This window comes from Pseudomonas coleopterorum (assembly GCF_900105555.1).
GTDB lineage: Bacteria > Pseudomonadota > Gammaproteobacteria > Pseudomonadales > Pseudomonadaceae > Aquipseudomonas > Aquipseudomonas coleopterorum.
The window spans coordinates 1,263,476-1,377,797 of the sequence record NZ_FNTZ01000001.1; the positions used below are offsets into that span (position 1 = coordinate 1,263,476).

Below are 114,322 nucleotides of genomic sequence, written 5' to 3' on the forward strand. Positions count from 1 at the left end.
CGCGTCGAGGCCCGCCGGCTGAGCGTGCCGACGGTGCGCTACGACGACAGTCTGCCCATTGCCGCCAAGCGCGATGAAATCAAGAAGGTACTCGCTGAGCATCAGGTGCTGATCATTGCCGGCGAAACCGGCTCGGGCAAGACCACCCAGTTGCCCAAGATCTGCCTGGAGCTGGGCCGCGGCCAGCATGGCCTGATTGCCCACACTCAGCCACGCCGGATCGCTGCGCGCAGCGTGGCCAGTCGTGTTGCCGAGGAACTGGCGACGCCGCTGGGCGGGCTGGTGGGTTACCAGGTGCGTTTCGAAGACCAGAGCGATGCCAATACCCTGGTCAAGCTGATGACCGATGGCATCCTGCTGGCCGAGACCCAGCATGACCGTTTTCTCGAGCGCTACGACACCATCATCGTCGACGAGGCTCACGAGCGAAGCCTGAACATCGATTTCCTGTTGGGCTACCTGAAGACCCTGCTGCCACGACGTCCCGATCTGAAGGTCATCATCACGTCGGCCACCATCGATCTGCAGCGCTTCTCCGAGCATTTCGACGATGCGCCGATCATCGAGGTGTCCGGGCGCACCTTCCCGGTCGACACCTGGTACCGACCGCTGACGGCCGAGCAGGACGAAGAAGGCAACCAGATCGAGAACGACCTGACCGTCGACCAAGCGATTCTGGCGGCGCTGGACGAAATCGCCGCCTTCGAGCGCAGCGAGCGCAAGACGCCGGGCGACGTGCTGGTGTTCCTGCCCGGCGAACGCGAGATTCGCGATGCTGCCGACATGCTGCGCAAGGCTCAGCTGCGGCACACGGAAATCCTGCCGCTGTACGCGCGCCTGTCGCCGGCCGAGCAGCAGCGCATTTTTCAGTCCCATCCCGGGCGCCGCGTGGTGCTGGCCACCAACGTGGCGGAGACCTCGCTGACCGTGCCCGGCATCCGCTACGTGATTGACAGCGGTACAGCGCGCATCAGTCGCTACAGCTACCGGGCCAAGGTTCAGCGTCTGCCGATCGAGGCGGTGTCCCAGGCCAGCGCCAATCAGCGCAAGGGTCGCTGTGGCCGAGTCGAGCCCGGCATCTGCATCCGCCTGTACAGCGAAGAGGATTTTCTCTCGCGCCCCGAATTCACCGATCCCGAGATTCTGCGCACCAACCTGGCGGCGGTGATCCTGCAGATGCTGCACCTGCGCCTGGGTGAAATCGACCGCTTCCCGTTCATCGAGCCACCGGACGGCAAGGCCATCAGCGACGGCTTCAACCTGCTGCAGGAGCTGTCTGCGGTCAACCGCGAGAACCAGCTGACGCCGATGGGCCGACAGTTGGCGCGCTTGCCGATCGATCCACGCCTGGGGCGCATGCTGCTCGAAGGCGCGCGCCAGGGCAGTTTGCAGGAAGTGCTGATCATCGCCAGCGTGCTCTCGGTGCAGGATCCGCGCGAGCGTCCGCCCGAGCGTCAGCAGGCGGCCGATCAGGCCCACGCGCAGTGGAAGGATGCCGATTCGGATTTCGCCGCGCTGGTCAATCTGTGGCGTGGTTTCGAAACCCAGCGTCAGGAACTGGGCTCCAGTGCCTTGCGCAACTGGTGCCGCAAACAGTTCCTCAATTACCTGCGCCTGCGCGAGTGGCGTGATGCACACCGTCAACTGAGCCTGATCTGCCGTGACCTGCAACTGCAGGTGAACAAGGACGCCGCGGACTATCCCAAGTTTCACAAGGCGGTGTTGTCCGGCCTGCTCAGCCAGATCGGCCAGAAAACCGAAGACGGCGACTATCTGGGCGCGCGACAGCGTCGTTTCTGGGTGCATCCGTCGTCGGGCATGGGGCGCAAGAAGCCGCAGTGGCTGATGGCCGCCGAGCTGGTCGAGACGACCAAACTGTATGCGCGCATGGTCGCCAAGATCGAGCCGGACTGGATCGAACCGCTGGCCGGGCACCTGATCAAGAAAAACCATTTCGAGCCGCACTGGGAGAAGAAGCGCGGCCAGGTCGTGGCGTTCGAGCAGATCACCCTCTACGGCATGATCGTGGTCGGCCGTCGCCCGGTGCATTTCGGGCCCATTGACCCGGTGGCGTCGCGCGAGCTGTTCATTCGTGAAGGGCTGGTGCGCGGCGAGATCCAGTCGCGGGCCAAGTGCCTGACGGCCAATCGCCAGCTGCTCGAGCAGCTCGACGAGCTGGAGGCCAAGGCCCGGCGACGCGACATTCTGGCCGACGAAGAAACCCTCTACGGGTTCTACGAGGCGCGCCTGCCCGCCGAGATCCATCAGACGGCCACGTTCGACAGCTGGTACAAGGTCAACAGCCAGAAGAACCCCGATCTTCTGATCATGCGCGAAGAGGACGTACTGGCGCGGGAGGCCAGCGAAGTGACGGCCGCGCAATACCCTGACACCCTGCGTCTGGGCGATCTGAGCCTGCAGCTGAGCTACCACTTCGAGCCCAATCACCCCCGCGACGGCGTCACCCTGCGCGTGCCCGCGCCGCTGCTGCCGGCCTTGCCGGGCGAGCGCCTGGAATGGCTGGTGCCGGGGTTGCTGGAGGCCAAGTGCATTTCCCTGGTGCGCAACCTGCCCAAGGCCCTGCGCAAGAACTTCGTGCCGGTGCCGGACTTCGTTCGCGCGGCTCTTGCGCGTCTGACCTTCGGCGAAGGCTCTTTGCCCCAGGCCCTGGGCCGCGAACTGCTGCGCATGACCGGCGCGCGGGTCAGCGACGAGGCATGGGCCGAGGCCGCGCAGCAGGTCGACAGCCATCTGCGCATGAACATCGAAGTGCTCGACGGCCAAGGCAAATTTCTTGGTGAGGGACGTGACCTGGCCGAGCTCACCGCGCGTTTCGCCGAGGCCAGCAGCGCCGCATTGGCGGTGCCGAATACCGCGAAGAGCCAGCAACCGGTGCAGGCCAAGGCGTTCGCCAAGGTCGAACAGACCACCCAGCAGAACATCGCCGGACTGTCGATGACGGTCTACCCGGCCTTGGTCGAGGAAGCCGGCACGGTCAAGGAAGGGCGGTTCTCGACCAGCGCCGAAGCCGAGTACCAGCACCGACGCGCCCTGCAGCGGCTGCTGCTGCAGCAACTGGCCGAACCGGCCAAGTTCCTGCGCAGCAAGTTGCCGGGCCAGACCGAACTGGGCCTGCTGTACCGCGAACTCGGCCGTGTCGAAGCCCTCGTCGAGGACATCCTGCTGGCCAGCCTGGACAGTTGCGTGCTGGAAGGTGAAGCAAGCCTGCCGCGCGACGGTGCGGCCCTGGCGGCACTGGCCGAGCGCAAGCGTGGCGCCTGGGCAGAGCACGCCGAACGTCTGGCGCGCCCGACGTTGGATATCCTCAAGCTGTGGCATGGCTTGCAAAAGCGCTTCAAGGGCAAGATCGATCTGACCCATGCCGTGGCGCTGAACGATATCAAGCAGCAGTTGAGCCATCTGGTCTATCCCGGTTTCGTGCGCGATACCCCGGCAGCCTGGCTCAAGGAAATGCCGCGCCTGCTCAAGGCGGTCGAGCTACGCTTGGAGAAACTGCCGAGTCAAGTGCAGAAAGATCGGGTCTGGAGCGGCGAGTTGGCCAATCTCTGGGGCCAGTATCAGACACGCCTGAACAAGCATGGCCAGGAGGGCAAGCGTGATCCACAGCTGGAGGTATATCGCTGGCTGCTGGAGGAGTATCGAGTGTCGTTGTTCGCGCAACAGTTGGGCACCAAGGTGCCCGTGTCGGACAAGCGCTTGAGCAAGCAGTGGAGTGCAGTGGACGCCTGAGTGCGGCCCGGTCTTTCGACTCGGGCTTGCGTGGCATTCATCTGATTGAGTTGCCCCTAACAATAGAGGAACGACCGTGCATAACGTCGTCATCAGCGGCACCGGCCTGTACACACCGGCCCAGAGCATCTCCAACGAGGAGCTGGTCGAGTCTTTCAACACTTATGTAGCCGCCTTCAACCAGGACAACGCTGCGGCCATCGAGCGCGGCGACGTGCAGGCACTGGCCCCCTCCAGCGCGGCCTTCATCGAGAAAGCCAGCGGCATCAAGAGCCGCTTCGTCATGGACAAGGCGGGCATTCTCGATCCGCAGCGGATGAAACCCGACCTGCCCGAGCGCAGCAACGAAGAGCAGTCGATTCTGTGCCAGATGGCCGTGGCTGCAGCGGAGCAGGCGCTGCAACGCGCCGGTCGCACGGCTGCCGACGTCGACGCGGTGATCGTTGCCTGTTCCAACCTGCAACGGCCTTACCCGGCGGTGGCCATCGAGGTGCAACAGGCGCTGGGTATCCAGGGCTTCGGTTTCGACATGAACGTGGCGTGTTCGTCGGCCACCTTCGGTATCCAGCAAGCGAGCAACAGCGTGCAGTTGGGACAGGCGCGGGCGGTGCTGGTGGTGAGCCCGGAGATCTGCACCGGGCACCTGAATTTCCGCGACCGCGACAGCCACTTCATCTTCGGCGATGCGGCCACTGCCGTGTTGGTGGAGCGTGCGGACCTGGCGACCTCGGCCCACCAGTTCGACATCGTCAGCACCCGTCTGCAGACCCAGTTTTCCAACAATATTCGCAACAACTTCGGTTTTCTGAATCGGGCGGAGGCGCTGGGGCCGGGTGGAGAGGACAAACTGTTCGTCCAGGAAGGCCGCAAGGTGTTCAAGGAGGTTTGCCCGATGGTCGCCGAGCTGATCGCCGCCCACTTGGCGCAGAACGACATTGCCGTACAGGCCGTCAGGCGGTTCTGGCTGCACCAAGCCAACCTGAGCATGAACCACTTGATCGTGAAGAAGCTGCTGGGCCGCGATGCCAGCGTCGAGGAGGCGCCGGTGATTCTCGACCGCTATGCCAACACCAGTTCGGCCGGCTCGGTGATCGCCCTGCATACCCATCAGGACGATCTGGCAGCGGGTTCGCTCGGCGTGCTGAGCTCGTTCGGTGCAGGCTATTCGATTGGCAGCGTGATTCTGCGCAAGCGCTGATCGACGGCGGCACTGACAATGAAAAAGGCGCAACCTGCGATGCACTCGCAGCTTGCGCCTTTTGTCTGAAGCGAGGAGAGCAGGCTTAGAACTTGGCTTCCAGGTCCAGCTGCAGCGTGTTCACGTCGGCATCGGTACGGGTACGACTGGCGACGTCGGATTCGGCCAGGAAGTAGGTGGCACCAACGGCGAAGTTCTTGTCGATCTCGTAGCCCAGCTTGACCTTGTGGCCGCGCGAGCCGGTGAAACCGTTGGCGAAGTCGGAGTCGGTGAACGCGCCAACCACCGCATTGCGTTGCACGTCGCGGTAGTTGTAGTCCAGGCCGAAGCCGGCGAACTTGGTCTTGAAACCGGTCAGCCAGGCAGTGTCCTGCTTGCCGACCGTGGCGGTCGCTTCGGCATCGCCGTTGACCACGTACTGGCCATAGATCGACAGCGGCAGGGGCAGGCCGGTGATGTCCAGTTGACCGAAGCCTTCGTACAGGGTGAATTCGGTCGAGGCGTTGCCGTTGACGGCCAGTACGGCAGCGGCGTTGGTCGCGTTGTCGTTGTCGTAGGAATAGACGCTGCCGCCAAGAGTCATCTTGACGTTGTCGCCCAGCGCGAAGCGCGCGCCGGCCTGGCCGGTGTACATGCGCAGGTCATGTTCGAACTGGCGACCTTCACCGTCGATGTTGTCGGTCAGCACATAGTAGCCGGTGCTGCCGAACAGTTCGGCGCCGCCCAGTGGCAGCTTGTAGGTGGCGGCCACACCCTCGGGGTTGATGTCGCCGTCCCAGATCACGTCGCCCATGCTGACCCAGGGCTGGCTCATCTTGCCGCCGATCAGGTGCAGGTCCTTGACGGCCGTTGGGTGCCAGTCCAGGTAGGCCTGATCGAGCCAGATGGATTTCTTGCTGAAGGCGCCATCCAGGCTCTGGTTGGTGGAGCGGGCATCGGCGCTGCTGCCGGTGGCGACGCGGATACCGGCATCGACCTGCGGGTTGATCTCGCTGTAGACGCCCAGACGTGCGCGGATGCGCTGGCGGTCCTGGTTGCGATCGCCGCTGGAACCATCACGTTCGCCGTCGACGTTGATGCTTTCATGACGCAGGCGCACGTCGCCCTTGATCTGGGTCTTCGCGGCCCAGGCGACTTTCTGGTCGAATGCGCTCATCTTCTTCGACTGTTCGGCGGCAGCCACTTGTTGGGCCTGTTTCTCACTGTCCAGCTCGGTCTTCAATTCGGCGTATTGCGCAGCGTTGATCGAGCCGTTGGCGCGCAGCATGTCGAGCAGCTTGGCATCGACCGCAGCACTGGCCTGGCTGCTGATGGCCATCAGAACGGTGGCGCTCAGGCTGACCTTGGTGAGTGTTGAAACACGACGCATGACATTCTCCCTATCGCAAAAAAAGGCCGGCAAGCGCCAAGCCTGAAAGTGCTTTCGGACACGCCTGGCAGATGGCGTGGCAGACCCCGAAAAACTGGCGCAAGTATTGCGAGGGGTGATGACAAAACAATGTCAGAACAATGGCTTAGTGATGACATTGAAAAGACGGTATGCATTGATCCAGAGCGTTCGCCGAGTGATGGCGCCGTATTGGCGGGTGACCGCAGGCAGAGGCTGCGCGATACTGCTTGGCACGTCTCATCCTTTGGAGCCTACCGATGCCGTTGCATGTTGCTGCCAGCTTGTCCGCCATCGACGCCGCGCAATGGGACGCGCTGTTGCCTGAATCCCAACCGTTCCTGCGCCATGGCTTTCTCAGCGCATTGGAAGACAGTGGCAGTCTGGGCGAGCGCTCCGGTTGGGCGCCGGAGCACTTGGTGCTGATCGAAGAGGGGCAACTGGTGGCGGCCTTGCCCAGCTACCGTAAATGGCATTCGTATGGGGAGTATGTGTTCGATCACGGCTGGGCCGACGCCTGCGCGCGGGCCGGTATCGACTACTACCCCAAGCTGCTGGGGGCGGTGCCGTTCAGTCCGGTCAGCGGCCCACGCCTGTTGATGCGTCGGCCCGAGCATGGCGTCGAGTTGCTGCGCAGTGTGCCGGGGTACCTGGAGCTGGAAGGGCTCAGTGGTGCGCATGTCAATTTCACCGATCCTGCCTTCGATGCGCTGATCGGCGCCGAGGAAGGCTGGATGGAACGGCTGGGTTGCCAGTATCACTGGCATAACCGCGGCTATCGGGATTTCGAGGACTTTCTCGATGCGCTCAGCTCGCGCAAGCGCAAGCAGATGCGCAAGGAACGCGAACAGGTACGGGCGCAAGGCATCGAGTTCGAATGGCGCGAGGGCGGGCAGGTCAGCGAAGCCGAATGGGATTTCGTCTATGCCTGCTACGCCAACACCTACCATGTGCGTGGGCGCTCGCCCTACCTGACGCGTGATTTCTTCAGTCTGCTGGCCGAGCGCATGCCCGAGGCGATTCGCGTGGTGTTGGCGACCCACGAACGTCGGCCGGTGGCGATGGCTTTCAGTCTGTTGGGGGGCGACAGCTTCTATGGTCGCTATTGGGGATGCCTGGCCGAGTATGACCGGCTGCACTTCGAGACCTGTTTCTATCAGGGCATGGACTATGCGATTGCCCATGGTATCCAGCGGTTCGATGCCGGGGCGCAGGGCGAGCACAAGTTGATCCGCGGGTTCGAGCCGGTGATCACGCGGTCATGGCATTACCTGCGGCATCCGGGATTGCGGGCTGCGGTGGAGAATTTTCTGCAAGAGGAGCGGGTGGGGGTGCTGGGGTACGCGGAGCAAGCGCGGGAAGCGTTGCCGTATCGACAGGCCTGAGTCATTCACGGACCGGTCCTACAGGGGTGCTCCCATGGCCCCGTGAGCCATGGGAGCGGCTTGGTCAATCCATCCCGACGAAACCGCCGGTTTGATGGTGCCAGAGGCGTGCATACAGGCCCTGCTGTGCCAGAAGCTCGGTATGGCTGCCGATTTCCACCACCTTGCCTTTCTGCAACACCACCAGGCGGTCCATCTTGGCGATGGTCGACAGGCGGTGGGCGATCGCGATCACGGTCTTGCCCTTCATCAGGGTTTCCAGGCTTTCCTGAATCGCCGCCTCGACTTCGGAGTCGAGCGCCGAAGTCGCTTCGTCCATGATCAGGATCGGTGCATTCTTCAGCAGCACGCGGGCGATGGAGATGCGCTGGCGCTGGCCACCGGACAGCTTCACGCCGCGCTCGCCGACATGGGCATCGAAACCGCGACGACCTTCACTGTCGGACAACAACGGCAGGAAATCATCGGCCCGCGCCTTGCGCACCGCTTCCCAGACCTGCTCCTCGGTGGCATTGGGCTTGCCGTAGCGCAGGTTGTCGAGAATGGAACGGTGCAGCAGCGACGTGTCCTGAGTGATCAGGCCAATCTGCTCGCGCAGGCTTTCCTGGGTCACGTCGGCAATGTCCTGGCCATCGATCAGGATGCGCCCGCTGGGCAGGTCGTAGAGACGCAGCAGCAGGTTGACCAGCGTCGACTTGCCTGCACCCGAAGGTCCGATCAACCCGATCTTCTCGCCCGGACGAATATCCAGGGTCAGGCCCTCGATGATGCTGTCGCCCTTGGGGTAGTGGAAATGCACGTCTTCGAAACGCACGTTGCCGCGGTCGACCTTGAGCCGTGGCGCGCCCTTCTTGTCGGTCACGCTGACCGGTTGGGCGATGGTCTGTAGGCCGTCCTGCACCATGCCGATGTTTTCGAAGATGCCGTTGACCACCCACATGATCCAGCCGGACATGTTGACGATACGGATCACCAGGCCGGTCGCCAGAGCGATTGCCCCCACGGAAATCAGCGATTGCGTCCACAGCCACAGGGCCAGGCCCGTAGTGCCGACGATCAACAGCCCGTTGATGGTGGTGATGGCGAAATCCATGGCCGTGATCACCCGGCTGGCCAGCTGAGTTTTCTCGGTCTGCTCGCTGATCGCGTCACGGGCGTATTGCTGCTCCATGCTGGTGTGGGCGAACAGCTTGAGCGTGGCGATGTTGGAGTAGCCGTCGACGATGCGCCCCATCAGCTTCGAGCGGGCGTCGGAAGACACCACCGAGCGTTCCTTGACCCGCGGAACGAAGTAGTACAGCGAAATCACGTAGGCGATGATCCACAGGATCAACGGAATCATCAGGCGCCAATCGGCCTCGGCGAACAGCACCAGAGCGCTGATTGCATAGATGAGCACATGCCACAGCGCATCGACTGCCGCCACCGCCGAGTCGCGCAGGGAGTTGCCGGTCTGCATGATGCGCTGGGCAATGCGTCCGGCAAAGTCGCTGTGGAAGAAGTTCATGCTCTGCTTGAGCACGTAGTTGTGGTTCTGCCAGCGGATCAGGCTGGTCATGCCCGGGCTGATCGCCTGGTGCACCAGCAGGTCATGCAGGCCGATGAAGATGGGCCTCAGGACCAGCGCCACTACCATCATCCAGGTCAGTTCCAGCGCGTTGTCGCTGAAGAAGTGCACGTTGGGCGTGCCCTGGGCCATGTCGATGATGCGACTGAGGTAGCGAAACAGCGCGACCTCGATCAGCGCACCGATCAGGCCCACCACCAGCAGCGTGGCGAAGCTGGGCCAGACCTGCTTGAGGTAGTAGATGTAGAAGGCCAGGACCTTGTTGGGAGGCGTTTCCGTAGGCGCTTCGCGGAAGATATCGATCCATTGTTCGAAGCGGCGATAAATGCTCAAGCGTGCTCTCCTGTGCGGGTTGACGGTCCTGGCTGAGACATGGCCGGCAGGGCGCGCGGCTTAATCCACGCGTTTCGCCGATTTGATCATGATCGGATCACTGGGCACGTTCTGCATGCCGCTTTTGGTGGTCGTCGGCGTGTTGGCGATGTTGTCGACCACTTCCATGCCTTTGACCACCTTGCCGAAGACCGCGTAGCCAAAGTCGCGACCACCGTGGTCGAGGAAATCGTTGTCCTTCTGATTGATGAAGAACTGGCTGGTGGCCGAGTCCTTTACTTGAGTGCGCGCCATCGCGAGGGTTCCCCGCACGTTATGCAAACCATTGTCGGCCTCGTTCTTGATCGGGGCCTGGGTGGGCTTTTCACGCATGTTGGCGTCGAAGCCGCCGCCTTGCACCATGAAGCCCGGGATCACGCGGTGAAAGACCGTGTTGTTGTAATGGCCCTTGTCGACGTAGGCGAGGAAGTTGGCGGTGCTGATCGGCGCCTTGACCGCGTCCAGTTCGACTTCGATTGCGCCCATGCTGGTGTCGAGCAACACATGGGGGTGCTGGGCGTCGGCAGCCATCAGGTGGCCTGCGAAGGAGAGGGAGCAGGCGGTCAGGAGGATTTTCTTCAGCATCGGTACGAGGTCCTTGAGGGGGGAGGCATAGGCTTTGAGCCGCAAGTGGCGCAAGCGTTCGGGGCAATGTAGCAAGCGTGCCGCCAAAGGGCGGCCCAGGCGAGCCGGCTTGGAAAAAATGAATGTTACTTAATGTTCGCAAGACGAGAGTCAGTCGTCCTGGTTCATGACGACACTGACCTGCTCCAGGGCCGCAATCGGCACGTCCAGAGGCGCGGTGTCGAAGGTGCGCAGCAACTCGACGAGAATCTGCGTGGCCGGACCCAGCGGCTTGTCCTTGTTCGAATACAGATAGAAGGTCGGGTGCCGACTGCCGCCTTGTTCCAGGGGCAGAGCGGCGAGGGTGCCCTCGCGCAGCTCACGATCGATCATGTGTCGGGGCAGCCAGGCGAAGCCCAGGCCACTGCCGACGAAGCTGGCAGCCGTGGCCAGGCTGCCGACCGTCCAGCGCTGCTCCGCGCCCAGCCAGCCAACGTCACGCGGTTGCTGGCGACCCGAATCGCGGATCACCACCTGCATGTGGCCGTGCAGATCCTGCACGCTGAGCGCGCGACCCATGCCCAGCAACGCGTGCTCGGGGTGGGCCACGGCGATGAATTCGATGGCGCTCAGTTCGGTGCCCAGGTAGCCCGGTATGCCGTAGCCGCTGATCGCCAGGTCGGCGACGCCTTCCTGCAGCACTTCCTCGACCCCTGACAGCACTTCTTCACGCAGCCGCACGCGACAGCCGCGGCTCTGCGGCATGAACGCGGTGAGGGCGCGGATCAGCCGTGCATTGGGATAGGCTGCGTCGACCACCAGGCGCACTTCGGCTTCCCAGCCTTGCTCCATGTGGTGGGCGAGATCTTCCAGCTGGCTGGCCTGGTTGACCAGTTGCCGGGACCTGCGCAACAGCACAGCGCCGGCGTCGGTGAGCACCGCCCTGCGGCCGTCGATGCGCAACAGCGGCACGCCGAGCTGATCCTGCATGCGCGCCACGGTGTAGCTGATCGACGACTGCGAGCGGTGCAGGGCTTCGGCAGCCTGGGCGAAGCCGCCGTGGTCGACCACCGCCTGCAGGGTTCGCCATTGCTCAAGGGTGACGCGGGGCGCTTTCATCTTCGACTCCTGGTGTCCTAAGCTGGCAGCCCGCCACGGAGACTGCTCGATGATCAAATGCTGCGTTGTAGTGCTGGCCCTGCTGCCAGGCGTGTGTTTCGCCTACCCCATCGACGTGCAGAAGCAGCTCGACGACACCGACATTCTGGTCACGGCCCACGACACCGCCCCCGACATGGCCGCCGTGACCCTGCAGAACTACGGAGCCCGCGCGGCGCAGTGCAGTGTGCGCTTTCGCAATGGCCCCGAGCCGGTGCGGACCCGGCGGGTCAGCGTCGCCGCAGGGGCGTCGGCCGACGCGGTGGCCAGCTTCAAGCGCAGCATTCTCAGGTTGCGGGTCGAGGTGCATTGCGAGCCAGGCGTGTAGCCACCGGCACAGATGCGACACAGGGTAGAGCAATGATCGGCCAAGACAACTCATTTGATGAATCACGGTGGCGATCCGCGATGCGCTTCACTGGCCTGACCCGGCCCACATGCGCTAAGGTCCGCGCCTCGCCAATTCGGGACGCACCATGCAATACCTTCTGATCGTCACCCTCATCCAGGCTTTCTCTTTCAGCTTGATCGGCGAATACCTCGCCGGCCACGTCGACAGCTACTTTGCCGTGCTCGCCCGGGTGCTGCTCGCCGGGCTGGTATTCCTGCCGCTGACGCGCTGGCGTCAGGTCGAACCGCGCTTCCTGCGCGCCATGCTGCTGATCGGCGCGCTGCAGTTCGGCATCACCTACGTCTGTCTGTACCTGAGCTTTCGGGTCTTGAGCGTGCCGGAGGTGCTGCTGTTCACCATCCTGACGCCAGTGCACGTGACGCTGATCGAGGACGCGTTGAACCGCCGCTTCAACCGCTGGGCGCTGGTGGCGGCGCTGGTCGCGGTGGCGGGGGCCGCAGTGATTCGTTTCGACCGCGTCAGCCCGGACTTCTTCATCGGTTTCCTGTTGCTGCAGCTGGCCAACTTCACCTATGCGGCCGGGCAGGTGCTGTACAAGCATCTGCTGGCACGCCACCCTAGCGACCAGCCACAATACCGACGCTTCGGCTACTTCTACGTTGGCGCCTTGCTGGTGGTGCTGCCGGCCTTTCTGCTGTTTGGCAACTCCCATAACCTGCCACAGACGCCGGTGCAGTGGAGCGTGCTCGCGTTCCTGGGGCTGGTGTCGACGGCGCTTGGCATGTATTGGTGGAACAAGGGCGCCAGCCGCGTGCCAGGCGCCACGCTGGCGGTGATGAACAATCTCCACGTGCCGGTCGGCCTGCTGCTCAACCTGCTGATCTGGAACCAGGACGAGCCTTTGGGACGACTGTTCCTCGGCGGTGGTGTGATATTGTTTTCGGTCTGGTTGAGTCGGTTGGGTGCGCGCGCCCAGATCGCTAGCCGATAGTGGGGGCAGGGCGGGAAGGTGATGCAAGCAGCCCTGCATGCAGCGAGATACCCAGTGCACGCGTCACCTTCAGTATCGTCGCGAAGCTCGGATTGCCGTCCTCCGAAAGAGCCTTGTACAGACTTTCCCGACCCAGCCCGGTGTCCCTCGCCACCTGGGCGATGCCCTTGGCGCGCGCAATGTTGCCCAACGCCTTGGCAATGAATGCCGCGTCATCACCAGCTTCGGCCATGCAAGCATCGAAGTACATGATCATGTCTTGATCGGTTTTGAGATATTCGGCGCTATCCCATTCCCGTAGCTTGATTTTCATCGTTCCTGTTCCTGAAGTTGTTGTGCCATACGCTTGGCGGTAGCAATGTCGGAGGACTGTGTCGACTTGTCGCCACCGGCCAACAGCACTATCCAGCACTGCTCGTGTTGCATGAAGTACAGGCGGTACCCTGGCCCAAAATGAAGCCGCATCTCGCATACGCCTTCTCCCACTGACTGCCAGTCACCCCAGTTCCCGTCTTCCAGCCTGTCGATCCGGGCCTGGATCCGTATGGCTGCCTGGCGATCACGCAATCGAGTGAACCAGCGCTCAAACACATCCGTTGTGGCTATCTTCATCAGCATAGATCCGTATCCCATGGGATACAAATTTTCTTGAACGCTGGTTCCTAGGACAAGCCCGAAACTGTGTACCGGGGTTTCCAGGTATCGTCTTCTACTTTATGGGCCGGGTGGGCGACCGCATTGTGCCTACCGTATGCGGGGCGTAGAATCCGCCGGATCTGGCGTCGCCCCTCAAACTCATAACAATCATTCATTGCATGCTCCGCTTGGCTTGAGGGTCAGGCGGCACACGTATGCGTGGTGTTTGTTAAGGCGCGACCGTTCCCACTATTTTTGAGAGTCGCTGAAGCCATCCAATGAATACGCCTTCGAATACACCCACAGGCAGCTGGTCCAGCGTGATTGCGTTGGCGCTGGCAGCTTTCATCTTCAATACCACGGAGTTCGCGCCGGTTGGGCTGTTGACCTCGATCGGTCTTAGCTTTGCGATGCCGACGGCGCAGGTGGGGCTGATGTTGACGGTGTATGCCTGGGTGGTGTCGCTGATGTCGCTGCCGATCATGCTGCTCACGCGCAACATCGAGCGGCGTCGGTTGCTGATCGGGGTGTTCGTCCTGTTCGTGGTCAGCCATGCAGTGTCCAGCATCGCCTGGAGCTATGGCGTGCTGCTGGCCAGCCGTATCGGCATCGCGTTCGCCCACGCCTTGTTCTGGTCGATCACGGCATCGCTGGCGGTGCGGCTGGCGCCACCGGGCAAGCACACTCAGGCGCTGGGCCTGCTGGCCACCGGCACGTGCCTGGCCATGGTGCTGGGCGTGCCATTGGGGCGGGTGGTCGGTGAAGCGCTGGGCTGGCGCACCACATTCGTGGGAATCGGCGTGGTGGCCACGCTAGTGGCGCTGTGGCTGGCGAAAAGCCTGCCGGCGCTGCCCAGCCAGAATTCGGGTTCGCTGCGCAGCTTGCCGATGCTGCTCAAGCGGCCGGTGCTGGTCGCGTTGTATGTGACGACTGCGCTGGTGATCACCGCGCAGTACACGGCGTACAGCTACATCGAGCCGTTCGTGCAAGCCGCGGCGCAGATGAGCGGGGAAATGACCACGACGCTGCTGTTGCTGTTCGGCGGTGCCGGGGTGATCGGCTCGCTGGTGTTCAGCCGCTACAGCGGTCGCTATCCGCGTGGCTTCATGGTGTCGTCGATCGCGTTGCTGGCCCTCTGCCTGATGCTGTTGCTGCCGTTGGCGCGCTGCGCCACCTATCTGGGTGGGGTGAGTGTGGTGTGGGGCATTTCGATCATGTGCTTCAGCCTGGCGATGCAGTCCAAGGTCCTGGAGCTGGCGCCGGATGCCACGGACGTGGCCATGGCGCTGCATTCGGGGATCTACAACGTCGGTATCGGTGGTGGGGCGTTGCTGGGCAGTGTGGTGATCACCCAGGTGGGCGTGGCCAACATCGGCATCGTTGGCGCGTTGATGGCAGGGGCGGGTCTGCTGCTGTGTTGGCACACGACCTATCGGCGGGTTCAGTCAGCGCCTGCCTCGGGTTGATCGGTCTGCAATACCGCGTCGATCCCGGACGCGGCTCGCGCCGCTGCTACAGGGGATGCGTTGATGCTGGACGCGGGTGGGCCGTTGGTGCACGCGAATGCGTTGTCGCCGGACGTGGCTTGCGCCGCTGGTGCACGGAATGCGGTCTCTGTAGCAGCGGCGCGAGCCGCGTCGGCGGCGCACGCGGTTTGTCTGGTTGAGCGCATTGCGGCCGAATGCAGTATCGAGGGCGTAACTAACGGTTCCGCTGCAAACCCTTTTTAAAATACAATCGATCTCATTTACATCTGACAGGGTGCCGATGATGGTCGAGCCGGCGAGGGTGGACGCTCGGGCGTTCGAGACGCTCTATCGCGACAATCGCAGCTGGCTGGAGCAATGGCTCAGCCGGCGCCTGGGCAGTGCGTGGGATGCGGCGGACCTGAGCCAGGATACGTTCATCCGGGTGCTGGTCAGTTCCCAGTCGGTGGCCGAGTTGCAGGAGCCGCGTGCTTACCTCAAGACAGTCGGCAAACGGCTGCTGATCAATTTCTACCGTCGGCGCAGTCTGGAACAGGCTTATCTCGACGCCCTCGCTACCTTGCCCGCCGATGTCGCACCTGCGCCGGAACAGCGCTGGCAGGTGCTGGAAACCCTGCACGCCCTGGATCAACTGCTCGATGGCTTACCGGCCAAGGTTCGCCGGGCCTTTCTGCTCAGCCAGCTCGAAGGGTTGGGCTACCGCGAAATCGCCGAGCGCTTGAAGGTCACCGAGCGCAGCGTCAAGCGCTACATGGCCCAAGCCTATGAGCATTGCCTGCTGGCCGAACTGTGCTGAATGCCGAGCCGAGTGACGAAGCACGCCAAGCTGCCCGCTCGGCGGCCCGCTGGTGGGTGTGCATGGAGTCTGGCGCCGTCACGGAACAGGACCTCGCCCGCCTGCAACGCTGGCGCCAAGCCAGTGAGGCGAATGAGTCCGCCTGGCGCCGGGTAGCGGCGCTCAAGGGCCGCTTCCAGGTTCTGCCCCCGGCGCTGGCAATGGCCAGCCTCGATCGTCCCGGCCACGGCCGCCGCGACCTGCTCAAGGGGGTGTTGGGGCTGGCCGTGGTCGCGCCAGCCGCCTGGTGGGTTATGCGTGAGCTGCCCATCGATGCCTGGCGCGCCGACGTGGCCACCGCCACCGGCGAGCGACGCCAATTGACCTTGGCCGATGGCAGCGTGTTGCACATCAATACCGCCACTGCGGTCGACATCGACCCTGGCCAACGGCGGCTCACGCTGCTGCGCGGGGAGATTCGGTTGCGCCTGGCCAATGCCATGCCGTTCGACATCCGTACGCCGCTTGGCAGCGTGAGGCTGGATCAGGGTGAAATCAATGTGCGCCAGGACGACGGCCTCTGTCGGCTGTCGGTATTCACCGGGCAGGCCGATGTGCTGCCTACCGGTTTTGCGCCGCTCACCTTGCGCGCGGGCCAGCACGTTCAGTTATCCGGCACCGGTCCAGGTCCGATCGAGCGCTTCGATCCTCGCCAGCCGGGCTGGCGCGAGGGCGTGATCGTTGCGTTGAACCAGCCTCTTGGGGATTTTCTGCGCGATCTGGACCGCTATCGTCCCGGCATCCTGCGCTGGCAGCCGGAGCTGGAAGCACTGCGTGTCACGGGCAGTTTCCGCCTGGAAGATCCGGATCAGGTACTGAATCTGCTGGCCGTCAGCCTGCCGCTGCGGGTGCAATGGCGTACGCGCTATTGGGCCACGCTGATGCCACAGGAAAAATCTGCCTAGCGCCTGTCCCCTTTTTCACGCTCGCTTGTCATGGAGAGGTAAGCACACTCAAAGAGCCTTCAGCCATGCCCCCACGGCCCCCTCGTTCGTTTCTCCGTTACAGCTGCACATCCTCGGCGCACTACGCGCGGGCCTTGCCCCTCAGCCTGCTGCTCGGCCTTGCACCGATGCCCATGCAGATGGCGTTTGCCGACGACATGGCGCGTGTCTACAACATACCCCGAGGCGAACTCGCCGCCTCGCTGACCCGCTTTGCCAGCCAGGCGGGCGTCAGCCTGTCGGTGGCGCCTACCTTGGTCAACGGTCGGCAGAGCGCCGGTCTGGTCGGCGAGTACAGCGTGGAGGGCGGCTTCGCTCAACTGCTGGCCGGCAGCGGTCTGCGCCTGCAAGCGGTGGGGGAGGATGCCTATACGCTCGTGGCTGCGCCCTTGGGTGCCGACGTGCTGGAGATCACACCCACCACCGTGACCGGTGCCGCACAAGGCAGCGTGACGGAGCAGCCCTATGCCGGTGGGCAGGTCGCACGCGGTGGCGCTCAAGGTTTGCTCGGCGCACGTGACTTCATGGACACGCCCTTCAGCATGACCAGCTACACCAGCGAGACCGCGCGAAATCAGCAGGCCCGCACCTTGGGCGATCTGGTGGCCAGCGACCCGGCAGTACGTACCACCAACCCTGCCGGCGGGCGTTTCGAGCAGTTCACCATCCGCGGCTTCAGCCTGTTCAACAGCGATGTGTCGTACAACGGGCTATACGGAATACTGCCCACTTATTCCATCGACATGGAGATGGCCGAGCGGGTGGATATCCTCCGTGGGCCCAGCCAGTTGATCAACGGCATCTCACCTCGGGGCAGCGTCGGCGGCGGTATCAACGTGGTGCCCAAGCGCGCCACCGACACGCCGATCAACGAGTTCACCGCCAGCTATGCCTCCGACAGCCAGGCCGGTGGCGCCGTGGACATCGGCCGACGCTTTGGCCAGGACAACCAGTTTGGCCTGCGCCTGAACGCGGTGAAACAGGCGGGCGACACTACCTGGGACAAGCAGAGCGTGGACCGGGAAATGGCCGTGATCGGCCTGGATTTCCGCGGCGAACGCCTGCGGTTGTCTGCCGATGTGGGGCATACCGAGCGAGATACCGATGCGCCTCAGGAGCGTGTTCAGGTCGGCGCCAATGCCCGCGTGCCCGGTGCCAACCATGTGCGCGACAACTATGCGCAGGGCTGGAGCAAGGCGCGTACCCAGGATACCTTCGGGGCGTTCAATGGTGAGTATGATCTGAGCGATTCGTTGATGCTGTACGGCAGCGTCGGCGCTCGGGAGAGTAATCATGATTTCCTTCGGCACAACGTGTCGGTCATCAATGATGCCGGCGATTTCGACGTGCTGCCCCGCGACTTCACCCGTGATGAAAGCGTACGCACGGCCACGCTGGGCGCGCGCAAGTGGCTGCAGACCGGCCCGGTCAGCCACGAGCTGAATCTGGCTGTCAGCCATTTCTACATGGACTTCACCAACGGCGGCGCGCGCTACGCCAGGGGGCGCAGCAATCTCTACGCGCCCGTTGCCACGGCAACGCCGTCCAACCCCACCCGTCAGGACCCCAAGGTCTATACCGAGAACCGGTTCGACGGCGTGGCCCTGTCCGACACTCTTGGCTTCTTCGACGATCGGCTGCTGTTGACCCTCGGTGGTCGCTGGCAGCGGGTCAAGGTGGATGACTGGAGCGATGGGGTGAAAGGCGATACGGCTTACGACGAGGAAAAGTTTTCACCGTCTGCGGGCGTGCTCTACAAGCTCACCGACGAGCTGTCGTTGTATGCGAACTATCTGGAAGGTCTGAGCCAAGGCAAGATTGCGCCTTCCACGTCGATCAACGAAGACGAGATCTTCCCGCCTTTCATCAGCCGGCAGGTCGAGGTAGGTGCGAAGTACGATCTCGGCAGCCTGGCCATCACCGCCGCTGCTTTTCGCATCAAGCAGCCGGCGTACGAGACCAACGCGCTCACCCGCACCTTCGGCCCCAATGGCAAGCGCGAGAACAATGGCGTGGAATTGAGTGTGTTCGGCGAACCGCTGACGGGCGTGCGCCTGCTGGGCGGGGTGATGTACATCGACAGCGAGTTGACGGGCACCAGCGCAGGGGCCTTCGATGGCAACCGCGCACCGGCCACGCCCGAGCTCAATGTCAATTTGGGGGCGGAGTGGGACGTTCCGGCATTGCCCGGGTTGACCCTCACCGGGCGCGGTATCTATTCCAGCTCGCAATACCTGGATCAGGCCAACAGCAAGGAAATCGACAGTTGGGAGCGCTTCGATGTGGGTGCCCGGTATGCATTCAAGGTGCAGGGCAAGGCGGTGACCCTGCGCGCCAATGTCGAGAACGTACTGGACAAACGCTACTGGGCCTCGGCCGGCGCCTCCGACGACAGCGAGCCTGGTTTGACTCTTGCTACCCCGAGAACCTATCTGGTTTCCGCCACGGTTGGCTTCTGACTGTCCGTGAGATCGGTCATCTGTGGAGGCAGGCATCTGTGGGAGCGGGCTCTGCCCGCGAAAGGAGCGCTGCGGTGTGTCAGGCGTACCGCGGTGAAGCCTTCGCGGGCAGAGCCCGCTCCCACAGTGGAGCGGTGCGAGCCTGCCCTATTGCGCGGTGCTGATAACCTGTGGAGCACCGACAAATTGTGGGAGCGGGCTCTGCCCGCGAAGAAGGCGCCGCGGATTTCGGCGTCACACCTTGAAGCGCCCGACCAGGCCCCGCAGGTTCCCGGAAATGTCCGTCAGACGCCCCGACCCCGACTGCGCCGTGTGCGCATACTCCTCGACCAACTGTGCATCGGCATGAATCTGCGCGATGTGCCGGTTGATCTCTTCGGCCACCTGATGCTGCTCTTCGGCGGCCGTGGCGATCTGATTGTTCTGGTCGCGTATCGAATCGACCGAAGTGCGTATCTTGTCGAAGCTGTCCCGCGCCGACTGGATGCACTCGACGCTGTCCTGGGACACCTGAAGGCTGCCCTGCATCTGCTGGGTGATCACCTCGGTGCGGCGGGCAAGGTTGCCTAGCAGCCCATCGATCTCGCCGGTCGAGTCGGCCGTGCGCCGAGCCAGGGCCCGTACCTCATCGGCGACCACCGCAAAACCGCGACCCTGATCACCGGCCCGAGCCGCTTCGATGGCCGCATTCAGCGCCAGCAAGTTGGTCTGCTCGGCGATCGAACGAATGGTGTCCAGAATGCTGTTGATGTTCTTGCTGTCCTGCTGCAGCAGCTGCATGGTTTCGGTCGATTGCTGCAGCTCGGAACTCAGCCTGAGCACGCTGGTGGTCGCCTCGCCGATGCGCTGCTGGCCGTCGTGGACTTGCTGATAACCGTTGTCCGCGCTGGTGGCCGCCTGCCCGCAGGAGCGGGCCACTTCGTTGGCGGTGGCGACCATTTCGTTGAACGCGGTGCTGACCAGTTCCACCGCTTCGCGCTGGCGACCGGCGACTTCGTCCATGTTGCGAGCCACCTCCTGGGTGTCGGCAGCGGCCACCTGCAGATCGGAAGACGCGGTCCCGATGCGTTGCACCAATTGAGCGATCATCCCCACGAACTGGTTGAACCAGCCCGCCAGCGCCGCCGTTTCATCCTTGCCCTGGACCTTGAGCTGACGCGTCAGGTCGCCTTCGCCCTCGGCGATCTCCTGCAGACCGTTGGCGACGCCACGGATCGGACGCACGATGACACCGGCGAAGCTGGCGCCAACCAAGGCGAACACCACGGCCAGCACTGCTGCGATGGCCGCGATCAGCCAAGTCAGGTTCGAAGCCTGGGCCATCACTTCCTCTCGCTCGATCAGGCCGATGAACCGCCAACCCAGCCCGGCCGAGCTGACGATGTTGACCATATAGACCTTGCCGTCGATCTCGATCTGAGTCGAGCCATCGCCATGCCTGGCCAACTCGGCGTAGTTGCCACCCAGGTCGGCCAGCGGTTTGAAATTGTGCTTCGCATCGCTGGCATCCACCAGCACGTTGCCGTTGGCTTCGATCAGCATCAGGTAGCCGCTGTTGCCCAGCTTGATGTTCTTCACCAGTTCGGTCATCTGTTTGAGCGACACATCCAGGCCGACCACGCCGACCACTTGGCCTGCGGCGTCGGTGACACTGCGCACCGTGCCGATCAACGACACATCGTCCGGTGCCCAGTAGTAGGCGTCGGTGCGTACCGTGGTTCCCGGAGCGGCCATCGCAGCCTTGTACCAGGGCCGCTGGCGCGGGTCGTAATTGGCGATCTTGGGATCATCGGGCCAGCTGGCGTAACCACCGTCGCTCAAGCCCAGCGACAGGTAAGCCGTGCTCGGATGGGTCTTGGCGAAGCCATCGAAGATGTCCAGCAGGCGCCGATTGCTCTCGGTCAGAGGCACCTGCGCTGCATCGGCGCCCGTGTAGTTCTTCAGATCCCTGGCAGCGACGATACGAGGGTCTTTGGCGATGTACTCGACATTCTGGCTGATGCCGTCGAAGAACTGTTTGATGCCATTGTCGATCTGCCGGATCTCACGGCCGCTGCTGTCGACGAAGTCGGCCTTGGCCGCTTCGCGCAGGTTGAAGACGACGAGCACGGCCACCACGATGACTGGGAGGCAGGCGATGACCGCAAAGCCCCACGTGAGTTTTTGCTTGATGTTCATGGACTATTCCGCTGGTGTTGTAAGTGTTGGTCGGCAGAAAAAGACAAGACGTGCAGCGTGAGCTCTAGGCATATTCTTTTGAGTGTTTTCTAACTATCGGCGACGAACGGCAAATCTGAATGAGCCCCATCGGCGACCGGACAGACGGAGGGGTGGGTATCGAAAAGAGTGAGGGATGGGCGTTGTTCGGCGGTACTTTCCCAACCGTGCAGAGTCTACAGAGCGACCTTCCTCACAGAGCCTTCGCGCATGCCCACCGTACCTCGCCTTCCTCTGCTCGCCGCTGCGCTGGCAGCGGTCATGCAACCCTGCCTGGCTGCGCCGCGCAGCGTGCCTTCCATCGAAACCGAAGATGCCGCATTGGGCAGTGTCGAGATCGGCGAGGCCTCCGGTCGCTTTCACCCGCAGTTGAGCATCGATGCCCGCAATGGTGATTTCGCGCGCGGCAACTACGACGATGACGCCGCCAGCCTCGATCGGATTCCGTTGCATGTCCAGGCCGGCTTCGCCCTGGACTTGCACCAGGCCGCCGACGGTAACGCCGATGCCTGGCTGGTGTTCAGCACCAGCAACGGTTTCCACAGCGCGTCGAGCGACGAAACGGTGAGTCCGCGCCGCTGGTATGAGAGCAACAACCTGCTCGGTCTGGTGGTTTCGCCCAGCGAGGGGCTGCGACTGGGCTTCGCCTATACCGTCAAGACCAGCCCGAACGACGTCTCCGCCACTACCCAGGAGGCAAGTTTCACCCTGGCCTACCAGGCTGACTCCGGGTTCGGCGCGTGGCGACCGGGACTGGCCGTCACCAGCCGAACTCAGGGTGACAGCGGCCTCTACACCCAAGGCACCCTGGAGCCCGGCATCGATCTAAGCGATGCGGGCTTGCGCTTGAGTTTCCCCAGCGCCGTCGGCGTCGGCTGGAACGGCTTCTACGGTCCCGATTCAGGCGATCGCCTGTATGCCCGCACCGGACTCGCGCTCGAGCAACCCTTCCAGTGGAGCGAAACCCGCTGGAGCGCCCGTGCCGAAGCCTTGGCCATTTACCGCGACGGCACCCTGCGCGAACTCAGCGGCCCTGACGGAGAAACCGACAGCGTAGTGCCTCAGGTGACCCTGAGTCTGTCCATGGCGTACTGAAAGAGGAGGGCGGGCGTGCCGTAGGCGACGCCCGTTCCAGCAAGGCTCAGGGCAGTGGGTTGCCGCCGGTGACACCGAACACTTCGCCGGTGATGTAGCTCGATTCCTGAGTGGCCAGCAGCACGTAGATCGGCGCGCACTCGGCTGGCTGCCCTGGACGACCCATGGGTGTTTCCGAACCGAACTCGGGGATCTTCTCCTGGGGTTGGCCACCGCTGGGCTGCAGAGGTGTCCAGAACGGCCCCGGTGCCACGGCATTGACCCGGATGCCCTTGCCGATGACCTGCTTGGCCAGGGCTTTGGTGAACGCCACGATCGACGATTTGGTGGGCGCGTAGTCGAGCAACGTTTCCGACGGCTGATAGGCCTGGATCGACGCCGTATTGATGATGGTTGCACCCGCTGGCAGGTGCGGCAGCGCCGCCTTGCACAGCCAGAACATTGCATACACGTTGGTCTTGAAGGTCGCGTCGAACTGCTCGGTGGTGAGCTCGGCGATGTCCTTCTGGGCCGTCTGCTTGCCGGCCACGTTGACCAGCACGTCGAGTCCGCCGAGCGCCTCGACCGCCTGCTCGACCAGGGAATTGCAGAACGCTTCATCCTTCAGGTCGCCTGGCACGGCAATCGCCTTGCGCCCTTCGGCCTCGATCAAAGCAACCACTTCCCGGGCATCGGCTTCTTCCTCGGGCAGGTAGTTGAGGACGATGTCGGCACCCTCGCGAGCATAGGCGATGGCTGCTGCCCGGCCAATGCCAGAGTCAGCCCCGGTAATCAGCGCCTTGCGCCCGACCATCCGGCCAAACCCCTTGTAACTGGTTTCCCCATGATCCGCCGCCGGCTGCATTTTGTGCACAGTCCCCGGCGCCGTTTGCGGCTGCTTGGGAAACTCGGGGGTCGGGTATTGGGTAAGGGGATTCTGCATGCTGTACTGGTTTTCGGTGGTCATAAGGCAGTGTCCTCTAAAGATTGCTCGGAGCTATACGGTGCTGCACAGCATCGGGTAGTCCTGAAAATGGAGGGCGCGTGGAAAGTCATCGTTCAGTTTTTCTGGATGAAACAAAAGTAAAGCGGTTCGCAATCTTGTGGGAGCGGGGCGGGCGGCGAGCCCTCTGCCCGCGAAGCCTTCTCGTCACTTCTACGCCAAAACACCGGCTCGACAGGCGAGCTCTACCAAGACACACCTTGATTCAGAATCCTGCCTTCGGCAAAAAATGGTAACGGTATGATCTGGCGCATCCCCATCTTTTGCAGAGGTTTCCATGCCATCCAGACTGATTGCTTACCCGGCCGCGGTGGCGTTGACCGTGCTTCTTGCTGGCTGTGACGCGGCCGAGAATGCTGCGAACAAAGTCATCGAAACGTCCAAGACACAACTGGTCGAAGCTGCGCGCGATACCTTCAGCGAATCCGCCAAGCAGATCAACGAGACGATCGACAAGGCACAGCAAAGTGCCAAGCCGTGGATGACGGACGGTGACAAGGAAGCAGAGACCCAGCATTCGGCTGCGGAGCGGGAGGAGAAGGCGAAGTCGGAGGGGTGAGTCTGGTTCGTTTCTACAGAGGCACTGGCATCCCGTAGGGGCGGTCATCGGCCGCGAGGGCGCACGGCGTAATGCCTAGTACACCGTAGCGCCTGGTTCGCGTCCACGGACCGCTCCTACGGGGGGGTGCTTTCAATGCGGACCGGTCACCGCCACCAACCCACCGCGCAAATCGGCGCCGTTGGGCTTCTGGTACACGCTCAACCCGAACTCCGGCAGCACCGCCAGCAGGTAATCGAAGATATTCCCCTGAATCCGCTCGTACTCGGCCCAGGCCGTGGTGCGGGTGAAGCAGTAGATTTCCAGTGGTACGCCTTCGGCGGTGGCTTCCATCTGCCGGACCATGCAGGTCATGTTCGGCTGATAGGGGGCGTATCGGAGTTATTCAAGCATGATGCAGCTACCTAGCTTGATAACGACGGGAAGCGACTAGCAAGCGCTTACGCCTCCCCTGATGCGCAGCAAATATCGTGTGCGGATGCGCAGGTTTTGTCGTGTAAACAGCCTTGTTCTGTTGGTCATATCTGAAAATGAGGGCTATAGTGACCTCAAGGTAAGCAGGTTGTCTTAGGATGTGATCTATGAAACTCGAAGACCGCATGAGCCGTTCAATCAAGCAACGCGCAAGCTTGGTCGTGTTGCGCTCAGAGTTTTCTAACATGGGCAGCGATTCGCAGGTCGGCCGGGTGCTGGCCCGGTTTGTGGCGAACGGTTTGCTCGTGCGTGTTAGCAAAGGGGCATTTGCGAAAGCCCGTATCAACCAATATACGGGGCAGCCAACACCGGCTGGCACGCTGGAAATGATCGCTGCTGAGCTGTTCAAGAAGCTCAACATTTCGATTGCACCCAGCACGCTTGTTGCCGAGTACAACAGCGGCAAGTCGACCCAGATTCCGATGGGGACGGTGGTCAACACTGGGGGGCGACGTATCACTCGTAAAGTGACTGTAGGGAACAACACTTTAGTCTATGAAAACGCTCTCAGAACAGCAGCGGGTTAGCATTGTAGATGCGTCTACGGCCGGTATTTTAAAAAACATGCCGGCTGCTGTCGCAGAGAAAGATCAGCACATCACTGATGCTCTTCATGCGCTTTCGCAAATCCATATCGTTCATAGCGCCAATCAGGTCAATCGCAAAAGGGGTGATTCCCAGCCACAGTCAATCGATGTCGCAACGCGAATGGTGTTTGCGGGCGGTACCTGTTTGTCGAAGGCCTACGGCCTTATCGAGAGGATGTCCGAGGACATCGACATAAAGATAGTGTTGGAATCACCACCAGAAGGCTATGCGTTCCCGAATACACTGGGTGAGCGTGGCCGACTGAAGGCGCTGCACAAGGCGGTGGAAGCTGCCCTGACGGGGCTTGGATTCCAGTTCGTTGTTCAAGTGGACAAGGACAATCCCATCCGCAGAGACGGCAGCCGCTATTACTGCCTGTTGGTGTCTTACGAAGCTCATTTTCAAGACACGGCGGGAACCTTGCGCCCGCAGCTGAAGGTTGAGCTCATTTGCCGCCCCCCGATGATCCCTTCGGAAATGCAAAGTCTGGGGTATATGCTGGAAGTGCTGAGCGGGAGCGCAAACCCTTTCGTGTTCTCCATGAACTGCATCACCGTGGCAGAAACCCTGGCGGAAAAAGTACTCTCGCTGCTGCGTCGCTGCGCATGGAATTGGGATGGTCACCAGAGCGGGGATTTCGATACCGCTCTGGTTCGTCATGTTTACGACGTGTGGCGTATCGCAATAAATCACTCCGAGGCGCTAGAGCCTGCCGCACGAGTATTTTCCTCATCCGTGAACAAGGATGTGCTTGAGTTCGGTGGGCAGCACCCTGAGTTCGCTGCGGATCCGTTCGGAGTCTTGCAACGTACCCTTAAGGTCGCCGAGACCCATGAGGGCTTGAAGGCCAATTTCGAACAACGGCTCAAGCCTTTGCTGTACGCGTCTGAGCGACCTGAATACGAAACTTGCTTCGCAACATTTACCGATGTTGCTCGGTATCTGTTGGATCACGGCGCAGCAGACGGCGATGCGTGACGGTATGGCAGTGTTCTGAGTGACCTATAGAAGGGGCCTCTAAGGAAGCTGGTCGGCGTTCGGCAGTGGTGTTTCAGGAAACGCCAAACGCCCCAGCATATGGATTGCCAGGTTTGCCAAGTTGAGAGCGTCATCGATGCCACGGTGGTAGGTGCCCTCCCATTCAAGCCCGAGCATCTCCACCGCAGGCTGCAGGCCAAGCGCTTTGCAGTTGAAGACCTTCCAGTGCCATTTCTTGAGATTGGTGTGAAGCATTCCTTCTAGCATCGGCTTGCAGTTCAGGTGTAAGGCATCCTGCTGAAGCTGTTTGTAGTCGTAATCGCCCCACGAACACCAAGCTGAGTTCGGATAGGCTTCTAGAAATGCGTCCAGCATGCGGGCAGTCCTGACATAACCAGGGGCGGTATCCACGTCGCTCTGCTTGATCGTTGTCAGTCTGCGGCAGAAGTCGGTCAATACCGGGTGTCGGGTAGGCCGGACAAAGCTCTGATATTGGTCGACCAACTGGAGTGATGACAGGTCGACCACCGCTAGGCCGATCTCAATGGTTTCCATCTCATCCCGTTGCACCTTCAGCTGACGGGCGGGTTCTCCGGGCTTGGTGTCCTCATCGCAAGTAGCCTCAAGATCGATGCACAGAAGGTACTGGTAAGGGCGTAACAGCTCCCCCAAGGCTCCCAAATGCTGCGGTTTGCGAACAGGTTCCATGGTCAGCTCTAATTTCTCGATCGGTTAATCACACCTTGAAATATCTTTTGCCCGCCCAGTCCTCCACTGTAACCGCAGAGCGTTTCGAAGGTAGCGATAGGGGGGACGCAGGACGAACTCATCATTTGCTCTGCTGTTTGTGCCGCGCGTACATGGCAGCGCTGCCACCCGTTGTGCCGCGTGCCTGAATTTCAAAAGCGTGCGGGTAGCCCCTGATGAGGTCGCTCAGCTTCTTGTAGCCGTGGGTGCGAGAATCAAATTCTGGACGTAGCTTCGTGATGTTTGCGCCCAGCGCACCCAAGTGTGCCCAACCCTCTTCGTCGGCGATATCGTCCAGGATTTTTGCGATGAACCCGACCGGCGCCTTCGGCTTCTTTGGCTTCTCCACAGCATCAGGTTTGACAGCGTCTGCAGGCAGGCTCAGGTCGGGACTTGGTTCTTCATTAGCGGGCGTCGGGCTGTCCTCGCGAAGCAACTCGATGTAGACGAACTTGTCGCACGCGGCTACGAACGGCTTGGGTGTTTTCTCTTCCCCAAAGCCATACACCGTGAGTCCTTCTTCGCGTAGGCGGGAGGCAAGACGAGTGAAGTCGCTATCGCTGGACACCAGGCAAAATCCATCAAAACGTCGGGTATACAGCAAGTCCATCGCGTCAATGATCAGCGAGCTGTCCGTCGCGTTTTTCCCTTTGGTATAGGCGAACTGTTGGATTGGCTGAATCGAATGATCAAGAAGGACTTTCTTCCAACCACCAAGCTGTGGGCCAGTCCAGTCGCCGTAAATGCGTTTGACGCTGACTACACCATACTTGGCGATTTCTTCGAAGAGACCCTCCACGATTGCTGCTGGGGCGTTATCAGCGTCGATTAAAACAGCGAGGCGTTTTTGAGCATTGGGGGCGATGTGAGTGGCCATGGATCATCCTTGAATGAAAGCATCACCTTACCATTGCATGCGCGATGACAGAGGGTCATCCCGGTACAAAGGTGGCGGACGTCCTCGCGCCGTTGTGAACTAATAACCCTTCAAGAGCAGCTACCAATAGGCTGAAAGCACGCAACATTTCGCCCGCCTTTCTGACGGCGTGGGGCTCTCAGCGCGTCAGGTCCTGATGCTTTCTTCCGGTACTACGTGTGAGAAGGCGGGCACTCATTCGGGGCATGCTCTAACCAGAAGTCATGGAGCGCTTGGCGGGCCCTCGAGATATCCAGAATTCACATCGGCGATCAAGCTGTCACGAATGATGCCCTTAAGCCTGAGGTGGGGAGAGCTTTTCTTGGCGGTGTTGTACTTGGTGCAATTGATCTGTTCAGCGCTCAGCTGGCCACGTGTGGAAACAGGCACCTCTGCTGGACCTTCTGGCTTCGCTGAAAGCGGTGGAGGCGATTCGGGGACTGCGCTGCTGTGGCCTGCTCAGTATCTAAGCCCGATAGCGAAGGCGGCGGGTAAGGTCTGAGGCTATCGCCTCCAGGCTTTTGCCAGGAATGTCTGATTCCCGAAAGGATGAGCATGGCTCAATATGGGAGGTTCCTTCTTCGCGGGCAAAGTGCTCGCCGTCCGCCCCTTTCCCACATAAGACACTGGCATCCCGTAGGAGCTGTCATCGGCCGCGAAGGGCGCACGGCGTAATGCCTAGTACACCGCAGCGCCTGGTTCGCGGCCACGGACCGCTCCTACGGGGGGGCTTTCAATGCGGGCCAGTCACCGCCACCAACCCACCGCGCAGATCCGCGCCGCTGGGCTTCTGGTACACGCTCAACCCGAACTCCGGCAGCACCGCCAGCAGGTAATCGAAGATATCCCCCTGAATCCGCTCGTACTCGGCCCAGGCCGTGGTGCGGGTGAAGCAGTAGATTTCCAGCGGTACGCCTTCGGCGGTGGCTTCCATCTGCCGGACCATGCAGGTCATGTTCGGCTGGATGTCGGGGTGGGCGTTGAGGTACGCCAGGGCGTAGGCGCGGAAGGTGCCCAGGTTGGTCATGCGGCGCTGGTTGGCGGACAGTTCAGCCACTTCGCCCTGGGCTGCGTTCCAGGCCTTGAGTTCGGCCTGCTTGCTGCTGACGTAGCCGCTGAGCAGGTGCACCTGGGTCAGGCGCAGCTGTTCCTGTTCGTCGAGAAAACGCACGCCGCTGGCATCAATGTTCAGGGCGCGCTTGATGCGCCGGCCGCCGGACTGCTGCATGCCGCGCCAGTTCTTGAACGACTCGCTCATCAAGCGCCAGGTGGGGATGGAGACGATGGTCTTGTCGAAGTTCTGGATCTTCACCGTGTGCAGGGTGATGTCGACGACATCGCCGTCGGCGCCCACCTGGGGCATTTCGATCCAGTCGCCGACGCGCAGCATGTCGTTGCTGGTCAATTGCACGCTGGCGACGAACGACAGCAGGGTGTCCTTGTAGACCAGCAGGATGACCGCCGACATGGCACCCAGGCCGGACAGCAGCAGTAACGGTGAGCGGTCGATCAAGGTGGCGACGATGATGATCGCGCCGAAGATGTACAGGATCATCTTCGCCAGTTGCACGTAGCCCTTGATCGAGCGGGTGCGGGCGTGTTCGGTGCGGGCGTAGATGTCGAGCAGGGCATTGAGCAGGGCGCCCAGCGCCAGCACCATGAACAGGATGGTGAAGCCCAGCGCGATGTTGCCGATGACGTGCTTGCTGTTGTCGCTCAGCACCGGGATCAGGCCCAGGCTGAACTGCACCACCAGCGACGGCGTCATTTGCGCCAGGCGGTGGAAGACCTTGTTGTGCAGGAAGTCGGTGAGCCAGTGCAGCGAAGGTCGGCGGCTGAGCAGCTTGACCGCGTGCAGGGTGAGAAAGCGTGCCAGGCGGCCCAGGGTGAAGGCGGCGATCAGCAGCAGGAACAGCGACACACCGGCCTGCAGGATCGGCTGGTCGTCGAGGCCCGTGACGAAGGTGACGGTTTGTTGCCAGAGCGATTCGATATTCATGGGTGGGCGTGCAGCTCCCGAGTTGAAAAGGGGGCGGGGATTAAAGCCCATTGCGCAGGGCAATCGCCACGCCTGGAAAGATTTGCATGCAATTTACCGAGTTACGGGTAAAGAAATTCGGCTAATCGTCCGCAAACCGGTACCCTATGCAGTCGAATTTATGTACTCCGTCGAGGTAACACCCGTGTTTTCCCAATTCGCCCTGCATGAACGCCTGCTCAAAGCCGTCGCCGAGCTGAAATTTGTCGAGCCGACGCCGGTGCAGGTAGCGGCCATTCCTTTGGCCTTGCAAGGGCGCGACCTGCGGGTGACGGCGCAAACCGGCAGCGGCAAGACCGCGGCATTCGTGCTGCCGATCCTCAATCGCTTGATGGGGCCGGCCAAGGTTCGCGTCGACATCCGTGCCGTGATCCTGTTGCCGACACGTGAGCTGGCGCAGCAGACCTTGAAGGAAGTGGAGCGCTTCAGCCAGTTCACCTTCATCAAGGCCGGCCTGATCACCGGTGGTGAAGACTTCAAGGTGCAGGCCGCCATGCTGCGCAAGGTGCCGGACATCCTCATCGGTACGCCGGGCCGTCTGCTGGAGCAGTTGAACGCTGGCAACCTGGACCTCAAGAACGTCGAGGTGCTGGTGCTCGATGAAGCCGACCGCATGCTCGACATGGGCTTCTCCGAAGACGTGACGCGCCTGAGCCAGGAGTGCGCCCAGCGTGAACAGACCCTGCTGTTCTCGGCCACCACCGGCGGCGCCGGTCTGCGCGAGATGATCGGCAAGGTGCTCAAGAACCCCGAGCACCTGCTGATCAACAACGTCAGCCAGCTGGCCGAGGGCACTCGCCAGCAGATCGTCACGGCTGACCACAACGTCCACAAGGAGCAGATCCTCAACTGGCTGCTGGCCAACGAGACGTACCAGAAGGCGATCATCTTCACCAATACCCGGGCCATGGCCGATCGTATCTACGGGCGTCTGGTGGCGCAGGAATACAAGGCTTTCGTCCTGCACGGCGACAAGGACCAGAAAGACCGCAAGCTGGCCATCGACCGCCTCAAGCAGGGGGGCGTGAAGATCCTCGTGGCCACCGATGTGGCCGCCCGTGGTCTGGACGTCGACGGTCTGGATCTGGTGGTCAACTTCGACATGCCACGCAGCGGCGATGACTACGTGCACCGCATCGGCCGCACCGGCCGTGCTGGCAACGAAGGCCTGGCGATTTCCCTGATCTGCCACGGTGACTGGAACCTGATGTCCAGCATCGAGCGCTACCTCAAGCAGACCTTCGAGCGTCGCGTGATCAAGGAAGTGAAAGGCACCTACGGCGGACCGAAAAAGGTCAAAGCGTCGGGCAAGGCAGTTGGCGTGAAGAAGAAAAAGACCGACAAGGACAAGAAGGGCGACAAGAAAAGCGTCGCCAAGGGCCCGACCAAGCGCAAGAGCGTCAACCGTCCCAAGGCTGACACTCCAGCCTTGGTGAGCCAGGACGGCCTGGCGCCGCTCAAGCGCCGCAAGCCTGCCGTCAGCGAGTAACCTGCGTAGGGCAGGTCTGCTTCCCTCCGGAGGCCAGACCTGCCAAAACACCCCGCAAAGCCGTCTTCCCGCAACTCCCCCGCACACACCCGGTCCCATGCCTGGCAAGCCCTTTCACTCATGTGTTGGAGGTTCTTCCGGATGACCACTTACAACTGGCAATTGATCGAGCGTCTGTTGCACGAAGTGCAGAACGGCGCCCATCAGGATTTCACCCCAGATATCTACGCTCAGGACCATGCCGAGGCGACCGCCGCGCAGGGTGATACGTCGGGCACTGTCGATCAATTGGCGACTCAAGCGAGCGATTATCAAGCGCTGTTGCTGGAGCGGGGCTTCATCGAGCAGCGCCCGGACAGCGAGGGCGGCACGGGGCGCAATTTCCAGCTGACCTTGCGCGGATCCAGCCTGTTGAGCCTGATAGATAGCAGTATTCCGGATAATGACCACGGGCTCGAAGTGCTCGATGACCAGGCTGATGCGCTGGACCCGGTGACTTTTGATGAAGTGGCCAGTAAGCCGCAGATTGTGTGAGTTCGAGCGGATGATTAGGTAGGGCGGTCTGCCTGAAACTTCGCGGCGCCTGCTTCGCGGGCAGAGCCCGCTCCCACAATATGGGCAGAGTGTGCCCCCGCGGCGCAATCGAATCCGTGCCGCAGCGCTCATCTTTCGGAATGCTCGGTACCGTTGAAGGCCTTGGGATGAATGGCTTGATACACTGATGTTTTCCTTGCGGGAGAGCACTGTGATGCCGAGGTCATTTGTCCCATGAGCGCGGAACGTCGTCAGACCGATGGCTTCGCCCTCAAGGTCATGCTGGGGCTTTGCCTGATCTGGGGGATCCAGCAGGTCACCATCAAATGGGCCGCTGCCGATATCGCCCCGGTGATGCAGGCGGCGATGCGCTCGGGCATTTCCGCCGTGTTGGTGGCGATGCTGCTCTGTTGGCGCGGTGGTTGGGGGCACGTGCCATACACTTGGCGTGCCGGGCTGGCCGCCGGCTCGCTGTTCGGTCTGGAGTTCCTGTTCATCGCCGAAGGACTGAAGCTGACCTCGGCGGCGCACATGTCGGTCTTTCTTTACACCGCGCCGGTCTTTACCGCACTCGGCCTGCATGCGCTGCTGCCAGGGGAGCGACTGCGGCCTTTGCAGTGGCTGGGCATTGCCCTGGCGTTCAGCGGTATCGCGTTTGCTTTCGCGGGAGGCATCTCCTGGGAGCATCTGGATCGACGCATGCTGCTGGGGGACGCCATGGGCTTGATGGCGGGGCTCTGCTGGGGGGCGACCACGGTGGTGGTACGCACTTCACGGCTGTCCGAAGCGCCCGTTGCCCTGACCTTGTTCTATCAGCTGATCGTGTGCGTGGCAGGGCTGTTGGTCATAGCCCTCGCCACGGACCAGTTCAGCCATGTCACCTTCACGCCCATTGGCACCGCCAGCGTGTTGTTCCAGGGCGTTGTGGTCTCTTTTGCCAGCTTTTTGATCTGGTTCTGGCTGCTGCGCCGCTACCTGGCGTCCAACCTTGCCGTGTTCTCGTTCATGACGCCCTTGTTCGGCGTAACCTTCGGTGTGGTATTGCTGGGCGAGCCGTTGAGCATGAACTTCATTCTGGGGGCGGTTTGCGTGCTGTTGGGTATCACCTTGGTCAGCGCCGAGCAATGGGTGCGCCGTCGGTTACGAATCTGGATAACGTAATGAATTACTCGCCGGGTCCATGATCAATTAATAGGACTGCGACTTTTCGACACAAGTGCGTGCATGCATCCTACGTCGCTTAGCGCTATGATCGAACAGAAGCGACGGACCATGACCGTCGTTAGGGTTTTTCCCTGAAGGGGGGCGATATGAACGGTAACTTGTACAACTGGCTCCATGATTTGGCTGTCGCATTGGGGCTGGTGCCACCGCCGCCGCAGCCTGTGCCCATCCCGGCCGATAACCACCGACCACGGCAGCGTCCACGGCGCTGAGCCTTTTCGGCCCGCCCCGCGCCATGCAAAACGCCCCTTACGGGGCGTTTTTCGTTCCGGGCATGGCTGGCGTGGTTCAAGCCGCCTGAGTACTCGCGCGGCTGGCGTCGATCTTGGCCAGGTAGGCGTCTACCCGTGCGATGGCCGCTTCGTCGACGAACAGGCCCAGCTTGCTGCGCCGCCACAGGACGTCGTCGCTGCGTGTGGCCCATTCCTGCTCGTACAGATAATCCACTTCGCGGCTGTAGAGGCCTGCACCCAGTTCTTCGCCCAGATCGGCCAGCGACTGTGCGCCTTCGATCAGGCGCCAACTGCGGCTGCCGTAGCTGACGGCCCAGCGTTCGGCCAGCCCGCTTGGCAGCCAAGGTGCCTTGGCGCGCATGGCCTGAGCCAATGCCTGGGGCGTGGTCATGTCTTCGCCGCCAGGCAGGGCACTGGTCGCCGTCCAGCTGCCGCGCATCTGGGTGAAGAATGGCTTGAGCTGCGCCATGGCCGACTCCGCCAGCTTGCGGTAGGTGGTCAGCTTGCCGCCGAACACCGACAGGATCGGCGCTTCACCCTGACCGCCGCTGAGCGACAGGGTGTAGTCGCGGGTAATGGCCGACGGATTGTCCGACTCGTCGTTGCACAGCGGGCGAACACCGGAATAGGTGCGCACGATGTCGCTGCGGCTGACCTGCTTCTTGAAGTGGGCGTTGACAACCTTGAGGATGTAGTCGGTTTCGGCGTCGGTGATTTCCACCTTGGACGGATCGCCGGTGTACTCGCGGTCGGTGGTGCCCAGGATGGTGAAGCGGTCCAGGTACGGAATGGTGAAGACAATCCGCTGGTCTTCGTTCTGCAGGATGTGCGCCTGCTCGCCTTCGTACAGGCGTGGCACGATCAGGTGGCTGCCCTGGATCAGGCGGATGCCGTACGGGGACTGCAGTTGCAGGTCGTCACGGATGAACTTCGCTACCCATGGGCCGGCTGCGTTGACCAGGGCGCGAGCCTTCAACGTGAAGGTGCTGCCGTCCTCGCGCTGCAGATTGACCTGCCATGCGCCGTCCACACGCTTCGCATCGATGCAACGGGTGCGGGTGTGGATGTGTGCGCCTTTTTCCCGCGCGGCCATGGCGTTCAATACCACCAGGCGGGCGTCGTCCACCCAGCAGTCGGAGTATTCGAAGCCACGGGTGATCTCTGGCTTCAGTGCACTGTCGGCACCGAAACGCAGGCTGCGCGAGCCTGGCAGTTTTTCCCGCTTGCCCAGATTGTCATACAGAAACAGCCCGGCGCGGATCATCCACGCAGGACGCAGATGAGGCCGGTGCGGCAGCACGAAACGCATCGGCTTGACGATGTGCGGGGCCTTGGCCAGCAGCACTTCGCGTTCCGCCAAAGCTTCGCGCACCAGACGGAATTCATGGTGTTCCAGATAACGCAGGCCGCCGTGGATCAGCTTGCTACTGGCCGACGAGGTGTGGCTGGCCAGGTCGTCCTTTTCGCAGAGGAAGACGGAGAGCCCACGCCCGGCAGCGTCGGCGGCGATCCCCACACCATTGATGCCACCACCGATCACGGCGACGTCGTAGATTTCAGCCAGCGGTTGGCGGGGCAAGGTCGAATGGGGCATGTCAGCCTCCTGCGTTTATCAAGGAGCGTTCGAATGAGTGCTTTGAATTCGAACATCAATGTTCAATTTCGAAAATACTAGCCCAATACGTAGGGGTTAGCCAGTCGAAGATGATTGAATTTGTTGATCGTCGCAGGCGAAAGCGAAGAAATGTGAACATCAGAGGTGCGCGCAACCGAACGCGACCCTTGCCGGGTGGGGTTCGTGGGCGGATGGGTGGGAGACGGGCGCGGCTTGCGCCGCTGCCACAGGGTCAGACGATGTCGAGACGGATCTTGTGCTGTTGCAGCAATTGCAGCAGGGCAGGGACGGGGGGCTGGTCGGTGACCAGGCAATCGATGAGGCTGATCGGGCCCAGGCGAACCATGGCATTGCGGCCAAACTTGCTCGAGTCGGCGGCCAGGATGACCTGCCGCGCGTTGGCGATGATCGCCTGACTGACGCGAACTTCTTGATAGTCGAAGTCCAGCAGGCTGCCGTCTTCGTCGATGCCACTGATGCCGACCAGGGCGAAGTCGACCTTGAACTGGGTGATGAAGTCGATACTGGCCTGACCCACCACGCCGCCGTCGCGACGCACGTTACCGCCGGCCAGCAGCACATCGAAATCATCCTTGCCACTGAGGATCGAGGCCACGTGCAGGTTGTTGGTGATGATCTTCAGATGGCTATGGTTGAGCAAGGCGCGAGCGATGGATTCGGTGGTGGTGCCGATGTTGATGAACAGCGAAGCGTGGTCGGGGATCTGGGCGGCGATGGCTTCGGCGATGCGTTGTTTCTCGTCACGCATCTGGTCGGCACGCATGGCGTAGGCCGTGTTCTCGATGCTCGAGTCGTAGGCGGCGCCACCGTGGTAACGGCGCAGCAGGTTGACCTCGGCCAGTTGGTTGATGTCACGCCGAATGGTCTGCGGTGTCACGACGAACAGCTGGGCCATTTCCTCGATGCTGACATAGCCGCGTTCGCGTACCAGTTCAAGGATCTGCTGTTGGCGGGGAGGCAGGTTCATGGGGCTTCCTTTGGCTGCCATGCAAAAGCATGCATGATGCCGCAGGAAAGGCCCCCATCGCCAGACTTGATTGCAGGGGCCGGCATTGCATCAATCCGCAAGGCACCGGCCGGATTGCCCGGCCGGTGCATGCTCGATCACTGCTCTTCGTGCGGTTCCCAGTCGCGGGTGCGTTCGACGGCCTTTTTCCAACCGGCGTAGAGTTTTTCCTTGCCGGCTTCATCGAGCAGCGGCTCGAAGGTGCGCTCGATCACGGCCTTGCCGCGCAATTCGTCCAGGCTGCCCCAGAAGCCGCATGCCAGGCCTGCGAGGTAGGCGGCGCCCAGAGCCGTGGTCTCGCGCATCTGCGGACGCTCCACCGGCGTGCCGAGGATGTCGGCCTGGAACTGCATGAGGAAGTTGTTGGCCACCGCGCCGCCGTCCACGCGCAGGGCGCTCAGGCGTTCGCCGGAGTCCTGTTGCATGGCGTCGAGTACGTCGCGGGTCTGGTAGGCGATCGATTCCAGTGCGGCGCGAATGATGTGATCCACGCGCACGCCGCGGGTCAGGCCGAAGAGTGCGCCACGGGCATAGGGGTCCCAGTAGGGCGCGCCCAGGCCGGTGAAGGCCGGTACCAGGTACACGCCGTTGGTGTTCTTGACCTTGCTGGCGAAGTATTCGGTGTCGTAGGCGTCGTTGACGATCTTCAGTTCGTCGCGCAGCCACTGCACGGTCGAGCCGCCGTTGAACACGGCGCCTTCCAGGGCGTAGGCCACTTCGCCACGCGGGCCACAGCCGATGGTGGTGAGCATCCCGTGTTGCGAGGTCACGGCCTTCTTGCCGGTGTTCATCAGCAGGAAGCAACCGGTGCCGTAGGTGTTCTTGGCCTGGCCGGGTTCGACGCACATCTGGCCGAACAGGGCGGCCTGCTGGTCGCCGGCGATACCGGCAATGGCGATGCCGCTCTTGGTGTGACCGTAGACTTCCGACGACGACTTGACCTCTGGCAGCATCTCGCGGGGGATGTCCAGGGTCTGCAGCATCTTCTCGTCCCACTCCAGCGTGTGGATGTTGAAGAGCATGGTGCGCGAGGCGTTGGTGTAGTCGGTGACGTGGACCTTGCCGCCGGTGAATTTCCAGATCAGCCAGCTATCGATGGTGCCGAACAGCAGCTCGCCGTTGCGGGCGCGCTCGCGGCTGCCTTCGACGTTGTCCAGAATCCACTTGAGCTTGGTGCCCGAGAAGTACGGATCGACGACCAGGCCGGTGGTCTGCTTGATGTAGTCTTCCATGCCATCGCGCTTGAGCTGCTGGCAGATCTCGGTGCTGCGTCGGCACTGCCAGACCACGGCGTTGTAGATCGGGCGACCGCTGTTCTTGTCCCACACCACGGTGGTTTCACGCTGGTTGGTGATGCCGATGGCTGCAACCTGGGCATGGCTCAACCCGGCCTGGGCCAGGGCTTCGACCATGGTCGCGCTCTGGGTGGCGAAGATTTCCATCGGATCGTGCTCCACCCAGCCTGCCTGCGGGTAGTGCTGGGCGAACTCGCGCTGCGAAGTGCCGACGACGTTGGCGTCGCGGTCGAAAATGATGGCCCGCGAGCTGGTTGTGCCTTGGTCCAGGGCGATGATGTAGTTCTTGTTGTCGGTATCGGTCATGTCGATGGCCTTGCGCAAGTTTGAAATAGATGCGGAATGGAGTAGCTGTTCAGGCTCAGGAGGTCTGGACCTTCGATGCGGCCGCCTTGGCCGACTCGTTGAGCGAGTTGGGCAGGTGGCGGGCGATCAGTACCCGGTAAGCGCCGGCGCCCAGGCAGGCACCTACGATCGGCGCCACGATGGGCACGATGAAATAGGGAATCGTACGGCCACCGGTGAAGGCTATTTCACCCCACCCGGCGATAAAGGTCATCAGCTTGGGACCGAAATCCCTGGCCGGGTTCATGGCGAAGCCGGTCAGTGGGCCCATGGCGCTGCCGATCACCGCGATCAGCAAACCCACCAGCAACGGTGCCATGGCGCCGCGCGGAAGGCCATTGTGCTCGTCGCCCAAGGCCATGATCACTCCCATCAGAATGGCGGTGATGACCATCTCGACCAGGAAAGCCTGACCGATGGACAGCGCCGCGTGCGGATAGGTAGAGAAGATGCTCGCCGTTTCCAGGCTCGCCTGCGTGCCGCGGACGATGCCATGGGTCTGTTCGTAATCGAAGAACAGGCTGCTGTAGAGCGTGTAGACCAGTGCCGCCGAGCAGAACGCGCCGGCAACCTGAGCCAGAATGTAGAAGGGCAGCTTGCGCTTTTCGAAACCGCCGAACAGGCACAGGGCGATGCTGACGGCCGGGTTCAGATGCGCTCCGGACACGCCAGCGGTCAGGTAGATCGCCATGCTCACGCCGACGCCCCAGATGATGCTGATTTCCCATAGGCCGAGGCTGGCCCCTGCGACCTTGAGCGCCGCGACGCAGCCAGTACCGAAGAAGATAAGCAGTGCGGTTCCGAGAAACTCGGCAATGCACTGACCCGACAGGGTCGGTTGTTGCTGTGCGGTCATTGTGTGTTACCCCAATTGTTTTTTTTGTCTGACGCCGTTTTTGGCGCCTGGAATCTGCCGTCGTGCGATCCCCATCGCACGCCGGATTACAACCTTTCAGCACATTGTACTATCGTGCCTATCTTCACAAACGAAAAAATATAGACAAGAAACGCCGCTGTCAAAGGTCGAAAGCGAACGAGTTCGTTCAATGATCGAGAACGGAATCGTCCATTTGCGGCAAAGCCACGGTTGGCGTGGCTTGCCTGCCTGTGTCCTAATGCCGGGCATCGGTTTTATTTGTCTGGAGTCCCTGCATGACACCCGCCCTGGACCTCTTGAAGAAGCATCGCGCCGACCATCGGGTGCATGCCTATGAACACGATCCCAAGGCCGCCTCCTACGGATTGGAAGCGGTCGAAAAGCTCGGCCTGGCTCCGGCGCAGGTGTTCAAGACCTTGCTGGCGGCCACTGAAAAAAGTGAACTGCTGGTGGCAGTGGTGCCCGTGACCGGCTCTCTGGACCTCAAGGCACTGGCGCAGGCGGCGGGGGTCAAGAAGTGCGAGATGGCCGACCCCCAGGCCGCGCAGCGCGCCACCGGCTATCTGCTGGGCGGCATCAGCCCATTGGGGCAGAAAAAGCGCCTGCGCACGTTCATCGATCAAACCGCAGCGACGATGCCCAGCGTGTATGTCAGCGCCGGCAGACGCGGGTTGGAAGTGGAACTGGCGCCGCAGTTGCTGGCCGAGCATACCCAAGGCTGCTTCGCCGATATCGGCCGTGCTGGATGAACGCAAGAAATTATTCATCGACTCCACGAGTCGAACGCCGATAGCCCACGGCCTGGGCGCTACCCCTTTCCGCTACAGCGAGGAATGCCATGCAACTGGATTTCCATCAGGTCGATGCGTTTACCCAACATCCGTTTGCTGGCAACCCGGCCATCGTCTATCGCCTGGACAGCTGGCTGGCCGACGAACTGATGCAGAAGATCGCTGCCGAACACAACCTGGCCGAGACCGCGTTCATGGTCCGCGAAGCCCAAGGCTGGCACATCCGCTGGTTCACGCCGCGCACCGAAGTGCCCTTGTGCGGTCATGCCACTCTGGCCGGCGCCTACGTCCTGTTCCACGTCTATGGCGAAACCGCGACCAGCCTGTCGTTCGCCAGCCGTTCCGGCACCCTGACCGTCAGCCGCGAGGGCGACCGCCTGTGGCTGGATTTCCCGGCCATGATGCCCGAAGAACAACTGGGCCTGACGCTGGATGTGGAGCGTGCGCTGGGTTGCGAGGCGGTCGATGTGATGGCGGCAACTTCACTGTTCGTGCTGCTGGAGTCGGAGCAGGCAGTGCGCGAATGTCAGCCGAACATGGCGGCGCTGGCTCGCTTGCCCTGGCCTGGGGTGATCATCACCGCACGGGGTGATCATCACGATTTTGTCTCGCGCTATTTCGCCCCGGCCATCGGCATCGATGAAGACGCGGTCACCGGTTCCACCCACTGCAGCCTCATTCCGTACTGGTCCAAGCGCCTGGTCAAGACCAGTCTCAGCGCGTATCAGTGCTCGGCCCGCGGCGGTGAATTGTTTTGCCGCAGGGAAGGCGAGCGGGTCAAGATCGGCGGCTATGCCACGCTGGTCAGCAGCGGCCGGCTACTCCTGGGCCCGCAGCTCTGATTCATCCGCCGCCGAAATACTGGCCTGGCCATCGAGCAGCGCCATGAAGGCCCGGGCGGCGTTCGACAAGGTTCTCTCGGTGTGCAGGATGTAGCCCAGCTGGCGACTCAACTGCACACCGGGCAGTACGAAGCGCGCCACCTGATCGTCGAGCATGGTGCGCGGCAACACACTCCATGCCAGTCCGATCGATACCATCATCTTGATGGTTTCCAGGTAATTGGTGCTCATGGCGATGTTAGGGCTCAGGCCCTGAGCCTCGAACAGACGGCTGACGATGTGGTGGGTGAAGGTATTGCCGCCGGGAAACACCGCCGGATGTTCGGCGATATCGCTCAGCTTCACCGCGGCCTGCAAGGCCAGTGGGTGTTCGGGGGCGGCGACGAAATCCAGCAGGTCATGCCACACCGGCACCGAGCGCACCAAATGGTGGGGCTCGGGCGCGAGGGTGATGACTGCCAGCTCCGCCCGGCCGTGGAGAATCTCCTCATAGGCCACTTCCGAATCGAGAAACTGAATGTCCAGGGCGACCTTGGGGTACATGCGCGTGTAGGTACGCAGCAGCGGGGGCAATCGGTGCAGGCCGATATGGTGACTGGTGGCCAGAGTGAGCCGACCGGTGACGTCACCGCTGAGGTTGGTCAAAGCGCGACGGGTGTCCTCCAGCACATCCAGGATTTGATACGCGCGCGGCAGCAAAGCCCGGCCGGCCTCGGTCAGATTGACTTCCCGGCCCAGCCGGTCGAACAGACGCACACCCAATTGCTGCTCCAGACTGGCAATGCGTTTGCTGATTGCAGGTTGAGTCAAATGCAGGCGGTCCCCGGCCCTGGAAAAGCTGCCCACTTCGGCAATGGCAATAAAGGCATTGAGACTGGCCAGGTCCATGAACCGATTCCTTTTGGTTATCCAAAGTATGAAAATTATGAATTTGAGTTATTCAAGATAACCCCATAGCATCATCCCTACAAGCCAAGCGGTTATTGGCATAGAAAGATTAGAAACACTGATGAGGAAACGTCTGATGGCCGGCAAAACGCTCTACGACAAGCTCTGGGATTCGCATTTGGTCAAGCAGCGCGACGATGGTTCGGCGCTGATCTACATCGACCGTCACATCATCCACGAAGTGACTTCGCCCCAGGCGTTCGAAGGGTTGCGACTGGCCGGCCGCAAACCATGGCGCATCGACGCCAACATCGCCACGCCCGATCACAACGTGCCGACCACACCGGAACGCAAGGGCGGCATCGGTGCCATCGCCGACCAGGTGTCGCGTCTGCAGGTGCAGACCCTGGACGACAACTGCGATGAATACGGCATCACCGAATTCAAGATGAACGACGTGCGCCAAGGCATCGTCCACGTGATCGGTCCGGAGCAGGGCGCGACCTTGCCCGGCATGACCGTGGTCTGTGGCGATTCGCACACCTCGACCCACGGTGCCTTTGGTGCCCTGGCCCACGGTATAGGTACCTCGGAGGTCGAGCACGTGCTCGCCACGCAGTGCCTGGTGGCCAAGAAAATGAAGAACATGCAGGTGCTGGTCGAAGGCACCTTGCCGTTCGGCGTCACCGCCAAGGACATTGTGCTGGCCGTGATCGGCAAGATCGGCACCGCCGGCGGCAATGGCCATGCCATCGAGTTCGCCGGCAGCGCCATTCGCGATCTCTCGGTGGAAGGCCGCATGACCATCTGCAACATGTCCATCGAGGCCGGCGCCCGCGTGGGTCTGGTGGCCGCCGATGAAAAGACCATCGCCTACGTCAAGGGTCGCCCGTTCGCGCCTCGTGGCGGCGATTGGGACAAGGCGGTGGAATCCTGGAAAGGGCTGGTGTCCGACGCCGATGCCCATTTCGACACGGTGGTGCATCTGGATGCCGCGCAGATCAAGCCACAGGTCAGCTGGGGCACCTCGCCGGAGATGGTCCTGGCCGTGGATCAGAACGTGCCGGACCCGGCCCGTGAGGCGGATCTGGTCAAACGCGGTTCCATCGAGCGTGCCTTGAAATACATGGGCCTGACCGCCAACCAGGCGATCACCGATATTCAGCTCGACCGAGTGTTCATCGGTTCGTGCACCAATTCGCGCATCGAAGACCTGCGCGCCGCCGCCGTCATCGCCAAGGGCCGCAAGGTGGCCTCGACCATCAAGCAGGCGATCGTCGTGCCGGGGTCGGGCCTGGTCAAGGAACAGGCCGAAAGCGAAGGCCTGGACAAGATCTTCCTCGAGGCGGGCTTCGAGTGGCGCGAACCGGGCTGCTCCATGTGCCTGGCGATGAACCCGGATCGGCTGGAGTCGGGCGAGCATTGCGCGTCGACCTCCAACCGCAACTTCGAAGGCCGTCAGGGCGCCGGTGGGCGTACCCACCTGGTCAGCCCGGCCATGGCCGCCGCCGCCGCCGTTGTCGGCCGTTTCGTCGACGTTCGTGAATTGATCCAGGGGAGCGCAGCATGAAAGCCTTTACTCGTCACACCGGCCTGGTCGCTCCGTTGGATCGTGCCAACGTGGACACCGACCAGATCATTCCCAAGCAGTTCTTGAAGTCGATCAAGCGCACCGGCTTCGGCCCGAACCTGTTCGACGAGTGGCGCTACCTGGATGTGGGGCAACCTTACCAGGACAGCTCCAAGCGCCCGCTGAACAAGGATTTCGTGCTCAACCATGAGCGCTACCAAGGCGCCAGCGTGTTGCTGGCGCGGGAGAACTTCGGTTGCGGCTCCAGTCGCGAGCACGCGCCGTGGGCGTTGGACGAGTACGGTTTCCGCACGGTTATCGCGCCCAGCTATGCCGACATTTTCTTCAACAACAGCTTCAAGAACGGGCTGCTGCCGATCATCCTCAGCGATGCGGAAGTCGATGAGCTGTTCAAGGAAGTCGAGGCGGCGCCGGGTTACCAGCTGACCGTGGACCTGGCTGCGCAGACCGTGACCAGCCCGAGCGGCAAGGTGTACAGCTTCGAGATCGACGAGTTTCGCAAGCATTGCCTGCTCAATGGGCTGGACGATATCGGGCTGACGTTGCAGGACGGGGAAGCCATTGCGGCGTTCGAGGCCAAGCATCGGGCGAGCCAGCCTTGGTTGTTTCGCGATTGATTGATTGATTGATGTAGGCAGGTTTGGCCTCTTCGCGGGCAGAGGGCTCGCCGCCCGCCCCGCTCCCACAAGAGGCTCGTCGCCGATGTGGGAGCGGGGCGGGCGGCGAGCCCTCTGCCCGCGATGAGGCCGGCAAGGCCACCACCAACCCAGGCACAAGGAAGCCCACTCCATGACCCAGCACAGCCAAGTCGTGCAGAAACAGTTCGGCGAACAGGCCTCGGCCTACCTGAGCAGCGCCGTTCACGCCCAGGGCGCGGAATTTGCGCTGCTTCAGGCGGAACTGGCCGGCCAGTCCCACGCTCGGCTGCTGGATCTGGGTTGCGGCGCCGGCCACGTCAGCTTTCACTGCGCGCCACTGGTCAAGCAGGTGGTGGCCTATGATCTGTCGCAGCAGATGCTCGATGTAGTCGCCAGCGCCGCTTACGAGCGAGGGCTGGCCAACGTCAGCACCCAGCTCGGCCCGGCCGAACAGCTGCCGTTCGCCGATGGCGAATTCGACTACGTGTTCAGCCGCTACTCGGCCCACCACTGGAGCGACCTGGGCCTGGCCCTGCGCGAAGTGCGCCGGGTGCTCAAGCCCGGTGGCGTGGCGTGCTTCATCGACGTGATGTCGCCGGGCAGCCCGCTGCTCGATACCTATCTGCAGAGCGTCGAAGTGCTGCGTGACACCAGTCATGTGCGTGACTACAGTGCCGGCGAATGGCTGAGCCAGGTCAATGCGGCCGGGCTGCAGGTGCGCGGGCATACACGCCAGCGCCTGCGCCTTGAATACGTGTCCTGGGTCGAGCGCATGCGCACCCCCGAGGTGATGCGTGCGGCCATCCGCACCTTGCAGCAAGCCGTGGGCGCCGAGGTGCGCGAGTATTACCAGATCGACGACAATGGCTCATTCAGCACCGACGTGCTGGTGTTGTGGGCCCAGCGTTGAGCATTCATTCACGGCCTGCCCGAGGGCGCGCCGTATTACCGGAATTAACGAGGAAAGCATGAGCAAGCAGATTCTGATTCTCCCAGGCGACGGCATCGGCCCGGAAATCATGGCCGAAGCGGTCAAGGTGCTGGAGCTGGCCAACGACAAGTTCCAGCTGGGCTTCGAACTGGCCCACGACGTGATCGGTGGCGCAGCCATCGACAAGCACGGCGTGCCGCTGGCCGATGAAACCCTGGAACGCGCCCGTGCCGCCGATGCGGTGCTGCTGGGCGCCGTGGGCGGTCCGAAATGGGACAAGATCGAGCGCGACATCCGCCCGGAGCGCGGCCTGCTGAAAATCCGTTCGCAGTTGGGCCTGTTCGCCAACCTGCGTCCTGCCATCCTTTATCCGCAACTGGCGGACGCTTCCAGCCTGAAGCCGGAAATCGTTGCCGGGCTGGACATCCTCATCGTCCGTGAGCTGACCGGCGGCATCTACTTCGGCGCCCCCCGTGGCACCCGTGAACTGGAAGGCGGCGAGCGCCAGGCGTACGACACGCTGCCCTACAGCGAGAGCGAAATCCGCCGCATCGTGCGCGTGGGCTTCGACATGGCCCAGGTCCGCGGCAAGAAGCTCTGCTCGGTGGACAAGGCCAACGTATTGGCATCCAGCCAGCTGTGGCGCGAAGTGGCCGAAGAGATCGGCAAGGATTATCCCGACGTCGAGCTGAGCCACATGTACGTCGACAACGCCGCCATGCAGCTGGTGCGGGCGCCGAAACAATTCGACGTGATGGTCACCGACAACATGTTCGGCGACATTCTTTCCGATGAAGCGTCGATGCTCACCGGCTCCATCGGCATGTTGCCCTCGGCCTCCCTGGACGCGCACAACAAGGGCATGTACGAGCCGTGCCACGGTTCGGCACCGGACATCGCCGGGCAGGGCATCGCCAACCCGCTGGCGACCATCCTCTCGGTGTCGATGATGCTGCGCTACAGCTTCAATCAGCACGCGGCCGCCGATGCCATCGAGCAGGCCGTCAGCCTGGTCCTGGACCAGGGCTTGCGCACCGGCGACATCTGGTCCGAAGGCAACGCGCGGGTCGGTACGCAGGAAATGGGCGATGCAGTAGTCGCCGCGCTGCGGAATCTGTAATCTCTTGGGCCCGCTGCGACTTTCAATCGAAAGCAGCGGCCCACTTTTCAAGAAGGTGTAGTTGCGATGAAACGTGTAGGTCTGATCGGTTGGCGCGGCATGGTCGGTTCCGTGCTCATGCAGCGGATGCTGGAAGAGCAGGATTTCGATCTTATCGAGCCGGTGTTTTTCACCACTTCCAATGTGGGCGGCCAAGGGCCTGCGGTGGGCAAGGACATTGCCCCGCTCAAGGATGCCTACAGCATTGAAGAGCTGAAGACACTCGACGTGATCCTGACCTGCCAGGGTGGCGACTACACCAGCGAGGTATTCCCCAAGCTGCGCGAGGCCGGCTGGCAGGGCTACTGGATCGACGCTGCCTCCAGCCTGCGCATGCAGGATGACGCAGTGATCGTGCTCGACCCGGTCAACCGCCGCGTGATCGACCAGCAGCTCGATGCCGGCACCAAGAACTACATCGGTGGCAACTGCACCGTGAGCCTGATGCTGATGGGCCTGGGCGGCCTGTTCGAGGCCGGTCTGGTGGAGTGGATGAGCGCCATGACCTATCAGGCGGCGTCCGGTGCCGGTGCGCAGAACATGCGCGAGCTGATCAAGCAGATGGGCAGCACCCACGCCTCGGTGGCCGATGACCTGGCCAACCCGGCCAGTGCCATTCTGGACATCGATCGCAAGGTGGCCGAGGCCATGCGCGGCGAGGGCTACCCGACCGAGAACTTCGGTGTGCCGCTGGCCGGCAGCCTGATTCCGTACATCGACAAGGAGCTGCCGAACGGGCAGAGCCGTGAAGAGTGGAAGGCTCAGGCCGAGACCAACAAGATCCTGGGTCGCTTCAAGAGCCCGATCCCGGTGGACGGCATCTGCGTGCGCATCGGCGCCATGCGTTGCCACAGCCAGGCGCTGACCATCAAGCTGAACAAGGACGTGCCGATGGCGGACATCGAAGGCCTGATCAGCCAGCACAACCCGTGGGTCAAGCTGGTACCCAACAGCCGTGAAGCGAGCATGCAGGAACTGACCCCGACCCAGGTCACCGGCACGCTGAACATTCCGGTCGGGCGCCTGCGCAAGCTGAACATGGGCTCGCAATACCTGGGCGCGTTCACCGTCGGCGACCAGCTGCTGTGGGGCGCCGCCGAACCGTTGCGCCGCATGCTGCGGATTTTGCTGGAGCGTTGATTTCCTCGGGTTCGCTGGGTCCGCCAGCCGAACCGCACCGACCGCTGACGCGGCTTGCGCCGCTGCTACAGGGTGCGCGGTCTCTGTAGCAGCGGCGCGAGCCGCGTCCGGGTTCATCGCGTTCTTTCAGGCATACCGCGTTCACCGCCGACGCGGCTTGCGCCGCTGCTACAGGGTGCGCGGTCTCTGTAGCAGCGGCGCGAGCCGCGTCCGGGTTTATCGTGTTCTTTCAGGCATATCGCGTTTACCGCCGACGCGGCTTGCGCCGCTGCTACAGGGGGCATCGGCGGTTACCGGTTTTCGAAGGCTTCCAGCGCGTGGTTCAGGCTGGCGGTCGACAGCTCGCCCAGATGGCTGCCCAGCAGCTTGCCGTCGGCGCTGTAGAACAGCGTGGTTGGCAGTGCGACCGAACCCAATGCGCGGCCCAGATCGCCCTGGCTGTCGAATGCCACCTGTTGCAGATCCAGCCCCATGGTTCCCGCAAAGCTTGCGACGATCTGCGCGGTTTCGCCGTGGTTGACGAACAGGAAACGGACCTGCGGATGGTGTTTCTGCATGTCCAGCAGCACTGGCATTTCCCGTCTGCAAGGTGGGCACCAGCTGGCCCAGAGATTGATCACCAGCGGCTGCCCTGCGTAGCTGCGCAGTGCCACAGGCTCACCTGCTGCAGTGTGCAGGGTGACGTCGGGTAATTGCGCGTGGCGTTCCTGCAGGTACCACTGGCTGGCCAGACTGGTGACGGCCCAGAACATCAGGCCGCTGACCAGGCTTGTGCCCAACGTGACACGCGCCAGTGGGCGCCGCCAGGCATACACCAGCGCCGTCACGCCGCTGACCGCCAGGCCCGGCCATAGCAGGAAGCCGCCATCGCGGATATCGGGAATCTGCCACGGATCGGCACGGTACTGCGCCCAGTACCGCATCACGAAAGCGACACGCGCCATCACCAGGCCCAGCAGGAACAGGCGAAAGATCAGCACTTCGGGATTGCTGCCCAACCCGCGCCGCGACATCTGCCAACCCACGACGCTGGCCAGGCCCAAGGCCAGCAGTATCAGCAGGTGATGCAGGGAAAGCGCGAATGGCCCCACGGAAAGGCTCAGCATCGGCAGGGGTCTCTTGAGGTGATGAATCAAGTATGGCGGCACTCAGGTTAACCGACGGTTAACCCAACCCGCATGAGCGGTCCGGTTCCGACAGACACACCGCGCGGCGTTTTTCGCGGCCGATGCCCGTCGTCACGGGCGTTTGGGCGCATAATGTTGTGTTAATCACGGCCTGTCACCGTGGGCATTTATCCTTCGAGCGCTGTCATGCACGTATTGCTTTGCGAAGACGATGACCTGATCGCCAGCGGCATCGTTGCCGGGCTCAATGCCCAGGGTCTGAACGTCGATCGAGTGGCCACGGCTTCTGCCGCCCAGGCCATGCTGCAGGCCGCCAGCTTCGATGTGATGGTGCTCGATCTGGGGCTGCCCGACGAGGACGGCATCAAGCTGCTGCAACGGTTGCGCCACAAGGGCGAGGCGCTGCCGGTGCTGGTGTTAACCGCCCGCGACAGCGTCAGCGATCGGGTTGCCGGTCTGCAGGCCGGCGCCGACGACTACCTGCTCAAACCCTTCGACCTGCGCGAACTGTGTGCGCGCCTGCACACCCTGCAGCGCCGGGTGGCCGGGCGGACTCTGAACATGATCGAGCACGGCCCGTTGCAGCACGACCCCAGCACCCGCCAGACCTGGCTGGCCGGCCAGGCCGTCGATCTGTCTCGTCGCGAGCAGGCGCTGTTGTACGCCCTGCTGCAGAACCGAGGCCGCGTGCTCTCGGGCGAGCAGCTCAAGGACAGTGTCTATGGCTTCAGCGACGAAGTGGAAAGCAACGCCCTGAACGTGCACATCCATCATTTGCGGCGCAAGCTGGGCAACGGCATTGTCGAAACCGTCCGCGGCCTGGGCTATCGCTTGGGGCCGGCCCAAGCCGCAGCGCAGGAAGCGCAATGAGCCTGCGCCTGCGCTTGAGTCTGATTCTGGGTACGGCCTTCGTGCTGATCTGGGCGCTGGCCGCGACCTGGATGTTCCGCGACTTGCGCAGTCAGATGATGTTCTCCCTCGATCAACGCCTGGTGGCGTCGGCGCGCATGGTCGCCGGCCTGGTCGATCGGCTGCCGCAACCGCTTTCCGCACAGGGCGAAGGCACCCGCTTCAGTGCCGATCAATGGAGCATCCCCGACGGTATCGCCTGCCAGGTCAGCTCGCTGCGTGGTGAAATCCTTGCCCGCAGCCATGGCAATGCCGATCAGGTGCTGGATGACCAGCGCACCGGTTTCCACGATCAGGAGATCGAGGGTGAACACTGGCGCAGTTTCACCCTGGCTCGGGACGATGTGCGGATCACCACCGCAGACCGCGAGCTGGAACGCGAGGCATTGAACCGTTCGGTACTACTCGCCGCTTCCGCACCGGTACTGATGGCCCTGTTGGGCAGCATCGCGATGCTCTGGCTGGGCATCGGCAAGGGCCTGGCGCCTCTCAATCGCATGTGCGAGGCGCTGCGCAAACGCGACGTCGACGCCCTTGAACCGCTGGCGCTGAAGTCGCTGCCCAGTGAGTTGCAACCGCTGCTGGAAACCCAGAACCAGCTGTTCCTGCGCATCGGCTGTACTCTGGAGCGGGAGCGGCAGCTGACCGGTGATGCGGCCCATGAACTGCGCAGTCCCTTGACCGCGATCAAGACCCACCTGCAGGTCGCCCGCATGACGGCCGGGCTCGCCCACGAACAGGCGCTGGGCCATGCCGAGGAGGGCGCCGACCGCCTGCAGCGCACCCTCGAACAATTGCTCTTGCTGGCACGGGTCGAAGGCAGCCTGTCGTTCGACGATGGCGCACCGTGCAGCGCCGAACAGGTGGCGCGCCTGGCCATCGGCGACGCTCGCCCGGAGGACCGCTGGCGGGTCGAATTGCACGTCCCGCCGCGGCTGCCATCAATAGCCTTGGGAATGCCATCGACCCTGGCGGTACAGGCACTGCGCAACCTGATCGACAACGCGTTGCGGCACAGCCCCGATCAGGCGCCGGTCTGGCTGACACTGGCCACGGAACCCGGCTGCGTATGCTTCACGGTGCGCGACTTCGGCCCCGGCATCGCCGCGCAAGACCTGGAACACCTGACCCAGCGCTTCTGGCGCAGCCGTTCCAGCACCGGTTGCGGGCTGGGCCTGGCCATCGTTCAGGCGATCGCCCAGCGTTGCGGCTGTACCCTGCACTTCGACAGTACCGAAGACGGCTTGCGCGTCAGCTTCAAGGTCCCGTTCCGACCGGTGTGAACGCCGTTGGCTCAGCGTGCGGAGAGCGCGCTGGCCAGTTGCTGAGGATCGTTGAAGGTCTTGATGTCTACCACCACGCCATCCTTGAGCTCCAGCCACTGCACGGTTTCGCGGTCGCCGTCGTAGCGCGGTGCGACGCGGCCTTCCTGGTCCAGCAGAATGCGGTAATTGAGTTTCTTCATGCCGGGAATGGCGATCCACTTGGCCACCGACGGCATGCGCTCGATGTCGGCGATATAGGCCGCATGTCGCGACTCGAGAAAGTCCTTGGGCCGTTTTTCCATGGCCGTACCCATCAACTGGGCGGCGTCCATGCTGCGCGCGACGATGATCAGTTGGGTCTCGTCGCTGAGCGAGTAGGGTTGTTCGAACTGATCGAGCAGGGTCCAGGGGGCCAGCCGTTCGCCGACTTCCGTGGCCTGGGCGGTAAGGGACAGCAAGCTGAAAAGTAATGCGCAGCAGTATTTCATTGCGGCAGGGTCCTGGGACAGTGGGGCTCACATTAGAGCGGATCGGCCACCGGGGTACAAAGGTTTAGCGGCCCGGTGCGCGACTTTTTCGCACGCGCGCGTTCGACCCGGTATTGCCGCCGCGCGGCCTCATGGCACAATTGCGTATGTCCAGACCTCAATGCCCTCGCTGCCAACGTCCTCAGGCCCTGTGCCTGTGTGCGTTGATCCCGAACCTGCCCAGCCGAACGCGGGTGCTGATCCTGCAGCATCCCAGCGAGGTGGATCACGCGCTGAATACGGCGCGCCTGGCCGCGTTGGGCTTGCAGAACTGCGAGATCATGGTCGGCGAAGTATTCGCTGACCTGGCGCGGTGGCTGGCACAGCCAGGCTATCAGCCCTGTCTGTTGTTTCCCGATGAGCGCAGTGAAGCTTTGAGTGTCTACGCGCCGGATGCTCAGCCAAGGTTGCTGGTGGTGCCCGACGGCACCTGGCGCAAGGCGCGCAAGCTGCTGCACCTCAATCCGCTGCTCGCCGACCTGCCCAGGGTTCAGCTGGCCGCTGCCGAGCCCTCGCGTTATCGGCTGCGCAAGGCGCCTGGTCCGGGCGCGCTGTCGACCGTAGAGGCCATCACCCAGGCTCTGGAGGTACTCGAAGCACCGGCCTCGTTCCAGGCGCTGCTCAGGCCCTTCGACGCACTCATCGAAGGGCAGATCGCCGCCATGGGTGAAGAGGTTTATCTGCGCAACCATCAACGCCAGTAACCATCAACGCCAGTGATGAATCGGCCACCCAGCCTTTTCCGCGTGCTCGCGCAGCACCGGATCAGGATTGACCGCATGGGGGAAGGGCACTTCCAATAGCAGCGGCAGGTCGTTGCGTGAATCCGAATAGAAGCTGGCGCCTTCCAGGGTTTCGCCCTCGTCGTGCATCCATTCGCGCAGGCGCTTGATCTTGCCCTCGCGGTAGGTCAATACGCCGACCGTATTGCCACTGTAGCTGCCGTGGTTGAGTTCCAGGTCGATCGCCAGCACGTCGTCGACACCCAGGCGCTCGGCAATGGGCTGGACCAGATGAACGCCGGAAGCGGAGATGATCAGAATGCGATCGCCGGCCGCGCGATGGGCGGCGATGGTGCGGGTGGCGTCGCTGAAAATGATCGGCTCGATGAAGTCCTCGACCCAGGGGCCGACCAGGTGTTCGACCTCCTCGGGCGAGCGCCCGAGCATCGGCTCCAGGCTGAACGCCATGTAGTCTTCCATGGCCAGCCGACCCTCGCTGTAGGCCTGCATCAACTCGTGGTCGCGTTGCATGAAGGACTCGGGATCGACCCAGCCCAGGCGACCCATCTGCTCGCTCCAGAGTGAAGAACAGTCGCCGTGGATCAGGGTCTCGTCGAGATCGAAAATCGCTAGAGCCATATGAAACCTCCCTTGGAAAGGTGCTCAGGCTACCGCACAAAGCGCGTCCGGCCCAATCGTCAGGGACACCCGCTGGCCGTCGGGCAGCAGGTCGGCGGCGGTGCGGTTGAGCACATCCACCACCAGCAGTACGCCATGGGCCTGCACGCGGTAGCGGATCACGTTGCCCAGCAGGCTGTGGCTGCGGATTTCGCCCTCCAGCGAGCCGCTCGAACCCAGCTCGATGGCTTCCGGACGAATCGCCACCCGGGTATGGATCGGTCGCTGCAACAGGGCACTGGCCTGGGCGGCATCGAGCAGGTTGTAGTTGCCGATGAAACCGGCGGCGAAGGCGTCCGCCGGTGCCGTGTACAGGCTCTGCGCATCGCCGCTCTGGACGATGCGGCCCTTGTTCATCAGGAAGATGCGGTCGCTCATGGTCAGCGCCTCTTCCTGATCGTGGGTGACGAAAATCGTGGTCAGCCCGAGTTCGCGCTGGATCTGCCGGATCTGTTCGCGCAGGTGCTTGCGGATGCGTGCATCCAGCGCCGACAGGGGCTCGTCGAGCAGCAGCAGACGCGGCCGGGTGACCAGCGACCGGGCCAGGGCGACCCGCTGGCACTGCCCGCCGGAGAGTTGATGCGGGTAACGCTTGGCGAACTCGTCCAGTTCCACCAGCGCCAGCACCTCGGCCACACGGCGGGTGCTTTCGGCGCCTTTGACCTTCTGCATGCGCAAGCCGAACGCGACGTTCTGTTCCACGTTCATGTTGGGAAACAGCGCATAGCTCTGGAAGACCATGCCGATGTCGCGCTTCTGCGGACCGAGTGGGGCGAGGTCCTGGCCATCGAGCAGGATGCGCCCGCCGTTGATCGGCGTCAGTCCGGCGATCGCCCGCAGCAGGGTCGACTTGCCGCAACCGGACGGCCCGAGCAGGGTGATGAATTCACCCCGTTCGATGGTGAAGCCGATATCGCTGAAGACTTCGGTGTTGCCGTAGCGCTTATCCAGTCTTTCGACGCTGACGAAGCTCATATCAGTCTTTGTCCTTGTTCAAGCGGTTCGCACCCCAGGTGAGCAGCAACACGAAGAAGAAATAGGAAATCACCAGCGCGCTGTTGAAGTGGCCGCTGCTGTTGCGCATGTTGTTCAAGTAAACCTGCAGGGTTTCGTAGCGGGTGCCGACCAGCAGGTTGGCGAACACGAACTCGCCGAACAGGAACGAGAACGACAGCAGCAGGGCGATCATCAGGCCCTTGCGCAGGTTGGGCAGCACCACCAGAAACGCTGCCTGGAAGGTGCTGGCGCCCAGCAACTGGGCAGCGTCCATCAGGTCGCGCAGGTTGATCGCCTGCAGGTTGTTGGTGATGGCTCGGTACATGAAGGGCAGGGCCACGGTGAAGTAGCAGCCGATCAGGATCCACGGCGTGCCGACCATGGCCAGTGGTCCCGAGCCGTACAGGTTCAACAGGCCCACTGAGGACACCACGGGCGGCACGGCGAAGGGCAGCAGGATGAGGATGTTCATCAGCGCATCCAGCCTGGGAAAGTGGTAGTGCACGGCGAACAGCAGCGGCAGGATCAGCAGCACCGACAGCACCAGCGCGCCCACGCAGACCACCAGTGATTGACCGAAGGCCTGCAGGAACCGCGGGTCGCCCCACAGTTGCAGGTACCACTTGAAGGTCAGGCCGCTGGGCAGGATCGATGCCGACCAGCTGGTGGCCAACGAATACAGCAGGGTGCCGGCCAAGGGCAGCAGCAGGATCAGGAACAGCAGCCACACCACGACTCTGTGGTAGAGGCCGGGGGCGTTGTGTTCAGCGCGCGACATGGTAGCTCCTGCGCAGTAGCCATTGATGGGCCAGGGTGACCAGGGTCATCAGCCCCACCAGAATCATCGCCAGGGCGCTGGCCAGGTTGGGGTCCAGGCTGATGTCGCCGGCCACCATGGCGGCGATACGGATCGGCAGCACGTTGAAATTGCCGGTGGTCAGGGCGTACACCGTGGCGTATGCGCCCAGGGCATTGGCCAGGAGGATGACGAAGGTGCCCAGCAGCGCCGGGGTCAGCACCGGCAAGCCGATGTAGCGCCAGTAGGCCCAGCCGTTGGCGCCGAGCAGGGCGGCGGACTCGCGCCAGTCTTCGCGCAGGGCGTCGAAGGCAGGGTAGAGCAGCAGGACGCCCAGCGGGATTTGGAAATAGGTGTAGGTGATGATCAGGCCGGTTTTGGAGTAAAGGTTGAAATCATCGATCAGGCCGCCCTGCTTGAGTGCCAGGGTGATTGCGCCGTTGAAGCCCAGCAGGATGATGAAGGCGAAGGCCAGCGGTACGCCGGAAAAGTTGCTGGTCATGTTGGCGAAGGCGCTGACGAAATCCCGCAGCCGCGAGTCGACCCGGCGCAGGGAGTAGGCACCGATGACGGCGATGACGATGCCGAACAGACTCGACCAGAAGCTGATTTCCAGGCTGAACTGGATGGCCTGGCGGTAGAAGCGCGAGCCGAAAGCCTTGCTGAAGTTGTCCAGGCTCCAGCCGGCGTCGGTCTGCACGCTGTGGATGGCCACCCAGGCGAGGGGGGCGATCTGGAAGACGATGAAGAATAGAGCGAAGGGCGCCAGCAGGAGCAGGGCCAGGGTTCTACCGCGAGTGGGGGTGGTCACTGCTGGAGGGCTCCGGGGTTGCGGGGTGTCAGGGGGTTGGTGGTGGCTGCTTCGCGGGCAGAGACCCGCTCCCACAAGGATTGCCGCTTCTGCTCTTGTGGGAGGGCCAGGGTTCTGCCGCGAGTGGGGGTGGTCACTGCTGGAGCGCTCCGGGGTGTCAGGGGGTTGGTGGTGGGCCTTTCGCGGGCAGAGACCCGCTCCCACAAGGATCGACGCTTCTGCTCTTGTGGGAGGGTCAGGGTTCTGCTGCGAGTGGAGGTGGTCACCGCTGGAGGGCTCCGGGGTTGCGGGGTGTCAGGAGATTGGTGGTGGCTGCTTCGCGGGCAGAGACCCGCTCCCACACGGATTGACGCTCCTGCTCCTGTGGGAGGGCCAGGGTTCTGCCGCGAGTGGGGGTGGTCACTGCTGGAGCGCTCCGGGGTGTCAGGAGATTGGTGGTGGGTTCTTCGCGGGCAGAGACCCGCTCCCACATAGGCGCAGTCCGAGTCTCTGTGGGAGCGGGTCTCTGCCCGCGAAGGGGCCCTACCTGATGCACCTCAGGCAATCACTGCATCTCGAAGATGACCTGTTCCTGCCACTGCTGGGGCAGGGCCTTGGCGCTGGCTTCCCAGACGTCCGGGTTCTTGATCGGGGTGACGTTGCGGTACTGCTCGGCCGGCAGCAGCTTGGCCGCGACATCTTCCGGCAGCTTGATGTGGTCGGCGCGGATCGGCCGTGCATAGCCGCGTGCCAGGTTGATCTGGCCGGCGTCGCTGAGGATGTACTCACGCGCCAGCTTGGCGGCGTTCGGGTGCTTGGCGTACTTGTTGATGATGGTGGTGTAGCCGGAAATCACCGAGCCGTCCGAGGGGATCAGCACGTCGAAGCGTTTCGGATCGATCTGGTCGCGGTAGCTCAGGCCGTTGAAGTCCCAGACCACACCCACCTCGATCTCGCCTTTTTCCAAGGTCTGGATGGTCGGATTGGCCAGCGACAGGCGCTTCTGTTGCGCCAGTTCGGTGAACAGTTGCAGGCCAGGGGCCAGGTTGCTCTCGTCGCCCTTGAACGCGATGGCTGCCGCGAGGACCCCGTTGGCCGCCTGGGCTGCAGTGCTGACGTCGCCGATCGCTACCTTGTACTTGCCGTTCTTCAGATCTGCCCAGCTTTTGGGCGCGTCTTCGGCTTTGACCAGTTGCTTGTTGATGATGAACGCGATGGTGCCGGTGTAGGCCAGCATCCAGTGGCCGTCGGCGTCCTTGGCCCAGTCGGGGATCTGCGCCCAGGTGGAAGGCTTGTACGGCTGGGTCACGCCCTGTTTGGTGGCAATGGGGCCGAACGCTGCACCGACATCGCCGATATCGGCACTGGCGTTGTCCTTCTCGGCGGCGAACTTGGCCACTTCCTGGGCCGAGCTCATGTCGGTGTCCATGTGCTTGAGGCCGTACTTGTTGGCCAGGTCTTCCCAGGTACCCTTCCAGTTGGCCCAGGCATCGGGCATGCCGACGCTGTTGACCATGCCTTCGGTCTTGGCCGCGGCTTCCAGGGTTTGCAGATCGGTATCCGCTGCCGAAGCCAGGTTGCACAACGCGATGCTCGAACCTAAGAGTGTGGCCAGGAAAAGCTTTTTCATCCGGTGCTCCTATGGGCGCCTATCGAAACGAGGGGACTGTCGACGATTGGATTGATCAGGATCAGCAATACCCGAGCCAACGTAGGGGACGCGCATGACATTTTGACGTCGAGCGCGTCGGCGCAGGCATGCTCAGGGCTGTCAGGCCCCTGGAAATCAAGCGTAGACGAGATTTGCCGTTTCGATCGATACGGCGCGAGGGCCGTTGCAAGCAGGGATGTATGGAGCGCTAGCCGGGCAGGGCCGCGTGGCGGGCCCTGCGAGGCGCGGAGGGATCAGTGGTTCACGGTAAAGGCCAGCATCGCCGACAGCTGACACATCGGCCGGCCGCTTTCGGCATGCCACTGGTTGAATGCGGCCTGCACGGCCGCCTGATCGCGCTTGGAGCTGGGCACCTTGTCGACGATCTCCTGGGCGTTCAGCGCGGCCACCACGTCCCAGCTGGGAATGAAGGTGTCCTTGCCGATCATGCGCAGGAAACGCGGCGCCGACAGCCCACCCATCTGGTTGCCGTGCTTGGCGATGTACTGCCACAAGCCGGTGATGTCTTCCACCGGCCAGTCGGCGATGAAATCACCGAAACTGCCGTGCTCCATGGCCACGTCGAGAATCATCTGCGCGTTGCGCGGCACGCTCTTGAGCTTGCCGAAATGGCGAATGATGCGGGTGTCCTGCATCAGCCGTTCCAGGCGCTCGGCGCCCATGAGCACGATCTTCTCCGGGTCGAAGCCGAAGAACACTTCTTCGAAGGCAGGCCACTTGGAGTCGACCAGGCTGTGCTTGAGGCCTGCCCGAAAGACCCGCAGGGCCATGGTCGACAGGTAGCGGTCGGCGCTGATCTTGCGCAGTTGCGCCGGGGACTTGGCCGTCGGCAGACGCGCCTCCAGCGCCTTCTGCGAGCCGAAGCGATTAAGGCAGTACTCGTTCAGCCACTTGTAGTCTTGCATGGAACCGGTGTCCTCAACTGCTGGATGAATGCACGGGCAGGTCGCCTTCGCGCAGCCAGACCTCGTCGATGCGGTGGTCCGGTGCCTTGTGCAGAACCATCTGCGCCCGATCGCGGGTCACCAGGATGTTTTCCGTGAGGTTCTTCAGGTTGACCTCTTCCCACAAATAGTCGGCGCGCGCCTGTGCAGCGTCGCCCGATAGAGTGGTCAGGCTCATGAAGCGTTCCATGTACCAGTGACGAATGTCGGCGGTCGGGGCATCCAGGTAAATGGAAAAGTCGTGGGCGTGGTCCAGCTGGAGGATGTTCAGCCCCTCCAGAATCAGGATGTCCGGCTGATCGATCAGGTGAAAGTGCTCGTCGATGTCCTTGATCGCCTGGGAATAGACCGGGACCTGCAAACCACGAACGCCCTGCCTGAGATCATGCAGGAACGCCTTCAGGTCGTCGGTGCGGTAGCTTTCCGGGAAGCCCTTGCGCGGCATCAACTGACGCTCTTCCAGGATCCGGTTGGGATACAGGAAGCCATCGGTGCTGACCACCTCGACCCGCGGTGCTTCCGGCCAGCCCTCGAACCGTTCCTTGAGCAGCGTGGACAGGGTGCTCTTGCCCACGGCGACGCTGCCGGCGATGGCCACCACGAAGGTGTGCCGATGGCCTTGATAGTGCTCGCGGATGTGTTCGCTGATCCAGGCCAGCGGCGACTCGTCGCCGAACGCCATGGCGGGGTACTTGGTGTAGGCGTGGATGCTCAAGCGTGGCCCGCCATCGTGCGATGCACTCTACGATCGGACTTAGCCACGCGCAGTGCTCAGCAGCTGTGCGGTCTGGCCCAGGCGTTTGCCCAGTGCCCGACACAGGGTTTTCTCGTGCTCGTCGAGCACGCGCTTGCCATCGGCACCGGCATGGTGGCTGGCGCCGTAGGGGGTGCCACCGCCCTGGGTTTCCACCAGGGCCGACTCGCTGTAGGGCAACCCGGTGATGAGCATGCCGTGGTGCAGCAGGGGCAGGAGCATCGACAACAGGGTGGTTTCCTGACCGCCGTGCAGGCTGGCGGTGGACGTGAACACCCCGGCCGGCTTGCCGACCAGGTCGCCGCTGAGCCACAGGCTGCTGGTGCCGTCGAGGAAATACTTGAGCGGCGCGGCCATGTTGCCGAAGCGCGTCGGGCTGCCCAGGGCCAGGCCGGCGCAGTTCTTCAGGTCGTCGAGGCTGGCGTAGACCACGCCTTGCTCGGGGATCGACGGCGCCACGGCTTCGCACTCGGTCGAAACCGCCGGCACGCAGCGCAGGCGCGCTTCCAGCCCACTGGCTTCGACGCCGCGGGCGATCTGGCGGGCCATCTCGGCGGTGGCGCCATGGCGGCTGTAATAGAGCACCAGGATGTAAGGTGTGTTCACGCAATGATCTCCAGTACGTTTTCCGGTGGCCGGCCGATCACCGCGCGTTCGCCATTGACCAGTATGGGCCGCTCGATCAGCTTGGGATGCGCGGCCATGGCTTGCACCAGGTGTTCCTCGCCCAGGGTGGCGTCGGCCAGGTCCAGGGTTTTGTATTCTTCTTCACCGGTGCGCAACAGTGCCCTGGCACTGATGCCCAGCTTGCCCAGCAGCGTGTGCAGGGTGGCGGCATCGGGAGGCGTTTCCAGGTAGCGCACGATGACGGGCTCGAGCCCACGGGCTTGCAGAAGCTCCAACGCCGCGCGGGATTTGGAGCAGCGCGGGTTATGGTAAAGGGTCAGATCGGTCATGGGAAAAGTCGCCTCCGGCATCCAGTGGCGGGTATTCTAACCACGTGGCGATGATCGGTCGCCTTTTTCGCATAGCTGCAGGAATGAGGAAGGGTAGATCCATGAAATGGCGTATCAAGGCCCGCTTCGCACCGTTGGCGGGCCTGCTGTTGGCGGCCGCGCTGCTGGGTGGTTGTGGGGGTGACTACGGCCCTGATCAGCATGGCAACCCGGTCAGCGCCCAGACGCTGGACAAGCACTGGCTGGTGGTCAACTACTGGGCGGTGTGGTGCGGACCCTGCCGCCGCGAGATTCCCGAACTCAATGCGCTTTCGCAGAGCCTGCAAGGGCAGGGCGTGCGGGTGCTCGGGGTGAATTTCGACAACCTGCAGGGTGAGGAACTGAGCGCCGCCGCCCAGACGCTGGGGATCGATTTCCCGGTACTGGCCCAGGACCCGGCGCCGCGTTTCGCGCTGCCGCGCAGCCAGGGGTTGCCGGTCACCTACATCATCGATGACCAAGGCAAGCTGCGCGAGCAATTGATGGGCGAGCAGACCGCCGCTGGCATCAAGGCGCGTCTGGCGGCCTTGCAGGGCAGCGGCAACTGAGTTGCGGTCCAGGACCGTGCTCACCTGACGCCATTGCGTTCCAGGCGATAGGCGCTGACCGCCTCGTACACCGCCTTGCGCAGGCGGTTGATGCCGCCGATGGGGCGATGCGCCTCGATCCCGTGCCAGGGGCTGAAACTGAAGTTGTCGCACATCAGGTTCTGCTCGGGTGTGTCGAAGTCCTGAGCCGGCACCTGGATGTGGGCCACGGTCTGGAAGGGCGCGTCGCTTTCCTTCCACTGCACGCTGGTGTCTTCGATGGGCATGTAGCGGGTGGCGTCCTGCGTCTGGATCTGCAGGGCGAAGCAGGCTGGCTGACGATCGGTGGACAGTTGCTGGTACAACGCCGAGCGCAGGAAGTTGGGCACGTCGCGGTTCTGCGCCGGTGGCGTATACGCCGGGCACGTTCCCGCTTCCGGGGTGACGCGGAACTTGGCGTTGAGGTTGCCGAACTTGTACGGCGACACGGAAAAGTAAGTGGTCAGCAGCGGGCTGGGCGGTGCTTCGGACAGGGTCGCCAGGGCGATGAACAGGTGTCGCACCTGCCATTGGCGCGGGTCCCAGCCTGGCAGAAAGGCCATCACCTTCTTGCCGTCGGCCTGGGCCGCCACGTTCTGGCGATATTCGGCCACGTCGCTGACGAAGAAGTTGGCATGGTTGAACATGACGAAATCCTGCTCGCCGCGTCCCTGCTGGCTGGGCAGCAGCTGATCGCCGGGGACGCCCAGCAGCTTGATGGCCATGCCGCGCGCGTCCTTCATGTTGTCGAACTGCGGATAGGCGTTGCCGTTAGAGAGCCGCATCCAGGCTTGCCAGGTCTTGCCCGGTTCGCTGAACACACCCTGGCGCAGTGCCGGATCCAGGTCGGTGGCCACGCTGACCTGCGCCTGCACGCAGCCATGCGCCTTGGCGTGGGCGTCGCGCAGGTAGCGGGTGGGTTCGCGGTGCTGGTCGACGATGCGGATGGCGGTCTGGATGATGTCCTGGGTCATCGCCGCCTCGCCGGCGGGAATCTGCTCCTGGGCCGAGACCGGCCCGGAGAACTTCCACGCGTACCACAGCGTGGCCAGCAGCCAGCCCAGCAGGCCCAGGACGATCAGCCCCAGCACCGTCCTGAACAGCCAGGTACCCAGGCGCAGCCAGAAGCGGCCGATGGGGCCGGGTGGCGTCGAATCCATCGAGGGACGGTTGATCATGGCAGTCGTTTCTCCAGTGGCCCACCCAGGATCTTGAGGTATTCGAGCAGCGCCCAGCGCTCCTCGGGCTGCAGCAGGCGACCGATCACCCCGGCACCCAGCGGGCCGTCGCGGAATTCGTGGCCGCTGTTGGCGTTGCCGGTCAGGCGCGTGTCGTAGAGAAAGCCGCCGGGGAAGGCTTCGCTGCGATAACCCAGGTGCGCCGGGTCGTATTCCAGGTTGCCACGGTAGAAGGTCACCGAGCGCTCGTCCTGAGGCGACAGCAGTTGATAGAGGCTGGGCACCGAACCGTTGTGCAGGAACGGCGGGGTGGCCCAGACGCCGGCCAGGGGCCGGGCCTTGTACGCGCGCAGTTCACGCACGCCGATGTCCATGCCGAAGCCGTTCAGCCGTGCCTGTTCCTGCGGGCCGATGCCGGCCTGGCGGTAGGCCTGCGCCTCGACGAAGGCGGTGACATAGGCCAGTGCCTTGGCCACGGAAATGTGCTTGAGGTCGAGCGGCTCGCTGGGATCTTCCAGCTGCACGTTCATGGTCTTGAGGGCCTGCACGTCCCAGTTCAGCGCGCTGACATCGAAACGATGATCGGCGATGTTGTTGGCAGCGGTAGGGTCGGTGCCCATGTAGTCGACCGAGCGCATCTGCAGCTTGGCCACGGGGCGCGGTCCGCTGTGGTCCACCAGGGGCACGTGGCAGGCCGCGCAGTTTTCCTGGAACAGCTGCCGGCCCTGGGCGGCACGGGTCAGATCGACCTGGCCCAGCACTGCTTCGGGCCACTGCGGCGCGGGCAGACGCTCCACGGCTTGTTCGATGCGGTACAGGTCCATGACCCGCACGCTCGAGGGGTAGCGTTCGTCACCCATCAGGGGCTGGCCGTGGGCGTCGAAGAACTCCAGGGTCGCCCCCACGCCCAGCGCCTCACCGATGTTGCGCGCCATCGGCTGCTGGGCCGAACCGTTCCACTGCACCCAGTCGAAGGTCCAGATGTCCCACAAGTGTGGATAGTCGACCGGCGCGTTGGCGACGCGATAGTTGTCGGCACTGATGGCGTCGCCGAAGGTGGCGTTGGCGATGCGGCCAAACGCATCGGCGCGGCCGGGCCCTTCCTGGACGGGGTACAGGCCGCGATGGGTGTCGTTCCAGGCGGTGTGCAGGATGCTGTTCAGCGAGGCCTTGAGCGCTGCACGCAGGGCGTCGTGCCCGGCCTCGTAGCCTTGCTCGCCGAGCACCGCCAGGGCGAAGCGCTTGAACTTCCAGGGGTTGTAGTAGGTGGCCGCCATGCTCGCCGCCAGGGCCTGGCCGAAGTCGCCGCCGCGCAGGGTCGGCACCGTGGCGGGCAGCACGTGCTGCGCGGTGCCGCCGTCTACCCGCAGCGCCGTGCCGTTGAAGCGCAACTCACCGGTGTGGCAGGCGGCGCAGCTGATGTCGAGAAACTGCGTGTCGCCGTTTTCGCCGGGGTGCCGGGTGAAGCCTATGGGCAAGTCGTGCGGATTCTGCGCGTGGCCCGGTTCGATCAGGAAGCCGAAACGGCCGAGGTTTTCCGGCGCTGCGAAGCGTTGCGTGGAAAACGGCTGTTCCAGGTTGACGAACCAGTCGTAGTGCAGGCCCTTGACCTGGGTCCCCTGGGGGGTGAAATAGTAGGTGTCGCGGTCGGCGTCGCTCCAGTCCTGCAGGTAGTGCAGGTCGCGGGCAGGGCTATAGGCTGGCAGGTTGGGGTAGGCGATGTAGTAGGCGATGACGGCGACGGCCAACAGCGCGGCCACCAGCACGATCATCACGCCTCGAATGAGCAAGCGCATGGGCACGGTCCTTGTGATAAGCGCGGCTTTATGCCTGAAAAATCCAGTGATGGCAACTGGCCTTTAGTCTAGTCCCGGCAATCTCTTCATAACGCGCAGACGCCCGTCGCATCGGTGCCAGCCTGTGGTGCGCGACGCACATAAAGGGTGCAGGTCACGGTCGATACGCCGCACCTGCGACCGGCTGCTTCCTTTCTTCACTGCGGTCCGGATGATTGTGGCGCATGGATTGCAAGCCTGCGCACTACACAATGCAATCGATGCCGATTGCCTCCCACACGACAACGGTGCCGTGCTGCCCGCTCTGATGAGCGCAGGCAGCTGGCGCCGTTTTTGTTTTTGTCGCCAGCAGCGAGGAGGGTCGATGACCGCCACTTCAGTGCGTAGCGTGTGCCCCTACTGCGGCGTCGGCTGCGGTATCGTCATGACTGTCGAGAGCGGCCGCGTGGTCAAGGTCAGCGGCGACAAGCTGCATCCGGCCAACGCCGGACGCCTGTGCACCAAGGGCAGCACCTGCGCCCAGCCGCTCAGCGATCCGGGGCGCATGCAGCACGCCTACCTGCGCGAGAACCGTGATCACGAGCCGGTACAGTCGAACATGGACGCCGCCATCGCCGCGGCCGGCAGCCGCCTGCGGCTGATCCTCGATGAGCATGGCCCCGATGCCCTGGCCTTCTACGTCTCCGGGCAGATGTCGCTGGAAGCCCAGTACCTGGTCAACAAGCTTGCCAAGGGGTACGTGCGCACGCGGCATATCGAATCCAACTCGCGGCTGTGCATGGCCAGCGCCGGCAGTGGCTACAAGCTGTCGTTGGGCGCCGATGGCCCGCCCGGCTCATACGATGATTTCGATCAGGCCGAGGTGTTTCTGGTGATCGGCGCGAACATGGCCGACTGTCATCCGATCCTGTTCCTGCGCCTGCTCGATCGCCTCAAGGCCGGCGCCAGGCTGATCGTCGTCGACCCACGGCGCAACGCCACTGCCGACAAGGCCGACCTGTTCCTGCAGATCGAGCCGGGCACCGACCTGGCGCTGCTCAACGGCCTGCTGCACCTGCTGCACGCCAACGGCGCGACCGACCCGGCGTTCATCGCCGCGCACACCGAAGGCTGGGAGGACATGCCGGCTTTTCTGGCCGATTACACGCCAGCCCGAGTCGCGCAGATCACCGGCCTCGACGAACAGGCGATCCGTCAGGCCGCGCAGTGGATCGGCGGCGCGGCCAACTGGATGAGTTGCTGGACCATGGGGCTGAACCAGAGCATCCACGGCACGTGGAACACCAACGCGCTGTGCAATCTGCATCTGGCCACCGGCGCCCTCTGCCGTCCGGGCAGCGGACCGTTCTCCCTGACCGGCCAGCCCAACGCGATGGGCGGGCGCGAAATGGGCTACATGGGCCCAGGCCTGCCCGGCCAGCGTTCGCTGCTGGTGGCGGCCGATCGGGCCCACGTCGAAACACTCTGGGGCATTGCCCCTGGCAGCTTGCGTGAAGAAGGCAACGCCGGCACCGTCGACCTGTTTCGGCAGATGGGCGAGGGCGCGATCAAGGCGTGCTGGATCATCTGCACCAACCCGGTGGCCAGTGTCGCCAACCGTCAGCAGGTCATCGATGGCCTGCAGGCGGCAGAGCTGGTGATCACCCAGGATGCCTTTCTCGACACCGAGACCAATCGCTATGCCGACGTGCTGCTGCCCGCCGCGCTGTGGGCCGAGGCCGAAGGGGTGATGATCAACTCCGAGCGCAACATGACCCTTATGCGCAAGGCTGTCGACGCACCGGGGCAAGCCCTGCCGGACTGGCAGATCATCGCCAAGGTGGCCTGCGCCATGGGCTTCGCCGAGGGCTTCGACTACGCCAGTGCCGAACAGATCTATGAAGAGCTGCAACGCTTCGACAACCCGCAGAGCGGTTACGACATCCGCGGCGCCAGCTACGCGCAACTGCGCCAGCAGCCACGCCAATGGCCTGCGCTGCCAGGGCAGGAGGGTGTGCGCAGCCCGATTCGCTACCTCACCGAGGCAGGCGTGCGCTTTCCCACCGCCAGCGGTCGTGCTCGGTTCTTCGCCCGTCCGCACCTGCCAGCCGCCGATCAGCCCGACGCCGAGTTCGCCATGGTGCTCAACACCGGTCGCTTGCAGCATCAGTGGCACACGCTGACCAAGACCGGCAAGGTCGCCACCTTGAACCGGCTCGACCCTGGGCCGTTCATCGAGCTTCATCCCGACGACGCCGAGCGTCTGGGCATCGGCGAGGCCGATCAGGTGCAGGTCCGCTCGCGGCGCGGCCAGGCGGTATTGCCGGCCCGCCTCAGCGACCGGGTACGGCCGGGCAATTGCTTCGCGCCCTTTCACTGGAACGACGTGTACGGCAGCGATCTGGCCATCAATGCCGTGACCAGCGACGCCACCGATCCGCTGTCGCACCAGCCGGCCTTCAAGTTCGCCGCCGTGGCGCTGCAACGCGTCGGCTCGCCGAAAATCGCCCTGCAGAACCTCGATGCCGACGCGCCTGACGGTGTCGCGGCAAGCGACGGGCAGGCGGCCATCCAGGTGCTCTGGGCTTCGCAGACCGGCACCGCGCAGGCCATCGCCGAACGCTGCGCGCAGACCCTGCGCGAGCGTGGCGCATCGGTCGCTCTGCGTGGCCTGCACGAGATCACCCCGGCCGAGTTGCTCGCCGCCCATGACCTGTTGCTGATCACCAGCACCTTTGGCGATGGCGATGCACCGGACAATGCCACGCGCCTGTGGGCCCAGTTGCAGGCCACGCAGACCGAGCCTTGTGCAGACCTGCGCTATGCCGTGCTGGCGCTGGGCGATTCCAGTTACGCGCAGTTCTGCGGCTTTGCCCGCAAGCTGGACGAGCGCCTGACCCAGCTGGGCGGAAAGCGTCTGCTCGAACGCGTCGAGTGCGAGCCTGACGATCAGGCGCCTGCCGAGCGCTGGATACAGGCCGCCAGTCTGCTGCTTGCCGGACCAGCGTCCAGTTCAGTGGCTGAATCGGTGGCCGGTTCGGTTGCGGCAGAAGCTGCGTTGTATACCCGTCAGCGACCCTGGCTGGCGCGCGTCCTGCACAATCAGGTGCTCAACGCCGCCGGCACCGAGAAGGAAGTGCGCCATGTGGTGTTCGACTTGAAGGACAGCGGCCTGGTCTATGAAGCGGGCGATGCCCTTGGCGTATGGCCGAGCAACTGCATGAGCCTGGTCGAGGAACTGCTGGCCTGCCTTGGCCTGGACAGCAGCGAGCGGGTCCTGCTCAAGGGGCACGGCGAGCAGCCGCTGGCGGTGGCTTTGCACAAGCATCTGGACATCACGCGCATCACGCCGCAGTGGCTGGCATTTCTGAGCGAGCGCTGCGCCGATCCGTTGTTGGCCTCGTTGCTCGAACCGGCCAACGCTGTCCAACTGCAGCAGTGGTTGTGGGGTCGGCAACTGATCGACCTGCTCGAAGCCTTTCCGGTGACGCTGACCACCCAGGAACTGCTCGGCCTGCTCAAGCCCTTGCAGCCGCGGCTGTACTCCATCAGCTCCAGCGCTCGCACTGACCCGCATCAGGTGCACATCACCTTGTCGACCGTGCGTTACCAGTGCAACGAGCGCGTGCGCAGTGGCGTCTGCTCGGGCTTCCTGGCCGATCGCTCGGCAGCGGCGCTGGTGCCGATCTTCGTTCAAAAGACCCGTCAGTTCCGCGTGCCCAGCCAGGCCGATACGCCGATGATCATGGTCGGCCCGGGCACCGGCATAGCGCCGTTTCGCGCCTTCCTTCACGAGCGCCAGGCGCTGGGTCATCACGGGCGCAACTGGCTGTTGTTCGGCGAGCAACGCGAGCACAGCGACTTCTACTACCGCGACGAACTGCACGCCTGGCTGCGCAGCGGGCATCTGCACCGGCTGGATACGGCGTTCTCCCGCGATCAGGCGGAAAAGATCTACGTCCAGGACCGCTTGCGCCAGCAGGGCGCCCAGGTGTGGCAATGGTTGCAGCAGGGCGGGCATTTCTATGTCTGCGGCGATGCCAGCCGCATGGCCAAGGATGTCGACGCAGTGCTGCGCGACGTAGTGGCCGAACACGGCGCCATGAGCACGCAGCAGGCCGAGGCTTACCTGGCCCAGTTGAGCCGGGACCGGCGTTATGTGCGGGATGTGTACTGAAAGGGTGCGGTGTGCACTGGGGTGGGGCTTTGTATCAGGGAGGGCCTCTTCGCGGGCAGAGCCCGCTCCCACACTGAAATCCTTGTGGGAGCGGGCTCTGCCCGCGAAGAGGCCCCATCTGACACTCCCCAGACAAACCCTGGCACGCAACCTGCTTCCACCCAGACAAGTCCCCGGTGCTCAACGACGATCACCCCACCGGACACCCTCATTTCGACGATCAGGCAAAGGCGCCTGGAGCATTCGCTCCAGGCGTTTTTTTTTGCCCGATGGTCAAGACACCGCAACGTGCCAGGAGATACCCATGAACGCGCTCGTGAACCTCAAGCCCCGGCAGAAACTCATCGTCGTCGGCAACGGCATGGTGGGGCATCACTGTGTCGAGCAGTTGATCGAGCGCAGCGCGGTCGATCGCTACGAGATCCACGTCTTCGGCGAAGAGCGCCAGCGGGCGTATGACCGGGTGCACCTTTCCGAATACTTCGGCGGCTCGTGTGCCGAAACCCTGGCCCTGGGCGACGCCCAGTTGTACGGCAGGCACGGCGTCACCTTGCACCTGAGCCAGCCGGTGATCGAGATCGACCGTCAGGCCCGCGAAGTGGTCACCGCCAACGGGCGGCATGCCTACGACATACTGGTACTGGCCACCGGTTCGTTCCCGTTCGTGCCACCGATTCCGGGCTGTGAGGGCAACGCGCGGCTGGTCTATCGCACCCTGGATGATCTGGACGCGATCCGCGCCGCAGCGGTCGGGGCGCGCCGTGGCGTGGTGGTCGGCGGCGGGCTGCTGGGCCTGGAAGCGGCCAACGCCTTGAAGTCGCTGGGGCTGGAAGCGCACGTGGTCGAGTTCGCTTCGCGGCTGATGCCGGTGCAGCTGGACGCCGAAGGAGGCGCGGCGTTGCGCGCGCGTATCGAAGCCCTGGGGGTAGGCGTGCACACCTCGCGCGCCACGCAGAACGTGGAGGCCGGCGAGACCCATCGTTATCGGATGAATTTCGACGGCGGCGAATGCCTGGAAACCGACCTGATCGTGTTCTCGGCCGGTATCCGCCCTCAAGACGCATTGGGCCGCGCCAGCGGGCTGGAGATCGCGGCCCGTGGCGGTATCGTCATCGACCCGCACTGCCGCACCAGCGACCCGGCGGTGTATGCGATCGGCGAGTGCGCCTCCTGGAACGGCAGCATCTTCGGTCTGGTAGCGCCCGGTTACAGCATGGCCCGCAACATCGCCTGCGAATTGGCCGGGGAAACGCCGGTGGCGTTCAGCGGCGCCGACATGTCCACCAAGCTCAAGCTGCTCGGGGTCGACGTGGGTTCCATCGGCGACGCCCATGCCAGCACGCCAGGCGCCAAGAGCTACCGTTTCATCGACGAAGCCAACGCCAGCTACCGGCGCCTGGTGGTGGACGCCAGCGGTAAACGGGTTCTCGGCGCCGTGCTGGTCGGCGACAACAGCTACTACGACACCCTGCTGCAATACGCGCAGAACGGCATCGCCCTGCCGGCCGACCCGTCGACGTTGATCCTGCCGCTGTCCGACGGCGCACCGGTTCTGGGCGCCGACGCGCTGCCCGACACGGCCATGATCTGCTCCTGCCACAACGTCAGCAAAGGTGCGATCTGTTCCGCCATCGACGGCGGTTGCGGCGACCTCTCGGCGCTCAAGTCGCAGACCAAGGCCTGCACCGGCTGTGGCGGCTGCGCCGCGCTGCTCAAGCAGGTCTTCGAGCATGAACTGACGGCCCGTGGCGTGACGGTCGACAAGAGCCTGTGCGAGCACTTCGCCTACACCCGCGCCGAGCTGTACGCGCTGGCCCGTGTCGAAGGCATCGCCAGCTTCGAGGACATGCTCGCCCGCCACGGACGCGGTGCGGTGGGCTGCGACGTGTGCAAGCCCACCGTCGGCAACATCCTCGCCTCGTGCTGGAACCAGCCGATCATGGACCCCTCGCTGGTGCCGCTGCAGGACACCAACGACACCTTCATGGCCAACATGCAGAAGAACGGCACCTACTCGGTGGTGCCGCGCATTCCCGGCGGTGAGATCACCCCGGACAAGCTCATCGCCATTGGCGTGGTGGCTAAGAAATACGACCTCTACACCAAGATCACCGGTGGCCAGCGCATCGACCTGTTCGGCGCACAGTTGCACGAGCTGCCGGAGATCTGGAGTGAACTGATCGAAGCGGGCTTCGAAACCGGGCATGCCTACGGCAAGTCGACCCGCACCGTGAAGTCCTGCGTGGGCAGCACCTGGTGTCGTTACGGCGTGCAGGACAGCGTGGCCATGGCCCTGCGCATCGAGGACCGCTACAAGGGCCTGCGCTCGCCGCACAAGCTCAAGTTCGCGGTATCGGGCTGCACCCGCGAGTGCGCCGAGGCGCAGAGCAAGGACATCGGCGTGATCGCTACGGAAAAGGGCTGGAACCTGTACGTCTGCGGCAACGGTGGCATGCGGCCGCGTCACGCCGAGCTGTTTGCCACCGACCTGGATGACGAGCAACTTATCCGCTACATCGACCGCGTGTTGATGTTCTACATCCGCACCGCCGACAAGCTGCAGCGCACCTCGGTGTGGCGCGAAAATCTGGAAGGCGGCCTGGAATTCCTCAAGCAGGTGGTCCTGGAAGACAGCCTGGGCGTGGGCGCCGAACTCGAAGCGCAGATGCAGCGGGTGGTCGATCACTATGAATGCGAATGGGCCAACGCCCTGAAGGATCCGGAAAAGCTCAAGCGCTTCCGCACCTTCGTCAATGACAAGCGCGCGGACCCCGGCGTGCAGTTCGTCAAGGAACGCGGCCAGCGCCGCCCCGCCCATGCGGGCGATGTCGTGACGTTGATCCCGGTGGTCGAGGAGGTGGTGTGATGCAGGCAATCGAAGCTGTGCAGGCGATGACCTGGCAAGCGGTGTGCGAGCGGTCGGACCTGATCGCCAATTCCGGTGTGGTGGTGTGGCTGGACGGTGAGCAGATCGCATTGTTCTACCTGCCCGGAGCGGGCGAGGGCAGGGTGCTGCACGCCATCGACAACCACGACCCGCGCTCGGGCGCCAACGTGCTGGGCCGCGGAATCGTCGGGTACCTGCAAGGGGAGTTGGTGGTGGCGGCGCCGCTGTACAAGCAGCATTACTGCTTCAGCGACGGGCGCTGCCTGGAGGCGCCGGATCAGCATGTCAGGGTCTGGCCGGTGCGCTTGAATGGGGATCGGGTGGAGATTGGCAGGATGTAGGTAGGTCTTGCTGGCCTCTTCGCGGGCAGAGGGCTTGCCGCCCGCCCCGCTCCCACAATGGTCCGGCGTACGCACATTAATGTGGGAGCGGGCTCTGCCCGCGAAGAGGCCCTCACTACCAAAGCAAACCCCAAGGCCACTGCTCCCATAAGAAAGCTCGATGTGCAGGGGCCCTCACTACCAAAGCAAACCCCAAGGCCCAATGCTACGATTGGCGCCATGAACCTCGACAGCCGCATCAAATTCCGCCACCTGCTGTGCTTTCTCGAAATTGCCCGTCAGGGTAGCTTCGCCAAGGCCGCCGATACCTTGTCCATCAGCCAGCCGGCGATTTCCAAGACCCTCAAGGAACTCGAAGACCTGCTGCAGACCCGCCTGTTCGAGCGCGACAAGAGCGGGGTCGAGCTGACGGCCGCAGGCGTACGCTTCATGCGCTACGCCGGCCCCTGCGTGCAGGCCCTGCGCGACGGCGTCAGCAGCCTGCGCGGCGAGCCGCACGAAGCGCCCCAGGTGCGCATCGGTGTGCTGTCCACCGTCGAAAGCCAGTTATTGCCCGAAGTGCTCTGCCGCCTGCACGCGCGCCACGCCGCGCTGGTCGTCAGCGTCGCGACCGGCCCGGGGGCGTACCTGCTGGCGCAACTGCACGTGGGCGAACTGGACCTGGTGATCGGCCGCATGACCGACAGCCCGCAGATCCAGGGCCTGTCGTTCGAGCACCTGTACAGCGAGTCGATGACCCTGGTGGTACGCCCGGGCCATCCGCTGCTCGAAGTGCGCCCGTTGGACGCCGAACAGGTCGGCGCCTGCCCGTGGGTGCTGCCGCTGGCTGGGACGACCATCCGCAAGCACGCCGACAGCTTGTTCGTGCAGTGCGCGATCACCCCGTCTGCGCAACGTCTGGAAACGCTTTCGCCGACCCTCAGTCGGCGCTACGTTGCCAGCAGCGATGCCATCTGGGTCGCGCCACGCGATGCGGTGCAACGCGACATCGCCACCGGCCAGTTGTACGAACTGGATCTGGGCGTGCACGAGCCGGGCGGCTCGGTGGGCATCTGCCGCAACGCCGCGCTGCCGCTGTCGATGCCGGCGCAATGGTTGTGTGAGGTGGTGCGTGAAGTGGCTGCGCAGTATGAGCAGTCCTCCACCTTCCCATGACACATCTTTCATACAGCCGCTGCCAAGCCACTTTCCTTTTGCTGGCCTGAACTTATCGGCTTTTTGCCTCTCTCATGCCGGTAGCCATTGGTCGTGGCCGCCTGATAAGCTCGCGGCCTCACTCGATTGCCCTTATGGCGCATGAACAAGGAAATAGCATGAAACAGCATCGGTTGGCGGCGGCAGTTGCCTTGGTCACCCTGGTCCTCGCAGGTTGCGATTCCCAGACCAGCGTCGAGCTCAAAACCCCGGCGCAAAAAGCTTCCTACGGTATCGGCCTGAACATGGGCAAGAGCCTGGCTCAGGAAGGTATGGACGATCTCGATTCCAAGGCCGTCGCCCTGGGTATTGAAGACGCCGTCGGCAAGAAAGAGCAGAAGATCAAGGACGATGAGCTGGTCGCAGCTTTCGCCGATCTGCAGAAACGCGCTGAAGAACGCATGACCAAGATGAACGCCGAGGCCCAGACCGCCGGCAAGAAGTTCCTCGAGGAAAACGGCAAGAAAGACGGCGTGGTCACCACCGCTTCGGGCCTGCAGTACCAGGTCATCAAGAAGGCCGACGGCGCCCAACCCAAGCCGACCGACGTGGTCACCGTCCATTACGAAGGCAAGCTGATCGACGGCAAGGTCTTCGACAGCTCCATCGAGCGCGGCGCCCCGATCGATCTGCCGGTCAGCGGCGTGATTCCAGGCTGGGTCGAAGGCCTGCAACTGATGCACGTCGGCGAGAAGGTCAAGCTGTTCATCCCGGCCGATCTGGCCTACGGCGCCCAGAGCCCGAGCCCGACCATTCCGGCCAACTCGGTGCTGGTGTTCGACCTTGAGCTGATCGCCATCAAGGACGCTGCCAAGGCTGCTGCCGACGCTGCTGCCGAAACCGACGATGCCGAAGTCGAAGAAGCCGCACCCGCCAAGTAAGCGCTATTGCTGCGAAGCGTCACGGCTTGATGAAACGCCCCGTCTCGACGGGGCGTTTTCGTTTGAACCGGGCCTTGGCCAATGGGTCTGAGATGAAGCTGCGTTAGCCGTTTTCGCAACACTGCGTCAAGAATTTTCGTGGCTTTTTTGTGTGAGTAAAAAACGCCCGATTTGACCTCAGCCCTTGAAAACCGGGCGGGTCAGGCGCGAAAAGCGGCTCTGTTCACAAGGTTATCCACAAATACTGTGGATAACCTGAAACCACCATTCGGCACCGGAGGGCTCATGAAGGCACCTTGGAATTTCACCCGTTTTCTGCCCATTGCCGAACGCATCCTGAGTCGGGGCCGCCTGCCGGCCTTGATCTTCGCCGTGGCGCGCAAGGGCAAGGGCTATCGGCTGGGCGCCCTGAAGGAAGACGTGCAACTGCTCCAGGCCCTGTGCCTGGCCTACTGGCGGGGCGAGTACCGCAACATCAGCCCAAAGGCGTTGCTGTCCATCGTCGCTGGACTGGTCTACTTCGTCAGCCCCATCGATGCCATTCCCGACTGGCTGTTGGGCGTCGGCATGCTGGACGACATCGCGGTGCTGGCCTGGGTCATGAAAACCCTGTCCGGCGAGCTGGACACCTTCCGCGCCTGGCGCGAGCGGCAGTCTCCGGAGAAGCTGCGGGTCGTCGAACGCCTGCCGGCTTCGGAGCAGGAGCTGGAGCTGGAAAAATCCCACCGCTGATACAGCTGCCGGCTTCGGTGCGCAGTTAACGCCCCGAAGTCGGCGATCCCCTGTTAACATCCCCGCATTACGCTTGCATCATCCGATGTAGGCAGCCATCGTGCGGGAGGATGCAATGGGGGTTCAGGTGATAAGCCGTGACGGCCAGCCGGAATACGCGGTGGTGCCATGGGCCGAGTATCAACGGCTTCTGGCTGCCGCCGCAGGCAGCTCGGTCGAGCAGTCTTCAGACACCGAAGCGTCCAGCGAACCAGCCGCTCCGGCCGCTCACGTCCCGCCTCCCAGCTTCCAGCGCCTGCGCGAATTGCGCGAGACCCAGGGCGTGCCTCTGGACAGCCTGGCCCGCGCGGTCGGCATCAGTCCTTCCTACCTGTCGATGATCGAAACCGGCGAGCGCGAGCCCGATGCTGCCATCCGCCGCAGCCTTGCCTGGGAATTGGGGGTGCCGGGCTGGAGCGGCGAGTCGTGAGCGTGCGCATCAGTCGGCAGCAATGGGAGGGCCTGCTGAGCGAGCTCGACGTTGCGCGGCACCAGCGCCACTTGCTCACCTACCGCGCGCTGCTCGAACGTCTGGCATTGCCCACGCCTGCCATGCAGACCCTCACGGCGGCGCTGGAATACCTGGCCATGCTCGATGCCCGCGCCGACCAACCGTTGCGCAGCTCGCTGGTGATCAGCCAGGGCGCGAGCCGGCTGCCGCGTCCCGGCTTTTTCGAGTGCGTTGAAAAGCTCGGGCGCTTCTCCGGTCCATCGGATGGCGTGGCGGCTGCCGCCTGGCACGCCTCGGAAGTGGTGCGCGTGTTCGAGTATGCGTACCCGTCCAGCACGGCGGTCTAGGCCGGCCCGGTGATCAGTCTGAGTACGTCGATCAGTCGCCCCAGGCCCAGGTATCGCCCACCCTGAATGATCATGAAGTCCTCTTCGATCCGTTGCCGGGCACGTCCGGTCAGTAGGCGGCTGACCTGTTGCAGGGACTGCTTGATGTCGACCGCGAGGAAATCACTGCTCATCAGTCGGCTGATCGGCTTGCGCGCGAGCAGGTCGGCGGCGAAGGGCTCGAACAGCGCATCCGACAGTGCGCGCCGATGGACGATGCCACAGGGGCGGCCCTCGTCGTCGACCACGGCCAGGGTGTTCAGGTCGGCCTGCAGGCGGAAGGCTTCCAGCACCTGCCGGGTCGAAGTATCGCGCTGCACCGCGGCTTGTTCGATGATCAGCGCGGACAGGTCGCTGCCGTCTCCGCCCAGGGGAGGGTGACTGTCTTCCAGATCAGGAATCAGCGCCCGGGCATCCCGTGGCGGCTGCTCCTGAGGACGGCAGAGCAGATAGCCCTGGACCAGGTCGACGCCCATCTCGATGAGCACCAGCAACTCCTCCTCCAGCTCGATGCCCTCGGCGATCACCTGGGCTTTGGAGGCCTTGGCGATCTGCAGGATGGAGCCGACGAACTCACGCTTGAGGGCGTCCTGGTGAATGCCATCGATGAAGTGACGGTCGATCTTCACGTAGTCCGGGCGCAATTCCGACCACAGGCGCAGACTCGAATAGCCTGCTCCCAAGTCGTCCAGGGCAATGGAAAACCCCATGGCGCGGTAATGATGCAGCGCGTTGAACAGCAGTTGAAAATCGTCGGTGGGGGTTTGTTCGGTGAGTTCGATGACCACTTGGTTCGGGCTGATGCCGTAGCGTTGCAACAACTGCAAGGTGCGGCCGTTTTCGTGCAGCGGTTCGAGCAGCGACTCGGGCGACACGTTGAGAAACAGCTTGCCGTCCAGGCGCTGTTCGCTGAAGCGGCGGCAGGCGGTGTCGCGGCACATCATCTCCAGCTCGTTGAGCCGCCCGGCCTGGCGGGCGACGGCGAACAGATTGATCGGCGAGTGCAGCGGGCTGTTCGACGGCCCTCGACTCAATGCCTCGAAGCCCAGGATCTGTCGTTGGGACAGTGACACGATCGGCTGGAACAAGCTGTGCACACCGCCTTGGGCCAGAATGGTGTCCAGGGCGCTGAGCTGTTCAATGACGGTCATCGGTACGCTACCTTGCTGAAGGTCGTGCTGGCCGATGCTCGAAACAGGTTGAAAGCACCGGGCCAGACGCAAAAAAAGACCCGCTGCTCACGCAGCGGGTCCCTATTTCACGACAGCTTCATTTCGGTTTGATGACGCAGGTGTCACGTTGCAGTCATTACTTCCGTGGATCAGTGCTTGGCCACAGACGTATTGAGTTTCAGGTAGTCGAGCAGGATGCGCCCGGTCTCTGCCAGGTAAGCGTCGTCTTCCGGTTTGGTCTTGTCCGGATCGGCGCCCAGTGCGTCTTCGTCTTCCTTCTTCAGCTCTTTGAGCGGCTCTTCGCCCTTGGCCTTGCGACGGGTGTTTTCCAACGCCAGTTGCTTGGCTTCGATGTCGCTGTGCTGGGCACGACGATCGGCCTCGTTCAGGCTCACGGTCTTCTCTTTCATCAACTGCTCGGCCAGGGCCAGGCGATCGCGGATGTAGATGAATTCCGGATCCTTGACGGTGCGCGCGTCATGATCTGCGGTCAGCTTGGCCAGGTACGGCTTGAACGGATCGCTGGCCGGCTTGATGGCCGGGCGGATGGTGTCCCACGGCATCGCTTCGGGCAGGGCGCTCTCGCCGATCTCCTTGGTGTCGATGATCGACGGGTAGGCGATGTCCGGCAGCACGCCCTGATGCTGGGTGCTCTGTCCGGAAACCCGGTAGAACTTGGCCAGGGTCAGCTTGAGCTCGCCGTGGTTGAGCGGCTGGATGGTCTGCACCGTGCCCTTGCCGAAGGTCTGTCCGCCCACGATCAGAGCGCGGTGATAATCCTGCATGGCACCGGCGAAAATCTCCGAGGCCGAAGCGGACAGACGGTTGACCAGCAGCGCCAGCGGGCCTTTGTAGAACGCGCCGGGGTTTTCGTCCTCGAGCACGTCGACACGGCCATCGGCGTTGCGCACCAGCACGGTCGGGCCTTTCTCGATGAACAGGCTGGTCAGTTCGGTGGCTTCCTGCAGGGAGCCGCCGCCGTTGTTGCGCAGGTCAATGACCACACCGTCGACTTTTTCCTTCTGCAGCTCGGTGAGCAGCTTGCGCACATCGCGGGTGGTCGACTTGTAGTCCGGGTCACCGGCGCGGAACGCCTTGAAGTCCAGGTAGAAGGCTGGAATCTCGATCACGCCCAGCTTGTAGTCGCGGCCGTTTTCCTTGAGGTTGAGGATCGACTTCTTCGCCGCCTGCTCTTCGAGCTTGACCGCTTCGCGGGTGATCGAGACGATCTTGCTGGTCTGATCGTTGGGCGCATTGGTGTGCGGAATCACTTCAAGGCGCACGGTGGAGCCTTTCGGGCCGCGAATCAGCTTGACCACTTCATCCAGGCGCCAGCCGACCACGTCGACCATTTCCTTGTCGCCCTGGGCGACGCCGATGATCTTGTCGGCGGGGGCGACCTGCTTGGTCTTGTCGGCCGGACCGGCAGGGACCAGGCGCACGATCTTGACCTGATCGTTGTCGCTTTGCAGGACCGCACCGATGCCTTCGAGCGACAGGCTCATGTTGATGTCGAAGTTTTCCGCGTTGTCCGGGGACAGGTAGTTGGTGTGCGGGTCGTAGGACTGGGCGAAGGTATTGATGTACGCCTGGAAGATGTCCTCGGCGCGGGTCTGGTCGAGGCGGGCAAGCTGGTTCTTGTAGCGCTTGGACAGGGTTTCCTGAATCTGCGCGGCGTCTTTTCCGGCGATCTTCTGGCGTAGCACTTCATCCTTCACGCGCTTGCGCCACAGATCGTCCAGCTCCGCTTCGTTCTTCAGCCAAGGGGCGTCCTTGCGGTCGACCAGCAGGGTTTCCTTGGTGGTGAAGTCGAACTTGTCGACGCCCTTGTTCAGTTCAGCCAGGGCAAAGTCCAGACGGGCCTTGACCCGATCCAGATAGCGCTTGTAGATGACGAAGCCGGGATCCAGGTTGCCGTTCTTCAGGAAGTCGTCGAACTGAGTCTTCCATTTATCGAACTCGGCGATGTCGGCCGCCGTGAAATAGCTGCGCGAGGGATCAAGCAGCTTGATGTAGCTGTCATAGATGATGACCGAGCGCGCATCGTTGAGCGGCGGCTTGCTGTAATGATGGCGCTTGAGCAGCTCGACCACATTGAGGCTGGCCACCACTTCGTCGCGATCCGGCTGAAGTTTGTCCCAGCTGTTGGCGGCCAAGGTATTGGCGGACATCGACAAGCTGCCGAGGCCGATACACAGCGCCAGGGCACTGCCGGGAATGAAATGCTTCATGCTGATTCGACGTGGGGGCAATTGATCACGCATATTAGGCCGTCTTTGAATTCGCCGGTTCCGTTGAAGCCGGACGCATAATGCGAAAAGCCCGGCGCCAAGGCGTCGGGCTCAGTCATGACTCAACTATGGAGGCACCGTGAAGGCATTGCAAGGCGTGGAAGGACATGTGGAGTGGAGCGAACGGCCGAGCCCGACGTGTGACGTAGGTCAAGTGAAGATTCGCGTCGCCGCGGCCGGTCTCAACCGGGCCGATTTGATGCAACGTGCCGGCCTGTACCCGCCGCCACCGGGCGCCAGCGATATTCTGGGCCTTGAGTGTGCAGGCGTCATCAGCGAGGTCGGCGTCGGTTCGTCCTGGCAGGTTGGTGACAGGGTGTGCACGTTGCTGGCTGGGGGCGGCATGGCCGAGGAGGTGGTGGTCGATGGCCGTCACGTGCTGCCCGTGCCCGAGGGGCTGAGCCTGCACGAGGCCGCAGGCATCGTCGAGGTCTACGCGACGGTGTGGCTGAACCTGTTCCAGCTGGCCGATCTGCAACCGGGCGAGAAGGTCCTGCTGCATGCTGGCGCCAGCGGCATCGGCTCGGCGGCGATCCAGCTGTGCAAGGCATTCGGCAACCCCACCTGGGTCAGCGTCGGCTCCGCCGAGCGCCTGGCCTACTGCGAAGCATTGGGTGCCCAGGGCGGTGTGGTGCGGGGTGACGGCCTGGAAGGGTTGAAGGACCTGGGCCCGTTCGATGTGATCCTCGACCCGGTGGGCGCCAACTACAGCGAGCTGAACCTGGACGTGGTGGCGCTGGATGGACGCTGGGTGATGATCGGCCTGATGGGCGGCCGCCAGGCGCAGTTCGACCTAGCCAAGGTGCTGAGCAAGCGCGTGCGCTTGCAGGGTTCGACCTTGCGCAGCCGTGACGATGCATTCAAGGCCGACCTGCTCAGTGACCTGGGCCAGCAGGTATGGCCATTGTTCACCGAAGGGCGCTTGAAGTCGCAGTTGGCCAAGACGTTCCCGATCGCCGACGCCGAGGCGGCGTTCGAAGCGCTGGCAAGCAATCAGATTTCAGGGAAGGTGGTGCTGGTGATCGACGAAACCCTGAGCTGAGCCCAGGGCTGTCGTTGGGCGAAATCCGTGACCGGCTGCGAACGAGCGGCCACGGGTTTCGCCATGGCGGCAATCAGCGCATTTCAGGCAGACGCGCTTCGCTCTTCACTTCGGTCAGCGCCACGGCTTCGGCCGGCAGCACGACGCGGGTCTTGGCCAGCAGCTCACCCATGTTGGAGAGCACGCGATACATCGAGTATTCCTCGGTGTAGCGGACTTCGGCGTAGCGGGTGTTGGCGGTGTACAGCTCGTTTTCACTGTCGAGCACGTCGAGCAGGGTCCGCTGGCCGAGACCGAACTGGTCCTGATAGGCCGCACGCACGCGCGTGGTGGTTTCGGCGTATTCGCGGGCATACGGGATTTGCGTGCCGGCGTTTTTCATCGCGTTCCACGACAGCGCCAGGTTTTCGTTCAACTGACGCAGGGCGTTGTTGCGGATGTCCATGGCCTGGTTGATGCGGTGCGCGTCGCCCTGCAGGCGCGCCTTGTCGCTGCCGCCGCGGTACAGGTTGTAGCTCATGCTCACGCCTGCACGCCAGTCGGTGTTGTTGTGACCGCGCTCGCCGGACAGGTTGTTGTTGGCACCGGTGGCCAGTTCCGCGTCGACCCGTGGGTAGAACGCGGACTTGGCGCCTTCATACTGGCTCTCGGCAGCCTGCACGTCGGCCTGGGCCGATTTGAGGTACGGGTTGTTTTCCATCATGGACTGGCGCGCGGCGTTCAGGTCGCCTGGCAGTTCACCACGGATCGAAGGCAGGGGTTCCAGCTCGTCGGGCATACGGCCCACGGCGCTGAAGAACGCAGCTTCGGCATCGGCCAGGTTGACCTGGGCGGTGTTGTAGTTGTTCTCAGCCAGGGCGCGACGGGCGCGCGACTGATCGACGTCCGCCGTGCTGCCGACGCCGCGCTCGCTGCGCAGGCCGATCTGGTCGTTGACGCGCAAGTGCGCTTGCAGGTTGTTCTTGGCCAGGGTCACCAATTCGCGGTTGCGCAGTACATCCAGGTACACCTGAACGGCGCGCAGGGCCAGGTCCTGGGCGGTGGCCTGAACGTAGTAGGCACGGGACGTAGCAGTGGAGCGAGTCCGGCTGATTTCGCTGGAAGCGCTGGAACCGTCGAACAGCATCTGGCGCAGACGCAGTTCCGACTGGGTGTAGTTCAGCGTTTCCTTGTTGTGGTCACCACGGGCGCGGGTGTTCAGGTTGTCCGAACGCTCGCGCCCGTAGCCGGCAACGAAATCAACGCTGGGGCGGTAGGCGCCCTGGGCGATTTTCGTGTCCTCATCCGCGGCCAGGCGACTGTTGATGTTGGATGCCAGCTCAGGATGGTTATCCACGGTGCTCTGGATCGCCTGGGTGAGTGACATGGCTTGCGCGTGCGAGCACGCCATGGCCAACAAGATCGCGCTGCAGATGGGGGTGAAAACGCGCATTCGGGTGCTTCTCCGTTATGTTTGAAGTCAGGCATACGCCAGAATGTTGGCGAACAACTTGGTTAAAAGTCCGTTTAAGGTTTGTGATAGGCGCAATCGAGGCACCGAGGGCAGCGCTTTCAACGGAATTTTCACATGATATAGAGCAAAAAATAGTTATGCCATCATTCCTTGCGATGATGGCAAATAGATTTCATAGCGCCTGAGGAGCAAGCGGGGAGCGGGGTTGCGTGGGGTGTAAGGCTTAGGGCCAGCGTTTTGGGGGGTGGCAGGCTGCGCCAAAGCTAAGGCGGGAAGCTGGAGTCAAAATAGTGACGGAAAACTGTCACTTTCAGGCGCCTGTATCACCGTTGATCCAGACTTATATTAAAGATTAGCTAATTGATTTAATTAAGGTTTTGTCACGGCATGACCATTCGTCGCCAATGACCGGAGTCATCTGCGTGTTTTCTGCAAAGCGATATAAACAGTGACTGCCAGCCCCACAGCTATCATCAGCACGCGTAGCCATGGCAATGGCACCAGCCAGCACGACACGGCGATACTGATCCACATCGAACCGATGGCCAGCACCTTGGCTTTCAAGGGGATGCCTTCGCCGTCCAGATAGGCTTTGAGCAAAGGCCCCAGCCGTGGATGGCCAAGCAGCCAGGCATGGAAGCGCGGCGAGCTTCGTGCGAAACACGCAGCCGCCAGCAGCAGGAATGGGGTGGTGGGCATGATCGGCAGGAAGATGCCGATGACGCCCAGGCAGACGCTTGCGCAACCAATGCCCAGCAGCAGGTAGCGCAGCCAGGCTGGCCGGGCTTGAGCCACGGCCGTTGCTTAGTGATGGCGCGGCTTGAGAATCGCCGGCTTTTCATCCGGGGCGTTGCACAACAGGTAGAGGGCCGTCAGCGCCTCGGGGATCTGCACGATCATGTCGTCCATCAGATTAGCGTCGGCGGCGATGTCGGAGAACTCCGGCTGCTCGTCGAACAGGCCGGAACCGACCATGATCGGCAGGAGCATTTCGCTGACTTCGTCCTCGGCGGTTTCGAACCAGGCGGCTTCGCGCAGGAACACGCCTTCCATGAAACCGATGCACCAGCCGCGCAGGTCGGAATCGTCCGGCTCATCGCCCAGATCGAGATCGCATGGCAGCTCGAATTCTTCGTCGCTGGCCAACTGGCGAGCGATGTGCGCCTTGAGCTGGATGAGCGTGCCTTCGATCTCTTCACGCTGGGCATCATCGCTGTAATGAGGCGGCTCGGCGAACAGGGCATCGATCCATTCACGCTCCGGAACTTCTTCGGAGCAGATCGACAGGGCGGTCAGGTAGCCATGGGCGGCGACGTAGTCCAGCGCCTCGTCATGCAGCTCATCGGCGTCGAGGAAGGCTTGCAGGCGGGTCAGTTGCTCGGCGAAGGACATTAACAGGTTACCTTGGAAGACTATGCGGATAGTGAATTCTAGGCCTTGTTAGGCCTTGTGCGCCACCCAAGGGGTGAAATGGCAGGATGTCCGGCTGCCGCGCGACGCTGCAGGCACTGGGGTATACTGCCGCGGTCTTTCGCTCAGGCCCCGAATCCACGGGGTGGTAACTCGCGCTTACGCAATGGCGGATGCAGCGAAAGCGGTTTTCATCCAGCCTGTGCGGCCCGGGTGGTTTTACGATTTCTGGAGTGACCCATGCTCGAACAGGCTCAACGCGTTCTTAAGGACATCTTCGGCTACGACAGCTTCCGCGGTCGCCAGGGTGCCATTATCGAGCGTGTGGCCCGCGGTGGCGATGCCTTGGTATTGATGCCCACCGGCGGCGGCAAATCGCTGTGCTTTCAGGTGCCGGCGCTGTTGCGCGACGGCCTGGCGGTGGTGGTCTCGCCGCTGATCGCCCTGATGGACGACCAGGTCGCCACCCTCGAGGAGCTCGGGGTGGCCGCCGCCGCGCTCAATTCCACGCTCAGTACCGACGAGCAGCGCGAGCTGGCCGCGCGCATTCGTCGCGGTGAAATAAAGATGCTGTACCTGGCGCCCGAGCGTCTGGTGCAGCCGCGCATGCTGGATTTCCTCCGTGGCCTGGACATTGCCCTGTTCGCCATTGACGAGGCCCACTGCGTTTCCCAATGGGGCCACGATTTCCGTCCCGAATACCTGCAACTGGGCCAGTTGGCCGAACAGTTCCCCCACGTGCCGCGGATCGCCCTGACCGCCACCGCCGACAAGCGCACCCGTGAAGAGATCGTCACCCGTCTGCATCTGCAGGATGCCGAGCGTTTTCTTTCCAGCTTCGACCGGCCCAACATCTTCTACCGCATCGTGCCCAAGGAAAGCCCGCGCAAACAGTTGCTGGCATTCCTCGCCGAGCGGCGCAGCGACGCCGGCATCGTCTATTGCCTGTCACGCAAGAAAGTCGACGAGGTCGCCGCCTTCCTGTGCGAGAACAACTTTCCAGCGCTGCCGTACCACGCCGGCCTGCCGGCGGCGACGCGCGCTGCCAACCAGAAGCGCTTCCTCAACGAGGAAGGCTTGATCATGGTCGCCACCATCGCCTTCGGCATGGGCATCGACAAGCCCAACGTGCGTTTCGTGGCGCACATGGACCTGCCCAAGTCGCTGGAGGCCTACTACCAGGAAACCGGTCGCGCCGGCCGCGATGGTCTGCCGGCCGATGCCTGGATGGCCTACGGGCTGCAGGATGTGCTGATGCTCAAGCAGATGCTGCAGAATTCCGAAGGCGACGAGCGGCACAAGCGTCTGGAGCATCACAAGCTCGACGCCATGCTGGCGTTGTGCGAAGAAACCCGCTGCCGTCGGCAGGCGCTGCTGGCCTATTTCGACGAAGACATGCCCCAGCCCTGCGGTCACTGCGACAACTGTGTCGACGGCGTGCAGACCTGGGACGCCACCGAGCCGGCCCGTCAGGCGCTGTCGGCGATCTACCGCACCGGGCAGCGCTATGGCGTTGGCCATCTGGTGGACGTGCTGCTGGGCAAGGACACCGAGAAGGTGCGCAGTTTCGGCCACGACAAACTGGCGGTGTTCGGTGTCGGCAAGGGCCGCTCGGAAGGAGAGTGGCGTTCCCTGTATCGCCAGGTGGTCGCGCGCGGCCTGGCCGACATCGACCTGGAAGGCTATGGCGGTCTGCGCCTGAGCGACAGCTGCCGCCCGCTGCTGCGTGGCGAGGTGACGCTTGCGCTGCGCAAGGAGCTCAAGCCGCAGACGTCCTCCACCCGTGGCAGCGGCTCGGCCAGCCCGGCCAGCCAGCTGGTGCGCGGCGAAGAGCGCGAACAGTGGGAAGCGCTGCGTACCTTGCGCCGCAACCTGGCCCAGGAGCATGCGGTACCGCCCTATGTCATCTTCCCTGACTCGACCTTGCTGGAAATGCTCCGCAGCCAGCCGACCAGCATGGCCGAAATGGGCCGGGTCAGCGGCGTTGGCGCACGCAAGCTGGAGCGCTACGGCGAAGCCTTCCTGCAGGTTCTGGCCGGTACGGGCGGCGGAGAAGCGCCACGCGAGGTGGCCGATATCCGCCACGAGCTCATCAGCCTGGCCCGTGCGGGCATGACGCCGCTGCAGATCGCCGGCCAGTTACAGTGCAGTGAGAAGAATGTCTACAGCCTGCTCGCCGAAGCGATTGGCCAACAGCAACTGTCGCTGGAGCAGGCGCTGGACCTTCCCGAAGAATTGATGAGCGAAGTACAGGACGCCTTTCTCGACGTCGAGGGGGAATTGCCCGCTGTCGCCGAGATTGCAGGGCAATTCGCCGGTCGTGTGCCCGAAGGCGTGCTGTATTGCGTACGCGCAGCGTTGCAGTCCGAATTCGAAGTGTGAACGAGGCTGCCACTGGGCATGAGTCTTGCCTGTGGGCTAAGGTCATGATTAGCTGACTAATCATCAGCTCCGGCCTTCGCGCAGGCGCTGCTTGTGCGAGGCTGTTTTTTCAAGAGAGATCTATGCCGTTAACTGATCAACATCGCTTCGGAATGCAGCTGGCGCACATGTCCCGTGGGTGGCGGGCCGAACTGGACCGCCGGCTGGCCGGATTGGGATTGTCGCAGGCCCGTTGGCTGGTGCTGCTGCACCTGGCGCGGTTCGACGAACCTCCGACCCAGCGCGAGCTGGCCCAGAGCGTAGGCGTCGAGGGGCCGACCCTGGCCCGGCTGCTGGACAGCCTCGAAGCTCAGGGCCTGGTCGAGCGCCAGGCCGTGGTCGAAGACCGCCGCGCCAAGAAGCTCATGCTCTGCCCGCCGGCACGGCCACTCATCGAGCAGATCGAAACCATCGCCAACGCCTTGCGTGTCGAACTGTTCACGGGCGTCGACGAAGAAGAATTGAGCACCGCCATGCGGGTACACAGCCGCATCCTGGCGAATCTGGAAAAGAAATCCTGAAGTCAACGGGCCGTCATCCGCTTGGAGCAAGCGGGTTGCACAGGCTATAAAGTTATTGGATGTCGGTCTTCAAGGGATTCCCATGCAAGTGCGTATACCGTCGCGTTCAAGGTTCGCCTCACTTCGTCTGCTGGCACCGGTATGGGCCTTGGCGCTGTGCTATTCCACGGCCGCGTCGGCCCTGGGCCTGGGCGAGCTGACCCTGCGCTCGTCGCTCAACCAGCCGTTTCGCGCCGACATCGCCCTGCTCGACACGGCCGGGTTGGAACAGGACGACATCAGTGCCAGTCTGGCGACAGCCGAAGAGTTCGCCAGGGTGGGGGTGGAACGCAGCTTCTTCCTCAACGACCTGAAGTTCACGCCCGATTTCAGCGGTGGCCGCAAGGTCATTCACGTCAGCTCCAGCAAGGTGGTCACCGAGCCGTTCATGAGTTTCGTGATCCAGGTCGGTCGGCCAAACGGGCAGTTGTTGCGGGCCTTCACGGTGTTGCTCGATCCGCCGGGCATGGGCCCGGGCCTGGCCGACCGCGCGCCGCAGCGTACGCCGGTGGCACAAGCGAACACCCAGCGGCCCGCTGAAGCGCCGGCCAAGCCCCGCACCTCGAGTCAGCCTGCGAACGAGCCGGCCAGGCAGGCATCTGCCAAGGCCGCTGCGCCGGCGCCTTCGCAGGATGCGGCGCAACTGGCAGCGGCTGCGCTGGAAAACCAGCAACTGCAAAAGAATTTCGACGACGTGCAGGCGCGCCTGCAGAGCCTTGAGGCGCAGGTGGCCGACAAGGACAAGGAGGTCGCCCAGTTGCAGGCGCGGTTGGCTGAAACGCCGCCTGCATCTTCCTCCGCTGTCGTACCCGGGACTGCAACCGCGACCCCTGCGCCCGTAGCGTCGCCAGCACCTGCTGCACAGGTCTCGGCGCCTGCTCCGGTCGCCACGCCAGCGCCCACGACCGCAGAAGACAGTAGCGGTTGGCTGAATATCCTGGCGCTGGTGGCTGCCTTGCTGCTGATCATCGCGCTATTGCTGCTGTTGCGTCGCCAGCGGCAACGCAAGTCGGCGGCATCGCTTGCGGCTTTCGAACCGGTGCTGACCCAGCCGGTGCAGCCTGCGCCGCTGGTCGCTGCCGCAGCACCCACGGTAGTGGAAGCCGCGCCGCCCAAGCGCGCCGAGCCTGCGCCGGTGCCACGCCGGGAAGCCCCGACGGCCACCGACGCCCTGGACGGCGCAAGCATCTATATCGCCTACGGGCGCTTCAATGAGGCCTTGGGCATTCTGCGCGACGGTCTGGCCAGGCAGCCGGAGCGCACCGATCTGCGCGTGCGCATGCTCGAAGTGCTCGGCCAGCAGGGCAATGCCAAGGGCTTTGCCGAACAGGAGGCCCTGCTGCTTTCGGCGGGTTTCAACCCACAGACGCTGAGCGAGATACGCGGCCGCTTCCCAAACCTCCAATCTGCTCTGGCACCTTCTTCGCCAGCCGCCACGGCCCCTGCCAGTCTGGCGCCCGCAGCCACGGCGGCAGTTCTGGCCACCACTGCCGCCGCTGCCGCCCCTGTGCACTCCGAGCCCCAGCCCGCGCCTGCGCCCGAATCTGCTCCGGAAGCCGACTTCGATTTGTCCGATTTCGATCTGGATGCACTCGACACCCCGGCCGAAGCCGCGCCAACGACGCAGCAGGACGGTGAATTCCAGCTCAACCTGGATGACCTGTCCATGGATGCCGACTGGGCGCTGGTCAGCCCCTTCGGTGACACGCCGGCGCCCAAAAGCAAGCCGGCTGCCGTGCCCATGGCCAAAGAGGCAATGGACCCGGAGTTCACCAGCAACCTCAAGGAACTGCCGGAAGTCTTCGAGATGCCCGAGGAGCAGTTTCTCAGCGATTTCGCCGAAGTCGAAGAGCTCCCGCCAATCGAAGAGCCCCAGACCGAGGACGTCCCGGCCGGCAAGAGTCAGGAAGACATCGACAACGAATTCCTCGACAGCTTCATCGCCGACAGCGATCTGCCCGAGCTGGATGCCCTGACCGTCGATTTCGATGACCTGGAACAGCAGCACGCGTCGGCGCAGAAACTCGATCAGGCCCAGCAGTTGTTCGACGAGGGCGATGCAGGCGAAGCCAGCGCCTTGCTGCACGAACTGCTGGAGGACGGCGACGAGTCCAGCAAACAGGCGGCACGCCAGTTGCTGGCGCGGATGGGTGAGGCATGAGCGAGGTCGCCGTCGCCAAGCCCCAGGTGGTGATCACCTACTGCACCCAGTGCCAGTGGTTGCTGCGTGCCGCGTGGCTGGCTCAGGAACTGCTCAGCACCTTCGGCGAGGACCTAGGCCAGGTCGCCCTGGCGCCGGCCAGTGGGGGCACCTTTCACATCACCTGTGACGGCGTGCAGGTCTGGGAGCGCAAGGCCGACGGTGGTTTCCCCGAAGCCAAGGTGCTCAAGCAACGCATTCGCGACCTGATCGATCCGGCCCGTGACCTTGGCCACAACGAGCCTGCGCGCCCCGCTTCCTAGAACCTGCCGGGCCGGCCTCGATCAGTGCCGCCAGAACGCCGGCATGCACAGGATCAGCACGGTGATGATTTCCAGTCGGCCCAGCAGCATGCCCACGGCCAGTATCCACTTCGCCGCGTCGGGGAGGGTGGCGAAGTTGCCGGCCGGGCCGATCACCTCGCCCAGGCCGGGACCGACGCCGGAGACCGTGCTGGCGGCCCCGGTGAGTGCAGTCATCCAGTCCAGGCCCAGCAGCGACAGCGCCAGCGCGATGATGCCGACGGTGAAGCCGAAGAAGAACGAGAAGGTCAGGATCGATCGCACGATCTCCTCGTCCAGGCGATGGCCGTTGTACTTCTGCTTGATCACTGCGCGCGGATGGATCAACTGATTGAGGTTGGATTTGAGCAGGATGTAGGCGACCTGAAAACGGAAGATCTTGATCCCGCCTGCCGTGGAGCCCGAGCAGCCGCCGATGAAGCCCAGGTAGAAGAACAGCATCAGGGAAAAGTTGCCCCACAGGCTGTAGTCGCCCAGGGCGAAGCCCGTGGTGGTGACCACCGAGGTGACGTTCAGCGCCACGTGGCGGAACGCCGTCCACCACGGCAGTTCGGTGGTGGCCCAGTACCAGGTGCCCAGCACCAGCCAGGTGACCACCAACAGGATCAGCATGCCCTGCACCTGCTGATCGCGCAGCAGGGCCTGGCGGTTGCCGCGCAGGGTCGAGACGTAGAGGGCGAAGGGCAGGCTGCCCAGGATCATCACCACGATGGCCACCCAGTGCACGGCCGGTTGCTGCCATTTGCCCAGGGACAGGTCGGAGGTCGAGAAACCGCCGGTGGAGATCGCCGACATCGCATGGTTGACCGCATCGAACGGGCTCATCCCCGCCAGCCAGAAGCCCAGGGTGCCCAGCGCGGTGAAGCCGACATACACCAGCACGATGAACTTGGCGACCATGTGCGAGCGCGGCATGACCTTTTCCGAGCGATCGCTGGATTCGGTCTGGAACAGGCGCATCCCACCGATGCGCAACAGCGGCAGGATCGCCACGGCCATGCCGATGAAGCCGATGCCGCCGAGCCAGTGCAGCATCGAACGCCACATGAGGATGCCGGGGGACATTTCGTCCAGGTGACTGAGCACCGTCGAGCCGGTGGCGGTGATCCCCGACATGCTTTCGAAGAAGGCGTCGGTGTAGCTGATGTGGTTGGTCAGCAAAAAGGGCAGGGCGGCGAACACGCAGACCACTACCCAGCTGCTGACCGTCAGCAGGTACATGTCGCGCGGCCGCAGGTTGACGTTGTCGGGGCGTCCCGGCAGTACCAGCATCAGGCCGGCAACGAAGGTGATCAGGCTGGCCCATAGAAACGACTGGATGTCTTCGGTGCGCTCGAACACCACCAGCGTGCCCATGGGCACGACCATGCTCACGGCCAGGGTGATCAGGAAGATGCCGATAATGAAACCGATGATGCGCAGGGTCGGCAACGCCATGGGGTCAGCTCTGGCCATGAAGGAAAGGGCCGCCATTCTACCTGCGGGCCACAGCATGTAAACCCGGCAGGCGGAGGCCGCTTGGGTCTAGAATAGCGGCTTATCGTTCCACAGGAGGTTGCCCATGGAGGCGCTCGAGGTTTTGCTCAATCGTGTTTCCGCTCCCCGGCTCATGGCGCCTGCGCCAAGCGCTGCGCAGCGTGAAGTGCTGTTCCAGGCCGCGCTGCGCGCGCCCGACCACGGCCAGCTGCGGCCGTGGCGCTTTCTCACCGTCGAGGGGGAGGGCCTGCAGCGGCTGGGCGAAGTACTGGCCGAGGCCGCCGCGCTCAACCCCGAGGCCGGCGAGGCAGCGCTGGAAAAAGCCCGCAACATGCCCTTGCGCGCGCCGCTGGTCGTGGTTGTGATCGCTCGCCTGCAGGAGCATCGCAAGGTGCCACAGAGCGAGCAACTGCTGGCGGCCGGCTGCGCCGCTCACGGCATTCTGCTTGCGGCCAACGCTCAGGGGCTGGGTGGCGTCTGGCGTACCGGCGAGCTGTCCTACGCGCCTTATGTCGCGGACAAGCTGGGCCTGAGCGAAGGCGAGCAGATCATCGGCTTCCTGTACCTGGGCACGCCTGCGCGCGAACTGCGCGAAGCGCCTGCCCTGGCTACCGCCGACTTCGTGCAGGCGTGGGGCGCCTGATCGTACTCGGCTAGGCCACCACCACCGGCACCGGTGGCAAGTCCAGGGTCGCGATCAGGCCGCCCTGGGCATGGTTTTCCAGGTGCAGACTGCCGCCATGCCGTTCGGCGGCGCGGCGGGCTATGGCCAGACCCAGGCCATGGCCCGCCGCGGTCTGCCCTGGCGCGCGAAAGAACGGCTCGCTCAGGCGCGCCAGATGTTCCTCCGCCACGCCCGGGCCGTGATCGCGGACGCTGATGCGCACCCGGCCATCCACCTGTTGCGCCGACAGCACGACCGGCAACGGCCCGGGGTTGAAGCGCAGGGCGTTGCGCAGCAGGTTGTCCACGGCCCGTTCGATCATGGTCGGCCAGCCCTGCAACGCCAGGTGCGGGGCAATGTCCAGTTCGATGGATTGCTCCGGCACGGCCACCAGCGCATCCTTGCGTACGGCGTGCAGCAGGGCTGGCAGATCCACGTCTTCGGCGGTGGCCTGTTCCGCATCGACCCGCGCCAGCACGAGAATCTCGCTGATCAACGCTTCCAGACGATCGCACTCGCGGGTCAGGCGCGGCCACAGCAGGTCGCGCTGAGCGGGCTCGGCGCGTTCCGCCAAGGCCAGGGCGATGCGCAGCCGAGCCAGGGGCGAGCGCAGTTCGTGGGACACGTCGCGCAACAGCTGGCGCTGGCTGCCGATCAGGCTCTGCAGGCGTGAGCCCATGCGGTTGAAGTCGCGCGCCAGCACACCGAATTCGTCACGACGACTGGCCAGCTGCGCCAGGCTGTTCTGCTGGTAGGTGGTCTGTCCCAGTTCATGCACGGCGCCGCGCAGCCGGCTCAGCGGGCGGGTGATCGACAGGGTGACCATCAGGCTGAACAGCGTCAGCACGACTAGCGCGATCACCAGTGCGCTGATGGGCATGAGCAGGGAGTCGCGATGCCAGGACTCGAGCTCGGGGTGAGGGATGCGGTAGATCAGCAGGTACGTGTCGCCCGTGGTGGGGCTGGTGTATTCCGCTGTCAGGCGTCGCCATGGCAGGTCGCGGTCGTTGTCGTTGTGGCGCGCCTCGAAGGCTTCGGCGCGCCGGGGGAAGGTTCCTGGCACGACCGCTTCGCCAGCCTCGTTGAGCACCTGGGTGTCGATGCGATAGCGCCGCTTGCGTTGTTCGAGCAGTTCCTGGGCAGCTTCGCCACCCTTGCTCTCATAGCGCTCCACCCAGTCCTGGGCGAAATGCTTGACCGCCGGGTGGCGACTGAGGATCCAGGTGTCCTGGTTCAACATGTGGCCCAGCAGCACCGAGAGGCCGGCTACCAGGGCTATGGCCAGCCAGAAGCTGGCCAGGATGCGCCAGAACAGTGAACGCAAGGCAAATTCCTCAATGGACGAAGCCCGGCACGCGTGAGCGTACCGGGCTGGGGGCGTGCGCCGATATTACTGGGTTTTCTTGCCTTGCTGGGCTTTCCAGGCCTGGAATTCGGCCCATTCGGCGCGGCGCTGGTCCTCTTTCTTCTTCATTTCGTCGAACTGCTTCTGCTGCTCGGGCTTGAGCACGGCACGTACATCGGCCTGGGCCTTGTCGTGGTTGGCCTTGATTTCATCTTCCATGGCCTTGCGATCGGCCGCTGGCAGCTTGTCCAGGTACTTCTTGGTGATCTCGCGCTGTTGATGGCGTTCTTCGCCCATCAGCTTGCCGACCTGGGTGCGTTGCTCGTGGGTCAGGTCGAGCTGGGCGAACGGCTCACCGCCACGAGGGCCTGGGCCGCCTTTGCCTGGGCCTGGGCCGAAACCCTCGGGGCCGCCTTGGGGCATGGCCATGGCCAGGGTCGGCAGGGTAGCGGCGAACAGCATTGCGAGGGTGGTCTTGCGCATGGTGAATCTCCTGTCTGGTTCCCGGTCGTTACCGGATGTGGCCAGTTTAGGGAGATCAAGGTCAGGCGCGGTCAAGGCCGCGTAAAGCTTGTGTAAAGGGATGACGCGGTCGTTACTGACAAATCCCGGCGCGTTCAGGCGCCAAAGTGGACGGCGCGATCGGTGCGATGCGCCGACCGGCTACTGCGCATAGAAATAGCCACGGCTGCGCAGCGCCATGATCCGCGGACGGCCGTCGGCGTGGGGGCCGATCTTCTTGCGCAGGTTGCTGACGTGCATGTCCAGGCTTCGGTCATAGAGGGTGAGCTTGCGGCCCAGGGCGATCTGCGCCAGCTCCTGCTTGTCCAGTGGCTCGCCTGGCTGGCGCATGAGCGCTTCGAGCAGGCGGCTTTCGGAAACGGTCAGGTTGATATCGTGCTGATCGATACTGACCACGCCGCGAGCCGGGCTGAAGCACAGGTCGCCTAGTTCCATCTGCCCCGCCACCGCCACCGGGTGGCTGCGGCGCAGGACCGCACGCAGGCGAGCCGTCAGCTCCCGTGGATCGCAGGGTTTGGCCAGGTAATCGTCGGCGCCCAGCTCCAGGCCCAGGATGCGATCCAGCGGTTCGCCGCGCGCCGAGAGCATCAGCACCGGCAGGTCAGGGTGTTCGCTGCGCAGCTGCTTGAGCAGCTCCAGGCCGCTGCCGTCGGGCAGCATCACGTCGAGCACCACGGCCGCCGGTGCCAGCTCGGCGAGGGCCTTGCGTGCGCTGCTGCCATCATGGCAGGCCCTGACCTGGAAACCTTCCTGGCTCAACCAGCTGTTCAGCAGATCGCACAGCTCGACGTCGTCGTCGATCAGTAACAGGTCGCTCATCTAAACCTTCATTCAGGCGCAGGCAGGGTCTGCTTGAAAGGTTTGACCAGCACGTCCTGGTAGACCCCGGCGGCCACGAACGGGTCGGCGCCAGCCCAGGTCTGGGCTTCGTCCAGTGACTCGAAGTGGGCAACGATGAGGCTGCCGCTGAACCCGCTTTCGCCGGGATCATTGCTGTCGATGGCTGGATGTGGACCGGCCAGGACCAGACGGCCGGCGGCTTCCAGCTGCTTCAGACGCTCCAGGTGCTCGGGCCGTGCGGCCAGGCGTTTTTCCAGGGAGTTGGGCGTGTCGGTGGCAATGATGGCGTAGAGCATGTCAATCCTCGGTTTTCGGTGTTGTACGATCGGAATCATGCAGGTGACGGGACAGGTAGATGCCCTGGCCCACCAGGAACAGCAAGGTCATGGCCAGGCTGCCGAACACTTTGAAGTCGACCCAGAATTGCTCGAAGGTAAATGCCACGAACAGGTTGGCAGCGCCGCAGAACAGGAAGAAGACCACCCACGCCACGTTGAGTTTCGCCCAGATCGGGTCGGGCAGGGTCAAGGCATGGCCCATCATGCGCTTTATCAGCAGTTGCTTGCCGATGAAATGACTGCCGGCGAACGCCAGGGCGAACAGCCAGTTGACCACCGGTGCCTTCCATTTGAGGAAGGTTTCGCTATGGAAGGCCAAGGTCAGGGTGCCGAACACCAGGCAGGCGATCAGGGTCAACCACTGGCCTTTTTCCAGCTTGCGCTGCTTGATGAACAGCAGACCGTAGACCACCACCGAGCTGGCGATCAGCACTTTGGTGGCACTGAAAATGCCGCCCAGTTCAAAGCTGTAACCGGCCAGGTCGACCATGTGCGGGTCGGTCTTGTAGACGATGAGGAAAAGGAGCAGCGGGATGAAATCGATCAATTGTTTCACAATGGCAGCCAGAAGCAGGATGTGACGGCATAATAACAAACATCAATGACTGCGAAAGCGCCACTATGAATGTTGACCTGCACTGCCACAGCACCGCTTCCGACGGCGCCCTTGCGCCTGCCGTCCTGGTGCAGCGAGCCTTCGATCACGGCGTGCAGACCCTGGCCTTGACCGACCATGACACCCTGGAAGGCCAGCCAGAGGCCCGTGCGGCCGCGACAGCACTGAACATGCAGTGGGTCAGTGGTGTCGAGATGTCATGCACCTGGGGCGGCGCGACCATCCACGTGCTCGGTTACAATTTCGCTCTGGATGCGCCGCCTCTGGTCGTCGCGCTCGACAGCCTGCACCACGGTCGCTGGCTGCGTGCCGAAGAGATCGACCGGCGCCTGGCGCTCAAGGGCATGCCCGGTGCCTTGGAAGGCGCACGCGCCATTCAGCAGGGCCTGGGCGACAGCGGCAATGCGCCGGCTCGCCCGCACTTCGCTGATTTCCTCGTGCAGCAGGGCTATGTCAAGGATCGCCAGGAGGCGTTCCGCAAGTGGCTGGGCGCCGGCAAGCTGGGTGACGTCAAGCAGCACTGGCCCACCCTTGAGGACACTGTGCGCACGTTGCGCGAAGCCAGGGCCTGGATCAGCCTGGCGCACCCGTTGCACTACGATTTCACCCGCAGCAAGCGGCGCAAGCTGATCGGCGACTATATTCAGGCCGGAGGCCACGCGATCGAGGTGGTCAATGGCATGCAGGCGGCCGAGCAGGTCGGCACGCTGGCCATTCTGGCCCGCGAGTTCGGCCTGATGGTCAGCGCCGGCAGTGATTTTCATGGTCCGGGCGCCTGGGGTGAAATCGGTGTCTATCGACCCTTGCCGGTGGACCTGCCGCCGTTGTCCGCGCGGTTCAAGCACGATCCGTCAATCTCCGCCTGAACAGGATGCCAACGTGAGTCAATTCTTTCAGATCCACCCAGAGAATCCACAGCCGCGGCTGATCAAGCAAGCGGTCGAGATCATTCGCAAGGGCGGCATCGTGATCTACCCCACCGACTCCTCTTACGCCATCGGTTGCCAGATTGGCGACAAGAGCGCGGTAGAGCGAGTGCGCCGCCTGCGCCAACTGGACGACAAGCACAACTTTGCGATCATCTGCTGCGACCTGTCGCAGCTGGGGCTGTTCGCCAAGGTCGATACCGCGGCGTTCCGCCTGCTCAAGGCGCATACGCCAGGGCCGTATACCTTCATCCTCAGTGCCACCCGCGAAGTGCCGCGCCTGCTCTTGCACCCCAAGCGCCGCACCATCGGCCTGCGCGTGCCCAGTCATCCGATCGCCCTGGCCCTGCTGGAAGAACTGGGCGAACCGCTAATGAGTGTGAGTTTGATCATGCCCGGTGACAGCGAGCCGCTCAGCGATCCGTACGAGATGCGTCAGCTGCTGGAAAAACACGTCGACCTGATCATCGATGGCGGCTTCGGCGGGACCGAAGCGTCCACCGTGATCAACCTGGCTGACGGCGATCCGCAGGTGATACGCGTGGGTTGCGGCGATCCGGCTCCGTTTGCGGCCATGGCGTGAGTGACCTGAGCGCGGTCGAGGAGCCGTCGTCCAGCCTTGCCCAAGGCTCGCCCGAGCAGCTGCAACTGGCGCTGGTCTATGGCCAGGCGTTCACCCAGATGCCGCAGGACCTGTACATCCCGCCGGATGCGCTGGAAGTGTTTCTGGAGGCGTTCGAAGGTCCGCTCGACCTGCTGCTGTACCTGATCCGCAAGCAGAACATCGACATCCTCGACATTCCCGTGGCGGAGATCACCCGCCAGTACATGGGCTACGTCGAGTTGATGAAGAGCGTACGCCTGGAGCTGGCTGCCGAGTACCTGGTGATGGCCGCCATGCTCGCCGAGATCAAGTCGCGCATGTTGCTGCCGCGCAGCGCCGTGGTCGAGGACGAAGAGCACGATCCGCGTGCCGAGCTGATTCGCCGCCTGCAGGAATACGAGCGCTTCAAGGCGGCCGCCGAAGGGATCGACAGCCTCAAGCGGGTAGGTCGCGATCTCTACGTGCCCAAGCTCGATGCGCCCCAGGCCAAGGTGCGCAAGCTGCTGCCCGAGGTCAGCCTGGAAGAGCTGCTGATGTCCATGGCCGACGTGTTGCGGCGCAGCGACATGTTCGAAAGCCACCAGGTCAGCCGTGAGGCGCTGTCGACCCGCGAGCGCATGAGCCAGGTGCTCGAACGCCTGCGCGGTGGTGGCTTCGTGCCTTTCGTCGAACTGTTCGGTGCCGAGGAAGGCAAGCTCGGCGTGGTGGTGACCTTCATGGCCATCCTCGAACTGGTAAAGGAGCAACTGATCGAACTGGTGCAGAATGAAGCCTTTGCCGCTATCCATGTGCGTGCCCGAGCCGAACAATGAACTTGACTGACCCGCGCGATCTGGCGCCGCTGCTTGAAGCCTTTCTGCTGGCCTCCGGAAAACCCCAGTCCCTGGAACGCCTCCATGAGTTGTTCGAGGAGGCCGAACGGCCGGAGCCGGCGGTGTTCAAGAAGGCCCTCGAGGTGCTGGGCAAATCCTGCGAAAAGCGCGCGTTCGAACTGGTCGAGGTGGCGTCCGGCTACCGTATGCAGATCCGCGAGAAGTACGCGCCCTGGGTCGGCCGGCTCTGGGAAGAACGGCCGCAGCGCTATTCCCGTGCCCTGCTGGAGACCATGGCGCTGATCGCCTACCGCCAACCCATCACCCGCGGTGAGATCGAAGACGTGCGCGGCGTGGCGGTGAACAGCAATATCGTCAAGACCCTGGTGGAGCGTGAGTGGATCCGTGTAGTGGGTTACCGCGACGTGCCGGGCCGGCCGGCGATGTTCGCCACCACCAAGGCCTTCCTCGATCACTTCAACCTCAAGAGTCTCGACGAATTGCCGCCGCTGGCGGTTCTGCGCGAGATGGAACCCGAGTCGGTCCTCGACGACCACGACGAAGACGCGCCGGTGCCTGCCCATCTGCAGGCGTTGGCCGATGCCAGTGCCGAGGGTGAGGGCGAGGCACCGCCCAAGGACGAGACCAGCTTCCGCTCGTTGCTGGTGGAACTCGATTCTATGGAGCAGGGGCTCAAGATCGACTTCGATGATCTGCTCGAAGATACTGCGCAGACGAACGACTCGACGCAGACCGACGACGAGCGTTGAATCTGCGGTGAGCCCTCTAGTGCAGGTGGCCGCACGCCTCCGATCGCTTGTGCGTCATACGACTGCTTCATCGGTGATTGTTGTGCCTGCGATGGTTTCTGCGAATCCACCGCCGAACAATCGCGCGGCAGTCTCGAATCCCGCCTGCCGTTCACCCTCCATCACCCGCCGCGCCGCTTCCACTGCGGCGACAGGGGTAAAGGAATAGCCGTTGACGGTTTCGATCCGCGAGCGCGCCATTTCCCCGTAGGCCCCCACAACTTCGGCCACTGCGCGGGCTTTGTGCGCATCACGATGTGCGACGTCGGGCCCGTCGGCCAACTGCGCGAGATCACCCTCGGGAAAGGCCTCACCGGAAATATGTACGTACATGGCGATATTGGCGATGCCTGTGGAGTGCCATGCAGTCACCAGGTCACCAAATGGCAACGGTGCACAGAGCACAGGACCGTCGCCAAAATCGAAGTAACGCGGTTGTGTTTCTGGCGTTGAAACCAGTTCGCCGTCCACTCGCGACAACGGGCCTGCGCCGATAATTTCGCTGACGCTTTTAGCAGAACCACGCGACATGGAGCCAGGTACTTGCAGCGCTATGCTCAGGGCATGCGGCTTGGCGACCCGTGCCGCGACATGCACTGCCAAACTGTCAGTCGTCGCAACGTCCCAGCCAACGCCTGGCAGCAACATGACATCGGACTTTGCTGCCTCGGCACCAAGCCTTTCCGCAAGGCGGTAAACGTTGATCTCTGCGGTGATATCAAGATAGTCGACGCCGGCGTTGATGCAGGCATTCATCAGGGCTTCTGCCGTTTGCGCGAAAGGCCCCGCAAAGTTCAGCAGTACAGAGATGCTATCCAAATACCGTTCGGGTCGTTCATTGAGGGTGAATACCCTGTACGGTACGCCTAGCTGTGTAGAAAGCGCCCTCAAGGGCTCGGCGTCACGCCCGGCGATTTCGAAATTCAGTCCCAGCACCTTAGCGCGTTCTGCCGCCATGCGGCCGGTATAGCCAGTCGCCCCGTAGATCAAAAGTGTGCCCATGAGGATGGTTCCGCTGTGGTTTGGATGAGTTACCACAGTAGAGCGTGGCATGGGCGCGGGCGAAGGCCTTCCTACCCCGTACTTGCCTGTTCCTACCTTTCGCTTGTAACGCAAAAACGACGGAGATCACCATGTTGGCCAAGGACGCACTACTGAAAGAGCTGCGACGTCTGGCTTCGAAGGCAGAGAACCGCATGACTGAAACAGGCATTCCCCGGGTCTCGATGATTCAGGGGGATGTTCCCAAGCATTTGCTGGCCGCCGTATACGCGCCCATGGTCAACCTCATTTTGCAGGGCAGCAAAGCAATGACCGTTGGCGAACGTACTTTGCGCTATGACCCGGCCACGTACTTTGTGATGTCAGTCGATTTGCCCGCCGTGGGTACCTTGCATCCCGCATCGACCGGGGAGCCGTACCTTGCTGTCAGCCTGACACTCGATCCGACGGTGCTTTCCACATTGATATCTGATTTGCCCAAAAGCACCGAGATCTTCGAAGACAACGCAGGGTTTTCAGTTGCAGCCGTTACGCCGAAATTGATGGATGCGTGGGTGCGGATGTTGGGCTTGATGGAGACGCCTGATGAGGTCGCGGCCTTGGCCCCGATCTACGAGCGTGAAATTCTCTTTCGGGTGTTACAAGGGCCTCACGGCTGGATGTTACGAGACATCGCTGCGCCGAACACCGCTATGGCCAAGGTCAGTGTGGCGATTCAGCACATACGCAAAGACTTTGCCGATCCTATCCGCGTAGAGACCCTTGCCAGCAAAGCCGCCATGAGCGTGTCGGCGTTTCATCGCCACTTCAAATCCATCACTACTCTAAGTCCATTGCAGTATCAGAAGCGAGTTCGGTTACTCCAGGCGCGAACCCTCATGATGACCAACCCCGGCAGCGTCAGCAGCGCCGCTTTCGAAGTGGGCTATGAAAGTGTCAGCCAGTTTACCCGTGACTACACGCGTGTTTTCGGTCTGCCGCCTGCGCGAGATACCGCCAGAATTCAAGCCGAACTCAGCCCGCTCAGAGCCGATCGAGCGATTCAGGTGCGATAGCAAGCCCGCGGGCAGGAATTCCACCGTGACCAGCGCAAAAGCACCCATGTCGATGGCGGCCACTGTACTCCATGGCGCCAGAGCAGGGGTCAATGCTCAGTTGGTGATTGAATCCACTCGAACTGTTTGGGTCATGATTGAAGCCTGCTGGCAATACAGGCGCACACGGGTTGCGCCTGTTGCGTACAAGGTGGCGTTAGTAACCAACTCCACGCACGCCACCCGATGCCCGGATCGATTCACCCGTCACCCAGTGCGAGTCCTCGGACGCCAGGAACACGGCCAAAGGCGCGATATCTTCTGGCTCGCCAAAGCGGCCTAGCGGCGTGCCGGCGATCAGTTTTTCACCGAACTCACCGTCGAAATTGCCTTTGGTGAGCGGCGTATTGGTGTGACCGGGCAGGATAGAATTGACGCGGATGCCTTTCGCGCCGAGTTCGCGCGCCAAGGCAAAGGTCAACGTGTCCACAGCCCCCTTGGTTGCCGAATAGACGCTCGATGCCAAGTACGGATCGGTGCTCAGGATAGAGCTGATATTGATAACGCTGCCCTTGCCGTCAAACAGTTTCACCGCCTCACGGACTGCTAGCAGATAGCCCAGAACGTTGACATTGAATTGATGATGGAACGCGTCCTCGGTAAGGTCCTTAATCATCTGAAACACCGCAACACCTGCGTTATTCACCAGGATATCCAGTGTGCCGAACTCAGTGGCAACAGTTTCGAACAAGCGCGATACATCAGCGCCTTTGCTCATGTCCGCTTGAACCGCGATGGCTGTGCCGCCTTTTTCCTGGATGAAAGCAACAACTGCGTCTGCCTCCGGCTTGCTTGAAGCGTAATTGATAACCACCGTAGCGCCTTGCGCGGCTAACGCTTTTGCGATCCCCGCGCCGATACCTTTGGAGGCGCCGGTGACAACGGCAATCTTTCCTTCAAGTTTCATGGGGTGACCTTTTCGAGTTGACTGATGATTTGCAATGCTTGCTGCGGTCAAGGGTTCAGACCTTTGCGCCTACCACCAGTATTCAATCAACGTCCGAGCAAACCTTTGCCGGTTCCTATCCAATCCTTGCCTGTTCTTCTCAGAGCGCTTGCGCGACGCTTGGAGGATACCCATGGTCCATGCTCCGCTTGAGTGCACGTGAGACGTGCAGGACCTTGCCGCTGCTCTGCGCGCCGCTCGTTTTCTGACTTTGTGGCCTGCACCAATGCGGGCATTGATCGCCCTTTCATGGAGCATTTAATTCAATAAAATTAAACCTTGAATTATTTGATTCTTGCTCCTAGTCTCGTTCTCGACAGGCCTGCGCAAGTACCCAGGCCGCCATTGGCACTGACGTGAATCGGGGAGCTGGACATGAGCGTGAAAGTACTTTTGAGCATGGCTGTGGCCACTGCGTTTTCGGCCTCGGCACTGGCTGCCGATTGGACCGTCGGTGCCAACGTCGGCAACGTCCCTTGGGAGTTCCAGGACGCCAAGGGCGACATCGTCGGTTTCGAAGTCGATGTGGTGAAGGAAGTGGCCAAGCGCGCCGGCAAGACCGTGGAATTCGTCAACATTCCGTTCAACGGTCTGTTCAGCGCCGTGCAGTCCAAGCGGGCGGACATCGCCATTTCTTCGATCACCATCACCCCCAAACGCCTGGAATCGGTCGGGTTCGCCCAGCCGTACTACGACAGCGACCAGTCGCTCTCGGTGCTGACCAAGTCCGGCATCAAGGGCCTGGCCGACATGAGCGGCAAGGTGGTGGGCGTGGACACCGGTTCGACCGGCGACATGTGGGCCGCCCAGCACCAGGGTGAGTACAAGTTCAAGGACATCTCGCGCTACGAAGGGTTGTCGCCGGCCATGCTCGACCTGGCGTCCGGGCGCATGGACGGCTACATCAGCGACATTCCCGCCGTGCTCTATTACATCAAGGACAAGCCGCAGTATGCCGTGGTCGCGCGCATCCCCACCGGCGAGAAGTACTCACTGATGCACGCCAAGGGCTGGGCCGAAGGCGAACGCGTGAACACGATCATCAGCGAGATGAAAAAAGACGGCGTGATCGCCGACCTGCACAAGAAGTGGTTCGGTGCAGCCGCCGCAGACGATTCCAGCACCGTGAAGGTCGTCGACGTACCCAAGTAAGTTCAGCCTTTCGCCCCGCCCGCTACCGGCTCACGACCAAGGGATCCGTTCATGGAGTTGCTACACACTTTCTTCAACTGGGACGTGTTCGTCGATGCGCTGCCGTTGATGCTGCGCGGCCTTGGCGTGACCATCCTGCTGGGCGTGGTGAGTATCGTGCTGGGCCTGGTCGGCGGGTTGCTGCTGGCCATGCTCAGGCTGTATGGCTACACCCCCGTGCGCTGGCTGGCGCGGGTCTACATCGACGTGCTGCGCTCGATCCCGCTGCTGGTGCTGCTGGTGCTGATCTACTATGCCTTGCCCTTTGTCGGCATTCGGCTGTCGTCCTTCGCCGCTGCGGCGGCCGCGCTGTCGCTGGTGTCGTGTGCCTACTCGGCGGAGATATTCCGCTCCGGCATCGAGGCCATTCCCAAGGGGCAGTTCGAAGCGGCGGCCTCCCAGGGCATGAGTTTCCTCAACACCATGCGCGACGTGATCCTGCCCCAGGCCATGCGTATCGTTCTGCCGCCGATGACCAGCAACTGCATCAACGTCATGAAGGACACCGCCCTGGCTTCGGTGGTGGCCATGCCCGACCTGCTCAAGCAGGCCACCCAGGCCCAGGCGCTGTCGGCCAATCCAACACCGCTGGTGGGGGCGGCGATCATGTACCTGTTGTTGTTGCTGCCCCTGGTGCAACTGGTCAGCTGGGTCCAGCGGCGCAACGGCAACGGAGGCAAGCGCGCATGAGCAACGTCATCGAGATCGAACGGCTGGACAAGTTCTACGGACCTTTCCAGGCCCTCACCGATATCAACCTGACCGTCGCCCAGGGCGAGGTGGTGGTGATCCTCGGTCCGTCGGGGTCGGGCAAGTCCACAATGATTCGCTGCATCAACCTGCTCGAACCCTATCAGAGCGGTGACATCCGGGTGTCCGGGCAGCGCGTGGAAAACGGCGCCAAGCTCGCCGGCATCCGCTGCGAAGTGGGCATGGTCTTTCAGAACTTCAACCTCTATCCCCACCTCACGGTGCTGGCCAATGTGGCCCTGGCACCGGTGCGGGTGCGCGGCATGAACCGACGCGATGCCCAGGCCCGCGCGCGGCTGCTGCTGGAAAAGGTCGGCATGGCCAGCCACGCCGACAAGTACCCCAGTCAATTGTCCGGAGGCCAGCAGCAACGGGTCGCGATTGCCCGGACCATGGCCATGGAGCCGCGAGTGATCCTGTTCGACGAACCCACCTCGGCACTGGACCCGGAGATGGTCGGCGAAGTGCTCGACGTGATGCAGAACCTGGCTCGCTCCGGTGTGACCATGATCGTGGTGACCCACGAGATGGGCTTCGCGCGCAAGGTCGCCGACCGGGTGATCTTCATGGAAACCGGCCGCATCATCGAACAGAACGCTCCGCAGGCATTCTTCACTGCGCCGCAGGAACCGCGAACCCAGGCGTTCCTGCAGGCCATCCTGCATCACTGACAGGCTTGACCCCTGACAAGCAACCGGGAGACTCACTTTGACTGCCCTCGATATCGACTACGTTCGTCGCCAATTCCCTGCACTCGCCGACGGCTACGGCTACCTGGACAATGCTGGCGGTTCGGCAGTGCTCAAGCCAGTGGCCGAGCGCATCAGCCACTATTTGCTCAACCATGCCGTGCAGTTGGGCGCCTCCTACGCGCCGTCGGTGCAGGCCGGTGAGAAGGTGCTCGAAGCCCGTGCCTCGGTGGCCCAGCTGATCAATGCTCGCTACTCGGAAGAGTGCGTGATGGCCGGCTCGACCACGCTGCTGCTGCAATTGCTGGCACGGGCGATTGCACCCTCGATCGGGGCGGGCGACGAGATCATCGTCACCCACAGCGATCACGAAGCCAACATCGGCCCTTGGCAGCGTCTGTGCGAAGAGCGCGGGGCCACGTTGCGCGTGTGGTCGGTGGATCCGTCCAGTCTGGAGCTGGAACTGCAGGACCTCCAAGCCCTGCTGGGACCGCGCACCCGTTACGTGGCGATGACCCACGCGTCGAACATTCTGGGCAGCGTCAACCCGGTCGCGCAGGTCGCCGAGCGCGTGCATGCCTGCGGTGCGAAGCTGGTGGTGGACGCCGTGGCGTACGCGCCGCACCGTCTGGTGGACGTGCAGGCCAGTGGCGCCGACTACTACGTCTTCAGTTTCTACAAGGTCTTCGGTCCCCATTTCGCCGTGCTGTGGGGCAAGCGCGAGCTGTTGCTGGAGTTGCCCAGCCTCAACCATTTCTTCATCGGCCAGGAGGTGCTGCCGTACAAACTGCAGCCGGGCAACGTCAACTACGAGTTGTCCTATGGCTGCATGGGCATCAGCGACTACCTGCTGGACATCGGCCGCCGCCTGGGCGGCGAGGGCAGCGAGCGACAGATCATGCAGGCAGCCTTCGATGCGTTCGAAGTGCAGGAGAACGTGCTGGCCGAGATCCTTTTGGGCTATCTGCGCGAGTCGGACGGCGTGCGCATCATCGGCAAGCCGCGCGTCACCGCAGGTGACCGGGTGCCTACCATCAGTTTCGTGGTCGAGGGCGTGCAGTCCGAAGCGATCGTGCGTCGCGTCGATGCCGCGCGAATCGGCATCCGTTTTGGTGACTTCTACGCCCGTCACTTGATCGAAGCACTGGGCCTGGCGCCTCAGGGCGGGGTGGTGCGTGTTTCCATCGCGCACTACAACACCGTCGACGAAATGACCCGGCTGGTGGAATGCCTGGCCCACGCCATCGCAGATTTGCGTCCCCGCTGACCGTCATCGAGCCACCGAGCTATCGAGCCACAGAACCATGCCATTACCGCACACCCTTGAAGAGCTGCGCAGCGCCATCGCCGTCGGCCAGGACAAACTCACCGCGCGCATGCGCGATGCCGCGCAGTACGTGATCGAGCATCCCCATGACGTGGCGCTCAACACGGTCGCCGCCCTGGCCGCGCGTTCGCAGATTCCCGCTTCGGCCTTCATTCGTCTGGCCCAGGCCTTGGGCTATGGTGGCTTCAGCGACCTGCAGCGCGTGTGCAAGGCGCCGTTGGAAAAGGCCGGGCAGGGCAGCTTCAAGGAACGTATCCGTCACTACCGCGGCGAGCAACTGCTGGACGATCCGACCGACGTGGGCGCGATGCTGGGCGCCTTCAGCCGGGCCAATATCGTCTCCCTCGAACATCTCGCCGAAGGGCAGCAGGTGCAGGCACTGGAACAGTCCATCGCCCTGCTGCAACAGGCGCGAACCACCTTCGTGGTCGGCATGCGCCGCTCGTTTCCCATGGCCGCGTACCTGAGCTATGCCTTGAGCCGGGTGGGCCGCCGTGCCGTGCACATCAGCGGCCTGGGCGGCAGCCTGCGCGAGCAGGTGGGGGCGCTGCATGGCGACGACGTGCTGGTGGCCGTCAGCTTTCCGCCCTATGCCCAGGAAACCATCGACGCCTGCAATCAGGCAGTCGCGGCCGGCACGCCGATCGTGGCCATCACTGACAGCCTGCTGAGCCCGATCGGCCAGTGCGCTGCGGTGATGATCGAAGTCGACGACGCCGAGCTGCTCGGTTTCCGCTCGCTGACCGCAGCGTTCTGCGTCGCCCAGACTCTGGCCATGGGCCTGGCCTTCGGTGATGGCCGCGACCATGAAGCCCTGAAAGACATCGACTGCTGAGGCCCCAGGCCCGGCTTTTTGCCCAACCTGCTGGAGAGCCGTACCGTGACATTCCCCCTCAGAGATCTGGTCGGCTATGGCCAGCAACGTCCCCAAGGTACTTGGCCCAATGGTGCCCGACTGGCGATCAGTCTGGTCATCAACTACGAGGAAGGCTCCGAGCGCTCCCTGGCCATGGGTGATCCCGATCAGGAAAGCATGACCGAATGGGGCAGCTATCAGTTTCCCGACGGCGTGCGCAACCTGGCCATGGAATCGATGTACGAATACGGCTCGCGGGTCGGCATCTGGCGGATTCTGGAGATCTTGCAGAAGGCCAACGTGCCGTCCACCTTCCATGCCTGCGCGGTGGCGTTCGAACAGAATCCAGACGTGGCTCGCGCTGCGGTCGAGCTGGGCCATGAGGTGTGCAGCCATGGCTATCGCTGGGAGGAAGTGTTCCGCCTCACCGAGGAGCAGGAGCGCGAGCACATCCGTCTGGCCATCGAATCCTTCCAGCGCACCTGCGGCAAGCGCCCGGTGGGCTGGTACTGCCGCTATGGCGCGAGCGTGCGGACCCGTCGCCTGGTGGCCGAGGAGGGCGGGTTCCTCTACGACTCGGACGCCTACAACGATGACGTGCCGTACTTCGTCGACTTGGAAGGCAAACGCCACCTGGTGGTGCCGTACACCAGCGACGTCAACGATTTCCGTTACTGGAATTCACCGGGCCTTTCCCAGGCTTCGGATTTTCTCGAGTACATGAAGGAAAGCTTCGAGGTGCTGCACGAGGAGTCCGCGAATGGCTTGCGCATGATGTCCGTCGGCCTGCACCCGCGCATGGTCGGCCGCCCAGGCCGGGTGCGCGCCCTGCAGAAGTTCATCGAATACGCCCAGGGCCACGAAGGCGTCTGGTTCGCCACCCGCGAACAGATCGCCCAGGCCTGGCTGGAACGCGATGCCGCTGGAGCGTGCACCCCCCTGTAGCAGCGGCGCGAGCCGCGTCGGCGGTGGACGCGGTTCGCCTGACACACTGCGGTGAACCCGGACGCGGCTTGCACCGCTGCTACACGGATTGCGGTGCCTGCGGGGTAGATGCTGGGACATGTTGACCATGCCGGCTGGGGCCGGCTACTGCTTGAAGAGGCTTGATATGCAACCTTTCGATACGGTTATTCGCAACGCCCGCGTGGTCACTGCTGCAGACACCTTTACCAGCGACATCGGCATTCGTGACGGGCGCATTGCCGCCCTGGCGCTGGACCTGCCCCCAGGCCTCGAGGAAATCGATGCCGCAGGCCGGCATGTGACCCCGGGGGGCATCGACAGCCATGTGCACCTGGATCAGCCCACCGGCGACGGCTCGGTCATGGCCGATGACTTCTTCAGCGGCACGGTGTCGGCCGCCTGCGGCGGAACCACTACGGTGATTCCGTTCGCTTGCCAGCAGAAGGGCGAAACCCTGCGCGCGGCGGTGGACGACTACCATCGCCGTGCCGGCGACAAACCGGTGATCGACTACGCCTTCCACCTGATCGTCACCGACCCCACGCCCGAAGTGTTGCGTGAAGAACTGCCCGCGCTGATTGCCGAAGGCTACACCTCGTTCAAGATCTACATGACCTACGACGCCCTGAAACTGGGTGATCGGGAAATTCTCGAAACCCTCTCAGTGGCGCGCCGCGAGGGCGCCATGGTCATGCTGCATGCCGAGAACAGCGACTGCATCGCCTGGCTCACCGAGCGGCTGCTGGCGGCCGGGCTCAGCGCGCCGCGCTACCATGCCAGCTCGCGGCCGATGCTGGTGGAGCGTGAGGCCACCCATCGCGCCATTGCCCTGGCCGAACTGGTGGACGTGCCCATCCTCATTGTCCACGTGTCGGGCCGCGAGGCCGTGGAGCAGATCCGCTGGGCGCAGAGCCACGGCTTGAAGGTGTACGCCGAAACCTGCCCGCAGTACCTGTTCCTGACCGCTGATTCGCTGGGCTGCGACGACAGTTTCGAAGGTGCCAAGTGCATCTGCAGCCCACCGCCGCGCGATGCCGCCAACCAGCAAGTGATCTGGGATGGGCTGGAAAACGGCTCGTTCGAGATCTTCTCGTCCGACCATGCGCCGTTTCGCTACGGCGGCCCCGATGGCAAGCGCGCCCACGGCGAGGACGCCTCGTTCGACAAGATCGCCAACGGCATTCCCGGCGTCGAGACGCGCTTGGCACTGTTGTGGTCCGAAGGCGTGCGCACCGGCCGCATCACCCCGCAGAGCTTCGTCGCGCTGACGTCGACCAACGCGGCGAAGATGTACGGCCTGTACCCGCGCAAGGGCAGTATCGCTATTGGCGCGGATGCCGATCTGGTGATCTGGGATGAAGGGCAGTCGGTGTCGATCAGCAACGAGATGCTGCATCACAACGTCGACTACACACCCTACGCCGGCATGCAGCTGAGCGCCTGGCCGGCCATAACGCTGTCGCGCGGCGATGTGGTGTGGGATGGCGAGCCCAGCGGCGAAGCGGGCCGTGGCCGGTTTCTGCCGTGCGAGCGTCCGGCCCCGGCGCAGGTCCGCCGGCGCAAGACCGAGTTGCCGCTGTGAACACTGTGCAGCAGGTGGCAGCCAGCCGTTCGTCAAACCATTGAACTCCCTGTCCTGGGTGGCACGGCATGCCGCCGCAGTGGACAATCCACTGCGCGCTGGCGATCTGATCGCGACCGGGAGCTGGACCGGGATTCGGTGGGTGGCTATGGGTGCCAGGGTAGAAGTGGAGTTTGCCCAGCTCGGGCAGGCAGGGCTGTTTGGTTGAAATACGCGGGCATGGATACCGACACAGATCTTGCCAGTGTAATTCGTTTGAATTACATTCGGGTTTAAATCCATTGAGGAGGTTCCCATGGCTGCCACAGCTTTGGTGCAAGCCCGTATCGACCCTGAACTGCGTGATCGTGCCGCCCACGTGCTGGGAAAAATGGGCATGACGCTATCAGATGCTGTTCGAATTCTGCTTACCCGGGTGGCGAATGAAGGTGGCTTGCCCGTTGGGCTCACCACGGATCCTCAAGCCCACGACGCCTGGTTCAAATCCAAGGTCATGGAAGCCCTGGCCGAGCACACGCCTGCCATTCCAGCCGAAGATGTCGAAGCGCATTTTGCCAGACGCCGAACCATCGCCCTGCAGAAATCAAAAGAGGTAAGCGAGTGAGGCTTGAATGGACAGCAGCAGCGCCCAAGGATCGAGACCGAATTTTTGATTACACCGAAGAGTTCAATCCAGCCGCGGCTATCCAGGTGGATCAACGTATAAGCGATTGCGTAGCCCGCCTGGAACAGCACCCGCTCAGCGGTCGTATCGGTAGGGTCGAAGGCACGTACGAAGTGGTTATTGTCGACACCTCTTTCATAGCCGCCTATGTCATTCGAGGGCAAGTCGTGACTGTCTTGCGGATATTGCACTGTGCCCGCAACTGGCCGGAAACATTGTCCGACTAGCCGATAGGGAGAGGTCCTTACCGGTAGCCATAGGCGTTTCAGCCCTGCGGCCACTAGTCACCCTCCCGCGCAGTCGCCGAAAAAAAAGAGTAAGGTGGCGCGCTTTTCCGATCTGCCCAAAGTTTTTCATGAAAAGTTCAGCTCCCGCTGCACCCAAGCGTTTCACTCTCAAGGTCGCCCTCTGGCTGCTCGACAGCCCCCGCCTGGGCCACAAGGCCAACGTCAAACACCTTGCCGGGCGCATGCTCAAGCAACCCGCACGCGAAGGGGTAGTGGTCGCGCAAAGCCGGCTTGGCCAGTTGATGTGCCGTGACTGCGGCAACGCCCGCGACCAGCGCATCGGCCAGGAACTTCTGCGCCAGGCGGCTCGCGCTGGCGATCCGGCCGCCCAGACCGCGTTGAGCCACCTGCGCCGCAGCTGACACCCGGTTTGCCCCGAAAGGCCAATGGCCTCAGACTGCCGCTCATCGACCCTGCATGAGAGCAAACCATGGCCCTGGACGTGACCAGCCTGTTGATCGGCCTGCTGGCGGCCGCATTGCCGTGCCTGGCACTGGCCTGGCAGCTGCAGCGCAAAAGCACTGCCGCCCTGGCCCAGGTCGCCTTGCTCGACGAGCGCCTGAGCAACGCGCAGTTGGCTCAGGACGGCCTGAGCGCGCAGCTCGATGCCTGCCGCGACGAGGTCAGCGACCTGAGCCAGGCCAACTCGGCCAAGCAGGCCGAACTGGCCGGTCTGCGCCGCGAGGTCGAGCTGCTGCAGAACGAGCGCGACAATGCCCGCGATGCCGCCCACGCCTGGAGCATCGAACGCAGCACCCGTGAAACTGAATTGCGCCGTCTGGATGCGCAATGCGCCGGCCTGTCGGCTGAACTGCGCGAACAGCAGGACAGCCACCAGCAGCGCTTGAACGACCTGCAGGGTTCACGGGACGAACTGCGCGCGCAGTTCGCCGAGCTGGCCGGCAAGATCTTCGACGAGCGCGAACAGCGCTTCGCCGAAAACAGCCAGCAACGCCTGGGGCAACTGCTCGATCCGCTCAAGGAGCGCATCCAGTCGTTCGAAAAACGTGTGGAAGAGAGCTACCAGAACGAGGCCCGCGAGCGCTTCTCGCTGAGCAAGGAGCTGGAGCGTCTGCAACAGCTGAACCAGCGCCTGAGCACCGAAGCGACCAACCTGACCCAGGCCCTCAAGGGCCAGAAGACCCAGGGTAACTGGGGCGAGCTGATCCTGGAGCGGGTGCTGGAGCATGCCGGGCTGGAAAAGGGTCGCGAGTACCAGACCCAGGTCAGCCTCAAGGGACCGGACGGCGAGCGTTTCCAGCCGGACGTGTTGATCATGCTGCCCGGCGACAAACAGGTGGTGGTCGATTCCAAGGTCAGCCTCACCGCCTACCAGCAGTACATCGCCGCCGAAGACGGTGCCATCGCCCAGGCCGCGCTCAAGCAGCACGTGCTGTCGTTGCGCAATCACGTCAAGGGCCTGTCCGGCAAGGACTACAGTCGGCTGGACGGGCTGCACAGCCTGGATTTCGTCCTGCTCTTCGTGCCCATCGAAGCGGCCTTCTCCGCTGCGCTGCAGGCCGAGCCCAACCTGTTCCAGGAAGCCTTCGACCGGCAGATCGTCATCGTCAGCCCCACCACCTTGCTGGCAACGCTGCGGGTCATCGACAGCCTCTGGAAGCAGGAACGGCAAAGCCAGAATGCCCGCGAAATCGCCGAGCGCGCCGGGTGGCTGTACGACAAGTTCGTCTTGTTCATCCAGGACCTCGACGAGGTCGGCAACCGCCTGCAGCAGCTGGACAAGGCCTACGGCGCGGCGCGCAACAAGCTCACCGAAGGGCGCGGCAACCTGGTCAGCCGCAGCGAGCAGCTCAAGTTGCTTGGCGCCCGTGCCAGCAAGAGCCTGCCGCCCGACCTGCTCGAACGCGCCATGACCGAAGCGCGTCAGGACGCCGGCGCCGAGGCCGATGCCGACGGCGTGTCAGTGCCGGCCCAGGTACCGGTTGAGTAGCGCCCGCAAGGCCGCCGGTTTGACCGGCTTGGCCAGATAGTCCAAGCCTGCGGCATGCACCTGAGCGACGGTTTCGGGGCGCACGTCGGCGCTGATCACCACGCCCGGCACCGGCTCGGCCAACGCAGTGCGCAGCCAGGCCATCAGGTGCGTCCCGGTCTCGCCTTCGTCCAGGTGGTAGTCGACCAAGGCCAGTTGCGGACGCTTGCCTTGGGCCAGCAGCGCCGCACACTCCTGGCGGTTGCGCGCGGTCCACACCTCGCACCCCCAGCGGCTGAGCAGGCTGTGCATGCCCAGCAGGATGCTGTCTTCGTTGTCGACGCACAGCACTCGCGCCCCGCCCAGCGGCTGGCTCACGGGCGCCGGAGCGGGCAGGGCGTTCTGGGTGTCGACGCCGGCCAGCGGGACCGTCACGCTGAACACGCTGCCATGACCCGGCCAGGAGCGCACCTGCAGCGGATGGCCGAGCACCCGGCACAGCCCGTCGGCAATCGCCAGGCCCAGGCCCAGGCCCTTTTCGGCTCGGGTCTGGTGGCTGTCCAGGCGCTTGAATTCCTCGAAGATCGTTTCCAGCTTGTCGCGGGCGATACCCGGGCCGCGGTCCCACACCTCGAGGCTCAAGGCGCCGGGCTTGCGCCGCACCCCCAGCAGGATCGGCCCGCGGCCGTAGCGGAACGCGTTGGTGAGGAAATTCTGCAGCACGCGGCGCAACAGCTTGATATCGCTGTCCACCCGCAAGCGGCTGCCGCGCACGCGGAAATCCAGCTCCTGTTCGCGGGCCTGCGCCTTGAATTCCGGCCCCAGCCCATCGAACAGTTCGCTGAGGGCGAAGCCCTTGCGATCCGGGCTGATCTTGCCGTTCTCCAGGCGGGAAATGTCCAGCAGATCGCTGATCAGGTCTTCGGCCGAGCGCAGTGAATGGTCCATGTGCTGCACCAGTTGGCTGGCCTCGGTCGATAAACCGGGCTGGTGCGACAGCGCGGCGGAGAACAGCCGTGCGGCATTGAGCGGCTGCATCAGGTCATGACTGACCGCGGCCAGGAAACGGGTCTTGGACTGGTTCGCCGATTCGGCATGACCCTTGGCTTCGGTCAGCGCCTGGTTCAATTGCGACAGTTCATGGGTGCGCTCGGCGACCCGCTGTTCCAGTCCTTCGTTGGCATCCTTGAGCGCCTGCGCGGCCTCGCGGTAGGCAGTGATGTCGGTGAAGCTCATGACGAAGCCCCCGCCCGGCATCGGGTTGCCGATCAACTCGATGACCCGACCGTTGGGAAACAGCCGCTCGGAAGTGTGCGCGCGACCCTGGCGCATCCAGTGCAGGCGCCGGGCAACATGCACCTGCGCTTCACCGGGTCCGCACAGGCCGCGCTCGGCGTTGTAGCGGATGATGTCGGCAATCGGCCGACCCACGCTGATCAAGCCGTCCGGGTAATTGAACAGCTCCAGATAGCGGTGGTTCCACGCCACCAGGCGCAGCGACTGGTCGATCACGCTGATGCCTTGGGTGATGTTTTCGATCGCGCCCTGCAGCAGCGCGCGGTTGAATTGCAGCACCTCGCTGGCTTCGTCGGCAATGCGCACCACGTCTTCGAGTTGCATGTCACGACCTTCGATGGCCGCCTTCACCACCGCGCGGGTCGACGAACTGCCCAGTACGCCCGCCAGCAGCCGTTCGGTGTGGGCGATCCACTGGCCGTCGGCATTCTGATTGGGGTTGAAGCCCTTGCCCTGGCGGTAGGCGTAGCGAAGAAAGCTCTGCCGAGCGCGCTCTTCACCCACGAAGCGCGCGGCCAGGTTGAGCAGGTCGTTGATCTGCACCGCGAGCAGCGAGCGTCCATGGGGTCCGGCGTTGATCTCCTGACCGATGAAACGCCCGGCCTGCCAGTGCTCGCTGACACGGGTGCGCGACAGCACCGAAACCCAGGCGAAGAGGATGAAGTTACCGGCCAGCGACAACACCACACCTTGGGTCAACGGGGTGATCGGCAAACCGAAGGGGTTGCCGTGGATCCAGGCCAGGCCGGGAAAGAGGTTCAGCGGCAGGTTCAGGCTGTGCGCCGCGACCGGCAGCACCAGGGTGTAGAACCAGAGGAAGATACCCACCGCCAGCCCGGCGAAAACCCCGCGCCGATTGGCCTGCTTCCAGTACAGCGCACCGAGCATCGCCGGCGTCAGTTGGGTCACGGCGGCGAAGGCAATCTGGCCGATGGTGGCCAGGCTGGCGGTGGAGCCGAGCAGGCGATAGCTGACGTAAGCCAGCAAGAGGATCACCACGATGCTCAGCCGGCGTACGCTGAGCATCCACTGGCGAAACACTTCGAAAGGCCGCTCCGCACTCTGCCGACGCAACAGCCATGGCAGCAGCATGTCGTTGGAGACCATGGTCGACAGCGCCACGCTGGCGACGATGACCATGCCGGTGGCCGCCGATGCGCCCCCGATGAACGCCAGCAAGGCCAGGGCCGGGTGGGCTTCGGCCAGGGGCAGGCTGATGACGAACGAATCCGGAATCACCGAGCTGGGCAGCAACATCTGCCCGGCCAGCGCGATCGGCACCACGAACAGTCCGGCCAGGATCAGATAGGCGGGAAACACCCAGCGCGCCAGGCGCAGGTCCTGCGGGTCGGTGTTCTCCACCACGGTGACGTGGAACTGCCGTGGCAGGCACAGGATGGCCATCATGGCCACGCCGGTCTGCACCACCATCGAGGGCCAGTTGATGGTTTCCTTCCAGTACGCTTCCAGGCGTGGCGCCAGCATGGCTTGATCGAGCAGATCATCGAAACCGTCGTACAGACCGTAGGTGACGAAGATGCCCACGGCCAGGAACGCGAACAGCTTGACCAGCGCTTCGAAGGCGATCGCCAGGACCATGCCTCGATGGTGCTCGGTGACGTCCAGCGTGCGCGTGCCGAAGAGAATGGTGAACAGCGCCAGCACCAGGGTCACCACCATGGCGGTGTCCTGCACGCGGGTGCCGGTGGCGTCGGCCCCGGCACCGATCAGCAGATTCACGCCCAGCACGATGCCCTTGAGCTGCAAGGCGATGTAGGGCAGCACGCCGATCAGGCAGATCAGCGCCACGACCACCGCCAGGCTCTGCGACTTGCCGTAGCGCGCCGCGATGAAGTCGGCAATGGAGGTGATGTTTTCCTGCTTGCTGATCATCACCATCTTCTGCTGCACCCAGGGCGCCAGCAGCATCAGCAGTACCGGCCCCAGGTAGATCGGCAGGAACGCCCAGAGCTGTTCGGCCGCCTGGCCCACCGCGCCGAAGAACGTCCAGCTGGTGCAGTACACCGCCAGCGACAGGCTGTAGACCCAGGCGCGCACCCGCGGTGGCAGCGGCGCGCTGCGGCGGTCGCCATAGAAGGCGATGGCGAACATCACGGCCATGTAGGCCAGGGCAACGGTGGCGATCAATCCGCTGGACAACGACATCGATGACTCCGGAACGGGGCGGGCAGGTGCCCATCGCAACGGGCACCCGCCAGTCTCGCACGGCAGGCGCTGCGCCGTCAGTGCCGACCATGGTCGCAACCGCTGTCATCCAGTTGGGCGATGGACGGTATAGGGTTATGCTGTGCGCCGACGAAGACACCTTTCAAGTGCAGGTCATGATTGCCGTACAGGGCCTCGTCGCCACGCCACACTACCCCCATGCCCAGCCCACCCGGCATCATTCAGGGACAGGATCGATGAGTCAGCAGTCGCAGTTCGCCTTGCTCGGCAAGCGCCGTTTCCTGCCGTTTTTCGTGACCCAGGCCCTGGGTGCCTTCAATGACAACATCTTCAAGCAATCGCTGATCCTGACGATCCTCTACAAGCTCGCCATTGAAGGCGACCGCAGCGTCTGGGTCAATCTCTGCGCGCTGCTGTTCATCCTGCCGTTCTTTCTGTTCTCGGCGCTGGCCGGGCAGTTCGGCGAAAAATTTCCCAAACACCGCTTGATCCGCGCCATCAAGCTGGCCGAGATCGTCATCATGGCAGTGGGCGCGGTGGGGTTCGCATTAGACCACCTGTGGCTGATGCTCGCCGCGCTGTTCGCCATGGGCACCCACTCGGCGCTGTTCGGTCCGGTCAAGTACTCGATCATGCCCCAGGCACTGCGCCCCGAAGAACTGGTCGGGGGCAACGGCCTGGTGGAAATGGGTACATTCCTGGCGATCCTGGCGGGCACCATCGGTGCCGGGGTGATGATGTCGTCCGCCCACCACGCCGGTGTCGTGGCCAGCGCCGTGCTGCTGGTGGCGCTGGCGGGCTATCTCGCCAGCCGTGCCATACCGCCGGTGAGCGCCGCCAATCCGGGGCTGGTCCTGGACTGGAATATCGCCCGGCAGACCTGGGTCACCTTGCGCCTGGGCCTGGGGCAGACCCGGGCGGTCTCGCGCTCGCTGATCGGCAATTCCTGGTTCTGGTTCGTCGGCGCCATCTACCTGACTCAGATCCCGGCCTACGCCCAGCAGTGGCTGGACGGTGACGAAACCGTGGTCACCCTGATCCTGACCGTGTTCTCCGTGGGCATCGCCCTGGGCTCGATGCTGTGCGAACGGCTGTCCCGGCACAGGGTCGAGATGGGCCTGGTGCCGCTGGGCGCGCTTGGCCTGACACTGTTCGGGCTGCTTCTGTGGTGGCATTCGAGCGGTCACGTGCCAGCGACGGCGCCTCAGACCTGGATCGGGGCGCTGGGACAGGGTCAGACCTGGTGGGTCTTGCTCGACATTCTCGGCTTGGGCGTTTTCGGCGGCTTCTACATCGTGCCGCTGTACGCGTTGATCCAGTCGCGCACCGCCGCAGACCAGCGCGCCCGAGTGATCGCCGCCAACAACATCCTCAACGCGCTGTTCATGGTGGTGTCGGCGATCCTGTCCATCGTCCTGCTCAGCATGGCCAAACTGACCATCCCCCAGCTGTTTCTGGTGGTGTCGCTGGCCAACCTGGGCGTCAATGCCTACCTCTTCAGCGCCGTGCCCGAGTTCATCTCGCGTTTTCGGCTGTGGCTGCGCGGTCGGTGATCGCCCGGCGCGGACCGCTGTCGCGGGGTCGATTGGCGAGCAGCCTGCTCGGTGTGTGCCTGATCGTCTCGCAAGGCCTACAGCCGGTGTGCGCCGCAGACGACTATGCCATCGCATCGAGCCGCGCCGCACACGGCCTGATGCTCGACGTCGTCCAGGCCGGTCGGCGGTTGGTTGCCGTAGGTGAGCGTGGGCACATTCTGCATTCGGCAGACCAGGGCCTGACCTGGCAGCAAGCTCGCGTGCCGACCCGACAGCTGCTCACCGCGCTGTACTTCGTCGACGGCCAGCATGGCTGGGCGGTGGGTCATGACGCGGTGATCCTGGCCACCTCCGACGGCGGACTAAGCTGGCGCAAACAGTACGAGGATCCGGACCGTGAAGCACCTCTGCTGGATGTGTGGTTCCAGGATGTCGACGACGGCTTCGCCATCGGTGCCTATGGCCTGGTGCTGCAGACCTGCGATGGCGGGCAGACCTGGAAAGAGGTCAGCGAGCGCCTGCCCAACGACGATCAGTACCACCTCAACGGCATCGCCATGATTCCGGACGGCGGTCTGTTCGTGGTCGGCGAGCAGGGCAGTCTGTACCGCTCCGCCGATGCTGGCGCGAGCTGGACCGCGGTGCCCAGCCCCTACACCGGCTCCTGGTTCGGCGTGATCGGCACCGGACAGCCGCGCACTCTGTTGATCTACGGCCTGCGCGGCAGCCTGTATCGCTCCGAGGATTTCGGCGACAGCTGGCAAGCGGTGGAGGTGAGCGACGCCCAGGGCGCGCTGGCGTCCGGCCTGGCCGGGGCGGCGCGACTGGACAGTGGCGAAATCCTGCTGGTTGGCAACGCTGGCAGCGTCCTGCGCAGCCGCGACCGGGGCCACCGTTTCAGCCTCTACCGCCGAGCCGACCGGCGGGCCTTGGCGGGCGTGACAGCGGCCGGACCGGATCGCTGGGTACTGGCCGGGCAGGGCGGGCTGGAACGCGTCGACGGCGACGGCGCGCCGGTGGCACCGTGACGGGCTGTCAAGGTGACGTCCCCCAGCCGCAGCCTGCGCTCACTGAGCAGCAGGGGTCGTGGCTCGAACGGCTGATCTTCGATCACCGTCCCGCCGTCATTGCCCTGTG

Annotated in this window: 102 protein-coding genes and 5 pseudogenes (2 of these 107 cut by a window edge); 62 read left to right on the plus strand and 45 right to left on the minus strand. The window is 63.3% G+C overall.

Translation table 11 applies throughout. From position 1 onward, the window contains the following. A protein-coding gene (gene hrpA, locus BLV18_RS05630; RefSeq protein ID WP_090356888.1) for an ATP-dependent RNA helicase HrpA crosses the window boundary here: on the plus strand, positions 1-3,750 show its 3' portion. The gene continues 162 nt to the left of window position 1, outside the view; the window shows 3,750 of its 3,912 coding nt (coding positions 163-3,912); its start codon lies off the left edge, out of view; it ends in the stop codon at positions 3,748-3,750. Positions 3,751-3,826: 76 nt separating this feature from the next. Beyond that, complete coding sequence (locus tag BLV18_RS05635) at positions 3,827-4,948, plus strand: beta-ketoacyl-ACP synthase III (protein ID WP_090356890.1); 1,122 nt, start codon at positions 3,827-3,829, stop codon at positions 4,946-4,948. Positions 4,949-5,033: 85 nt separating this feature from the next. Here the strand turns inward: BLV18_RS05635 and BLV18_RS05640 are convergent, their stop codons facing one another. Beyond that, complete coding sequence (locus tag BLV18_RS05640) at positions 5,034-6,317, minus strand: putative porin (RefSeq protein ID WP_049861101.1); 1,284 nt, start codon at positions 6,315-6,317, stop codon at positions 5,034-5,036. A gap of 278 nt (positions 6,318-6,595) precedes the next feature. Between BLV18_RS05640 and BLV18_RS05645 the strand changes: the two genes are divergently transcribed. Next, the gene (locus tag BLV18_RS05645) at positions 6,596-7,720 is read left to right on the plus strand and encodes a GNAT family N-acetyltransferase (RefSeq protein ID WP_090356891.1); all 1,125 of its coding nucleotides are present in this window, start codon (positions 6,596-6,598) and stop codon (positions 7,718-7,720) included. Positions 7,721-7,784: 64 nt separating this feature from the next. Here BLV18_RS05645 and BLV18_RS05650 read toward each other — a convergent pair whose 3' ends face one another. The 3 genes from BLV18_RS05650 to BLV18_RS05660 all read right to left on the minus strand — a co-directional run bounded on the left by BLV18_RS05650 (position 7,785) and on the right by BLV18_RS05660 (position 11,342). Next, a complete protein-coding gene (locus BLV18_RS05650) occupies positions 7,785-9,614 on the minus strand; it encodes an ABC transporter ATP-binding protein (RefSeq protein WP_049861144.1) in 1,830 nt (609 codons plus the stop codon). A gap of 66 nt (positions 9,615-9,680) precedes the next feature. Then, positions 9,681-10,244 (minus strand): peptidylprolyl isomerase, encoded by a 564-nt coding sequence (locus BLV18_RS05655; RefSeq protein WP_049861099.1) that lies wholly within the window; start codon positions 10,242-10,244, stop codon positions 9,681-9,683. A 150-nt stretch (positions 10,245-10,394) separates the two neighbouring features. Next, positions 10,395-11,342, minus strand: coding sequence for a LysR family transcriptional regulator (locus tag BLV18_RS05660; protein ID WP_090356893.1), 948 nt, complete (start codon positions 11,340-11,342; stop codon positions 10,395-10,397). Positions 11,343-11,391: 49 nt separating this feature from the next. Here BLV18_RS05660 and BLV18_RS05665 point away from each other — a divergent pair, with 49 nt between their 5' ends. Beyond that, entirely contained in the window at positions 11,392-11,709 is a 318-nt protein-coding gene (locus tag BLV18_RS05665; RefSeq protein WP_090356895.1) for a 3-phosphoglycerate kinase, read from the plus strand. Positions 11,710-11,857: 148 nt separating this feature from the next. Next, the gene (locus BLV18_RS05670; RefSeq protein WP_090356897.1) at positions 11,858-12,724 is read left to right on the plus strand and encodes a carboxylate/amino acid/amine transporter; all 867 of its coding nucleotides are present in this window, start codon (positions 11,858-11,860) and stop codon (positions 12,722-12,724) included. Here the strand turns inward: BLV18_RS05670 and BLV18_RS05675 are convergent. Both BLV18_RS05675 and BLV18_RS05680 read right to left on the minus strand, forming a co-directional pair. After that, positions 12,714-13,037 carry an addiction module antidote protein gene (locus tag BLV18_RS05675; RefSeq protein ID WP_090356899.1) on the minus strand — a complete coding sequence of 108 codons (324 nt, stop codon included), beginning with the start codon at positions 13,035-13,037 and terminating at the stop codon, positions 12,714-12,716. The two genes, BLV18_RS05670 and BLV18_RS05675, sit on opposite strands and share 11 nt — an antisense overlap. After that, complete coding sequence (locus tag BLV18_RS05680) at positions 13,034-13,336, minus strand: type II toxin-antitoxin system RelE/ParE family toxin (RefSeq protein WP_244156807.1); 303 nt, start codon at positions 13,334-13,336, stop codon at positions 13,034-13,036. The genes BLV18_RS05675 and BLV18_RS05680 overlap by 4 nt, the downstream gene beginning before the upstream one ends. 302 nt (positions 13,337-13,638) lie before the next feature. Here BLV18_RS05680 and BLV18_RS05685 point away from each other — a divergent pair, with 302 nt between their 5' ends. The 4 genes from BLV18_RS05685 to BLV18_RS05700 all read left to right on the plus strand — a co-directional run bounded on the left by BLV18_RS05685 (position 13,639) and on the right by BLV18_RS05700 (position 19,085). Next, entirely contained in the window at positions 13,639-14,826 is a 1,188-nt protein-coding gene (locus BLV18_RS05685; RefSeq protein ID WP_090356901.1) for a sugar transporter, read from the plus strand. 304 nt (positions 14,827-15,130) lie between these two features. Further along, the gene (locus BLV18_RS05690; RefSeq protein ID WP_090362033.1) at positions 15,131-15,643 is read left to right on the plus strand and encodes a sigma-70 family RNA polymerase sigma factor; all 513 of its coding nucleotides are present in this window, start codon (positions 15,131-15,133) and stop codon (positions 15,641-15,643) included. Continuing rightward, positions 15,640-16,587 carry a FecR domain-containing protein gene (locus BLV18_RS05695; protein ID WP_090362037.1) on the plus strand — a complete coding sequence of 316 codons (948 nt, stop codon included), beginning with the start codon at positions 15,640-15,642 and terminating at the stop codon, positions 16,585-16,587. Before BLV18_RS05690 ends, BLV18_RS05695 begins: the two co-directional genes overlap by 4 nt. 167 nt (positions 16,588-16,754) lie before the next feature. After that, positions 16,755-19,085, plus strand: coding sequence for a TonB-dependent receptor (locus tag BLV18_RS05700; RefSeq protein WP_244156928.1), 2,331 nt, complete (start codon positions 16,755-16,757; stop codon positions 19,083-19,085). 234 nt (positions 19,086-19,319) lie between these two features. Here the strand turns inward: BLV18_RS05700 and BLV18_RS22705 are convergent. Continuing rightward, a pseudogene (locus BLV18_RS22705) lies at positions 19,320-19,856 on the minus strand (methyl-accepting chemotaxis protein); the annotation flags it as partial. A 324-nt stretch (positions 19,857-20,180) separates the two neighbouring features. Next, positions 20,181-21,263: pseudogene (locus BLV18_RS22710) on the minus strand (HAMP domain-containing protein); the annotation flags it as partial. A 249-nt stretch (positions 21,264-21,512) separates the two neighbouring features. Between BLV18_RS22710 and BLV18_RS05710 the strand changes: the two are divergent. Continuing rightward, positions 21,513-22,397, plus strand: a complete 885-nt coding sequence (locus BLV18_RS05710; protein ID WP_244156809.1) for a hypothetical protein — start codon at positions 21,513-21,515, stop codon at positions 22,395-22,397. 46 nt (positions 22,398-22,443) lie between these two features. On the opposite strand, the gene BLV18_RS05715 is transcribed toward BLV18_RS05710, so the two are convergent. After that, complete coding sequence (locus BLV18_RS05715) at positions 22,444-23,343, minus strand: SDR family oxidoreductase (RefSeq protein WP_049861091.1); 900 nt, start codon at positions 23,341-23,343, stop codon at positions 22,444-22,446. A 313-nt stretch (positions 23,344-23,656) separates the two neighbouring features. On the opposite strand from BLV18_RS05715, the gene BLV18_RS05720 reads away from it, so the two are divergent. Further along, positions 23,657-23,938: a hypothetical protein gene (locus BLV18_RS05720; RefSeq protein WP_090356908.1), complete on the plus strand. Its 282-nt coding sequence runs from the start codon at positions 23,657-23,659 to the stop codon at positions 23,936-23,938. 132 nt (positions 23,939-24,070) lie between these two features. Here the strand turns inward: BLV18_RS05720 and BLV18_RS05725 are convergent. Beyond that, positions 24,071-24,298, minus strand: a pseudogene (locus BLV18_RS05725) (mechanosensitive ion channel family protein); the annotation flags it as partial. Positions 24,299-24,519: 221 nt separating this feature from the next. On the opposite strand from BLV18_RS05725, the gene BLV18_RS05730 reads away from it, so the two are divergent. Both BLV18_RS05730 and BLV18_RS05735 read left to right on the plus strand, forming a co-directional pair. Then, entirely contained in the window at positions 24,520-24,939 is a 420-nt protein-coding gene (locus tag BLV18_RS05730; RefSeq protein WP_090356910.1) for a DUF6088 family protein, read from the plus strand. Next, on the plus strand, positions 24,908-25,978 hold the full coding sequence (locus BLV18_RS05735) for a nucleotidyl transferase AbiEii/AbiGii toxin family protein (RefSeq protein WP_090356912.1): 1,071 nt from the start codon (positions 24,908-24,910) through the stop codon (positions 25,976-25,978). Before BLV18_RS05730 ends, BLV18_RS05735 begins: the two co-directional genes overlap by 32 nt. A gap of 39 nt (positions 25,979-26,017) precedes the next feature. On the opposite strand, the gene BLV18_RS05740 is transcribed toward BLV18_RS05735, so the two are convergent. The 3 genes from BLV18_RS05740 to BLV18_RS05750 form a co-directional block, all read right to left on the minus strand. After that, positions 26,018-26,686 carry a 3'-5' exonuclease gene (locus BLV18_RS05740; protein WP_090356914.1) on the minus strand — a complete coding sequence of 223 codons (669 nt, stop codon included), beginning with the start codon at positions 26,684-26,686 and terminating at the stop codon, positions 26,018-26,020. A gap of 121 nt (positions 26,687-26,807) precedes the next feature. Beyond that, on the minus strand, positions 26,808-27,602 hold the full coding sequence (locus BLV18_RS05745; protein ID WP_090356916.1) for an NYN domain-containing protein: 795 nt from the start codon (positions 27,600-27,602) through the stop codon (positions 26,808-26,810). A gap of 772 nt (positions 27,603-28,374) precedes the next feature. Then, the gene (locus BLV18_RS05750; RefSeq protein ID WP_090356918.1) at positions 28,375-29,640 is read right to left on the minus strand and encodes a mechanosensitive ion channel family protein; all 1,266 of its coding nucleotides are present in this window, start codon (positions 29,638-29,640) and stop codon (positions 28,375-28,377) included. Between the two features lie 184 nt (positions 29,641-29,824). Here BLV18_RS05750 and BLV18_RS05755 point away from each other — a divergent pair, with 184 nt between their 5' ends. The 4 genes from BLV18_RS05755 (at position 29,825) to BLV18_RS22615 (ending at position 33,138) form a co-directional block, all read left to right on the plus strand. Then, the gene (locus tag BLV18_RS05755) at positions 29,825-31,168 is read left to right on the plus strand and encodes a DEAD/DEAH box helicase (protein WP_167375913.1); all 1,344 of its coding nucleotides are present in this window, start codon (positions 29,825-29,827) and stop codon (positions 31,166-31,168) included. 141 nt (positions 31,169-31,309) lie between these two features. Then, positions 31,310-31,702: a transcriptional regulator gene (locus BLV18_RS05760; protein ID WP_090356923.1), complete on the plus strand. Its 393-nt coding sequence runs from the start codon at positions 31,310-31,312 to the stop codon at positions 31,700-31,702. A gap of 234 nt (positions 31,703-31,936) precedes the next feature. Then, a complete protein-coding gene (locus BLV18_RS05765; protein ID WP_090356924.1) occupies positions 31,937-32,863 on the plus strand; it encodes a DMT family transporter in 927 nt (308 codons plus the stop codon). 149 nt (positions 32,864-33,012) lie between these two features. Further along, the gene (locus tag BLV18_RS22615) at positions 33,013-33,138 is read left to right on the plus strand and encodes a PA1414 family protein (protein WP_286916280.1); all 126 of its coding nucleotides are present in this window, start codon (positions 33,013-33,015) and stop codon (positions 33,136-33,138) included. Between the two features lie 76 nt (positions 33,139-33,214). On the opposite strand, the gene glpD is transcribed toward BLV18_RS22615, so the two are convergent. From glpD to BLV18_RS05785, 4 genes are all read right to left on the minus strand, one after another. Further along, positions 33,215-34,753, minus strand: coding sequence for a glycerol-3-phosphate dehydrogenase (glpD, locus tag BLV18_RS05770; protein WP_090356926.1), 1,539 nt, complete (start codon positions 34,751-34,753; stop codon positions 33,215-33,217). A gap of 253 nt (positions 34,754-35,006) precedes the next feature. Then, positions 35,007-35,762, minus strand: coding sequence for a DeoR/GlpR family transcriptional regulator (locus BLV18_RS05775; protein ID WP_049861085.1), 756 nt, complete (start codon positions 35,760-35,762; stop codon positions 35,007-35,009). A gap of 137 nt (positions 35,763-35,899) precedes the next feature. Further along, positions 35,900-37,402 carry a glycerol kinase GlpK gene (gene glpK / locus BLV18_RS05780; RefSeq protein ID WP_049861084.1) on the minus strand — a complete coding sequence of 501 codons (1,503 nt, stop codon included), beginning with the start codon at positions 37,400-37,402 and terminating at the stop codon, positions 35,900-35,902. A 55-nt stretch (positions 37,403-37,457) separates the two neighbouring features. Continuing rightward, positions 37,458-38,297: an MIP/aquaporin family protein gene (locus BLV18_RS05785; protein WP_090356927.1), complete on the minus strand. Its 840-nt coding sequence runs from the start codon at positions 38,295-38,297 to the stop codon at positions 37,458-37,460. 296 nt (positions 38,298-38,593) lie between these two features. Between BLV18_RS05785 and ybaK the strand changes: the two genes are divergently transcribed. Continuing rightward, positions 38,594-39,067, plus strand: a complete 474-nt coding sequence (ybaK, locus tag BLV18_RS05790) for a Cys-tRNA(Pro) deacylase (RefSeq protein WP_090356929.1) — start codon at positions 38,594-38,596, stop codon at positions 39,065-39,067. An 89-nt stretch (positions 39,068-39,156) separates the two neighbouring features. Beyond that, entirely contained in the window at positions 39,157-39,951 is a 795-nt protein-coding gene (locus tag BLV18_RS05795) for a PhzF family phenazine biosynthesis protein (protein ID WP_090356931.1), read from the plus strand. On the opposite strand, the gene BLV18_RS05800 is transcribed toward BLV18_RS05795, so the two are convergent. After that, positions 39,928-40,839, minus strand: coding sequence for a LysR family transcriptional regulator (locus tag BLV18_RS05800; RefSeq protein WP_090356933.1), 912 nt, complete (start codon positions 40,837-40,839; stop codon positions 39,928-39,930). The genes BLV18_RS05795 and BLV18_RS05800 overlap by 24 nt on opposite strands. A 136-nt stretch (positions 40,840-40,975) precedes the next feature. Between BLV18_RS05800 and leuC the strand changes: the two genes are divergently transcribed. From leuC to asd, 5 genes are all read left to right on the plus strand, one after another. After that, on the plus strand, positions 40,976-42,409 hold the full coding sequence (gene leuC / locus BLV18_RS05805) for a 3-isopropylmalate dehydratase large subunit (RefSeq protein WP_049861079.1): 1,434 nt from the start codon (positions 40,976-40,978) through the stop codon (positions 42,407-42,409). After that, entirely contained in the window at positions 42,406-43,047 is a 642-nt protein-coding gene (leuD, locus tag BLV18_RS05810) for a 3-isopropylmalate dehydratase small subunit (protein ID WP_090356936.1), read from the plus strand. Before leuC ends, leuD begins: the two co-directional genes overlap by 4 nt. A 172-nt stretch (positions 43,048-43,219) precedes the next feature. After that, a complete protein-coding gene (locus BLV18_RS05815) occupies positions 43,220-43,978 on the plus strand; it encodes a class I SAM-dependent methyltransferase (protein WP_090356938.1) in 759 nt (252 codons plus the stop codon). Positions 43,979-44,036: 58 nt separating this feature from the next. Next, positions 44,037-45,119: a 3-isopropylmalate dehydrogenase gene (gene leuB / locus BLV18_RS05820; protein WP_049861076.1), complete on the plus strand. Its 1,083-nt coding sequence runs from the start codon at positions 44,037-44,039 to the stop codon at positions 45,117-45,119. A gap of 66 nt (positions 45,120-45,185) precedes the next feature. Further along, the gene (gene asd / locus BLV18_RS05825) at positions 45,186-46,298 is read left to right on the plus strand and encodes an aspartate-semialdehyde dehydrogenase (protein ID WP_049861075.1); all 1,113 of its coding nucleotides are present in this window, start codon (positions 45,186-45,188) and stop codon (positions 46,296-46,298) included. Positions 46,299-46,588: 290 nt separating this feature from the next. On the opposite strand, the gene BLV18_RS05830 is transcribed toward asd, so the two are convergent. Then, positions 46,589-47,404, minus strand: coding sequence for a TlpA disulfide reductase family protein (locus tag BLV18_RS05830; RefSeq protein ID WP_090356940.1), 816 nt, complete (start codon positions 47,402-47,404; stop codon positions 46,589-46,591). A 207-nt stretch (positions 47,405-47,611) separates the two neighbouring features. Between BLV18_RS05830 and BLV18_RS05835 the strand changes: the two genes are divergently transcribed. After that, complete coding sequence (locus BLV18_RS05835) at positions 47,612-48,295, plus strand: response regulator (protein ID WP_090356942.1); 684 nt, start codon at positions 47,612-47,614, stop codon at positions 48,293-48,295. Further along, complete coding sequence (locus BLV18_RS05840; protein WP_090356944.1) at positions 48,292-49,617, plus strand: ATP-binding protein; 1,326 nt, start codon at positions 48,292-48,294, stop codon at positions 49,615-49,617. Before BLV18_RS05835 ends, BLV18_RS05840 begins: the two co-directional genes overlap by 4 nt. An 11-nt stretch (positions 49,618-49,628) precedes the next feature. On the opposite strand, the gene BLV18_RS05845 is transcribed toward BLV18_RS05840, so the two are convergent. Then, positions 49,629-50,087, minus strand: a complete 459-nt coding sequence (locus BLV18_RS05845; RefSeq protein ID WP_090356946.1) for an FAD/FMN-containing dehydrogenase — start codon at positions 50,085-50,087, stop codon at positions 49,629-49,631. 146 nt (positions 50,088-50,233) lie between these two features. On the opposite strand from BLV18_RS05845, the gene BLV18_RS05850 reads away from it, so the two are divergent. Beyond that, a complete protein-coding gene (locus BLV18_RS05850; RefSeq protein ID WP_090356948.1) occupies positions 50,234-50,830 on the plus strand; it encodes a tRNA-uridine aminocarboxypropyltransferase in 597 nt (198 codons plus the stop codon). 3 nt (positions 50,831-50,833) lie between these two features. Here BLV18_RS05850 and BLV18_RS05855 read toward each other — a convergent pair whose 3' ends face one another. The 9 genes from BLV18_RS05855 to arsC form a co-directional block, all read right to left on the minus strand. After that, positions 50,834-51,487 carry an HAD family hydrolase gene (locus tag BLV18_RS05855; protein ID WP_049861069.1) on the minus strand — a complete coding sequence of 218 codons (654 nt, stop codon included), beginning with the start codon at positions 51,485-51,487 and terminating at the stop codon, positions 50,834-50,836. A gap of 24 nt (positions 51,488-51,511) precedes the next feature. Beyond that, on the minus strand, positions 51,512-52,501 hold the full coding sequence (locus tag BLV18_RS05860) for an ABC transporter ATP-binding protein (protein ID WP_090356949.1): 990 nt from the start codon (positions 52,499-52,501) through the stop codon (positions 51,512-51,514). Position 52,502: 1 nt separating this feature from the next. Next, a complete protein-coding gene (locus BLV18_RS05865; protein WP_049861067.1) occupies positions 52,503-53,300 on the minus strand; it encodes an ABC transporter permease in 798 nt (265 codons plus the stop codon). Next, complete coding sequence (locus BLV18_RS05870) at positions 53,287-54,129, minus strand: ABC transporter permease (protein WP_090356951.1); 843 nt, start codon at positions 54,127-54,129, stop codon at positions 53,287-53,289. Before BLV18_RS05870 ends, BLV18_RS05865 begins: the two co-directional genes overlap by 14 nt. Positions 54,130-54,673: 544 nt before the next feature. Then, on the minus strand, positions 54,674-55,738 hold the full coding sequence (locus BLV18_RS05875; RefSeq protein WP_056843272.1) for an ABC transporter substrate-binding protein: 1,065 nt from the start codon (positions 55,736-55,738) through the stop codon (positions 54,674-54,676). 275 nt (positions 55,739-56,013) lie between these two features. Further along, a complete protein-coding gene (locus BLV18_RS05880) occupies positions 56,014-56,685 on the minus strand; it encodes a DNA-3-methyladenine glycosylase I (protein ID WP_043187466.1) in 672 nt (223 codons plus the stop codon). Between the two features lie 13 nt (positions 56,686-56,698). Beyond that, on the minus strand, positions 56,699-57,439 hold the full coding sequence (locus BLV18_RS05885) for a type I pantothenate kinase (RefSeq protein WP_049861063.1): 741 nt from the start codon (positions 57,437-57,439) through the stop codon (positions 56,699-56,701). Between the two features lie 39 nt (positions 57,440-57,478). Further along, positions 57,479-58,084 (minus strand): NAD(P)H:quinone oxidoreductase, encoded by a 606-nt coding sequence (gene wrbA, locus BLV18_RS05890; RefSeq protein ID WP_090356953.1) that lies wholly within the window; start codon positions 58,082-58,084, stop codon positions 57,479-57,481. Then, a complete protein-coding gene (arsC, locus tag BLV18_RS05895; protein ID WP_049861061.1) occupies positions 58,081-58,434 on the minus strand; it encodes an arsenate reductase (glutaredoxin) in 354 nt (117 codons plus the stop codon). The genes wrbA and arsC overlap by 4 nt, the downstream gene beginning before the upstream one ends. Before the next feature lie 101 nt (positions 58,435-58,535). On the opposite strand from arsC, the gene BLV18_RS05900 reads away from it, so the two are divergent. Further along, on the plus strand, positions 58,536-59,021 hold the full coding sequence (locus tag BLV18_RS05900; protein WP_090356955.1) for a TlpA disulfide reductase family protein: 486 nt from the start codon (positions 58,536-58,538) through the stop codon (positions 59,019-59,021). Positions 59,022-59,041: 20 nt separating this feature from the next. Here BLV18_RS05900 and BLV18_RS05905 read toward each other — a convergent pair whose 3' ends face one another. Together BLV18_RS05905 and BLV18_RS05910 are read right to left on the minus strand one after the other, a co-directional pair. Continuing rightward, on the minus strand, positions 59,042-60,217 hold the full coding sequence (locus BLV18_RS05905) for a catalase family protein (RefSeq protein ID WP_244156810.1): 1,176 nt from the start codon (positions 60,215-60,217) through the stop codon (positions 59,042-59,044). Next, positions 60,214-62,013: a di-heme-cytochrome C peroxidase gene (locus BLV18_RS05910; protein WP_090356957.1), complete on the minus strand. Its 1,800-nt coding sequence runs from the start codon at positions 62,011-62,013 to the stop codon at positions 60,214-60,216. Before BLV18_RS05910 ends, BLV18_RS05905 begins: the two co-directional genes overlap by 4 nt. Before the next feature lie 364 nt (positions 62,014-62,377). Here BLV18_RS05910 and BLV18_RS05915 point away from each other — a divergent pair, with 364 nt between their 5' ends. The 8 genes from BLV18_RS05915 (at position 62,378) to BLV18_RS05950 (ending at position 73,041) form a co-directional block, all read left to right on the plus strand. Further along, a complete protein-coding gene (locus BLV18_RS05915) occupies positions 62,378-66,169 on the plus strand; it encodes a bifunctional nitrate reductase/sulfite reductase flavoprotein subunit alpha (RefSeq protein WP_090356959.1) in 3,792 nt (1,263 codons plus the stop codon). Positions 66,170-66,473: 304 nt separating this feature from the next. After that, on the plus strand, positions 66,474-69,035 hold the full coding sequence (gene nirB / locus BLV18_RS05920; protein WP_090356961.1) for a nitrite reductase large subunit NirB: 2,562 nt from the start codon (positions 66,474-66,476) through the stop codon (positions 69,033-69,035). Beyond that, positions 69,035-69,397, plus strand: coding sequence for a nitrite reductase small subunit NirD (gene nirD / locus BLV18_RS05925; protein ID WP_090356963.1), 363 nt, complete (start codon positions 69,035-69,037; stop codon positions 69,395-69,397). Before nirB ends, nirD begins: the two co-directional genes overlap by 1 nt. Before the next feature lie 219 nt (positions 69,398-69,616). Beyond that, entirely contained in the window at positions 69,617-70,552 is a 936-nt protein-coding gene (gene pcaQ, locus BLV18_RS05930; protein WP_090356965.1) for a pca operon transcription factor PcaQ, read from the plus strand. Positions 70,553-70,710: 158 nt separating this feature from the next. Beyond that, positions 70,711-71,472, plus strand: a complete 762-nt coding sequence (gene bamJ / locus BLV18_RS05935; protein ID WP_049861054.1) for a BamJ family beta-barrel-assembly machinery protein — start codon at positions 70,711-70,713, stop codon at positions 71,470-71,472. Between the two features lie 285 nt (positions 71,473-71,757). Next, positions 71,758-72,204, plus strand: coding sequence for a YkvA family protein (locus tag BLV18_RS05940; protein ID WP_049861053.1), 447 nt, complete (start codon positions 71,758-71,760; stop codon positions 72,202-72,204). Between the two features lie 115 nt (positions 72,205-72,319). Beyond that, entirely contained in the window at positions 72,320-72,673 is a 354-nt protein-coding gene (locus tag BLV18_RS05945) for a helix-turn-helix domain-containing protein (RefSeq protein ID WP_090356967.1), read from the plus strand. Next, positions 72,670-73,041, plus strand: a complete 372-nt coding sequence (locus tag BLV18_RS05950; protein WP_049861051.1) for a hypothetical protein — start codon at positions 72,670-72,672, stop codon at positions 73,039-73,041. Before BLV18_RS05945 ends, BLV18_RS05950 begins: the two co-directional genes overlap by 4 nt. A gap of 8 nt (positions 73,042-73,049) precedes the next feature. On the opposite strand, the pseudogene BLV18_RS05955 reads toward BLV18_RS05950, so the two are convergent. Further along, a pseudogene (locus BLV18_RS05955) lies at positions 73,050-74,231 on the minus strand (EAL domain-containing protein); the annotation flags it as partial. 170 nt (positions 74,232-74,401) lie between these two features. Beyond that, positions 74,402-76,483 carry a carboxy terminal-processing peptidase gene (locus BLV18_RS05960; protein WP_204951010.1) on the minus strand — a complete coding sequence of 694 codons (2,082 nt, stop codon included), beginning with the start codon at positions 76,481-76,483 and terminating at the stop codon, positions 74,402-74,404. A 139-nt stretch (positions 76,484-76,622) separates the two neighbouring features. Between BLV18_RS05960 and BLV18_RS05965 the strand changes: the two genes are divergently transcribed. Further along, positions 76,623-77,585 (plus strand): zinc-binding dehydrogenase, encoded by a 963-nt coding sequence (locus BLV18_RS05965; protein ID WP_090356973.1) that lies wholly within the window; start codon positions 76,623-76,625, stop codon positions 77,583-77,585. A 73-nt stretch (positions 77,586-77,658) separates the two neighbouring features. Here the strand turns inward: BLV18_RS05965 and BLV18_RS05970 are convergent, their stop codons facing one another. The 3 genes from BLV18_RS05970 to BLV18_RS05980 all read right to left on the minus strand — a co-directional run bounded on the left by BLV18_RS05970 (position 77,659) and on the right by BLV18_RS05980 (position 80,430). After that, the gene (locus tag BLV18_RS05970; RefSeq protein WP_049861048.1) at positions 77,659-79,017 is read right to left on the minus strand and encodes a TolC family outer membrane protein; all 1,359 of its coding nucleotides are present in this window, start codon (positions 79,015-79,017) and stop codon (positions 77,659-77,661) included. Positions 79,018-79,452: 435 nt separating this feature from the next. Next, entirely contained in the window at positions 79,453-79,833 is a 381-nt protein-coding gene (locus BLV18_RS05975; protein ID WP_090356975.1) for a YbaN family protein, read from the minus strand. Positions 79,834-79,842: 9 nt separating this feature from the next. Next, complete coding sequence (locus BLV18_RS05980) at positions 79,843-80,430, minus strand: UPF0149 family protein (RefSeq protein ID WP_090356978.1); 588 nt, start codon at positions 80,428-80,430, stop codon at positions 79,843-79,845. Positions 80,431-80,688: 258 nt separating this feature from the next. On the opposite strand from BLV18_RS05980, the gene recQ reads away from it, so the two are divergent. From recQ to BLV18_RS06000, 4 genes are all read left to right on the plus strand, one after another. Continuing rightward, positions 80,689-82,830 carry a DNA helicase RecQ gene (recQ, locus tag BLV18_RS05985; RefSeq protein ID WP_090356980.1) on the plus strand — a complete coding sequence of 714 codons (2,142 nt, stop codon included), beginning with the start codon at positions 80,689-80,691 and terminating at the stop codon, positions 82,828-82,830. Positions 82,831-82,952: 122 nt separating this feature from the next. Beyond that, positions 82,953-83,390, plus strand: a complete 438-nt coding sequence (locus tag BLV18_RS05990) for a MarR family transcriptional regulator (RefSeq protein WP_049861044.1) — start codon at positions 82,953-82,955, stop codon at positions 83,388-83,390. Positions 83,391-83,472: 82 nt separating this feature from the next. Beyond that, complete coding sequence (locus BLV18_RS05995; RefSeq protein ID WP_090356982.1) at positions 83,473-85,590, plus strand: FimV/HubP family polar landmark protein; 2,118 nt, start codon at positions 83,473-83,475, stop codon at positions 85,588-85,590. After that, entirely contained in the window at positions 85,587-85,892 is a 306-nt protein-coding gene (locus BLV18_RS06000; RefSeq protein WP_090356985.1) for an Rdx family protein, read from the plus strand. The genes BLV18_RS05995 and BLV18_RS06000 overlap by 4 nt, the downstream gene beginning before the upstream one ends. 21 nt (positions 85,893-85,913) lie before the next feature. Here BLV18_RS06000 and BLV18_RS06005 read toward each other — a convergent pair whose 3' ends face one another. Beyond that, entirely contained in the window at positions 85,914-87,368 is a 1,455-nt protein-coding gene (locus BLV18_RS06005; RefSeq protein WP_049861041.1) for a TrkH family potassium uptake protein, read from the minus strand. 124 nt (positions 87,369-87,492) lie between these two features. On the opposite strand from BLV18_RS06005, the gene BLV18_RS06010 reads away from it, so the two are divergent. Next, complete coding sequence (locus BLV18_RS06010; protein WP_090356988.1) at positions 87,493-88,050, plus strand: NAD(P)H nitroreductase; 558 nt, start codon at positions 87,493-87,495, stop codon at positions 88,048-88,050. Between the two features lie 10 nt (positions 88,051-88,060). Here the strand turns inward: BLV18_RS06010 and BLV18_RS06015 are convergent, their stop codons facing one another. The 5 genes from BLV18_RS06015 to BLV18_RS06035 all read right to left on the minus strand — a co-directional run bounded on the left by BLV18_RS06015 (position 88,061) and on the right by BLV18_RS06035 (position 91,672). Next, complete coding sequence (locus tag BLV18_RS06015; RefSeq protein ID WP_090356989.1) at positions 88,061-89,395, minus strand: sensor histidine kinase; 1,335 nt, start codon at positions 89,393-89,395, stop codon at positions 88,061-88,063. Positions 89,396-89,461: 66 nt separating this feature from the next. Continuing rightward, positions 89,462-89,899, minus strand: a complete 438-nt coding sequence (locus BLV18_RS06020) for a Spy/CpxP family protein refolding chaperone (protein WP_056843255.1) — start codon at positions 89,897-89,899, stop codon at positions 89,462-89,464. A gap of 180 nt (positions 89,900-90,079) precedes the next feature. After that, on the minus strand, positions 90,080-90,757 hold the full coding sequence (locus BLV18_RS06025) for a response regulator transcription factor (protein WP_090356992.1): 678 nt from the start codon (positions 90,755-90,757) through the stop codon (positions 90,080-90,082). Between the two features lie 8 nt (positions 90,758-90,765). Then, the gene (locus tag BLV18_RS06030) at positions 90,766-91,074 is read right to left on the minus strand and encodes a YciI family protein (RefSeq protein ID WP_049861036.1); all 309 of its coding nucleotides are present in this window, start codon (positions 91,072-91,074) and stop codon (positions 90,766-90,768) included. A gap of 1 nt (position 91,075) precedes the next feature. After that, positions 91,076-91,672, minus strand: a complete 597-nt coding sequence (locus BLV18_RS06035; RefSeq protein ID WP_049861035.1) for a septation protein A — start codon at positions 91,670-91,672, stop codon at positions 91,076-91,078. 65 nt (positions 91,673-91,737) lie between these two features. Between BLV18_RS06035 and BLV18_RS06040 the strand changes: the two genes are divergently transcribed. From BLV18_RS06040 to scpB, 4 genes are all read left to right on the plus strand, one after another. Continuing rightward, entirely contained in the window at positions 91,738-92,598 is an 861-nt protein-coding gene (locus tag BLV18_RS06040; RefSeq protein ID WP_090356994.1) for a PHP domain-containing protein, read from the plus strand. Positions 92,599-92,611: 13 nt separating this feature from the next. Continuing rightward, the gene (locus BLV18_RS06045; RefSeq protein WP_056843251.1) at positions 92,612-93,241 is read left to right on the plus strand and encodes an L-threonylcarbamoyladenylate synthase; all 630 of its coding nucleotides are present in this window, start codon (positions 92,612-92,614) and stop codon (positions 93,239-93,241) included. A 131-nt stretch (positions 93,242-93,372) separates the two neighbouring features. Continuing rightward, a complete protein-coding gene (locus BLV18_RS06050; RefSeq protein ID WP_167375976.1) occupies positions 93,373-94,074 on the plus strand; it encodes a segregation and condensation protein A in 702 nt (233 codons plus the stop codon). After that, complete coding sequence (scpB, locus tag BLV18_RS06055) at positions 94,071-94,844, plus strand: SMC-Scp complex subunit ScpB (RefSeq protein ID WP_090356997.1); 774 nt, start codon at positions 94,071-94,073, stop codon at positions 94,842-94,844. The genes BLV18_RS06050 and scpB overlap by 4 nt, the downstream gene beginning before the upstream one ends. Before the next feature lie 54 nt (positions 94,845-94,898). Here scpB and BLV18_RS06060 read toward each other — a convergent pair whose 3' ends face one another. Further along, entirely contained in the window at positions 94,899-95,885 is a 987-nt protein-coding gene (locus BLV18_RS06060) for a saccharopine dehydrogenase family protein (RefSeq protein ID WP_090356999.1), read from the minus strand. Between the two features lie 131 nt (positions 95,886-96,016). On the opposite strand from BLV18_RS06060, the gene BLV18_RS06065 reads away from it, so the two are divergent. Further along, the gene (locus tag BLV18_RS06065; RefSeq protein ID WP_208598843.1) at positions 96,017-96,940 is read left to right on the plus strand and encodes an AraC family transcriptional regulator; all 924 of its coding nucleotides are present in this window, start codon (positions 96,017-96,019) and stop codon (positions 96,938-96,940) included. Between the two features lie 196 nt (positions 96,941-97,136). Here the strand turns inward: BLV18_RS06065 and BLV18_RS06070 are convergent, their stop codons facing one another. Further along, complete coding sequence (locus BLV18_RS06070) at positions 97,137-97,886, minus strand: SDR family NAD(P)-dependent oxidoreductase (RefSeq protein WP_090357002.1); 750 nt, start codon at positions 97,884-97,886, stop codon at positions 97,137-97,139. Positions 97,887-98,300: 414 nt separating this feature from the next. On the opposite strand from BLV18_RS06070, the gene BLV18_RS06075 reads away from it, so the two are divergent. The 12 genes from BLV18_RS06075 (at position 98,301) to BLV18_RS06125 (ending at position 108,188) form a co-directional block, all read left to right on the plus strand. Then, the gene (locus BLV18_RS06075) at positions 98,301-99,077 is read left to right on the plus strand and encodes a transporter substrate-binding domain-containing protein (protein ID WP_049861031.1); all 777 of its coding nucleotides are present in this window, start codon (positions 98,301-98,303) and stop codon (positions 99,075-99,077) included. Between the two features lie 51 nt (positions 99,078-99,128). Continuing rightward, positions 99,129-99,806: an amino acid ABC transporter permease gene (locus tag BLV18_RS06080; protein WP_090357004.1), complete on the plus strand. Its 678-nt coding sequence runs from the start codon at positions 99,129-99,131 to the stop codon at positions 99,804-99,806. Further along, positions 99,803-100,537 carry an amino acid ABC transporter ATP-binding protein gene (locus BLV18_RS06085; RefSeq protein WP_090357008.1) on the plus strand — a complete coding sequence of 245 codons (735 nt, stop codon included), beginning with the start codon at positions 99,803-99,805 and terminating at the stop codon, positions 100,535-100,537. Before BLV18_RS06080 ends, BLV18_RS06085 begins: the two co-directional genes overlap by 4 nt. 37 nt (positions 100,538-100,574) lie before the next feature. After that, positions 100,575-101,822, plus strand: a complete 1,248-nt coding sequence (locus BLV18_RS06090; protein WP_090357010.1) for a cysteine desulfurase-like protein — start codon at positions 100,575-100,577, stop codon at positions 101,820-101,822. Positions 101,823-101,859: 37 nt separating this feature from the next. Next, positions 101,860-102,717, plus strand: a complete 858-nt coding sequence (locus BLV18_RS06095; RefSeq protein WP_090357013.1) for a MurR/RpiR family transcriptional regulator — start codon at positions 101,860-101,862, stop codon at positions 102,715-102,717. A 45-nt stretch (positions 102,718-102,762) separates the two neighbouring features. Continuing rightward, entirely contained in the window at positions 102,763-103,683 is a 921-nt protein-coding gene (locus BLV18_RS06100) for an allantoinase PuuE (RefSeq protein ID WP_090362045.1), read from the plus strand. 166 nt (positions 103,684-103,849) lie between these two features. Continuing rightward, entirely contained in the window at positions 103,850-105,286 is a 1,437-nt protein-coding gene (gene hydA, locus BLV18_RS06105) for a dihydropyrimidinase (RefSeq protein ID WP_090357015.1), read from the plus strand. Next, the gene (locus tag BLV18_RS22620) at positions 105,186-105,494 is read left to right on the plus strand and encodes a fumarylacetoacetate hydrolase family protein (protein WP_341864569.1); all 309 of its coding nucleotides are present in this window, start codon (positions 105,186-105,188) and stop codon (positions 105,492-105,494) included. The genes hydA and BLV18_RS22620 overlap by 101 nt, the downstream gene beginning before the upstream one ends. A gap of 87 nt (positions 105,495-105,581) precedes the next feature. Further along, entirely contained in the window at positions 105,582-105,890 is a 309-nt protein-coding gene (locus BLV18_RS06110) for a type II toxin-antitoxin system RelB/DinJ family antitoxin (protein ID WP_090357017.1), read from the plus strand. Continuing rightward, the gene (locus BLV18_RS06115) at positions 105,887-106,177 is read left to right on the plus strand and encodes a type II toxin-antitoxin system RelE/ParE family toxin (RefSeq protein WP_090357019.1); all 291 of its coding nucleotides are present in this window, start codon (positions 105,887-105,889) and stop codon (positions 106,175-106,177) included. The genes BLV18_RS06110 and BLV18_RS06115 overlap by 4 nt, the downstream gene beginning before the upstream one ends. A gap of 128 nt (positions 106,178-106,305) precedes the next feature. Further along, the gene (locus BLV18_RS06120; protein WP_049861025.1) at positions 106,306-106,599 is read left to right on the plus strand and encodes an SEL1-like repeat protein; all 294 of its coding nucleotides are present in this window, start codon (positions 106,306-106,308) and stop codon (positions 106,597-106,599) included. 182 nt (positions 106,600-106,781) lie between these two features. Next, the gene (locus BLV18_RS06125; RefSeq protein WP_177327970.1) at positions 106,782-108,188 is read left to right on the plus strand and encodes a DNA recombination protein RmuC; all 1,407 of its coding nucleotides are present in this window, start codon (positions 106,782-106,784) and stop codon (positions 108,186-108,188) included. Here the strand turns inward: BLV18_RS06125 and BLV18_RS06130 are convergent. After that, positions 108,159-111,629 carry a hybrid sensor histidine kinase/response regulator gene (locus BLV18_RS06130; protein ID WP_090357021.1) on the minus strand — a complete coding sequence of 1,157 codons (3,471 nt, stop codon included), beginning with the start codon at positions 111,627-111,629 and terminating at the stop codon, positions 108,159-108,161. The genes BLV18_RS06125 and BLV18_RS06130 overlap by 30 nt on opposite strands. A gap of 257 nt (positions 111,630-111,886) precedes the next feature. Here BLV18_RS06130 and BLV18_RS06135 point away from each other — a divergent pair. From BLV18_RS06135 to BLV18_RS06145, 3 genes and pseudogenes are all read left to right on the plus strand, one after another. Further along, positions 111,887-113,191 (plus strand): annotated as a pseudogene (locus BLV18_RS06135) (MFS transporter); the annotation flags it as partial. Further along, a complete protein-coding gene (locus BLV18_RS06140; protein ID WP_425272618.1) occupies positions 113,185-114,213 on the plus strand; it encodes a WD40/YVTN/BNR-like repeat-containing protein in 1,029 nt (342 codons plus the stop codon). The pseudogene BLV18_RS06135 and the gene BLV18_RS06140, both read left to right, overlap by 7 nt. A 71-nt stretch (positions 114,214-114,284) precedes the next feature. Beyond that, positions 114,285-114,322, plus strand: the 5' portion of a protein-coding gene (locus tag BLV18_RS06145; RefSeq protein WP_425272644.1) for an efflux RND transporter permease subunit. 2,272 nt of this gene lie beyond the right edge of the window; only the first 38 of its 2,310 coding nucleotides appear in the window; its start codon is at positions 114,285-114,287; the stop codon falls past the right edge of the window.

Coding starts and splice junctions, on each gene's coding strand:
- BLV18_RS05640 (WP_049861101.1), bottom strand. CDS start 6,317: ATGCGTCGTGTTTCAACACTCACCAAGGTCAGCCTGAGCGCCACCGTT.
- BLV18_RS05645 (WP_090356891.1), top strand. CDS start 6,596: ATGCCGTTGCATGTTGCTGCCAGCTTGTCCGCCATCGACGCCGCGCAA.
- BLV18_RS05655 (WP_049861099.1), bottom strand. CDS start 10,244: ATGCTGAAGAAAATCCTCCTGACCGCCTGCTCCCTCTCCTTCGCAGGC.
- BLV18_RS05660 (WP_090356893.1), bottom strand. CDS start 11,342: ATGAAAGCGCCCCGCGTCACCCTTGAGCAATGGCGAACCCTGCAGGCG.
- BLV18_RS05665 (WP_090356895.1), top strand. CDS start 11,392: ATGATCAAATGCTGCGTTGTAGTGCTGGCCCTGCTGCCAGGCGTGTGT.
- BLV18_RS05670 (WP_090356897.1), top strand. CDS start 11,858: ATGCAATACCTTCTGATCGTCACCCTCATCCAGGCTTTCTCTTTCAGC.
- BLV18_RS05675 (WP_090356899.1), bottom strand. CDS start 13,037: ATGAAAATCAAGCTACGGGAATGGGATAGCGCCGAATATCTCAAAACC.
- BLV18_RS05680 (WP_244156807.1), bottom strand. CDS start 13,336: ATGAAGATAGCCACAACGGATGTGTTTGAGCGCTGGTTCACTCGATTG.
- BLV18_RS05685 (WP_090356901.1), top strand. CDS start 13,639: ATGAATACGCCTTCGAATACACCCACAGGCAGCTGGTCCAGCGTGATT.
- BLV18_RS05690 (WP_090362033.1), top strand. CDS start 15,131: ATGGTCGAGCCGGCGAGGGTGGACGCTCGGGCGTTCGAGACGCTCTAT.
- BLV18_RS05700 (WP_244156928.1), top strand. CDS start 16,755: ATGCCCATGCAGATGGCGTTTGCCGACGACATGGCGCGTGTCTACAAC.
- BLV18_RS05710 (WP_244156809.1), top strand. CDS start 21,513: ATGCCCACCGTACCTCGCCTTCCTCTGCTCGCCGCTGCGCTGGCAGCG.
- BLV18_RS05715 (WP_049861091.1), bottom strand. CDS start 23,343: ATGACCACCGAAAACCAGTACAGCATGCAGAATCCCCTTACCCAATAC.
- BLV18_RS05720 (WP_090356908.1), top strand. CDS start 23,657: ATGCCATCCAGACTGATTGCTTACCCGGCCGCGGTGGCGTTGACCGTG.
- BLV18_RS05730 (WP_090356910.1), top strand. CDS start 24,520: ATGAAACTCGAAGACCGCATGAGCCGTTCAATCAAGCAACGCGCAAGC.
- BLV18_RS05735 (WP_090356912.1), top strand. CDS start 24,908: ATGAAAACGCTCTCAGAACAGCAGCGGGTTAGCATTGTAGATGCGTCT.
- BLV18_RS05740 (WP_090356914.1), bottom strand. CDS start 26,686: ATGGAACCTGTTCGCAAACCGCAGCATTTGGGAGCCTTGGGGGAGCTG.
- BLV18_RS05745 (WP_090356916.1), bottom strand. CDS start 27,602: ATGGCCACTCACATCGCCCCCAATGCTCAAAAACGCCTCGCTGTTTTA.
- BLV18_RS05750 (WP_090356918.1), bottom strand. CDS start 29,640: ATGAATATCGAATCGCTCTGGCAACAAACCGTCACCTTCGTCACGGGC.
- BLV18_RS05760 (WP_090356923.1), top strand. CDS start 31,310: ATGACCACTTACAACTGGCAATTGATCGAGCGTCTGTTGCACGAAGTG.
- BLV18_RS05765 (WP_090356924.1), top strand. CDS start 31,937: ATGAGCGCGGAACGTCGTCAGACCGATGGCTTCGCCCTCAAGGTCATG.
- BLV18_RS22615 (WP_286916280.1), top strand. CDS start 33,013: ATGAACGGTAACTTGTACAACTGGCTCCATGATTTGGCTGTCGCATTG.
- glpD (WP_090356926.1), bottom strand. CDS start 34,753: ATGCCCCATTCGACCTTGCCCCGCCAACCGCTGGCTGAAATCTACGAC.
- BLV18_RS05775 (WP_049861085.1), bottom strand. CDS start 35,762: ATGAACCTGCCTCCCCGCCAACAGCAGATCCTTGAACTGGTACGCGAA.
- glpK (WP_049861084.1), bottom strand. CDS start 37,402: ATGACCGATACCGACAACAAGAACTACATCATCGCCCTGGACCAAGGC.
- BLV18_RS05785 (WP_090356927.1), bottom strand. CDS start 38,297: ATGACCGCACAGCAACAACCGACCCTGTCGGGTCAGTGCATTGCCGAG.
- ybaK (WP_090356929.1), top strand. CDS start 38,594: ATGACACCCGCCCTGGACCTCTTGAAGAAGCATCGCGCCGACCATCGG.
- BLV18_RS05795 (WP_090356931.1), top strand. CDS start 39,157: ATGCAACTGGATTTCCATCAGGTCGATGCGTTTACCCAACATCCGTTT.
- BLV18_RS05800 (WP_090356933.1), bottom strand. CDS start 40,839: ATGGACCTGGCCAGTCTCAATGCCTTTATTGCCATTGCCGAAGTGGGC.
- leuC (WP_049861079.1), top strand. CDS start 40,976: ATGGCCGGCAAAACGCTCTACGACAAGCTCTGGGATTCGCATTTGGTC.
- leuD (WP_090356936.1), top strand. CDS start 42,406: ATGAAAGCCTTTACTCGTCACACCGGCCTGGTCGCTCCGTTGGATCGT.
- BLV18_RS05815 (WP_090356938.1), top strand. CDS start 43,220: ATGACCCAGCACAGCCAAGTCGTGCAGAAACAGTTCGGCGAACAGGCC.
- leuB (WP_049861076.1), top strand. CDS start 44,037: ATGAGCAAGCAGATTCTGATTCTCCCAGGCGACGGCATCGGCCCGGAA.
- asd (WP_049861075.1), top strand. CDS start 45,186: ATGAAACGTGTAGGTCTGATCGGTTGGCGCGGCATGGTCGGTTCCGTG.
- BLV18_RS05830 (WP_090356940.1), bottom strand. CDS start 47,404: ATGCTGAGCCTTTCCGTGGGGCCATTCGCGCTTTCCCTGCATCACCTG.
- BLV18_RS05835 (WP_090356942.1), top strand. CDS start 47,612: ATGCACGTATTGCTTTGCGAAGACGATGACCTGATCGCCAGCGGCATC.
- BLV18_RS05840 (WP_090356944.1), top strand. CDS start 48,292: ATGAGCCTGCGCCTGCGCTTGAGTCTGATTCTGGGTACGGCCTTCGTG.
- BLV18_RS05845 (WP_090356946.1), bottom strand. CDS start 50,087: ATGAAATACTGCTGCGCATTACTTTTCAGCTTGCTGTCCCTTACCGCC.
- BLV18_RS05850 (WP_090356948.1), top strand. CDS start 50,234: ATGTCCAGACCTCAATGCCCTCGCTGCCAACGTCCTCAGGCCCTGTGC.
- BLV18_RS05855 (WP_049861069.1), bottom strand. CDS start 51,487: ATGGCTCTAGCGATTTTCGATCTCGACGAGACCCTGATCCACGGCGAC.
- BLV18_RS05860 (WP_090356949.1), bottom strand. CDS start 52,501: ATGAGCTTCGTCAGCGTCGAAAGACTGGATAAGCGCTACGGCAACACC.
- BLV18_RS05865 (WP_049861067.1), bottom strand. CDS start 53,300: ATGTCGCGCGCTGAACACAACGCCCCCGGCCTCTACCACAGAGTCGTG.
- BLV18_RS05875 (WP_056843272.1), bottom strand. CDS start 55,738: ATGAAAAAGCTTTTCCTGGCCACACTCTTAGGTTCGAGCATCGCGTTG.
- BLV18_RS05880 (WP_043187466.1), bottom strand. CDS start 56,685: ATGCAAGACTACAAGTGGCTGAACGAGTACTGCCTTAATCGCTTCGGC.
- arsC (WP_049861061.1), bottom strand. CDS start 58,434: ATGACCGATCTGACCCTTTACCATAACCCGCGCTGCTCCAAATCCCGC.
- BLV18_RS05900 (WP_090356955.1), top strand. CDS start 58,536: ATGAAATGGCGTATCAAGGCCCGCTTCGCACCGTTGGCGGGCCTGCTG.
- BLV18_RS05905 (WP_244156810.1), bottom strand. CDS start 60,217: ATGATCAACCGTCCCTCGATGGATTCGACGCCACCCGGCCCCATCGGC.
- BLV18_RS05910 (WP_090356957.1), bottom strand. CDS start 62,013: ATGCGCTTGCTCATTCGAGGCGTGATGATCGTGCTGGTGGCCGCGCTG.
- BLV18_RS05915 (WP_090356959.1), top strand. CDS start 62,378: ATGACCGCCACTTCAGTGCGTAGCGTGTGCCCCTACTGCGGCGTCGGC.
- nirB (WP_090356961.1), top strand. CDS start 66,474: ATGAACGCGCTCGTGAACCTCAAGCCCCGGCAGAAACTCATCGTCGTC.
- nirD (WP_090356963.1), top strand. CDS start 69,035: ATGCAGGCAATCGAAGCTGTGCAGGCGATGACCTGGCAAGCGGTGTGC.
- pcaQ (WP_090356965.1), top strand. CDS start 69,617: ATGAACCTCGACAGCCGCATCAAATTCCGCCACCTGCTGTGCTTTCTC.
- bamJ (WP_049861054.1), top strand. CDS start 70,711: ATGAAACAGCATCGGTTGGCGGCGGCAGTTGCCTTGGTCACCCTGGTC.
- BLV18_RS05940 (WP_049861053.1), top strand. CDS start 71,758: ATGAAGGCACCTTGGAATTTCACCCGTTTTCTGCCCATTGCCGAACGC.
- BLV18_RS05945 (WP_090356967.1), top strand. CDS start 72,320: ATGGGGGTTCAGGTGATAAGCCGTGACGGCCAGCCGGAATACGCGGTG.
- BLV18_RS05960 (WP_204951010.1), bottom strand. CDS start 76,483: ATGAAGCATTTCATTCCCGGCAGTGCCCTGGCGCTGTGTATCGGCCTC.
- BLV18_RS05970 (WP_049861048.1), bottom strand. CDS start 79,017: ATGCGCGTTTTCACCCCCATCTGCAGCGCGATCTTGTTGGCCATGGCG.
- BLV18_RS05980 (WP_090356978.1), bottom strand. CDS start 80,430: ATGTCCTTCGCCGAGCAACTGACCCGCCTGCAAGCCTTCCTCGACGCC.
- recQ (WP_090356980.1), top strand. CDS start 80,689: ATGCTCGAACAGGCTCAACGCGTTCTTAAGGACATCTTCGGCTACGAC.
- BLV18_RS05990 (WP_049861044.1), top strand. CDS start 82,953: ATGCCGTTAACTGATCAACATCGCTTCGGAATGCAGCTGGCGCACATG.
- BLV18_RS05995 (WP_090356982.1), top strand. CDS start 83,473: ATGCAAGTGCGTATACCGTCGCGTTCAAGGTTCGCCTCACTTCGTCTG.
- BLV18_RS06000 (WP_090356985.1), top strand. CDS start 85,587: ATGAGCGAGGTCGCCGTCGCCAAGCCCCAGGTGGTGATCACCTACTGC.
- BLV18_RS06005 (WP_049861041.1), bottom strand. CDS start 87,368: ATGGCGTTGCCGACCCTGCGCATCATCGGTTTCATTATCGGCATCTTC.
- BLV18_RS06010 (WP_090356988.1), top strand. CDS start 87,493: ATGGAGGCGCTCGAGGTTTTGCTCAATCGTGTTTCCGCTCCCCGGCTC.
- BLV18_RS06020 (WP_056843255.1), bottom strand. CDS start 89,899: ATGCGCAAGACCACCCTCGCAATGCTGTTCGCCGCTACCCTGCCGACC.
- BLV18_RS06025 (WP_090356992.1), bottom strand. CDS start 90,757: ATGAGCGACCTGTTACTGATCGACGACGACGTCGAGCTGTGCGATCTG.
- BLV18_RS06030 (WP_049861036.1), bottom strand. CDS start 91,074: ATGCTCTACGCCATCATTGCCACCGACACGCCCAACTCCCTGGAAAAA.
- BLV18_RS06040 (WP_090356994.1), top strand. CDS start 91,738: ATGAATGTTGACCTGCACTGCCACAGCACCGCTTCCGACGGCGCCCTT.
- scpB (WP_090356997.1), top strand. CDS start 94,071: ATGAACTTGACTGACCCGCGCGATCTGGCGCCGCTGCTTGAAGCCTTT.
- BLV18_RS06060 (WP_090356999.1), bottom strand. CDS start 95,885: ATGGGCACACTTTTGATCTACGGGGCGACTGGCTATACCGGCCGCATG.
- BLV18_RS06065 (WP_208598843.1), top strand. CDS start 96,017: ATGTTGGCCAAGGACGCACTACTGAAAGAGCTGCGACGTCTGGCTTCG.
- BLV18_RS06070 (WP_090357002.1), bottom strand. CDS start 97,886: ATGAAACTTGAAGGAAAGATTGCCGTTGTCACCGGCGCCTCCAAAGGT.
- BLV18_RS06075 (WP_049861031.1), top strand. CDS start 98,301: ATGAGCGTGAAAGTACTTTTGAGCATGGCTGTGGCCACTGCGTTTTCG.
- BLV18_RS06080 (WP_090357004.1), top strand. CDS start 99,129: ATGGAGTTGCTACACACTTTCTTCAACTGGGACGTGTTCGTCGATGCG.
- BLV18_RS06085 (WP_090357008.1), top strand. CDS start 99,803: ATGAGCAACGTCATCGAGATCGAACGGCTGGACAAGTTCTACGGACCT.
- BLV18_RS06095 (WP_090357013.1), top strand. CDS start 101,860: ATGCCATTACCGCACACCCTTGAAGAGCTGCGCAGCGCCATCGCCGTC.
- hydA (WP_090357015.1), top strand. CDS start 103,850: ATGCAACCTTTCGATACGGTTATTCGCAACGCCCGCGTGGTCACTGCT.
- BLV18_RS22620 (WP_341864569.1), top strand. CDS start 105,186: ATGGCGAGCCCAGCGGCGAAGCGGGCCGTGGCCGGTTTCTGCCGTGCG.
- BLV18_RS06110 (WP_090357017.1), top strand. CDS start 105,582: ATGGCTGCCACAGCTTTGGTGCAAGCCCGTATCGACCCTGAACTGCGT.
- BLV18_RS06120 (WP_049861025.1), top strand. CDS start 106,306: ATGAAAAGTTCAGCTCCCGCTGCACCCAAGCGTTTCACTCTCAAGGTC.
- BLV18_RS06130 (WP_090357021.1), bottom strand. CDS start 111,629: ATGTCGTTGTCCAGCGGATTGATCGCCACCGTTGCCCTGGCCTACATG.